Consider the following 85,820-nt stretch of genomic DNA (forward strand, 5'->3'; position numbering starts at 1 on the left):
ATGAGACCTCCCATCCCGATAAGGGAGTAAGGCCGGTTCGAGAAGAGGACCTTGATAGGCCGGTGGTAGAAGCGCAGCAATGCGTGAAGCCAACCGGTACTAATCGGCCGAGGCCTTCACCTCTATCAACCCTATGCATTTTTGAGTGACCCAGTTTTCCCGGGTGCCGATACCAAGGCGGGAACCACCCGGTCCCATCCCGAACCCGGCCGTTAAGCCGCCTTGGGCCGATGGTAGTAAGGGGTTCGCCCCTTGCGAGAGTAGGTAGTGCCCGGGTCTTGTTAACTTAATACCTAATTATTTAACCTCTCCGAATATGGAGAGGTTTTTTGTTTTTTCTTTAACTTACTTGATACTATTTGTCATTTTTTATTCTTTTTCAGATGTATTTGGTTTTATTTTTCTATTTTCAATGTTTATACCACATGTCTTTATTAAAATGATAATCATCTTTCTTTTTTGATTCTACTATCTTTACTTATTTTTATTCCTTTTCATTAGTTCTAACTTTAAAAAGGTTTGAATCTATTAATATTTTATCTGTAGTTATTAACTTATTTTTTTTCTTGTTCTAATTTTTGATTATTATAGTTATAAATTGCCAAAAAAGTTTGAATTTTATTTTTTGAAACCTCTGTAGTGCTTGTTAATTAGAGTAAATTTCTTAAGTATAAAAGGTTGAATAATAAGAGTAAAAATTAATCCTATTAAAATTCCGAAAATTATTAATAATGCAATTGATTTAAATAACTTTAAAGATGAGAATAATAAAACGGAGAAACCAAGTATGAGGCCTATACCATTTGCAAGTATTGGTGGCCCTACGTTTATTACAGATTTTTCTGGAGATTTCGTATTTTTTTCATCATTTGCAAGATGAATGGAATAGTCAATGACAAGTCCCATTAGTATACTCGATGTTATTGATGTTGAAACATCAAGATTGATTTTAAAAATAGTCATAAATATAAAATTAAATAGTGTTGTGAATCCTATTGGAATTATTACACTTAATGTGATTCTGATTGATTTAAAAATTATAAATACCATAGCAAATATTAATATTCCTGCAAAAATGATTGACTTAATTTGTGCATTTAATATATTTTTATTTATATCATTCCAAATTAGTGCAGAACCAGCAACGTAGTATTTGTAAGGTGTTATTTTCTTTAGTATATTTAAAATTTCATCTATATTTTCATATCCTTTTTTTGTTAAGTTAATTATAATTCTAATTTTTGAATTTGAAGATATGTAATACTTTAACAATGGATTATTTTTTGAATAATTGTAAAGAATTGGTATTGGAATATCAATTGGAAAGTTTGTATTAGAGACATATTCAGTATTTTCTAAAGTTTCTACAATATTTTTAATTTTTTTATTGTCGCTTGCAATAAATGGTGAGTTTTTTTCTAAAACTAAAAATATGGGTTCTCTAAAATTAAAAAATTGCTCCATTATATTATAGGCTTTTCCTATTTTTGAATCTTTTGAAAAATAAGAAATCATATCTGATTTTATTGAAATATTTTTAATTAATAATGGAGATATGATTGCAATTACTATAAAAATAATTAGTAAGGTAAACGAAATTTTGTCACCAAAATACTTTATACCAAAGTTTGTTGGCCTTTTTTTAGGGCTGGTATTTTTAAAAATTTCTTTGCTAAAACTGAATATTAATAAAACGTTTATTATAAGACCTATAGATACTAATAATCCTAGCTCCTTAAATGATTCTATATTTACAAATAAAAATGATAAAAATCCTGCGACAGTTGTTAGCATTGAAAATATAATAGGAATTTGAATATGTTTTTTAGTTTTTTCAAAATCTTTGATTCTAAAGTACGCATTATAGTAATGAAGACCGTATCCTGAACCAATAATTAATAAAAATGAAAATATCATAACTGTTAATGTGTTTAATGGTCTATTAAATAAAAATATAATGGAAACTGTAAAAATAGAAGAAACAATTGGGGCAAAGACTGAAAAAAAAGCAACTTTAAGTGATTTTGTTTGAAAATAGAAAAAGAACAATATTAGTAATAACATGATAACTGGATAAATATACATTTGCTTTAACAATTCTTTAAAAAGCTCACTATCAATTACTGGCTCACCAAAAAGATAATAATTTTCAAAGAATTTTTTTACATGTTTTTCAATTTTAGTGATGTATTTTCTCGCATCTACATTTTGTTTAAATGTCAAATTTATAATTGAATATTTTCCATCTTTACTGATTAAATTACCTGCATTTTTATCAGATAAAATTTCTTTTTGGAGAACATTATCTTTTATGTAGGTTGTTATAGAAAAACCAACAATTTTTGGGAAATTTGCAGGAGATATAATTGTAGATATGTAAGGTTCATTTAATAATTCACTCGTTAGATTTAAAAGTTTTTTTGTGTTTTCTTTATTGAAGAAGCCATTATATGAATAGATAATGACAAATAGTGAATTTCCATCATTAAAATCTTTTGAGAGCTTTGCAAAATTTTTAACACTTTCATTGTCAATTTCATTTAATGATTTTCCGTACTTAAATCCCGGTAAAAATACATCAGGACCAGTGTATATTGAACCTTTTATAAAAATTATTACAAGAGATATAATAAAAAATGCTAAAAAAATTATAAATTTTTTCATATTAAATCCTCCTCAATTTCTTCAGCATTTATTGCAGCCTCAATTATAATGTCTTTATATTTACTCCATTCTTCTATGGCCTGTCGTTTTGAAAGATGTTGTATACATTTTTCATTAGATTTTGGTTCTAAAAGAAGGCAGCCACTTGGTCGTTCATTATATTTAAGTTTACAACCTGTTTTTGTTAAAAAAACACATTCGCCAGAAATTGAATGATCAAAAATCAAATTTTCTTTTCCTTTAACTGCAGGCCTTACAAAATATTCTTCTTTTTTTCTGTTATTCCAATCAATTGTCCATTTTCCAGACTTTAGGGCTTGGGTGAGTTTTTGTAATATTTCTTCTTTGCTATTTCCAAAATCTTTAGGGAGGGCAATTCCTGGATAACTTTTACAACATTTACCACCACATTTTTTACAAATTTTTTCGTTAATAAACATTTTTTTCACCTTCTACGAAGATTATATATTCATCTAAAACAGGTCTTGCATTTTTTATTTTTATTCTTTTTTCTTTAAGTGAAACATATTCAAATTCATTGCCCTTTTCAATATCTTCTTTAGAATTTAGTTTTTCAATTTCGTACAAAATTTTTCTTTGACCTTGAAAGATTAAAAAATCTTTCTCTGGTATAATCGTATATTCACCATCAGGTACATTTAATTTTATAGTAGAAATTCCATCTGTTGCATATCCACCAATTACTGAAACATGGGATGCAATTTTTTGATTTCGAGATAATGCTAAAGAAAGAGGGGATAATTTGTTTTCGACCTTTTCTACAGGTTTTGAAATACAAAATCCTACAGTTGTATATTCCATGTCGCATCGTTCCCATCTTTTTTCTGTTTTGTATTCGTTGGAAAACTTTTTTCCAAAGAGTGAACTAGATATTTCTAACATTTTTGTATTAATTCCGGTTCTTAATTCTTTTAACTGAACAAGAAGTGCTCTTCTGCTATCTGATAGGTAATCAAAGCTTCCAATTTTTATAAGCGACTCTAAAATTGAATAATTGATGTTTGGATTTTTTTGCAAGAAATTTTGTAATGAATCGTAAGGTTTGTTTTTGATGATTTGCAACCCAGTTTTTTCATTAATTCCAGAAATTAAGGTTATAGGAATTTCGAAAATATTATTTTCTAAATTTTCCAATTCGTTTTGAGTAAGGTTTGGTGGAATAACTTTAAATCCTCTTGCATGAAGCTCTAAGATTATTTTTTCTGATTTTGAAGAATCATATTTTAAAATTGTTTTGTAAAACTGTTTAGGAAAATGAGTTTTAAAATATGATAGATAGTATGTGATATGAGCATAAGCAATTGCATGCGATTTATTAAAAGCATATTCTGAAAATTCTGTTATAGTCTCTATCAATTCATTTACAATATTTGGATTAAGTTTTTTCAATAGTCCCTCTTTTAATTTTTTTAAGAGAGGTTCCATAATTTGCTTGTCTTTTTTGGAAACCGCCTTTCTAAAAACATCTGCTTCTTCTTCTGTGAAATTTGCATACTCAGTAGCAATTTTCATTATTTGTTCTTGGAATATTAAAACACCATTAGTATCTTTGAGAACATCTAATTTCTGTGAGCTATTTTCAATTTTTGAATTAGCATATTTTTTATCTATTCCAGCCTTTAAAGGACCAGGTCTGTTTAATGACAAAGCTATAGATAATTCTTTTATATTTCTAGGTTTTATTGTTCTAATAACCTTTTTTCCTATATTGCTGTCAAGTTGAAATATACCGTTTGTAAAACCTTTTGAGATTAAATGGAACGTTTTTTGATCATTCAACCTTGGAACTCCAAATTTTTTCTCAAGTTCTGATAAAATAGTAAGAGTTTTCAAACCAAGTAGATCAAATTTAATATATCCAATTTTATTAAGTGATTCCATATCCCATTCTATTGTTTGATCTTTTATTGGAGCATTAATCTTTTCTTTGGAGATGATTATTCCAGCAGCATGAACACTTTTATGTATTGGAAGATTTAAAAGATATTTAATTTTGTCTGATGAAATTTTATTTTCATAAGCAATTTTTTTTAAAGTTTTTTCTCCAATACTTGAAAATGTTGTAATGTAATATACATATTTAAATTCTTTCCTAATCTTTTCAATTAACAACTTTCTTTTTGTATCTTCTACATCTAAATCAATGTCAGGCGGTTCATTCCTTCCTTTATTCAAAAACCTTTCAAACAGTAGATCGTATTTAATGGGGTCGATACTTGTTATTCCAAGAAAGTATGAAACTAATGAACCAACGGCACTTCCACGTCCAGGTCCAATCTTTATGTTATTCTTTTTCGCTATTTTAATAATTTTATAAACTGTATAAAAGTAATCAACAAAATTTTTTTCTTTTATTATTGAAACTTCTTTTTCTATTCTTTTTTTGTAGATGGGATTCTTAACATTTCTAAATTCAAGAAAATTTTTGTTTGCGTGTGGAAGAACTTGATTTGATTTTATGTTATAATCTGAGACTTGTAAGTCACAGTAAATCTTTTTTAAAACTCCTTTTTCTACAGGATTACAACCTAAAAATTTTGAAAAAATCTCGTATAAATACCTTTGGCCTGGAAGATAATATGCAAAATATATGTCTTCTAGAGGTATATAATTTAGGCTTATTTTTGAAAAATCATTTTTGTTATATGCTTCAAATAACTCGTATAATTCAGATGTATTTTTTGCATAAAATACTTTACTATTATGTTTAAATGAAATAATAGGTTTGATACCATAACTTTTACATATGTCAATAAATTTAACAGTAGCATGAAAATTAACATCGCAAAGCATTAAACATTTTGCGTTATTGATACGTGCATATTTAACTGCGTCTTCAATTTTTAAAATTGATCCTGAAAATGAATATGGACTAACTATTGCAGTAATCATTTTTTCAAAAGTTTACTAAACTGTTCTAAATTGTTATTTTTAAAAATACCATATCCCATTACGAGTATGTCTGCGCCAGCCGAAGAAACAACATCAGCATTGGTTTCATTAATCCCACCGTCAACTGCGATTGAAAAGTTTAAGCCATATTTTTCTTTCCAATTTTTTAGTGTTTTTATTTTTTCAATTGACTTTGCAATAAATTTTTGACCTGAAAATCCTGGATTTACACTCATTACTAGTACACCATCTAAAAAAGGTATAATTTCTTCAATCAAGTATAAAGGTGTTCCGGGGTTTATTGCAACAAATGCTTCAAAACCGTATTCTTTAATTCTTGATATCAATCTGTGTATATGATATGTAGTTTCTAAATGAACAGTAATTCTTTGAATATCGTAGTCTTTTAGTTTCTCAACATGAAACTCAGGGTTTGTTACCATAAGATGAACATCTATAGGTAGATTGGTGCAGTTTTTAACAGCTTCTATTAAGGGATAGCCAAATGTTAAGTTGGGAACAAAATGTCCATCCATAGTGTCAAAGTGAATTTCGTCAATGAATTTTTCTACTCTTTTAATTTCACTTTCAAGATTTGATAAGTTTGCAGCAAGTATTGATCCACTTAACTTAACCATGCTTTTTCCTCCTCAAAAATTTTATGCTATAATTATTATAACAAAGGAGGTGCAAAAAATGAATGAAAAAATAAAAGAAACTGTTGATTTTATAAAAAATCAAATAAAAATTTTGCCTGAAATTGGTTTAATATTAGGGTCAGGATTAGGTTTTTTAGCTGAGAAAATTGAAAATTCAACAGAAATATCGTATAAAGATATTCCTAATTTTCCGTATTCTACCGTTCCTGGTCATGAAGGAAAACTAGTTTTCGGTAATTTGTCAGGTAAAAATGTTGTAGTTTTAAAAGGAAGATTTCATTTATACGAAGGTTGGAATCCTGAGACAATAAAGTTTGTAATTTATACATTAAAAGAATTGGGTGTTAAAAGATTACTTATTACTAATGCAGCAGGTGGAATAAATAGAGATTTTGAGCCTGGAGATGTTGTATTAATAAAAGATATAATCAATTTTCAATTTAGAAATCCTTTAAGAGGCCCGAATGATGAATATTTTGGACCAAGATTTCCTGATATGTCCAGTGTAGTTGATTTTGAATGGTATGAAAAGGTTAAGAAAGAGTTTCCTAACTTAAAAGAAGGTGTCTATATGGCAGTTTTAGGGCCAAGCTATGAAACTCCTGCCGAAATTAGAGCATTTAAAAGATTGGGCGCGGATTTAGTTGGGATGTCAACTGTTCCTGAGATTATTGCTGCAAAGCATTGTGGTATTAAAACATTGTCTTTTTCATGTGTAACTAATATGGCTGCTGGAATTTTAGATACACCATTATCACATAAAGAGGTTGTTGAAGTTGCAAATAGAGTAAAAGACACATTTTCAAAAATTATATTAAAAACTTTGGAGGTGCTCTGATTTGGTAGCAAATAATTTTTTAAATATAGTTGCAAATTTGAAACAAGCTAATAAAGTTTTGGTTTTAGGTCATATTATGCCTGATGGTGATGATATAAGTTCAGTATTGTCTTTAACGCTTGGTTTGAAAAAGCTTGGTAAAGAAGTTATTCCAGCTATTGATTGGAAAATACCATCTTACCTTAGTGAAATAGACGAAGTTTCGCTTATAAAATCTTTTGAAGAGATAGATATAAAAAATTTTGCACCGGATATTATTGCAATAGTAGATGCGTCAAGTCCAGACAGAGTTGGGCGTTTTTCACAATATTTGAATGATTATAATGTTTTAGTAATAGATCATCATGCAACTAATACATTGTTTGGAAATATTAATTGGGTCGATCCAACGTTTGGTGCTACAGCTCAAATGATATTAAGAATAAACAGAGAATTAGAAGTAGAGTATGATGAAAGACTTGCTTTAATAAATTTACTTGGAATTGAGACAGATACAGGCTTTTTTAGATATTCTAATGCTGATGAAAGAGTTTTTAAGGATGCGGCAGCTCTAATTTCTCTTGGCGCAAAGCCAGATGTGATTGCTAGAATGATTTTAGAAAATAAAAGGTTAGAGCAATTTAAGCTTTTATCAAGAATGATAGAAAAACTTAAAATAGAATCTGAAGGACTTTTGGCTTATTCTTATTTAAGTAAAGAAGATTATGAAGAGTTAAATTGTACAGATGAAGATAGTGGTGGATTTGTAAGCGAGATACGTTCAATAAAAGGCGTTGAAGTAGCAATATTCTTTTATGAGTATACTGAAGGTGAAGTCCATATCAGTTTTAGATCGAAAGAATGGTTTGATGTAAGTAAAGTTGCGCTGTTAATTGGTGGAGGGGGTCATCCTAGGGCTGCAGGAGCTTCAGTTAAAGGAAAAATAGAAGATATAGTGGATGAGGTTGTAAAACTGACTATTTCTGAAATTAAAAATCAAAAACCATGAGTTTTTGAATTCCTAGGGGGGAACATATGAAAATCGTAAAGTTTTTTAGAAAAACTTATAACGGAGACGAGTTTTTAATTGAAGAAGATGGTAAATTAAAAAGGATTAAGAAGATAAGCAAGAAAATAGTTAGTAACTTTAGAGATTTTTCAATATTTTTGAATTTAATTTCTTATGTGGATGAGTTTTTAAAACCTGAGAGATTTTTTGTAGAAGAAAAATTTTACACTGTAGTTTTTCCTTATTTTGGAGAAAATGAAATAAATATTGAGAAACTTTCCATGGATTCAAAAGAGCTAATTGCTTACAAAATGTTGAATATTGCTCAACAAGTTTTTCATATTCCAAATCTTTCATTTCCAGTTTTTTCATATGATGACATATTATTGAACGAAAATGATGTTATTATTCAACCTCCTATTTGGTTGAGTAAAAATATTGTTCCCCCAAAAAACATTCGGACATTTGTGGCTCCAGAGTTTGAAAAAGAGTTTAAATTTAATGATAAATCTGTAGTATATGTCTTTGGTAAAGCTTTAGAAGGATTAAATTTGAAAAACGAGTTTTTTAAATCAATTATTCCAAATATGATAAAAGAAGAATTAAATGAAAGAACAATACATTTTGTTGCACCATCTCTCTACCAGAGTTTTGTAAATGACGAATTTGTTATACCAATAATTGAAAGGCCTGAGTTGTATAAAATACTGGAGTTAGTAAATAAAAAGAGTTATAAATTTATTGGGGTTGTTGGAGATCAAAGGTTAGGAAAAACCACACTTTTAAATATGTTACAAGATAGACTTCAAATGGAAGGAAAGATAGTTTTAAGGCCAACTAGTATTACACAATTGATTAACCAATTATTACAAGTTGCCGCAGGAAAAGTAGCTGATGAGGTTCTTGAAGAGCTTTTTAACGTGATAAAAAATGGTGGAAAAATAGATGTTATTGTTCCTCTTGTTGGAGAAGTTATTGATAGTATAGGAGATTTGTTTATTTTAGTTGATGATTATCAGGAAAAATTTGATAATTTTAAATCATTTTTGAAAGAACTTGTATCACTTAATTTTGTTAATAGACACCAAATTATTGCATTTTCTACGGAGACATTTGATGAATTTGAATTTATTATTAATGTAGATAAATTTTCGAAAGATGATATTAAAAAAATTCTTGAAAAATCGTTTGTTAAAATAAACGGTATAGATATTCTAACTGATTTTTTGTTTAAGATTAGTTCTGGGTATCCAGGCATATTGGTTGAAGTGCTGAAATTGCTTGTAGAAAAAAAGATATTAGTAAAGAATGTAGAAAAAAAGGTTTGGGAATGTGATTTTGATAGATTGTCTTCTACTAATATTGAACAAGTATATGATATTAGCCAAAATATAGATGAAGATTTATTTTTAAAAGCTAAAAATATTGCAATTTTAGGTCAAAAATTTACCGATGAAGAGTTAGAATTGCTTGAAAAAGTGTGCGATATTTCTTTTCAAGATTTAATTAAATTACTTGAAGGAAAAGGAGTTTTATACAGAGAGTATAATGTCTGGAGATTTACTTTAAAGCAATATTGGGAAAAGTTTTATGAGAAAATAGAAAATAAGGAATATTTACATAAAAAGTTAATTGAAAAATATTCAAAAATGACATTTTTTGGTGTTTATCAAAAAATTGCATGGCATTATAAAATGTTAAATCAAGAAAGTAAAGCTATTATTTACTATATAAAATCCATTCGAAGAGGATTAGAAGAATATTATTCGCCTAATTTGTTACTTTATCTCATAAGTGAAACAGAAAAATTGATACCAAGGGATAAGATTTTATACACTCTGCTTAGGTTTAAGCTTGAAGTTTATCAGAGAACATTTAAAGAGGTAGATTTTGAAATACCCGATAAGAAAATTTTTGAATATTTGAAAATTTTAAAAATGCAAATAAATTTTCAATATGATACTTTAAAAAAATACTTTGAAGAAGATAAAGAAAGGTTGAATGGATTTGGATTTTTAGGAGATTATAGGAGAAAGTTATTATATTATCAAACTTTATATATGCTTGAAGAATATGAGAAAATAGATTTAGAAGTGTTACAGAAAATTTCTGATATTTCCTGTACTACGTCATTTGGTTGTAGTTTGAAAATAGGAGCTTTACGTTTACTTGGTAATCTATATTCGCAGAGGAATAGAATATTATCTGATTTTTACTTTGAAAAGGCTAAAAATATTGCTAAAAAAAATAAAATATATCATCTTCTTTCGATTGTATTTAAAGATTTATCTTTAAATACTTCAAACATGATAATTGCAGATAATTTGCTAGATAAATCGATTCAATATGCGGAAAAAGCAGGGCTTTCAAACATTGCAATCTTGTCAATGTTGGATAAAATTAGAATAATGTTATATATGGGGCAAATTGATAAATTCTTTGTAGAGTTAAATAAAGTTAGAAAAATAGCTAAACTTAGGAATTTAAAACCGGAACTTGCCTCTACATACAGTCTAGAAGTTTTGTTTCACATTTATAATAGAGAATTTGAGGAAGGGTATAATGATCTTCAAAGTTTTAAAAGAATAATTGATACTGTAAATATAAGAGGAACATTTCTTAGAACTTTAATAATGCTTTATTTGTTTTCAGGAAGATTTTCAGAGGCAAAAAAGATTTATGAAAATGTGAAAGATAAAAGTTTTTTTAGACAATATGGTTTTGAATACTTTTTAAAATTAGCGTTTACAGAAGATTTAAATGAATTTGGTAAAATCTGGAAGGAATATAGAGATTCAGAAATTTTTTTGTGGCGCGAGGAAATTTATGCACTTTTTGGAGAGAAGATTACCAAAGTAGATCCAGATGGATTTTTTGAACAACTAAATTTTTTGGAAAAAGAATATTCAAGTCAGGGGTTAAAATTATCTCTTGCATTATTGTATGAAGGATATGCAAAATACTATAAGACTATTGGTAAAAGTTATAAACATCAAATATATATGTCAAAGGTTTACTCTTTATACAAAGAAATGGGATTTAAAAATTACTTAAAAATGATTGAAAAGAAAGATGATTTTTTGAAGCCATTTTTTGAAAAATCTTTAAATATTTCTAAATTTGTAGATTCCGAAAATATTTCTAAAAGTTTGAAGAGTTACTTTGAAAAAGCAAATCTTTCAATTAATCTTTTAGAAGAATTAAAAGCAATTGAGGAAATTGAAGATCCACAAAATCTATTAAATTATTTTGCAGGGAAAATAGTTCAGTACTTACCAGTTACTGATGTTTATATTTTTGTTGAGGATAGACAAATTGAGAAGAAATACAAATTTTCAAATACAGATGATGTTTTAAAAGAAGATGGGATTTTCTCAGATCCTTTAAAAATAAAGATTTCTGATAGAGTTGATAAATACTTACATTATGAGATTTATGTCTCAAACCCATTATTATCAGCTACACAAGAAAATTTATATAACATTCTAGATTTTCTTGAAATTATTGAATATGGTTTTGTAACTTCATTAAAATCTTCAATTTTAAAGTTGAGAAGTTTTCTTGATCCTCTTACAAAATTGTATACTAGGTATTATTTTATTGAAAAATTATCACAGATGTTTAGAAGAGCAATAAAGTTTAATGAAAAAATTTCAGTTGTTATGTGTGACTTAGATCATTTTAAAAAGATAAATGATACGTATGGTCATTTGATAGGTGATAAAGTTTTGAAAAAGGTTGCTGAAATTTTGAGGAAAAATGTAAGACTGACAGATGTTGTTGGAAGATATGGGGGGGAGGAATTTATAATATTTTTGCCTTATTCTTCTCCAAGTCAAGCATATGAAATTGCTGAAAGAATAAGAAAAAAAATAGAAAAATTAGATGAATTCCCATTTAAAGTAACAATGAGTTTTGGTATAGCAAGTTATCCAGAAACTAAGGTTAATAATCCTGATGAGTTAATACATTATGCTGATGATGCATTGTATAAAGCTAAAGAAACTGGAAGAAATAAGGTGGTAGTGTTTAATGAGGAATAAGATTATTAGAGAAGTTTTAAAATTCGGTAATGATGTTTATATTGATGAACCAATGAAATGCCATGTGAGTTTTCGAATTGGAGGCCCTGTAAATGCTTTTGTTGTCCCACCTTCCATTGAAATATTTATTAAAACTTTTTCATTTTTAAAGGACATTAGAGAAGTTAAAGTTTTAGGAAATGGAACTAATGTTTTACCTAAAGATTCAAAAATGGATTTTTTTATATTATCAACAAATAGATTAAATAAAATTGAAATTTTAGAAGATAAAATTATTTGTGAAAGTGGATTAAATCTTAAGAGTTTGTGTAATATAGCTGCAAAAAATGGGATTGCTGGTTTTGAGAATTTATATGGTATTCCTGGCAGCGTCGGTGGAGCTGTTTATATGAATGCAGGTGCTTATGGAAGTGAGATTGCTGATTTGGTATTATACGTAGAAGCTTTTGATGGAAATAAAATAGTTCGTTTTAATGTTAATGAATTAAATTTTTCTTATAGGAATAGCTTATTTAAAGAGGAAAAAGATTTAATTATTTTAAGAGTAGCTTTTAAAAAGTTTAATGATGAACCTGATGTAATATTGGAAAAAATGCGTGAGATAATTTTAAAAAGGGTTGAAAAGCAACCATTAGAATTCCCAAGTGCGGGAAGTGTTTTTAAAAGACCTAGAAAAGATTTTTATGTTGGTAGTGCAATTGAAAAAGCTGGTTTGAAAGGTTTTAAGATTGGTGGTGCAAAAGTTTCGGAAAAACATGCAGGATTTATTATTAATTATAATAATGCTACATATAATGATGTTGTAAATTTAATCAAATACATAAAAGAAAAAATTTACGAAAATTATAAAGTTAATTTAGAAACAGAAATAGAAATTTGGTGAGGAGGGATTTTAAATGAGTTTATGGGAAAAACGTAATTTAGAAGAAGTTGAAAAATTTAGTAAAGATTATAGAAAATTTATTGATGAAGCTGTCAGTGAAAGACTTGCTGTTAATTTTTTTGAAAATCTTCTTATTGAAAATGGTTTTATACCATTAGATAGATATACAGGAAAAGAAGAAAAAGTTTTTTATACGAATGCAAATAAGTCGTTGGTTGCAGCAAGAATTGTAAATAAACCAGAGGATGGATTTAATATAGTTGCTGCCCACATTGATGCACCAAGAATTGACTTGAAACCTAATCCTTTGTACGAAGACGAGGGGTTTGCACTTATGAAAACTCATTATTATGGTGGAGTAAAACTCTATCAATGGTTAAATATACCGTTAGCACTTGTTGGAGTTGTATACAAGGATGATGGAACAAAATTGAATATAAAAATTGGTTTTGAAGAAAATGAACCAGTTTTTGTAATAGCTGATTTGCTGCCACATCTTGATAGAAAAGATGAAAAAATTAGCGAAAAATTTCAAGGTGAGAAGATGAACCTTATAGTTGGTTCTATCCCATTAGATGGCGAAGAAAAAGAAGCGGTAAAAAAGAATGTTTTAAAAATTTTGAAAGACTTGTATAACATTGAAGAAGAAGATTTTGTAAGTGCTGATATTGAGCTAGTTCCTGCATTTAAATCAAGGGAAGTAGGATTTGATAAAAGCTTGATAGCAGCTTATGGTCATGATGATAGAATTTGTGCTTATCAAGCAGTTAGGGCATTGATAGATGCAGAAAATTTAGAAAAATCAGCTGCTGTTATATTATTTGATAGGGAAGAAATCGGAAGTGAAGGAAATGCAGGTGCAAAAGCTAGATTCTATAAGAAGTTTTTTAGAAAAATTTTAAAGATAAATGGTTCTAATGATACAGAATTGTCCTTAGATGAATTAATAGAAAATTCTTTTGTAGTATCAGCTGATGTTGGAGCTTTGATAAATCCAACTTATAAAGATGTTCATGATAAATATAATGCTGCAAAAGTCGGTGAAGGAATTGTACTTGTAAAATATACTGGTTCAAGAGGAAAAGCAGGTGCTAGTGAAGCACATGCTGAAGTTGTAGCTCATGTAAGAAAAGTTTTAAATTCTGCGGATATAAAATGGCAAGTTGGAACTCTTGGAAAGATTGGAATTGGTGGTGGCGGAACGGTTGCAAAATTTTTAGCTGAAGAAGGATTTAATGTTATTGATATGGGACCTGGTCTTTTGAGTATGCATTCTCCATACGAATTAGTCTCAAAAGTTGACTTGTATGAAACATATTTAGCATATAAAGAGTTAATCTCAAAGAGGTGATATTGTGTCGACAAGCATTGAAAGTCTTTTAAGAGAAATATGCTTTAGAGTAAAGGTAAAAGGAAGAGAAGTTTTAAAAGAATTCCCAATTACGCCTGCTCAGTTTGATTTAATGCAAAAATTATATTTTAATGGTGAACAGACAATGACCGATTTGAGTAAAATTCTTGGAATTGCAAAAAGTACAACAACAGGTCTTGTAAGTAGACTTGAAATTGATGGATTTGTTGAGAGAAAGAGAAAAGAAAAAGATAAAAGAGTAATTACTGTAAAGTTAACAAAAAAAGGAGAAGAAGTAATTGATAAAGTAATATTAAAGAGGATAGAGTTTGTTGAAGAATCTTTGAAAGATTTTGATGAATCATCTAAAGAAAAATTAAAAGAACTCTTAAGTTTATTTAATGAATCACTAAAGAAATATAGGTGATAAGTATGAAAAAATTTACGGTTTTTGTAATGTTGTTTATTTCAATGTTTTTATTTGCAAAGTTAACTATTATAACTGAGCCTAGTGCAATGGTGTATTGGAATGGATCATTGATAGATGTTGTACCATTAGATGGTGTTTTAGAACTTGAAAATCTTGATTATCCAGGTACTTTGAAAATAATAAAACCTGGTTATGCGCCTTATGAAACATTAGTCTCAACTGATACAGTGTTGAAGGTAAAGCTTTCTCTTCCTTCATATATCGAAGTTACGTCTGATCCTGAAAATGTAGATGTTATTGCGAATGGTAATTTTTTAGGAACTTCTCCAGATGTGTTTGAAGTAAGTTCTGGAGAACTTCTTTTGGCGTTTGAAAAAGAGGGATATATTTCAAAAAAATTTAAAATAACGCTTTTGCCATCCCAGATAAAAAAGATTCATGTAACTTTGACTAAAAATGTAAAATTAAAATTGCTATCTAACGATGTAATTGAAGCAACTATCGATGGAAAATATATAAAATTGCCTACTACAGTTGAAGTGTTCCCTGGAAAGCATGTACTAAAATTATATGGAAAAGATTATATTAAAACTGTTCAAGAAATAGAAGTTCCGGCAGTTGAAGAATATGAGTATAATGTCGATGAAACGGTTTATGTGAATTTGTATGTTTATGGTTATCCTGAGAATGCAAATGTAATTTTGAATAATATTTCAAAGACTTCTCCTGCAATTTTTAAGGTTATTCCTGGATCATACGAGATAATCATTGAAAGTGATGGGTTTAAGACATTAAAGGAAAAAATTAACGTGACAACTTCAAGTAATACGTTTATGTATAATTTAAGTAAAAATTTAATTTCCTCAGTGAATAATTCGTTAACTGTTTTTTTTGATGGTTATATTTCAAAGGAAAATCTAGTCCCTAAAAGATTATATTTTACAAAAGTAGTTGGTAAGAATAAAGAATGGTTTGGTTTTACTGATGGTTCAATTGAAGAAATTCCAAAAACTTATAGCATAATATTTACTAAGGATGGATATATTGAGTATAAAGGTGTAAGATATAATTCTCCGGTGATATTAAATGTAAATTACGATGATACTGTGAAAGTAGTCTCTAATGGGAAAGAAGAATCGATTATTGTAAAAGAAAATAAAATATTGGATGATCCTAAAAGTTGTGCTGTAAATATTTACTCAAAGCAGGCTTTTGATGTAAAAATTAATGGAAAATTTATAGGTAGAACTCCAATATACTTACTATCACTCCCTGAAGGTGAATATAGGATAGAATTTTTGAAAAATGGAATTACAATATATGAAAAAAATGTTGAAATAAAACAAGGAATTTTAAATGAAATATATGGAGGGGATTAGATGAGAAAAGTGCTAAGTATTTTTCTAATAATGTTTTCAATGATGATTATATTTGCTGTTGAAACAGTTATAACGGATCTTTCTCCTATTGTTCCTGAATATTCAGCAGTAAAATTTTTGGTTGAAAACCAAATTATGGACTTAGATGTAAATGGTAATTTCAAACCATCTCTTTTAATTACTAGGTTAGATATTGCCAAAGTTATATATACTGTAATTCAAAAATATAATCTTTCAAAGATTTCAGACATTGAAAAATCTCTTGCTAGCATTAATGACGAAATAAAAATTGCAAAAGGTTTAGTTAGTGGGATTGATAAAAGGTTGGTAAATCTTGAAACAAAGCAAGAAGAATTAACGCAAAAGATTGAAGCTTTTGATACATTTTTGACTCAGTCATCGGAAACACTTTTTGCAAATATTGAAAAAAATTATGTAAAAAAAGAAGATTTTGATTCTCTTAAAGCACAAATTACCTTGATTTCTCAGGTTTATAATTCTCAGACAAAGAAATTTGAAGAAAAAATAAATGATATTGAGAAAATTTCAGAAATTGAAAAGAAAATAAATATTGTAAGTAATCAACTTGAAGACTTGAAAACAAACTTTTTGGAAGAACAAGCAAAGAATATTGCTAAATTTTCTGATATTGAAAAACAACTTTCTAATATTCCAACAGATGTTACAAATCTTAATGTTACAGTAGCTCAGCTGTCAAATAAAGTTTCTTTAATAGAAGAACTTTATACTAAACTATCAAATATAAAAGCTTCTGACTTTGATAAATTAGAAAACTTGAGTGAATTGGAGGATAAAGTTAATCAAATGTATTCAATTTTAACAGATCTTAATGCATTTTCGATGGATTTAGATTCTTTAAGAAAAAGGCTAGAAGGGATTGATATATTAACGGTCAGAAATGTTGTAAATAAATTTTCGATTTTAGAAAATAGATACCAGCAAATTGACAGTAGAGTACAATATCTAGAAAATAATGTAGGAAAAATTAAACTTTTGAATCAAAAGATAGAAGAATTAAATGTGAAAATTTCAGATATTGAAAATAAGAAAATTATGTTAGATAATTTAGAAAAAATTTCTAATGATGTGGAAGAGTTGAATAAGTATAAAGAAGATTCAAAAAAAGCACTTGACATTATGAGTGATAAATTAGTGGAAACTAACAATAATATGAGAACTATTTTAATTGTTTCAATTGTTTCAGCGGCAATATCAGTAATTTCATTCATATTGACCATTACCAAATAATAAAAGTAAAGAAATTAAGGGGGATAGTATGATTATAAAAGTTAAAGTTCCAGAAAATAAAATGAGTGCAAGTATAATACTCGAAAAAGCAAGTGATGATGATAAAGTTACTCCGAAAGAAATAGTTGATGCGCTGAATGAAGCAGGGGTTAAATATGGTATAGATTATGACGTAATAAATAGAATTTGCCAAAATCCTGAATTTTCTGTACCTTTGCAAGTTGCTGTGGGTAAGGAACCAAAAAATGGTGAAGATGGTCGCATTGAGTTTGTAAATTTTGAAAAAGAAAAGGAAAGTGATAAAAAGAATATTGATTTTAGAGAATTTCCTACTCACAAAAGGATAATAGTAAGAAAGGGTCAAAGAATTGCAACAGTTTATGAACCAACAGAAGGGAAAGATGGAATAAACGTATTTGGTGAGAAGATACCAGGAAAAGTTGGAAATAAAGTAGAGATAAAGTTGGGAAACAACGTTGAGTTAAAGGATAACAGTATATACTCGAAAGTTGATGGAATGTTGATAGTTGATCTAAATGAGAACTTTATTGATGTAGGAGAAGTTTTAGAGATAAAAGGAGATGTAGATTATTCGATAGGAAATATTGACTTTCCAGGTGAAGTGGTTATTACGGGTGATGTGAAACCAGGGTTTGTAGTAAGGGCAAAGAAAGATATAAAGGTTGAAGGAATAATTGAAGCAGCAACTGTAATATCTTTAGAGGGTAATATAATTGTTAGTGGAATTAAAGGAAGAGATAAAGGAATAGTAAAATGTTCTGAAGATTTGAATGTAAGATTTGCTGAAAATGCAAATTTGGAAGCAAAAAATTTAATTTTCAAAGATCTTTTGAATAATTGTAACGTAAAAGTTTCTGAAAGTATTATTGCTGAGAATGGAAGAGGAGTTATTGTCGGGGGAGAATATATAGCAGGAGTAAAAATTGAGGCTGAAGAAATTGGTTCGGAGATAGGAATTCCTACACATCTTGAAGTTGGTATTCCACCACATTTACTTGAAGAGAGAAAACTTCTTCATACGCAAATAATGCTTGATAAGCAGAATGCTGAAAAATTAATGAAGATAGTTAAACAATATAAACTACTAAAAGAGAAAAAAGTTGATATACCTAATGATAAGAAACAATTGTTTGTTAAAGCTACAACAACTCTTCTTAATATAAAAGAACAACTTGAAAAGAATAAAAAAAGATTGGATGAAATTGAGGAAATGATAAATAAGATTAAAGTTGATGCTAAAGTTGTAGCTCGAAAAGTTATTTATCCTGGTGTTGAAATTATGTTGCAAGGACTTAAGTATTATATAAATAAACCATTAACTAAGGCAGTATTGAGAATTGAGAATGATAACATTATTGTTGGAGGGTATAAAGAATGATAAAAATTGAACCAAAATTTAGAGAGCAGGTATGGGGAGATTCAAATTTAAATAAAATATTTGGGATAAAAGGTAATTCAATAGGTGAAGTTTGGCTACTTTCCGGTCATCCACTTTATACCACAAATGTTAATGGAAAAACGGTTAATGAGGCAGCAAAAGAGTTATGTGGAAAAAACTTTAAAAGATTCCCATTGCTAATAAAGTTAATATCGACAAATGCTTGGCTTTCTTTACAAGTCCATCCTGATGATGAATATGCTCAAAGAGTTGAAGGGGAACCTTGGGGAAAAAGTGAAGCATGGTATTTTTTGAAGGATGGTGAAATTGCAATTTGTGAAGATCCAACCTTAATTCCTCAAGCTATAAAAAGTGGAAATTGGGAAAAGGTAATTCAAAAAGTCAAAGTTAAAAAAGGAACATTTGTTTATATTCCTGCAGGAGTTGTTCATGCATTAGGCCCCAATTCAACTATAATTGAAGTTCAACAATCTTCGGATTTAACATATAGAATTTACGATTGGGGGAGGCCAAGGGAATTACATATTGAAAAAGCATTACAGGTAGCAAAAAATACTAAATATGAAGATTTGTTTATGGAAAAGATTTCATGCGAATACTTTAATATGGAAGAATTATCTGAAGGTTATGTAGATGGATTTGCGGTAGTAGTACCTAAAAAAATCGAAAAAAATTTTGGAGCCTTTGTAATACCAAAAGGCTCCAAAGAATTTGTTAAAGATTCTATAATAGTTACTCTTGGCGAATTCTTTTTGAATTCATAAATAATTTTGAATTTTTTTCAACGCCTATAAAGTCAGAGATAACTTCGCATTTAGAAACTAATGCGAAAAATAGGTTATCTCTTGACTCTTCAGAAAGGCCTTCGAAATTTCCTTGGCCTTTTGCTATTATAATATCTGAGTCGTAGAATAATCTTCTAAATTCTTCAGAAGATTTTGGCAAAGAAGCCCCTGCAGTTTTAAGTTTTGTATCAATTATTGTTGCAAATTTTTCGATACCTATGTATTTACCATCGTCAACTGTTGCATCATTTATAATAGGTTTTCCTTTTAGAGCCACAAAGATTTCAATGTCATGAAGAGTTTCCTTAATTATTTCGATAAAAAGCATATCAAAAACTAATTCTCCAGCATTATCGGCAATAAATAATAGATTTTTTGATGAAAAAAGTAATTTTTTAAATTCTTCAAAATCATCGATAGAAAATGGTTGATTCCATATTTCTATAACCTGTTTAAATAATTCTTCGGTTGAACCTTTTTTAGCTCCAAAATCAATTAAATTGCCAGCAACCGATAGTTTTGCTGCCTCATATAGTGGATCGCTCGAATCAAGGATTCTACTTTTAAAATCTTTATATAAAGATAAAGCAGCATCGTTTGACTTTTTCTTTTCTTCAGAATAGAGATCACTTTTGTTAAGATAGTTTTCAAGTTTTTCATACATTACTTCAGCAATATCAATAGGTTTTAGATTATAATTTAGTTGGGATAAATCATTAAGCACTTTTTTAAGTATATTCCATTTTTCATGTTCTGAAATAACAAATTTGTCAAGTATTCTCTGAGCCTGGTTAACATGACAAGTAAGGCATTTACTGATAGCTTTCATTTTTGTTTTTACTCTCCTTGATTCTTTAATTTGGATTCAATTATATTGATTACATCTTCAACAGTAGATATATTTTCTAGTTCATCGTCTTCAATTCTAATTCCATATTCATCTTCAAGTATCATTACTAGATCTACTACATCCAATGAATCTGCTCCTAAGTCATCAATAATATTAGAACTTTCATCGATATCTTCAATTGGAATGTTCAATTTTTCGGCTAATATTTTACTTACTTGTCTAAATAATTCTGCTCTTTCCATTCTTTCCCTCCTCGAATTTTTATTTTATACATATTAGATAAAACATAAATTTTTAGAATTGTCAAGTAATATTATAGCACTTTTTAATGTTTGTATATCAATATTTTTGTGGTATCATTTCATTTAGGGAGGTGTGATTATCTCGGAGAGAATATTTGACCCTGAGAAATTACCAAATGATGTTTTGACAATAAGGCCACAAAAGTTAGAAGAATATATAGGGCAAGAAAATATAAAGAAAAGGTTTAAATTAGCTATAAATGCTTCTAAAATAAGGAAGGAAGCACTTGATCATGTTTTATTAGTAGGGCCACCTGGTCTTGGGAAAACTACACTTGCACATATAATTTCAAATGAAATGGGAACGAATATTCATATTACAAGTGGTCCTATTTTAGAAAAACAAGGTGATGTTGCTGCAATATTAAGTAATTTGGAATATGGAGATATTTTGTTTATTGATGAAATACATAGAATGAATAAATCAGTAGAAGAAATTTTGTATACTGCAATGGAAGATTTTCAAATCGATATTTTAATTGGAAAAGGGCCTTCAGCAAGATCAATTAGAATTGATTTGCAACCTTTTACACTTGTTGGAGCCACTACGAGAAGTGGGTTATTAAGTTCACCTTTAAGAAATAGATTTGGATTGATTATGGAGTTAGATTTTTATACGGTTGAAGAATTAAGTTTAATAATAAAGAGGGCATCAACTGTTTTAAGTGTTGAAATTGATGAAGATGCTGCGCAACTTCTTGCAAAACGTTCTCGAGGGACTCCAAGAATTGCATTAAGACTATTAAGAAGAGTTCGTGATATGAGCACTGTAACAGAGAAAAAGAAAATTGATGTAATGATGGTAGAAGAAATAATGGAGTTATTAGGAATTGATAATGAAGGGTTAGATGAAGTGGACAGAAAAATATTAACGACAATCATTGAAGTTTATCAAGGCGGCCCTGTAGGTTTAAAATCATTGGCGGCTTCAGTGGGACTTTCAGAGGATAGTATTTCCGAAGTTTATGAACCATATCTTTTACAAAGTGGATTTTTAGCAAGAACTCATAGAGGAAGAATAGTAACTAGTAAAGCATATAAACACCTTGGTTATAAAAATGGGGGTGGATTGTTTGATGAGTGAAATTTATAAAAGGTATATGGAAGTTGTAAATTCAATAAAGAATAAATGTAAACAAATAGATAGAGACTATAGTAAAATTAAGTTAGTAGCTGTTAGTAAAACATTTCCGGTTGAAGTTTTAAAAGAGGCCTATGATTCAGGGATAAATATTTTTGGTGAAAATTATGCGCAAGAGTTACGTGATAAATCAAAGGCATTAAGAGATTATAACATTGAGTGGCATTTTATAGGAAGAATTCAGCTTAATAAGTTAAAATATATTGTGCCTGTAGCAAGTTTGATACATTCTGTTTCAAGAATTGAGGAAATTAAAGAAATAGATAAAATTTCTAAAAAATTGGGGAAAGTTCAGGAAATATTGATTCAAGTCAATGTTTCAGGTGAAGAAACAAAATCTGGAGTAAAGCCTGAGCAGCTTATGGATTTAATTGAAAAGTCTAAATCTTATGAAAATGTAAAGGTTATTGGTTTAATGACGATGGCACCTTTTACAGATAATGAGGAGATAATTAGGAATGTTTTTAAGAAAACAAGATTGTTAAGAGATAGTGTTTCAAAAGAATTTACTGATGTTTTGGAACTGTCAATGGGAATGTCTAATGATTATTTAATTGCTTTAGAAGAAGGAGCGACTATTTTAAGAATTGGTAGTAAAATTTTTGGCCCAAGAAAATAAAGAAGGAGGGAGCTTGTAAAATGTTTATATTAGGTAATTTTTTAATTGGTTTAGGATATTCATTAAGGGTTTTAATAAATATCGAAATGTTCTTTATTGTAATTTCTGCTATTTTAAGTTGGTTTAGTTATAATTCTAATGTGCAAAGTATTTATTATTATTTTCAGTCGATTGCGGACATTATTGAAAAACCAATTAGAAAACTTATTCCAAGAATTGGACCTGTAGATATATCACCAATGATAGCAATTGTTGTTTTAGTCTTTTTTGATAGATTTTTAATTCAAAGTATAATTGAATTGGGGTATTATATAAAATGAAGCATTTAGGTATATTTTATAAGCCAGAGTTATTTAATAAAGCAGAAAGTTTAAAAAAATTGCTTTTAAATGAAGGTTACACAGTGGATTATTGTGAATCAAGTGAAAGAATAAAAAACAATAAAGTTGATTTAACAATTGTATTAGGTGGAGATGGAACTTTTTTAAAGGCATCTCATTTAGTTAATAATCCGTTGGTTGGTTTTAAAGGCGGGAGATTAGGTTTTTTATCAAGTTATACTATTGAAGAATTTGACAAATTTTTAAAAGATTTAAAAAATAATGATTTTGTGTCAGATGAAAGAACTTTTTTAAAAGTTAGTGAAATAAACACTTTTTGTTTGAATGAGGTTCTTTTAATTAAGGATCCGGACCAAAAAATGGTGGATATAAAGATTTCTTTTCAAGATGGTGAATTGTTTTTTCATGCAGACGGTATAATGCTGAGTACTCCAACTGGTTCAACGGGATATTCATTATCTTTAGGCGGCCCTATATTATTACCAAACACAAAAGCTTTTGTTATTACACCGGTAGCACCACAATTTTTAGCCTCAAGAAGCATTGTTATACCTGATAATGAAAAAGTTAATATTGAAGTTGATGAAAGTGTAAATTTAATAATTGATGGAGTAAATTTTGGTAAATTTAGAAAAATTACAGTTATGAAATCAAAGAAAAAAATTTCAATTTTAAGGCCAATAGATTATGATTTTACCAAATCTATAAAGGAAAAATTGGGTTACGGGAAAAAATTTTTATAAAAAGGTGATGCATATGGATTGGATATTGAGTGAAAATGTTGAAGAATTGAAAAAAATGGTCTTAAAAGAAGGTTGGCTTGTAGAAAGTTTGTTTAATCAAGTAATTAATGCTTTGAAAGAAAGGGATGAAAAAGCTTCAGTTGAAGTATTAAAGAAGGAAAACGAGGTAAACCTAATGGATCTAAAGATAAGAGAAAAAGCATTGATCATACTTTCTACTATGATGCCAATGTCAAAGAACTTAAGAATGGTAACAGGAAGTTTTATAATTTCAGGATATTTTCAAGAAATAGCTGAAAAAACTACTGATATTGCTAATATGGTGTTGGAATTAATAAAGGAGCCTCAATTAAAACCTTTAATTACTATTCCTGAAATGGCGAAAATATCTATAGAAATGTTAAGAGAAAGTATGAGAATGTTTGCAGATAATAATATTTATGGGGCAGAAACAATTTGTGAAAAAGATGCTGATATAGACAATTTTTATGATGAGATTAGAAAAGAATTAATGGTATATATGATGGAAGATCCAAAATATGTAAAAAGAGCATTAATTTTACTGGAAATTTCTCAAAAAATAGAGGAAATTGCTGATCTTGCAACTAAAATAGTGGAGGCTACTTCTTATATAATTACAGGAAAACAATATAAATGTTTTAAAGACAAGTTACATACAATTGATAGTTTGGAAAAGGATGGGGGAGCTAGTTGAAAGTATTAACTAAATATATTTTGAAACTTTCATTAGGCCCATTTTTGATGGGAATAGGAGCTTTTATTGTATTTGCAAGCGTTGAATTATTATATCAACTATCGGATATTATTGTAAGACATAGGGTGGGTATCTTAAAATTGTTTGAATTGATATATTATAACTTACCATATTTTGCATCATTGGGGATTCCTGTAGGAATTTTATTTTCTATTTTTTGGGTATTATCGCAATTATATAGTTCTAAAGAGATTACAGCTTTTTTAGTCCACGGTATTCCATCGAGAAAATTGGTGTATCCTTTCTTAATTTTGTCTATAATTTTTGGAGCTGTCTCATTTTATTTGAATGATCAGATAGTTCCGAAATTTAATCAGAAAGCAATGGAAACAATATCAAAATATGTCTATAAAAAGCCGGAAGTTACTATCAAAGAAAACGTGTTAACCAAGATAGATGAATCTCAATACTTTTTTGTAAAAAGGTATGATCAACTACAAGGGATATTATACGATGTTGTTTTGTTTCAAAATATGCAAGGTGAAGAAAGAATAATTACAGCTAAAAAAGTCGAAAAAGAACAAAATAGTTGGTATTTAATAAACGGGAAAATGTACGTAACAGATAGAGATGGATTTATGAAGTTAGACCTTAGCTTTTCAAAGATAAAGCTAGATTTGAAAGATGATTTGGAGAGTTTAATGAGAGTTGGTAAATCTCCAAGGGATATGACAGGCGAGGAATTAATACAAAAAATAAAGACATTCAAAAAGTTAGGAGTTGATCCTTCACCTTGGATTGTAGAGCTTCATGGAAGGTACGCTAATTCGGTTGGTCCTTTTATAATAGTGATATTAGGTGTCCCTCTATCACTATTGTTTGGATTAAAAAGTAAATCTTGGAGTGTTATTTTTACCTTTGTAATTGTTGTTTTGTATCAAGGTTCTGGAGCTTGGCTTTCTGCAATGGGGAAAGAAAATTTAATTAATCCAGTCCTTGCGGCTTGGTATCCTGATCTTTTATTTGCAATTGTAGGATTCATTCTTTTTGCTATGCTAGATACACCTGTAGCTTATAGAATTAGAGAATTGATAACAAAATTTTTAGTGTTATTTTTTGTGTTTTTTGTAGGTTCAAATTTATACTCGAAAGATTTGACATTGGATGCATCAAGTATTGTATATAATACTTCGTATATATTTGCAAGCCAAAATGTTAACATAAATTGGGAAGATGTAGTTTTATTTTCTGATGAAGCAACCATATTTTTAATGGATAATAAAGTAAAAGTTTTAGAAGCAGCAGGAAATGTAGTTTTAAGAAGAGAAAATAAAGAGTATTATTCAAATTATATGAAATATTTTTTTGATAATGGTGATACTTATATAGTTAAAGTAAGAGGTGTTGAAAAGTATAAAAAAAAAGGCAAAGATATAGATCTGTATTTTAATTCTGAATTTGTCCAAAAAAGTTCTGAAACAGTGTTAATGAAAGAAGCTTATGTAACAACGTGTGAACTTGAAAATCCACACTACAAAATTGAAGCATTAAGGGTTTATGTTTATGATAACAAATTTTTAATTGCTGAGAATTCTATTTTATTTTTACTTGATGTTCCATTATTTCCATATCCTGTTTATTTTTTTAATTTAACTGACAATGAGTTTTCTCCTTTTTCGTTTTCTCTGGCATGGGATGAAGATGGTGGATTTATAACACATCAAGAGTATAACCTTTATGTTAATGATTACCTTCTTTCTACTAAGATTATTACAGAAAATGAAGAGACTATTCCCCAATTTAGTATTTACAAAAAAGATGATAAGAACACAAAGTTTTCTATAGATTATGAGAAAAATTACATATATTTAGATTTGAAAAATTTAAAATACAATTCTAATTGGGTTACTAGTAAAACATTTTTTCAAGTAAGCTATTCCCCTCTTTATTTTGAAGAATATCTAAATAACGATAGTTATTATAAGAAATTTGGGTTAAATTTTGACCTTTATAGCAAGGGAAAAATGGACATTAACTTTTATTGGGATGGAAATATAAGTAGAGTTAATAATTCGTTTTCTATTTTTAATGTTAAAAAAGAACTTTCAATAGCAGAATTTAACATTCAAAATTTGAGTTTTAATAATTCATTAGAAAAATCAAAATTTTTCACAGATGATAGTACATGGACACTGTATCAATCTGGAAATTATTCTTTTTCATTTAAAAATAAACACTTTAGTACTAAATTCTACGGTAAAGTATACAACGATACTTTTTCAAGTAGTATTAAGCATACTTTTTCTTATCCTTTGAGTTTTGAGAATGAACTTGTTAAAGTATATGCTAAATATGGATTTGGAGCAAATTTATATAATGCAATTGTTGACAAGTATTATTTTAATTTAGGATTATATGATATTTATGAGTTGAGTGGGAAGTTAAAATTTAAAGTGTTTGATATTGAAGCAAAATATGAGCTAAGAGAAAATTTTCGAGATGAATCAACAAATACTGAGTATAATAAATTGAGTAGTACTGTATATGTTAATACTCCTAATTTGAATTTTTCATTAAAACAAGGTTGGGATTTTTTAAAAGAAAAAAGGTTGAATGATGAAATTTCTTCAAAGTTTTCTTTTATTGTTTTAAACGGTAAAATTGAGCTTGAATCAAAAGCAACTTATGACAACGAAAAAAGAAAACTATCTCCTTATGATGTTTCTTTGTCTTATGTTAATAAACCTTTTTCTTTGATGTATAGACTGAATACTAAATATTATGTTGGTGAACAACAGCCTATAAAAGAGTTAACTCATATTTTTACTTTTCAAAACCTGAAAGGAAAACTTGTTCAATCTATAGAGGATAATTATGTGAAAAATGCTTATATAAATGGAACATTTTCTATAAATAGTTATAAAAATACTTTAGAACTTTCATATAATAAGAGTTCAAAAGAAGCAACTCCAGAAATTTATTGCAAGTATTCTTTAAAAAATCAAGAAAATTCTCTTGATTTATCATACAAGACTTCGACTAAAATATTAACTTTTGGTTTTAATCTAAAGACAATAGATCCTGGAATTAGCTTTTATACGACTTATGATATTAAGAATGAAAGGTTCAATAATTTAAAAGCAACATTAAGTAAATCTTTACATCACTGGGTATTTGAACTTTCTAGCGAATTTGAATTTAATCACGATCAAGTATTTAATTTTGATGATGTGAAAAAATTGTCTGTTTTGTTTTATATTAAAGAATTTGATGATAAATTTTTAGGTTGGGACTTTAAAGAAAATTCACCAAATATAGGTTTGTTTTAGATTGGAGGTTTTAATATGTCAGAGATTGTATATATTGAAAAAATGGCATATGGAGGTAGTGGAATAGGGAAGTTGCCTGGCGGAAAAGTTATTTTTGTAGATGGGGCCTACCCCGGTGAATTGGTTGAAGTGGATGTTCTAAGTGAAAAAAAAGATTATGCATTTGGAAAGTTAGAAAAGATAGTTGAGAAAATCCTTGAGAGAAGAACAGCAAAGTGTCCTTATTTTAGAAATTGTGGTGGTTGCAATTTTTTAGATTTAAAGTATGAGAAACAATTAGAGTTTAAGAAAATGGTCTTTATGGATCAACTTGAAAGAATCGCTGAACTAAAATTGAACGATTTATATATTGAAAAAAGTCCTAAAGAATATGAATATAGGTTAAAGATGGAATATTCAATATTGAATGATTATTCTTTTGGTTTTAAAATGAAGAATAGTCATAAAGTTGTAAGTGTAAAAAATTGTATTATTGCTCCAAAAGTTTTTGGTAAAATACTTGAAAAGTTGTCATTAACGCTCTCACATTTTAAGATACCTATTTATAATTTTAAGCGTAAAAAGGGACTCTTAAAACATGTAATATTAAGATACTCACCAAGTGGAGAAGTGATGCTGATTTTTGTTACAAAGTCGGACTATTTCAAGGAAGGTAAAAAAATAGCAAGTCTAATAAAAAAAGAATTTCCTTTTATAAAGTCAATTGTTCATGTAATGAATAGCAATGATAAAATAGTTTTAAGAGGCCCTTATAAGGTATTAAGTGGTGAGGGAGTAATTAATTATGAATTCAGTTGGGAAAAATTTCAAGTTCCTCCAACTGCATTTTTTCAAAATAATTTTCATGTTGCGGAAAAAATGGTTGAATTTTTAACAAAAAAATTAGATTTAAATGGTAATGAGGTTGTTTTAGATTTATTTAGTGGACTTGGAACATTTTCCTTAAGACTTGCTGCTTTATCAAAATTTGTTATTGCAGTTGAATCCAGTCATGTCTCAGTAAAGGCAGGAAGGGCAAATGCAAATATAAATGGATTAAAAAATATTAAATTTATTGAAGCTGATGCATTAGATTATTTAAACCAAGTAAATGAAAAATTTGATGTAATTGTTCTTGATCCACCGAGGGCAGGGATTGGGCCTGAAGCTGTGAAAAAAATATTGGAATTATCTCCTCAAAAAATTGGCTATGTTTCGTGTAATCCTACAACTTTTGCAAGGGATTTAAGATTACTACTTGAAAAGTATGAAATAGAAGATATAAGAATTTTTGATATGTTTCCACAAACTTATCATATTGAATCTGTAGCTATTTTAAGTAGAAAAAACAATCTGTGATAAAATATAAATAAAAGGGGTGGGAACTATGAATGTCAAAAGAGCTCTTATTAGTGTATACAATAAGGAAGGCATCGTTGAATTTGCTAGAAAGCTTTCCGGGTGGGGAGTGGAAATAATAAGTACTGGAAATACTGCAAAGTTATTAGAGAAAAATGGTATTCCAGTTAATCGTGTATCTGAAGTTACAGGCTTTCCAGAAATTCTTGGTGGTAGAGTGAAAACTCTTCATCCAAAAATATTTGGTGGAATTCTCGCAAAATTTGGTGATAGTAAACATATGAAGGACTTATCGGATAATAATATTAAACCAATAGATATGGTTGTAGTTAATTTATATCCGTTTGAGCTTGTAGCAAAAGAAACACGCAATGAGGAAAAATTAATTGAGAATATTGACATTGGGGGGGTTGCATTACTAAGAGCTGCTGCAAAAAATTATAGAGATGTAATAGTTATTTCAGACCCTGAAGATTATGATAAAGTTTTGAAGAGTTTAGAAGAATGTGGAGATGTAATTCTTCATCAAAGAAGGATTCTTGCGTTAAAGGCTTTTTATAGAACGATGAAATACGATGCTGAAATTCATAGTGTTTTATCTGAATTATTTGCTTCTAATAATTTTGAGGAGTAAGAATATGTATGGAATAGTTTCTGATCTTTATAGAAACATAGTTAGGCTTAAGACTAATAATGGTGATGTGGTGATTAAATCGAATAAAAAAATGCCTAAAGGTTTAAAAGTTGAAATAAAAAATATAGGACAAGGTGATTATAAAGGGAAGATATTGATGGGACCTTCTAAAGTCTTGCCCTCGTTGAATGCTATTTATTACTCTTCAATGATAACTGAGGATAGAAATTTAGTTGAAAAACTATCATTTTTATTTGAAGAGCTTTCCAAAAGAGTAAAGATTGATAGGAGTTTTTTAGGAAAATTTAAAAGATATTTTGAATCAGGCGAAGTAGATGAGGATAATAAAGTGTTTGGAAATTATGTAAATTTATTAAGTGGAAGATATGGTTTTCGCTCTTTTGGGATGATTAAAATTTTTGTGGATAGAAAAGCAGAAGAATTTATAGTGTATTTTAAAGATAATGTTATTAAGGGAAAAGTAGAAGGTAATGATATAATTTTAAGTACCGAGAAGATAATAGAAAATATTGAAGAATTAAAGGAAAAACTAAAAAAGTATTTTTTGAATGTTTATATAAAATATGAAAATTTTGAGGGAGGGATTTACGTTTAGAGAAAAATTAGCGGTTGCTTTAAAGTATGATCCTGAGGTAGATTTTGTGCCTTTTGTTGTTGCAAAAGGGAAAGAAGAGATTGCCGAAAAGATTTTAGAGATTGCAAAAAATAGTGGAGTTCCTATCGTAAAGTCTCCAGAACTTGTAGATGAATTGTATAAATTAAAAGTTTTAGAAGAAATTCCTAAAAAGTTGTACTTAGCCGTTGCTGAAATTATTGTATTTTTGGAAAGCAGGTGATTTTTATGACATTTAAAAGGTTAGGTTTTTTACTATTGTTAATTCTTTCAGTGTCTTCTTTTTCAATTGTAAATTGGAGTATTAATATTAATTTAAATTTTGGAGCACTACAAAATATTCCTGATTATTCTATTTTAATTGATACAGGTGTATCTTTTGCAGATGTCTATATAGATGATGTTTATGCTGGTCAAACAGATATTTTTGGGCAGCTATTAGTGAATTTTGACGCATCTGGTTACCACACTATTACTATCAAAGATGAAGATTATTTAAACATTTCGGTATTAGTTTTTGTAGATAAAACTGGTAAATATTTAAAGATTCCATTAGTTGAAGCTGGAAAACTGGTTGTATTTTCAAACACTTATCCAGTTAATGTTTATGTTAATGGTTATTACTATGGAACAATAAGAAGCATTGATGAAGAGATAAAATTACCAGAGGGAGAGCATTTTGTTACATTTGAAAGTCCAGGATATAATCCTATAACTAAAAAGGTATATATTAAATCTGAAGAAAAAAGTGCAGTTAATTTGAATTTTGAAAAACTTAAATTAGAATTAAACATTAGAAGTAAGATGAGTGAATTTTCTCCAAATAATGATTGGTATATGGATAGATGGGAATTGGAAATTTATCTTTCTACTTATGCAACAGTTACAGTAGATATATTAAAAGATGATATCAAAATATTTGAAAAAGTTTTTTCTGGAAAGCCTAACTTGAATTTATTTACATGGGACGGTTCAGGGGCTAGTGAAGTTGGTGAATATTTAGTTAAAGTAATTGCTACTGATGGAAATGACGAAATTATTAAAGAAACAAAAGTTTTATTAGATGATAAATATACGTATTTAAAAGAGATAGCTATAACTTCACTTATTATGATGTTTGGAACAATACTGTATTTTGTACTAAAAAAATAGAGGAGGTATTTGAGTTGATAGATTTTGAACTAAAACAAAAAATTGATGAGGCAAAGAAGAAATATGAGGATATAATTAAGGTATTTCATCCAGAAGATAAGAGGAAAGAGCTTGAAGAGTTGGAAAAGCAAATGGGAGATTCTGATTTTTGGAGTGATCAAAGAAAAGCTAGAGAAATTTCTCAAAAAGCTCAAAGAATTAGGAAGATTATTGATGACATGAAAGATATTGAAGCAAAATTTGAAGATTTAGATGCTGCAATAGAATTATCAGACGAAGATCAAAGTTTTGTTGAAACTATTAAAGAAATGGTAGAAGAAATTGAGAAAAAAGTAAAAACATTCGAACTTGAATTAATATTAAATGGTAAATTTGATGCTAATAATGCATATTTAACAATACACCCGGGCGCAGGTGGAACTGAATCTCAAGATTGGGCATCAATGCTTTTGAGAATGTATATGCGCTGGGCTGAGAGAAAAGGATTTGATGTTCAGATTGTTGATTATCAACCGGGAGAAGAAGCTGGGATTAAAAGTGCAATGATTTATATAAAAGGTGATTATGCATATGGCTATTTAAAATATGAAAGAGGTGTTCACAGGCTTGTGAGAATTTCTCCATTTGACGCAAATAAAAGGCGTCATACTTCCTTTGCATCAGTTAACGTTATACCAGAAATAGATGATGATATAGATATAGAAATAAATCCAGAAGATTTACGTATAGATACATATAGAGCATCTGGTGCAGGTGGCCAATATGTTAATAAAACAGAATCAGCAGTTAGAATTACGCATATTCCAACAGGAATAGTTGTTACTTGTCAAACAGAACGTTCACAGCTTCAAAATAAAGAAACGGCATTAAAAGTTTTAAAAGCAAGGCTTTATCAACTCGAACTAGAAAAGCGTCAAAAACAACTTGAAGAAATTCAAGGTGAATTAAAAGATATATCTTGGGGAAATCAAATAAGGTCATATGTATTCCAACCGTATACTATGGTGAAGGATCATAGAACTAATGTTGAAACAGGAAATATTGATGCTGTTATGGATGGAGAAATTGATATTTTTATTGAGAGTGAATTAATACATTTTGCAGGTAATAGAAATAAGCAATAGAGGTGGGGATTATGGCAAAAGTTTATGTTGTAACTTCTGGTAAAGGTGGAGTGGGGAAAACTACAATTTCAGCAAATCTAGGTTGTGCTTTGGCAAAAGATGGTAATAAAGTTTGTGTAATAGATGCAGATGTTGGATTAAAAAATTTAGATGTAGTTTTAGGGTTGGAAAATAGGATAATTTATACATTAATTGATGTAATAAGAGGAAATGTTAGTGCTAAAGAAGCGCTAGTAAGACACAAAAATTTAAAAAATTTATATCTAATTGCTGCTTCACAGATTGCAACAAAGGAAATGGTTTCACCAGAAGATATGATTAATCTGGTGAAAGAACTTGATGAAGATTTTGATTATATAATAATTGACTCGCCTGCTGGAATTGAAAGAGGTTTTAGGAATGCAATTGCTCCATCAGAATATGCTATTGTTGTAACTACTCCAGAACTTCCTGCGATATCTGATGCTGATAGAGTAATTGGATTACTTGAAAATAATGGATTTAATGAAGAAAATATTATGTTGATTTTAAACAAGTATAAACCTCAAATGGTCAAAAAAGGTGACATGTTATCAGAAGCTGATGTGGAAAAGGCTTTAGCAATTAAGCTTATAGGTGTTTTACCCGATTCAAATGAGGTTATAATTTCTACTAATAAGGGAATACCGATTGTTTTGGAAAAAGATGAAGGAATTTCTAAGAATTTTGAAAATATTGTAAAAAGATTAAAAGGTGAAGAAATTTCTCTAGCAGAAGATATTGACAATAATGAGAACTTTTTCAAAAAATTTTTGTCCTTTTTTAATAAGAGGTGAGTTAAATGTGGTTGTTAGATGTTTTTAAAAGAAGTGAAAAAAGAAAACCTAGAGATGAGGCACTTGAAAGATTAGAAAGTATTGTTAGTAGGCGAAAGGAAATAACACACAAGATCCCTGTTGAAGTGTTTTCTAAGAATTCAGAAGAAATAAAAAAAGAAGTAGTAGAGATTGTTTCAAGAAAATTTAATGTGCCTGTTGAAAGGGTGAAAGTAGATTGTCAAGAAGAAGATGGCTACGTTGTGATTGTTACAAATATAAATTTCAAATAGCTCTTATAATTGGCATGCTAACCTATTTATTCTCTGGTTGTGCACTTACATTGGATAAGATAATTCCAAAAAAAGAATCAAATCAAACAATTAATTTTAATGTTTATTTTGAAGCCTTTTATTCTACAAGTTTAAAAGATTTTTTTGAAGAAAAACTTGAAAAGAGTTTTATGCTTTCAGATTTATATGAAATAACTGTGAATTTAAAAGTTAATGATTCTGATATATTTACTTTTAATCTTAAAGGAAAAACCAATAATGTTACTCCACCAATAGTTATTGAAAAATCAAGAGATGCAATGGTGAAATATGATATTGAGGTAACTTATACTTTGAAAAAGGATTTAATTGATAGTACAGAAGTAGTCTTAAAAGCTACAGGTTTAATAGATGGTTTAAATTTATTAGACTTTCAGGAATTGAATTTAGTATTTTTTATCCATGATGAAAGTGGTACACCTACTTTAAAGCCTAAGATTTTATATGAAGATAAAAAAGTAATTAAAGAAGGAATAGTTGAAGATGGAAAAATCTATTATGTTGAATCAAATAATGATTTTTATTCAATTTTGAAAAATGACAAAGTTAATGAAATATATGTGGATGCAGATTCTGATTTTAGTAACGTATACATTTATCCTTCTGAATAAAAAAATTAGGTAGGTGTTTAATTTGAAAAGAAGAAAGAAAAGGAAGAATTTATTTAGATATATATATATTCTTTTTGTTTTGCTTTTAGTGTTTTTTTTGGTGGTTATACTTGCTAGTTCGATTATAAGATATAAGGTAAATTTAAATGAGTTAAATCAGGTTAAAAAGCAATATGAAGAGTTAAAGGGAAAGTATGAAAAGAATTTGATTATATATGAAAAATTAAAAATGTTAAGAGAGGGAAGGAAATGAGGTATATTGTTACTACATCATACAACGCTAATAAAGAAATTGTAAGGTTAGCAAAAAATATCGCAGAGGAATTTAATGTAAAGTATATTAACAGAAATCATGTTTCAAAATACTTAAAAAGTGGAAAAATAGACTTTTATTATGTTGTAGATAAAAAGGGTATGTTGAAAATAAAATGGAAAGATGGAGAATTCTTTTTTCACCAAGGAATAGCAAAGATCAGAATGGAAAATATTAAGCATGGAGAAAGAGATTATCTAATAGAATCATTGAAGCCAGAAAGAACAGACGTAGTATATGATGCTACTTGTGGCCTTGCTTCAGATGCTATTTTAATTGCTAATTTTGCAAAAAAGGTAGTAGCTACTGAAGGTTCTGAGCATATTTATAGAGTTGTTAAATGGGGATTAAAAAGATATATTTCTGATGAAGAATGGATAAATAATGCTATGAAAAAAATAGAGCTAATACATGATAATTATAAAAATTTTGTTAGAAATCAACCTGATAATTCATTTGATATTGTATATTGTGATCCAATGTTTGAAAATCCAATATATGAAAGTAATTCTTTGAATCCATTGAGAGGTTTTGCTGTATATGAATCTTTAAGTTTAGATGATCTTGAACATATGATAAGAATATCGAGAAAAAGAGTCGTTATTAAAACGCTAAAAAAGGATAGTTTGTATGAAAAAATTAAAAATTATTTTTCAAAGGAATTTATTTCACGAAAAAGTGGAATAGTGTATGGTGTTATTAATAAATCGGAGGTGTAAGTTGATGGGATTTTTCGAAAAGTTCAAGCAAGGATTGAAAAAAACGAGAGAAAGTTTTTTTGGTAAAATGAAAAGTATCCTATCAGGAAAAAAACTTGATGATGAAACAAAAGAGGAGATAGAAGAGCTTTTAATATTATCTGATGTAGGCTTTGAAGCAACTGAGTATATTTTAAACAGAATTGAGGAGTTAAAGGGAGAAGATGCATATGAATCATTGAAAAAAGTATTATTGGAAATACTTAATTTTAATAGTGAATTAAAAATAGATAAAAAACCTTTTGTAATTAGTATGGTTGGTGTTAACGGTTCAGGAAAAACTACTACTGCTGGAAAACTTGCAGAATATTTTTCAAAGTCTGGAAAGTCAGTTGTGTTAGCTGCATGTGATACTTTTAGAGCTGCTGCAATTGATCAACTAAAGATATGGGCGGAGAGGACATCTTCTACGCTTATTGCACATCAAGAGGGTGCAGATTCTGCTGCCGTTGCATTTGATGCTGTAAGTCATGCTATATCTAAAGAGAAAGATATAGTAATTTTAGATACTGCTGGAAGATTACATACCAAGAAGAATTTAATGGAAGAATTAAGAAAAATTAATAGGGTAATTAAGAAGAAAATAGAAGATGCACCACACGAAGTTTTTTTAGTAATAGATGCTGTAACAGGTCAAAATGGATTGCAACAGGCAAAGATCTTTAAAGAATTTGTGGATATTACTGGAATTGTATTAACAAAGTTGGATGGAACGGCAAAAGGTGGAATTGCAATTGCAATTGCAAAAGAATTAGGGATTCCTATAAAATTTGTAGGTTTAGGGGAAGGTGCTGACGATTTAAAACCGTTTGATGCTGAAGATTTTGTTAATGCTTTACTTGAAGGATGATTAGTATGAACGCATTATGGGATAAAAGTTATAAATGTCCAGTATGTGGAAATGAATTTTATAGTAAAAAAGTAAGGATCGATTCTATAAAGGTTGCTAGTTATGATGAAGATTTAAAACCAAATTATTTGGATGTGAATCCTTTTTTATATGAAGTAGTTGTTTGCCCAAATTGTTTATATGCAGAGTACGAAAGTATATTTGAAAAAGATGTAAAAATAACAGAAGTTGAAAAAATAAAAAGTATACTTGGTAAGCTAAAATCGAAATTATCAAATGTTAAATTTACCGATGAAAGAGATATTGATACAGCGCTTGAAGCTTATGCTATAGTAGTAATATTATCTACATTACTAAAAAAATATTGTAAACTTGCAGATTCTTATTTAAAGATTGCTTGGCTTTTGCGTGAAAAGGGTGGTGATAAAGAACAAGAAGAAATAGCACTTGCACACGCCCTTAAGAATTTTGAAAATTGTTATATGAATTCAGACATTTCTGACGGGAGAATGGAAGAAAAAATTTTATTTTACCTTGGTGAGTTAAATAGGCATTTTGGAAATAAAAGTGAGGCGGTAAAATGGTTTTCAAAATTGATGCAGAAATATAAAAACAGTTCTTCTTATTATGCAAAGGTAGGGAAAGATAGATGGCAAAGTATGCGGGAGTAATTCTGGTTTTAATGTTTTTTTTATTCTCTTGTAATTATGTTACATACGATCAGTATAAAATTTTGGAGGAGCGAGTTTATGGTATTGAAAACATAGTAAATGAACATGAAACGAGAATAGCTTCATTGGAAAAGAAATTTGATAATTTATCTCAAAGAGTTGATACTCAGATTAATGATTTAAATAATAAATTAAATGAAATAAATAATGTGGCTGATATTGAATATTTAAAAAATTTTACCCGAAAAATTGCAATTGAACTTTCAGATTTGCAAAATCAAATGAACAAGGTTACTTCAGAGATAACTTCATACAATCTTAAAACTGTTATTTACAGATTAAATTATTTAGAAGGAATGGCCGAACGTTTAGAATTAAGTAAGGTGAATGATTTGTTAAATCAGGCGCTCGAAAAATATGAAACAGGATATAAACAGATACTAGACATTGAAAATAGATTATATGAAATGAATTTAACTATAGATTCATTGAAAGAAACGGTTGATGAAATACAGTCAATAAGTGGTGAAGGAGTTACTCAAGATTCAATTGCGGTAAATCAGATTATACAAAAGTTTGAAAAGATTCGGGAATTAGAAGAAAGATTAAACGACTTAAGTTTTAAAGTAGATAGTATTTCTTCAAAAGAAAATTTGGAAAGAGAACTTGCTACTATCAAACAAATTAGTTCCGAATTGAATTTTTTAAAGCAAGAGTTTAAAATGGAAGATATAGAAGATATTTTGAAGCTGAGACAAGGTTATATAAATTATGTTATCAGGCCTGGGGATACTTTATATATAATAAGTAAAAGGTACAATTTAGGTAAGGATGGTGTAGAAAGACTAATTACATTTAATGCTATTGAAGATCCAAACCGGATTATTCCAGGACAAGTAATAAAGATTCCTATAGATAACTTAAATGACTATGTCAGAGTGCCTATTGACATTGAACCAAGGGATATATTAAGCTATTTTGGAGATATAAAAAGTGGTAGGACTAATCTTGGAATAGATATAAGCGCTGAAGGAAAAGAAGTATATCCAATTTTACCTGGAAGAGTAACTGTAAAAGGTAATGATGTTTTATACGTAGATCATGGAAATGGAGTTCTTGCAATTTATAAAGGTATAGAAACTGGCTTTAAAGAGAATGATTGGGTTGTTCCTGAAAAACCAATAGGTAAGGTCCATGGAATTTTTCATTTTGAAATTTGGGTTGATGGTGAACCAAAGGATCCGTTTAGATTTTTTTTCAAATATAAAGGAAAATTTGATGTGACCTTTTATACCCCTTGGGATGATGGAAAAATTGTTCAACATCCAACTTTTAGATTAACAAGGATAGGAAAAATAGCCAAAGAGTGGCAAACTGTAGCTGTTGATTCAAGCTTAATTCCACTTGGAAGTTATGTATATATTCCACAACTAAAAAAAGTTTTTATTGCAGAAGATACAGGTAGCGCTGTTAATGGGAGAAGAATTGATGTCTATGTAGAAGAGGTTTCTCTTGCGAGAAAAAATAGTATTAAAAAATATGATGTATATGTTTTAGAGGTTGGAGGGAGCTAAAAAGTGGCTGTTACAATGAAAAGTGATTATGCATTAAGATTATTACTTTTATTATCTATTGAAAATAAGAGAATGAGTACATCAGAGTTGATTTCAAAATGTAAGACAAGTATTCCATATGAATTTGCACAAAAAATTCTTTCCCAACTTGTAGCAAGCGGAATTTTGGAGTCATCAAGAGGTAAGTTCGGAGGTTATAAATTAGTAAAAGATCCAAAGGATATTACAGTATATGACATTGTTACTTCAGTAGATGATATTAGTTCAATGATAACTTGTTTTGTTGCACCTGATAAAATAAGTTTGGCACCTGAAATTTGCTCTGTAAATGAAGTTTGGGAAATTGTTATGAAAAGATTTAAACAATCATTAAAATCTGTTACTTTAGAAGATTTAAAAGAATCGTATTTAAAAAAATGTGAAGAATTTGAAAGGAGGCAAAAATTATAAAAGTAGGTGTTGCCTTAAGTGGCGGTGTTGATAGTGCAGTAGCTCTATATTTTCTCTTGCAAGAAGGGTATGAGGTGACTGCCTATCATATGAAGACAGTGTTTGATGAGATATATTTAACAAAAAAAATTACACATAAGGTTTGTTGCAGCCCTTCAGATACATATGATGCTAAAAAGATCGCAGAAAAGTTTGGTGTTGACTTTAAAGTAGTGCATTTAGAAGATGATTTTAGAGAAATGGTTATTAATTACTTTGTTAACGAATATAAGCGTGGCAAAACTCCAAATCCATGCTTTTTTTGTAATGATTGGATAAAATTTGGTGTTTTAATGGAGAAAATGCTTGAAGATGGTATGGATTATGTTGCTTCAGGACATTATGCAATAATAAAGAATGGAAAGTTATATAGGGCTAAAAGTTATGAAAAAGATCAATCATATTTTCTGGCTTCTATAAAAAAAGATAAGCTGGAAAAAATTGTTTTGCCGAATGGGGAATATACAAAGCAACAAATTAGGGAGATTGCTGAGAAAATTGGAATTCACGTTCATAACAAGGTAGATTCACAAGATTTATGTTTTATACCAGATGGAAATATTTCTGAATTTTTGAAAGAATATAATATAGAATTTAAAGAAGGATTAATTATTGATACTGAAGGTAATATTATTGGAACACATAAAGGACTTGCTATTTATACAATTGGTCAAAGAAAAATTGGTGTAGCAACAGGAAGAAGACTTTATGTAATTAAAAAAGATTTTAAAAATAATATTTTAATTGTTGGTGATAAAGAATCAGCTTTTAGTACAAAATTTACAGTTTTGAAACCAAATTTTTTACAGAATGTATCCAAAGATTTTGAAGGATATGTTAAAGTAAGAAAAAAATTCAAAGAAGTTAGGTGTAAAGTTCATTTTGAAAATGAAAGGTTATATATTGAAACGCAAGAACCAATTTTTGCTATTACACCTGGGCAGATAGCAGTAATATATGATTTTGATGATTCAGTTATAGTTTCAGGTATAATTGAAGAGGAGGGATGGAATTGAATTTGAATGTATTAATAAGTGAACAAAAGCTTCAGGAACGTATAAAATCTCTTGGTAAAGAAATTACTGAGTATTATAAAGAAAAAACAGATACAATTCATGCTGTATGTGTTTTAAAAGGTGCTATTCATTTTTTTACCGATCTTGTTGAAAATATTGATTTAAATGTTGAATATTCTTTTATTCATGTTTCAAGTTACAGCGGTATGGAATCTACTGGTAGAATTAGAGTAAAAAGCTGGATTGATGAACCAATTGAGGGAAGGCATGTTTTGGTTGTTGAAGATATATTAGACACGGGCCAAACTTTGTCGTACATTCTGGGATATTTAAAAAGATATAATCCAGCTGATTTAAAGGTTGCAACTTTGTTGAAAAAAACTTCAAAAAATCCAATTGTTGATGCAGAATTTGTAGGTTTTGAAATTGAAGACAAATTTGTAGTAGGATATGGTTTGGATTTTGATGAAAAGTATAGAAATATTCCATATATTGGTTATTTAGAATAGAATTATGAAAAGAGATGTAGTTTTATTATTAATCGCAATTTTTGTAACATTATTTTCATTGAGTATTGTTTTTTTACCATGGATAAATATTTTATTGTCTGTAATTTACTCTCCTCTTAATGAGGAGACTAATTTTTTGGTTTTAGGTCTTGATAAAGATATACAGAATACGCGAAGAACTGATGTAATAATGTTTTTAAACATTAATGTGAAAAATAGAGAGATTAAAATTACAAATATACCAAGAGATTTAATAATAAATAATTCAAAGATAAATTCAATTTATCAAAAAGAAGGATTAGATTATTTAAAAGAATTGGTTGAAAATTTTGTTGGTAAAAAGATTGATAAATATGCTATTGTTGATTATGACGTTGTAAGGTTAGTAGGTGATAGAATTGGTCCTGTTGAGGTTTATGTAGATAAGCCAATGAAATATACTGACTATTCTCAGAATCTTATTATTGATTTTGATCCAGGAATACATTATTTATATGGGGAGCAGTTATTGGCCTATATGAGATTTAGGAAGGATTCATTAGGGGATATCGGAAGAATTGAACGAGAAAAGTATATTATTAACCAATTAATAAAAGCGGCCTTGAAAAAAGATGTTTTTACACTTGCAAAAGTTTTTAAAGAGGTCTATGAATCTATGGATACAAATATAAAAACATCAGAACTTGTGTTTTTAGCTACAAAGTTTAAAGACGGATTTTCAATAAAAAGCTATTCTTTTCCTATAAAATATGACGTTAATGGAAATATTTATCCTGGGGATTTAAGCAAATTAAAAGAATTTTTTTCTTCAAAAAGCTTAAATAATGTAGAAGAACGCTATAGATTTTATATAGTTAACAATACAAAAAATCAAAATAGGACATATAACGTAAACTTACATTATATGTGGAAAGCGGCCGGATATATACCAGAGGATATTTATTTTATGCAAAATAAAAACTTTTCATCAGATACAGTTTATGTTGTAAATGAAGAAGTGAATGTAGAAGAAATAGAAAAAATTGTTAAGACGGTGCATCCAAAGAGAAATTTTAAAATTTTACTTGCAAAAGAAGATCTTGAGAATTATTTGATTTTAATCGACACATTAACAAAAAATAGAAATTATCCAGATTTATCAGTAGATTTTGTAGTTATTCTTTCTCAATAATTTCGTTTTTAAGTTTTTGTGTATAAATATGTGCAAGACGCGTTGGTTCTGGAAGTTTATATTTGGTTATGTATTTTTTTACTATCTTTAGCGAGCTATCAAGATCTATTAAATGTCCAGGAGAAATAAAAATTGGTTTTGTATTTTCTCTGCTTTTTAAAACAATTCCGATTTTTTCTCCATTGTGCCAAAGATAAGAAAATGAAAATTTAGTATTAGAAGGTTCATCATACGTTCCAACTAATTTCTTTTTTGCTATACCAATTGTTGGCTTTTTGATCCATAATCCCATATGAGATGCAATTCCAAGCTTTCTAGGGTGTGCAATTCCATGACCGTCAAACATAACAAGATCTACATTTGTTTTAATTTTTTGCCATGCTTTTAAAAACACAGGGCCTTCCCTAAACGCAAGAAGTCCTGGAATGTATGGATATTTAATTTCGTCAATGTGGTAAGTGATTTCTACAACATTAAATTTGCTGTCTATAACTACTATAACAGCCAATGATTTATTATCAATGTAAGACAAATCAACTCCAGCTACATATGTAGGAATTTTATTTAAGGGCTTGAAAATTAATTTATCTTTTAAAGACTTTTGAATTGATATAGCTTCTTTTGGAGAAACATTCCACCTATGAATCATAATTTCTCAAACCCCTGCATATAGTAATTTAGAAACTTCTAACCATATAAATTTGTTTTCTTTAATAGAATATACAAAGTGAATGTAGCCAATTCTATCAGCATGATATATACCTGATAAAGTGATAATTCCTTTCAACTCATAAATATCATCTTTTCCGAAGTCAAAAGCTTCTAAATTTGATATGCCTCCAATAAATAAATCTTTGTTTTCACCAACAAATTGACCAAATTTGTTGTAAATTTTTTCATTTATATATTGTTCCTTTTTTTCACTTAAATCTAAAAAAGTATATTTGTCTTTATATGATATTAGCACTTTAAATCCATCAAAAAACTTTGCTTTAAGGTCTAGTTTTAAATCATTGTTTAATAAAACTCCTTTCTTTATGGAGTAAATAAAATATTCACTATAGTTACCACTACCACCACTATCGCTAATGATTAGGATATCTTTAATGCTGTCACCATCAAAATCATAAATTTCCATTTTTGGTGAATAGCCTCCAAAGTTCAATCTTATATTCTTTTCTAACTTTTCATTTTTAATTTTCAGAACAAAAGTGTCATAATAAATTTCACTTAATTTATAGCCTTCTAAGGTTATATTTTCAAGTATCCCATCATTATCAATATCTGTATTAGTAGTGGTTATTACATTTGCATATGAAAAAATAGAAAAGATAAATAACGTTATTGAAAGAATAATTTTTTTCATATTTTTAACTCCTTTTGCTAAATTTGTTTGTTTTTGGCTCAAACCATTTATAAAAGTATTTTCCTTGGTATGTATCTTTTTCTTTTAATCTTTTTTCGATCATATTAATAATTTGTATTTTTGGAATACCCCAATTACCAAAGATAGTTCCATTATTTGGAGGATCTGCTACCAATCGATGAATAGTTATTTTTGGTGAGAGAAATTCTAAAAATCGTATGACTCTTTCAATATAACTCTCAAGTGTTCCAATTTGAATTTTGTTTTCATTAAAAAGTTTTCCTAAAATTGTGTTTTCGACAACGTATAGTGAATGTATTTTAACACCATCTATATCTAGAACTGATAGAATTTTTGCTGTTTCAATTACATCAAGCATATCATCAGTTGGGAAGTTTAAGATCACATGTGAAATAAGTTCAAAATTTCTTTCTTTAATTTTTTTTGCAGCATAAATGTATTCAGCTAATGTGTGTCCACGATTCATTTTTACAAGGGTATGATAATTTGAAGTTTGAAGCCCCATTTCTATTGATACGTCAATCTTTTCTCTTAACTCTTCTAGTATATCCAAAATTTCCTCTGAAATACAATCAGGTCTAGTGGAAATAGAAATTTGAACTATATCTTCATCTATTGCGCTAAAATAAACTTTTTTAAGTTTTTCAATTGGTGCGTAAGTGTTTGAATAATTTTGAAAATACGCTATAAATTTTTTGGCACCCTTTTTTGTGTATCTTTCCTTCATCTTTCTTATTTGAGTTTTTATATCAAACTCACCAAAAGTGGTAAAACCGCTACCTGTTTCATCACAAAACAAGCAACCAGGTAATCCATTTTCACGGTTTGGACAGCTGAACCCTGCATTTATTGGTAACCTATATACTTTTTCACCATATTTTTTCTTTAGTTCAACACTTAGTTTTCTGTACCTATAACCTTCCTGTAAAAACTCGAAAATTTTCTATAAACCTCCTTTTCATCAATAGTTGGGAATGTACCATTATAATATGTAAATTTTCCATTTACCATCGTAGCAAATACGTCAACTTTTGAATGAATTATATGTTTTTTCATATTTTCGATAGGATAAAAACTTGGATTTTTCAAATTAATTATTGTTATATCAGCTGGGAAACCTTCTTTTATTTCTCCACCCTCTATATTTAACGATCTATAACCATTTATTGTTAGCATTTTGAGCATTTGATTGATGTCAAGATTTTGAGGATTGTCCTTTTTTTGTAATAGAGAAGCAATTCGAGCTTCAAATAGTATGTCAATAGAATTGTTACTAGCAGGTCCATCCGTTCCAAGAGCTACAGTTAAGCCATTTTCAATCATTTTTTGAATAGGTGCTATACCATTTCCTAGTTTTAAATTACTGGTAGGATTGTGAGAAATAAATACATTAAAATCTTTTAGCATTTTAATGTCATTATCATCAAGATGAACACAGTGAACGGCAAGAAAATGATAATCAGCAATTCCAGAAGAAAGAATTTGCGAAAGTGAAAATTGCTCTTTTTCCCATTTGTTTTCGAATAGATGCATTGTAACAGGAATTTTTAATTTTCTGGAGAGTTTACCAATTTCCTTTAAAGCTTCTAAAGAACAGGTATAAGGAGCATGTGGACCAAGCCCTACGAAAATTCTATTATCAATACCATGCCACTTTTCAAAAAGCGAAAGTGCTTCTTTAAGTCTGCTTTTTTCAATTTTGTCTTCCTCTGAAACAAGGCCTCTAGTTAAAAGCGCTTTCATTCCAAAATCTTTTACAGCTTGTGCAACAGAATCTTCAAACATATACATATCACAAAAAGCTACAATGCCGTTTTTAGACATTTCCATCATCGAAAGCATCGATGCAAAATAAACTATATCTTCGTTTAATTTTTCTTCAAGTGGTATTATATTTTCAAAAAGCCATTGGTTAAAAGGTAAATCTTCTGCAATACCTCTTAAAATAGACATTGCTGCATGAGTGTGGGTATTTACAAGACCTGGAATTATTAATTTGTTATCTAGATCAAATTCTTCATCCTCATTATCTTTTAAATTCTTATCAATTTTTATTATTTTTCCGTTATCAATTTTTATGTCAACTTTCTCAATATTGGACTTCCAATTTCTTAAAACAAATGCATTTCTTAAAATCATTATTTTTCACCCTTTATTTTTTTGGCATCTATCCATAAACCTTCAAGGTCATAAAATTCTCTTGCTTCTTTTGTAAAAATATGTATAACAATGTCTGATGCATCAATTATAAGCCATTCATGATTATCTTCTTTGTCATAGTAAATTATTTGTTTTCCAATTTCAGATAATAAGTCTAATATTGTATCTCTTAAACTATTCATATGAGTGTTGCTATTAGCAGTAAGGATTATAAAGTAATCTGTAGGGACATTAGTATTCGACATATCCAAAATAACGGGTTCAATTGCTTCTTTTTCTAGAATTTTTTTCCAAATTAATTCTAAAATTTCCAAATTATCACCTCCTCATTAATTTCAACTCTTCATCTATGTAACCATTTTCTAAATAGCTTCTTATGAAACCAACAAGATAAAATGAACCAGTAACAACTTTCAAATCAGCTTTCATTTCTTTAAGTTTTTCAATTGCTTGTAGTGGATCATCTATAAATTCACAAGATTTTGAAAAGTCTTTAACCAAATTATACGTTTCTAAACAATTTATAGCTCTGTGTGATGGAGGGCAAGTAACTATAACATGTTCAAATTCAGGAATAAGTTTTGAAATAACAGAAATTTTATCTTTATCATCTAAAATTCCAAATAATGCTATTTTACTATCGTTTTTGAAATATATATTCAAATTTTCCAAAAATTTTTCAGCAGCTTGTGGATTGTGAGAGCCATCAAGAAGAAATCCATTGAACATTTCGAATCTCCCAGGTATAAATGCTTCCTTAAATGCTGCAAATGCATTATTTACATCAATTTTTTCAAACAATTCGTATGCTTTTAAAGCAATTGCTGCATTTATAGGCTGATGTGTCCCATTTAAATTTACTTCAATCCCTTTAATAGTAGTATCACCGTAATAGTTTATTATATTTTTTCCAAATTGATATTCTACAACTTCATAATCGAAGTCTTTTCCAAGTTCATATACTTTTGCATTTTTATCTGCAGCAATATCGTATATAACCTTTTTAGCTTTTTTTGGAACATTACCAATTACTACTGGTCTATTTTCTTTTATAATTCCAGCTTTTTCATACGCAATTTTTTCAAGAGAATTTCCAAGAATTTTTGTATGCTCAAGACTTACCGTAGTAATTACTGAGACTTTGGGAATAATTACATTAGTTGCGTCGAATCTTCCACCAAGACCAACTTCAATGGTTGAAATTTCTACGTTTTCTTCTTTATCTATTTCAAATGCAAGAGCGGTTGCAAATTCAAAAAAGCTTGGAGAAAATTCTTTACCTTTTTTATCCATTTCTTCAGACTGTTTCTTAACTAGATTAAAGGCATTTAAAAATCGATCCTTTGATATATATTTTCCATTAATTGGAAATCTTTCAAGAATCGAAGATAAGTGGGGAGATAGATATCCCCCCACTTTATGTCCATGATTTTTTGCTAAATAATGTAGAAATGTTGTAGTACTTCCTTTTCCATTTGATCCAGTAATATGAAAACATTTATAATTTTTCTCTGGATCATTGAGCCTTCTTAATAATTCTTCTATTCTATAAAGTCCTATTTTAATTTTTCCATAAGGTCTTTTAAAGTATAAGTAATTTAAGGCGTCTAAATACTCCATATTATCACTTCTTATTTTAGTGACGAAATTATATTTTTAATTTTCTTAATTTGTTCTTCTATGTTTGCTAACTTTTCTTTTGCTTCTTCGACAATTTCTTCAGGTGCACCTTCCAAAAATTTCTTGTTACTAAGTTTAGCTCTAAATTTTTGTGCATCTTTTTCAAGTTTTTCGATTTTTTTGTTAAGTCTGTTTATTTCAGTTTCAATATCTATTAAATTACCAAGTTCAACGTAAACTTCTAATTCATTATTTACAAATGCACTTGCTGATTTTTCAGGCTTTTGATTACTGATTTTTATATTTTCTACATTTCCAAGAGTTCTTATATATAACTTTTCTTCCTCTGTAAAGTCATGATTAGAAGTAATGTTTACTTTTTGACTTTGAGGAATGTTTATTTCCGCTTTCACATTTCTAATACCTTTTATGATATTCATCAATAATGAAAAACGTTTTTCACTACTATTGTCTATTAATTCATCATTAACTTTTGGCCATTCAGATACCGTAATTGACTCTTCTGAAATTGGAAGTTTTTGCCATAATTCTTCAGTTATAAATGGCATAAATGGATGTAACAGTTTTAAGCTATTGTCTAGAACAGTAACTAAGACGTTTTGAACAAGATGCTTTTCCTCAGTTTTTAGTCTTGGTTTTGATACTTCAATATACCAGTCACAGAATTCATCCCAGAAGAAATTGTATATTTCTCTTGCTGCAAGGTTAAATTCATATTGTTCAATTGCATTAGTTACGTTATTTATAGTTTTTTGTAGTCTTGAAAGGATCCATTTATCAGATAAATTAAGATTTTCAAGAGGAACTTCTTTATAATCTTCCAAATTCATTATTATAAATCTTGTTGCGTTCCAGATTTTATTAGCAAATTTTTTACTAGTATCTATATTCTTAATATCAAGTTTAATGTCCCTTCCTTGGGCGGCAAGTAGAGCTAAAGTGAACCTCATAGGATCTGCTCCATATTCTTGAATAACTTCTAATGGATCTATACCATTTCCTAAGGATTTACTCATTTTTCTTCCAAATTTATCTCTTACAAGTTGATGGATGTATACATCACTGAAAGGTTTTTCGCCCATAAATTCATAGCCCATCATGACCATTCTTGCAACCCAGAAGAAGATTATATCAAAACCTGTGACTAATACATCTGTTGGATAGAATTCTTTCAAATCGGATGTATTTTCAGGCCAGCCAAGTGTACTAAAGGGCCAAAGTGCAGATGAAAACCAAGTATCTAGAACATCTTCTTCTTGCTTTAGATTAGTACTACCACATTTTTCACATTTTTTAACTTCTTCTTCAGAAACGTTAATGTGACCGCAATCTTGGCAATACCAAATTGGAATTCTATGTCCCCACCAAAGTTGTCTACTAATACACCAATCTCTGATTTCGTACATCCAATTTAAATATACTTTTTTCCATCTATCAGGATAAAACTTTACTTCGCCTTTTTCAACAGCTTCAATAGCTTTTTCAGCAAGAGGCTTCATTTTAACAAACCATTGATCCATTAGCATAGGTTCTATAACTGTATTGCATCTATAGCAGTGACCAACAGAATGTTTAATATCTTCAATTTTTACTAAATAACCTTCTTTTTCCAAATCTTCTACTATTTTTTCTCTTGCTTGATACCTATCAAGACCTTTATATTTTCCTCCATTTTCATTAATTGTCATATCATCGTTGAAAATATTAATAAATTCAAGATTATGCCTTTGACCAATTAAATAGTCATTAGGATCATGTGCAGGTGTTACTTTTAATGCACCAGTTCCAAATTCAGGATCTGCATGCATATCAGCTATTATCTTTATTTTCCTTCCAACAAGTGGAACAATAACTTCTTTTCCGATAAGTTCTTTATATCTTTCATCCGAAGGCGAAACAGCAATAGCAGTGTCTCCTAGCATGGTTTCGGGACGTGTTGTTGCAATTATTATTTCACCATTACCATCAGCAAAAGGATATTTTATGTAATATAATTTTCCATCGTGTTCTTCATATTCGACTTCTTCATCGGAAAGAACAGTTTTACATCTAGGACACCAATTTACTATATATTTGCCTTTATAAATTAGTCCTTTTTTATAAAGAGAAACAAAAACTTTTTTTACAGCTTTTGAAAGCCCCTCATCTAAAGTGAAACGTTCTCTTGTCCAGTCAACTGAAGCACCAATAGCCATTATTTGATTTTTAATTGTATTACGATATGTGTTAGCCCAATCCCAAACAATTTCCAAAAATTTTTCTCTTCCAAGTTCTTCTCTTTTTTTACCTTCTTTTTCAATAGCTTTTTCCACAGCTGTTTGAGTTGCTATACCTGCATGATCTTCTCCTGGTACCCATAAAGTTTTAAATCCATTCATTCTTTTAAATCTTACTAAGATATCTTGAAGGGTTATGTTTAAAGCATGCCCCATGTGTATTTTTCCAGTAATGTTAGGAGGAGGAATAACAATCGAATATTTTGGACCATCTTTTTTAGGAGTGAAATATCCTTTTTCTAGCCAAAATTTGTACCATTTTGTTTCAATATTTGCTGGATCATACCTTGTGCCAATTTCATTATTCACCAATTGCACCTCCCAATTTTTCTATTTTTATCTTTGTATCAATTTTTATGTTTTTATCTTTATAATTTAAAAGCAAATAGTCTAATGATTCTTTTATTCTATTTGCAATTTGTTTGGCTGTTATTTCATTAATCCCATGTAAAATTATTGAGAATCTTTTTTGGCCGCTCCTGCATACAAAATCTTTTGGAATCCTTACACTGTGTTTGATAACAGATGCAGCTCTTGCAATAACAAAATTTATTTCATCCTCTGCAAGTGAATCAAAATCAAGGTCGAGTGTTATTACATAAAAAGTTGAATTCGAATCACTCAGCATTGAGTATACAGTATTAAAAAAAGATTCATTTGGAAGTCTTGTAACTTGATCAACAAAATTACCATTTAGTAATTTTAATAGATAATCCATATTAATCACCTCTTAATTAATTTCTTCTTTATTATAACATATTCTTTAAGGTTGTGAAAAGTTCGAAATAGTGTGTTATAATGTAAAATTGGATGGTGAATTTTAATTTTTTGGGAGGTGTGGTGTCTTGAAGCTATCGAGCTTTTTGGGAGGAGTACATCCCCCCGAAAATAAGTCATTGAGTAAAGATATTCCAATTAAAAAAGCTCCTTTACCAGAAAAGGTTATTGTATTTATGCAACAGCATGCGGGTGCTCCTGCCAAACCTGTGGTGCAGGCTGGAGATAAAGTTAAAACAGGTCAAGTGATTGGTGAACCTTCTGGGTTTGTTTCTGCATATGTTCATTCACCAGTAACTGGGAAGGTTGTTGAGGTTAAAAAGATAAGTAATATAATTTTTGGAAAAGCAGTTGACGCAGTTATTATTGAAAGAGAATCCGAAGATGATTGGGAACTTCTTCCTCATGGTGATTTTGAGAAATTTTCAAAAGAAGAGCTTCTTGATATTATTCAAAAAGCAGGTATTGTAGGACTTGGCGGTGCAATGTTCCCAACACATATAAAATTAAATCCTCCAAAGGATAAAAAGATTGATACACTAATAATAAACGGTGCAGAATGTGAACCATACTTGACAATTGATCACAGAATGATGTTAGAAAGACATGAAGAGATTTTGCTAGGTATTGAAATTGTAAAGAAAATTTTAAATGTTAAAAATGTATATATAGGAATTGAGGATAATAAAATTGATGCAATTAACCTTTTAAATGATAAATGGAGAGGAAAAGTTACTGTTGTTCCATTAAAAACAAAATATCCTCAAGGTGCTGAAAAACAATTAATTTATGCTGTCACAAAGAGAAGTGTTCCACGTGGTGGCCTTCCTATGGATGTTGGAGTCGTAGTTCAAAATGTAAGTACTATGTATGCAATTAAGGAAGCAATAATTGATGGTAAACCTCTTATAGAAAGGGGTTTAACCTTAACTGGGGAAGCAATTAAAAAACCGGGAAATTGGTGGGTAAGAATTGGTACTCCTATTTCTTGGATTGTGGATAATTTGGGAGAAGGATTTAAAGAAGGACTTGAAGAGATAAAGGTTTTAATGGGTGGACCAATGATGGGAATTCCTATAAACAATATAGAAACTCCAATAGTAAAGGGGAATAATGGAATTACTAGTATTATTCCACATGAGCAGAAAAATACTTTTTGCATTAGATGTTCCTATTGTGTAAATGTATGTCCAATGGGGCTCCAGCCATACTTATTAGACTTGCTTGGAAAGAAAAAAAGATATGATGAAGCAGCAAGTATAGGATTGATGGATTGTATAGAATGTGGTTCGTGTACGTATATTTGTCCTGCTAAAATTGAACATGTTAAGACTATTAAACTTGCTAAAAAAGTGTATAGAGCCCTGAGGGGAGGGAAGAAATGATGAAGTTGATTACAGGGAATGCTCCACATTTAAGATCAAATGATACAACTTCAAAGATAATGCTGGATGTTATTATAGCTTTATTACCTGCTTTAATAGGCGCATGGTATTTTTTTGGTTTTTATGCATTTTTTCTTGCTATTTTAGGTGCAGTTGTCGGTGAATTATTTGAATTATTTATTATGAAGGTACTTAGAAAAGATAAAAATTTTGTGCCAAATGGGAGTGCTGCGGTAACAGGAATACTTCTTGCTATGAATGTTAGTCCTGCAACATCATGGTGGGTATTTTTACTTGGATTAGTTTTTGCGTTAGGTGTTGCAAAACATGCTTTTGGTGGACTTGGAATGAACATATTTAACCCTGCACTTGCTGGAAGAGCATTTTTATTAGTTTCATTTCCAGTTCAAATGACAACTTGGTATAAACCAACACTTTCTTTTTCTAAATGGGTTGATGTTCAAACAACTGCTACACCACTTGCCGTTTTAAAAGAAACAGGAAGTGTAAATGTAAGCTATTGGGATTTGTTTATAGGAAATAGAGCAGGTTCTATAGGTGAAACAAGTGTTTTATTGTTACTAATAGGTTTTGCATATCTTGTTGCTAGAAAAAGAATAAAACTAATGATTCCAATTTCTTATATAGGAACTGTTTTTGTTATGTCATCATTTTTCTATTTAGCAAACCCAACTTTTGGTACACCTTTATTTCATATTCTCAGTGGTGGTTTGATGTTAGGTGCACTGTTTATGGCAACTGATATGGTTACAAGTCCTATGACAATAAAAGGTCAAGCTATCTTTGGTATTGGTGCAGGAGTTATGACTTTACTAATAAGGTATTTTGCGGGTTATCCAGAAGGTGTTTCATTATCAATTCTCTTAATGAATGCATTTGTTCCGCTTATTGATAGATACACACAACCCCGCATTTTTGGTGAGGTGAAATCATGAAAGATATGATAAAAACAGGTCTAATTTTGATGGTATATACTTTAGTTGCAGGTTTGATTTTAGGATTTATCTATACTTCAACCCAAGCTGCAATAAAAGAAGCTGAATTGAAAAATACTATTGATGCGGTTAAGTTTGTTCTTACAGAAAATGGGGATCTATTAGTAAAAGAAAAAGTAATAAAAGAAGCAGTTTTAGAAGGTTCAAAAGAGGAAGAAAAAGAAATATTTAAAAAAGGAACTAGTGCTGTTTTGACCCCTGTTTTAAATTTTGATACTGAAAGAGGAAAAGTTTACGTTTTAAAGGGGTATGGTATTGGCTATGGTGGAAAAGTTATTACAATAGCATCCTTTTTAGTAAATAATAAAAAAATTGATCTTTTATCAATAAGGGTTATTGAATATTCACAAGAAACACCTGGACTTGGAGCAAAGATAGCTGAAGAGACATCTCAAAAGAGATTTTATCCTATCCCATATGAAGGTTTAAAAAATGGAGTTAAAGTTGACAAAGATGCTGGGAAATCTAATCTTTCACCTGAAGAAGCAAAAAAGATTGGGGTTGTAAAAATAAGTGATGTAATGACAGGAGCAACTATTACACCTCGAGCAGTTGCATCAACTATTGACACAATGTTTGAATATTTGCAAAAGGAGGTGCAATAATCAATGGCGAGCAGATCATGGAAAGAATTCAGTAAAGGTTTTATTGTAGAAAATCCTACTTATGTTCAAGCATTAGGAATGTGTCCAACACTTGCAACTACTACAAGCGCGAAGAATGGTCTTGGAATGGGGCTTGCTGCTACTGCTGTTTTAGTTATGTCAAACATAGTTGTTTCCCTTTTAAGAAAAGCAGTTCCTGAAAAAATAAGAATTCCAATATTTATAACTATAATTGCATCTTTTGTTACAATTGTTGATCTTTTAATGCATGCCTATGTATACGATCTCTGGAAAACATTAGGATTATTTATTCCTCTTATTGTTGTTAACTGTGTAATTATGGGTAGAGCAGAGTCATTTGCATCAAAAAATAATGTTTGGTATTCAATGTTAGATGGTCTTGGAATGGGACTTGGCTTTACAGCAAGTTTAACCCTTTTAGGTGCAATTAGAGAATTGCTTGGAAGTGGTACATTATTTGATGTAAAAATTTGGGGTAAAGCATTTAACGTGTTTATTATGATTCTTCCCCCGGGCGCTTATTTGACATTAGGTTTACTTGCCGCACTTTTTGCATATATAGGTATGAAGAAGAAAGAAAGGGGGAACGCTAAATGAAGATTTTTTTGATATTATTATCAGCAATGCTTGTTAACAATTATGTTTTTATTAGGTTTTTAGGTATTTGCCCGTTTTTAGGTGTGTCTAAAAAAATGGATACAGCCGTTGGAATGGGTCTTGCAGCAACATTTGTTCTTGTAATGTCCTCTACTATTTCTTGGTTTGTTGATAGACTTTTAATATCACTTGGCCTTGAATTTTTAAGAACAATTGCATTTATTTTGGTTATTGCATCATTTGTTCAATTTGTTGAATTGTTTTTGAAGAAAAACAATCCAAACTTGTATGATGCACTTGGAATATTTCTTCCACTTATTACCACAAATTGTATAATATTGGGTGTTGCCCTTATAAACAGTATGAATAATTACAATCTTTTAGAAACAATTTTTAACTCTCTTGGTGCAGGACTTGGTTTTCTTTTAGCATTAATAATATTTAGTGCAATTCGTGAAAAATTGGAATTATATGATTTACCAAAACCATTTGAAGGACTTCCAATTGCGTTGATTACAGCATCTTTGTTGTCTTTAGCATTTATGGGATTCCAGGGTATGATAAAGTTATAAAACTTGAAAATATAAATGGTATTTGATATAATAAAAATGTAATTGAGCGGGTGTAGCTCAGGTGGTAGAGCATCAGCTTCCCAAGCTGAGGGCCGCGGGTTCGAGTCCCGTCGCCCGCTCCAACGGGGCTTAAAAGCCCTGTTTTTTTTAATAGACAAAATTGGGAGGTAATACTTTGACTATAGATGCAATTATCTCTTTATTTATTTTTGTTGTTGTATATTATCTAATAATTTCTGAAAAAGTTCATAGATCAATTTCTGTAGTTTTAGGTGCTTTTATCTTAACTTTTTTTGGAGTATTTGAAGATCCTGATTATTTATTTAAAAATTATGTTGATTTTGATACGATTTTTCTCTTAATTGGAATGATGCTTCTTGTATCTGCTGTAAAAAGTACCGGTTTTTTTGAATTTGTAGCTTTTAAACTGATTCATTTCTCTAAAAATTCTTTTTTATCTATTTTTATTCTTTTAAACTTTTTTGTAGCGTTTTTTTCTGCCTTTGTAGATAATGTAACCACAATAATGATTTTTATACCAATAACACTTGCAGTTGCGGATGCCGCGGGTATTGATCCTACCTTTTTTGTTCTATCAGAGGTTTTTAGTTCTAATATCGGAGGTACAGCCACTTTAATAGGTGATCCCCCCAATATTTTAATTGGAAATGCAGCAAGGCTTACTTTTAATGATTTTATATTGAATACTTCTCCAGCTACATTATTAACTTGGGGAATTATTATTTTATATTTTGTTTTAAAAAATAAAAAATATTTGAAGAAAAATATAAGTTTTGAATTTTCTGCTATTGAAATTACAAAAAGTAATTTAATTAAATCTACAGTTTTGTTGATAAGTGTAATAATTTTATTTACAGTTCAAGAAAAAATAGGAGTGCATAGTTCAGTCATAGCATTTGGAATGGGTTTTTTATCGATTTTGGTTATTGACCCAAAAAATGTTGAAAAACATTTTGGTGAGATTGAGTGGGGAACTATATTTTTCTTTATAGGCTTGTTTATTATAACAGGTGCACTTGAAGATACTGGAATTTTAAAAAATTTAGCAATGATTTTAAGCAAAAATTTTGGAAGTACCCCAAAATTATTTGGAATGTTTCTGATTATTATGTCATTTGTAGTTAGTGGATTTTTTGATAATATTCCATTTACTGCGACAATGATTCCTGTAATTAAGATGCTTCCTTCAATTAACTCTACTTTTGTTAATCTAAATCCTTATTGGTGGGCTTTATCTCTTGGTGTATGTTTTGGAGGAAATCTTACACAAATTGGTGCATCTGCAAATATTGTTGCAATTACCATGCTATTAAAATATTCAAAAAGATCTGTTTCTTTTAAAGAGTATATGAAATTTTCCATAATACCATCTTTAATTTCTTTAATAGTTTCTATAGCGTACGTTGAATTTAGATATTTTTAATGTGAGGTGTTAAAAAATATGTTTTGGACTTTTATAGGACTTATTATTGGTATTATTTTGCTAATTAAAGGAGCAGATTGGCTTGTAGAAGGAGCGGTATCTGTAGCTTTAAATTTGGGTGTTTCAAAAATGGTTGTTGGTCTTTCAGTAGTTGCTTTTGGAACATCATTGCCAGAACTTGTCGCTTCGTTAGTTGCAGTTTTTAAAGGTTATTCAAGCGTTTCAATTTCAAATGTAGTTGGAAGTAATATTGCAAATATTTCGCTTGCTCTTGCCTTGTCGGCTTTATTTGTTTCAATTCCTATAAAAAAGCAAACCATGCGTGCTGAAATGCCTTTCATGCTTATTTCAACTTTTACTTTTACTGCGCTATTTTTGAAAGATTACGATTTAGTTTGGAACTATGGAATAGTGTTTTTATTATTGATGATTATCTATATATACTATCTTATAACTAGTGCAAAAGAAATTGTTCAAGAAGAATTTGAAGAAGAGGTAAAAGAAGTTAAGAGTACATGGCTTTCTATATTTTTAATTGTTTTGGGAGTAGTTGGAGTTTCTATTGGCGGTGAAATGACTATTAAAAATGTTGTAAAAATCGCTGAATTTTTTAACCTTAGTGAGACTTTTGTTGGTTTAACTATAGTTGCCGTTGGAACGTCATTGCCGGAAATCGTTGTTAGCATTATTTCAACAGTAAAAGGTGAAAGTGATATTTTAGTTGGAAATATAGTTGGAAGTAATGTTTTTAATATTTTACTGATACTAGGTGTTAGCTCATTGTTTGGAAATTTAGTTGTTGATGTTAATAATTTTACAATTGATCTTATAGTTATGAATTTAATGGCTGTATTATTGTTTGTTTTTTCAATCTTTAGAAAAAGAATATTTAGACTTGAAGCAATAGTATTTCTTAGTACGTATTTTTATTATCTTTACCAAATAATTTTAAGAAGATAAATTTCATTTTACTTTTTTGGAGGTGTAAAAATGCCTATTTATAGAGTTAATGATGTTACAAACGATGAGAGAATGAGTGATTATTTAAAATTGACAGAAAAAGATGATATTAAAGGAATTAGTTTTGGAGTTTTGCCTCAAAAAGAGACTTTATTTCCAGCTATTGAAGATATTGTTTATGATTCGCCGGATGAAATTATTGAAAGTTTAGAAGAAGCTGATTTTAGTGATTGTGAAGGTGATGCAGGAGATTGTGTTATGAATTTTTTAGAAAGTTTGTCGGATGATGATTATATAAGATTTTTACGTAATTTTATTATTAACTTTAATGAAGTTTATTCTGAAATAGTTTATTTTAACTATGATGAAGTTTTGAGTGATGAAGATATAAAAGATTTTCTGCTTGAAAATATAGAGAGCATAGTTGAGGAATGTCATTATAAAGATTTTGATGAAGAAGATGATGAAAGTTATTTGTTTGAACAATTTGACGATGATGAAATGTTAGAAACAATAGAGGAACTTTCTGGGGATATTGAATCAATTAAATTTGAATCATTAGATGCTTTATTTTGGGGCAGTGAAGAAAAATTGAGCAAAGAAACAAAAGAAATTTTAGAAAAATTAGATTCAGAAAGATATGAAGTTAATAGAGATCTCGTAGTAGTTTATACAAATTATTTCATGGGAAATTTTGCTGAAAAAGTGGGAGAAATTTTGGTTGAAATTTTTGAAGATGGAGATTGGCCCGAGGAGATTTGGACTAGAAATGCTGTAAACAAGATGTTTAATTTGGCATTTGATAAGATTTGGCAACATATGGATGAAATAGAATCATATATAGCAGAGAACTTATCAAATGATTATCTTTATGCACTGTCAAGAGCGTTTGTTGAAACATTAGAAGAATTTTAATTATAAAAACTGAAAGTGGGGGTGTATCTATGAGAGAAGCATTAACATTTGATGATGTTTTGTTGGTACCAGGCTATAGTGAAGTTTTACCAGCACAAGTAGATGTAACTACTAGACTTACCAAAAAAATTGAACTTAAAATACCACTTTTAAGTGCGGCTATGGACACTGTAACCGAGGCAGAACTTGCAAAAGCTATAGCTAGAGAAGGTGGAATTGGTATAATACACAAGAATATGACGATTGAAGAACAAGCACATCAAGTTAAAATAGTTAAAAGAACAGAAAATGGAATAATAGATGATCCAGTTACTATATTACCGAACGTAACAGTTGAAGAAGCTGATAAAATAATGGCAGAATATAAAATTGGAGGATTGCCTGTTGTAGATGAAAATAATAAACTTTTGGGGTTAATTACAAACAGGGATATACGTTTTGAAAGAAATCCAAAAAGACAAGTATTTGAATTAATGACACCAAAAGATAAATTAGTAATTGCAAAAAAAGGAATTTCACTAGAAGAGGCTAGAGATATTTTACATGAAAATAAAATTGAAAAACTTCCTCTTATTAATGAAGATGGTACGCTAGCAGGATTAATTACTATAAAAGACATTAAAAGTGTAGTTGAACATCCGAATGCTTCAAGAGATTCAAAAGGGAGATTATTAGTTGGTGCAGCAGTTGGAACAAGTGAAGATACACTTATTAGAGTTGAAGCATTAGTAAAAGCCGGGGTTGATGTAATAGTTATCGATACTGCACATGGCCATTCTAAAAAAGTAATTGAAACTTTGAAAATGGTAAAGAGAGAATTTCCAGAGCTTCAGGTGATTGCTGGTAATGTGGCAACTGCTCAAGCAACAGAAGAGTTAATTAAAAATGGTGCTGACGCTGTAAAGGTTGGAATTGGCCCAGGTTCAATTTGTACTACAAGAATTGTTGCGGGAATAGGTGTTCCACAGCTTACTGCAATAATGGATTGTGTAGAAGTTGCTAGAAAATATGATGTGCCAATTATAGCAGATGGTGGTATTAGATTTTCTGGCGATATTGTAAAAGCATTAGCTGCAGGTGCTGAAACAGTTATGCTAGGAAGTATATTTGCAGGTACCGAGGAAGCACCGGGAGAGACTATATTATATCAAGGAAGAAAGTATAAATCATATAGAGGCATGGGATCACTTGGAGCAATGAGCAGAGGTAGTGCGGATAGATATTTTCAAAGCGGAAATCAAAAATTTATACCTGAAGGTGTAGAAGGAATGGTGCCTTTTAAAGGTAATGTAAAAGATGTTGTTTATCAATTGATTGGCGGATTAAGATCAGGTATGGGATATGTTGGAGCTGCAAATATTAAAGAACTTCAGGAAAAAGCACAATTTATTAAAATAACACCTGCCTCTGTAAAAGAAAGCCATCCACATGACATAATTGTTACTAAAGAGCCCCCAAATTATTGGTCAAAGAATATATAATCAAAATTTGAATAAAAATAATATTTTAAAACCAGCACTTGGTGCTGGTTTTATTTTATTTAATTAATAATATAGTTTTAATTAAAGTTTTTATAAATTAAGTTAATATAGGATAATTTATAATTATTTTTGCTTTTTTAATCTAAAGTTTAAGTTAATATAGTAACCTGTTTGTAAAATAGTTAACTTTGTGTTAAATAAAATAATTATTTTTTGATATAATAATACTTAGTATTAAATTTTCAAAATATTACTAAACTCATTTTTAAAGGAGGTATTAAAATGAACTTTAAGGGGTTAACTCAACTAATCTTAGCCATTGTTTTAGTATCGATTTTGGTTTTGACTTTTTCTTTTTTATTTACTAATTTTTTGACTGCTAAGAATGAACTAACAAATTTGAAAGTAGATGCGGTAAAAAATGTTGTGGATAGTGCTTATGGAATTATAGAAAATATATACAATATGGAAAAATCTGGTCAAATTAATCATGAACAGGCTATTAAAATGGTAAAAAAATATGTAAGTGCTATGAAATTTGAAGGTAGTAATTATGTGTTTATATTTGATAAAAACTATGTTGGAGTTGTTCATCCAACTTTAGAAGGTAAGAAAGCTGATAAAGTGAAGGATCCAAGTGGTAAATATGTATTAGTTGATTTAGTAGAGGGTGCAAGAAAAAATGATGAATTTGTTTATGATTATATTTGGAATAAGCCTTCAGTTAATAAAGAAGTTGGAAAGATTGCATATGCAAGATGGTTTGAACCATATAAATTTATGATTGGTGCAGGTGTTTATGTTGATGATATTCAAAAATCTTTAAACAGTCTTATTATTCCTAATATTATAATTTCAGCGATAATTATTATTGTAATATTTGTAATTGTATTATTTATAGGAAAGAAGATAAAAAAAGATGTTGAAAAGGTTGTTGAATTTACAGCGAATGTTGCTAATGGTGATTTAACTCAAAAGGTTGAAATAAAAAGAAAAGATGAAATTGGTAAAATTGCACAAATGCTTAACAATATGGTTGACGGATTAAGAAATATTGTTAATGAATTGAATAATAACTCAAAAACTGTAGAAGCTTCATCAAAAAATTTGAGAGAAGTTTCAGAAGAACAGGAAAAAGTTGCACAAAATGTTGTAGGCACATTTGAAAAAATTGTTGCTGAATCTCAAAATATCTCTGCTTCTCTTGAAGAAATTAACTCAAGTATTGAGGAAGTTGCAGCAAGTGCTCAAAACGTTTCCAAATCATCTATGGATCTTTCAGAAAGAGCAAATGAAATTTCACAAAATGTACAATCAGGAACAGAATCTGTTAATAAAGTATATGATCTAATCGAAAAAGGATATTCAGAAATTTTGAGTACTGCAAACATGGTGTCTGAATTATCTACATCAGCTGCAAATATAAGTGAAATTTTGGAAACTATTAATCAAATTTCAGAGCAAACAAATTTACTTGCATTGAATGCAGCAATTGAGGCTGCAAGGGCTGGAGAGGCAGGAAAAGGATTTGCAGTAGTTGCTGATGAAATTAGAAAACTTGCTGAAGAAAGTAAAACAGCAACAGAAAATATTGGAAAAATTCTTGAAGGAATAAGAAGTAATGCAGAAAAGGTAAACTTAAATACTAAAAAAACAGTTGAGAGTATTAAAGAAGCTTCAGACTTTTCTAAAGTTGTTAAAGAACAGTTAGAAAACATCGAAAATGAAATATTTAATATAACAAATATGATAAATAATACCGCTGCAGCTGCACAAGAGCAAAGTGCAGCAGCTGAGGAAATGTCTAGTGCAGTAGATAGTACAACAAGAACTCTTATGGAAGAAGTTGATGAGATTGAAAGAAGTAAACAGATGATTGATAATCTTGAAAAAGGTGTTCAAAACATAGCCTCATTAAGTGAGGAATTAGGAGAGGTAGTAAATTCGATGGACAGTGTGATAAAGAAATTTAAAATATAGTTGAGTTTAAGGCCCCTGATAGGGGCCTTAAATATATATCATTTTTTTGGTTATTCCACCATCAATAACTATATTTTGTCCTGTTATAAATCCTGCCTTTTTTTCATCTGCAAGAAATAATGCAAGTTCTAAGATATCATTTGGTGTACCTGCTCTGCCAACAAGATGTTGCATATGTTCTTCTTGACTTATTTGCTCATCTTTATGTAGTATCCATCCTGGACTAATTGTATTAACTCTAATATTGGGACCTAATGAATTTGCAAGTGCGTGTGTAAGTCCAAGAATTCCTGCTTTTGAAGCACTATATGCTTCATTATCCTTTTCAGACATAATAGCTCTTGTTGATGCAATATTTATAATAGAACCTTTTCCTGAGGTTTTGAGTTTTAGGGGTACACCGTATTTTGTAATTAGAAAGTACCCTGTTAGATTTACTTTAATTACTTTTTCCCATTCTTCCAATGTAATTTCAAGAAAATTTTTAAAGTTTGAAATTGCTGCGTTGTTAATTATTACATCTAATCTTTTAAAGTTTTTTCTATATATTCTATGAATTTTATAACATCTTTTTCATTAGACACATCACCGTAAAATTTTAAAAGATTTCCATTTTCCGGTAATTTATCAAGTAATTTTCTATTATAATCTATTACAGCAACTTTGTAGCCGTTATTTAGAAAACCTATTGCAAGGCTTTTTCCAATATTTCTTGCACCACCAGTTATTAAAGCAACTTTATTTTCCAATGGAAATCACCTCCTTAAATCTTTAAAAAATTTTTTTCTATGTTATACTCTTTAATGTAATTTTTAAAATTGGAGGTATTAAATATGAAGCATTTATTTCCAATACCATCTTGGGTATATGATACCGTAATTTATCAAATTTTTCCAGATAGATTTTTTATAGGAAAAGGTAAAACTGTTGAGGATAAACGTCATTTGTACGAAAAACGTGGAGGTAAAATTGAGAAATGGGGAATTTCTCCAAAAAGATCAAACGATGGTTCTCATGTAAAGATATTTTATGGTGGTGATTTATGGGGAATTTCTGAGAAAATAGAATATTTGAAAGATTTAGGAGTAAATGCAATTTATTTGACTCCAATATTTATGGCACAGTCAAATCATAAATATGATACAACTGATTATTTTAAAATCGATCCCCAATTTGGAGGTTTAAAGGCATTAAAAAATTTAATAAATAACTTACATAAGAATGATGTGAAGCTTATCCTTGATGGGGTTTTCAATCATGTTGGAAAAGAGCATGTCTTGTTTAGAAAAGCTCTAAAAGGTAGTAAAAAGTATAGAAATATGTTTGTATTTTATGAAAGTCACTACAGAGGTTGGTGGGGAACGAGAAGTTTGCCAGAACTTGTTTTAGAGGAAACAGTTGTTAAAGATTATATTGCAGAAATTCTTTGGAAATATTTAGAGCTTGGTATTGATGGTTGGCGCCTTGATTGTGGGCAAGATTTAGGACCTGAAATAAATAGATTTATAACTGCGAAAGTAAAAGAATTTTCTTCGGAAAAATATGTTGTAAGTGAGCTATGGACGTATCCGTCGTATTGGAGTATGGTTGATGGAATAATGAACTATCATTTCCGAGAAAATGTAATTTCATATTTAAATGATAAAAATCCAAATTGCGGATTTTATCTTGAAAAAACATATAACGAAACTGAAAATATTCATGCATGTTGGAATATGCTAGATAGTCATGATAGCGAAAGACTTTCTACAGTTTTAAGAGATAAATTTCAGAGAAAAGCTGCAATTTTATTGCAATTTACATATCCTGGTGTTCCAGTAGTTTATTATGGAACAGAAATAGGTATTGATGGCGGGAATGATCCAGAATGTAGAAAAACAATGGAGTGGGATAGAAAGAAATGGGATAATGAACTAAGGGAATTCTATAAAAAATTGATTAATTTAAGAAAGAAAGAACCTGCTCTAAGATATGGTGGATTTGAGCTTTTATCAAATGAACCGTTAATATTTATGAGAAAATCTCAAATGGTTTTAGATAATATTATTGTTTATGTAAATAAGAATGATAAAGAAATTGAAATGGTAGTAAATGTTCCTGATGGGAGAATATTAAGTGGAACGGAGTTTGTTGATTTATTATCAGATGAAAAATTTTATGTTTCTGGTGGAATGCTAAAATTATATATGAAAGGTCGCAGTTTTGGAGTGTTAAAGATAAATAATAAAATAGTTCGAAACTATGATCAATATAAAAGGATAAGATAATATGATGAAATCATATGAATACTATGACAGAATAGCTTATATGTATGATGAAATGTATAATAATGAAAAATGGTTAACATTGCGAAAAGCTGTAGAACACTATATGGATAAAACTATAAATATGAAAAATGCTAAAGTTCTTGATGTTGGAAGTGGTACAGGTTATTGGCTTGAATATTTTTTAAATAAGGATTTTTCTGTGTACGCTCTTGAGCCATCTGAAAAAATGATAGAGTTTGCAAAGGAAAAGTTTAAAGATAAAGTAAAATATTTCAATACTACTATAGAAAATTTTGATACTTATGATAAATTTGATATTTTAAATATTCAGGGAGATGTACTAAGTTATGTTGAAGACTTAGATTTAGTTATGAAAAAACTCTCTAATATTATTAACAAAGATGGATTGTTATTTGCGACGGTAGATAGTTATTACTATATGAGAAAGTTAGTGAAGAAATATGGAAGTAAACGTGAAATGGAAATATTTGAAAAGTATCATATAACTACTGTTGGTTCACAATACGGAGTTTTTAATTCTAGATGTTTTACATTAGAAGATATAAAAGATCTTGAAAAATACGGTTTCCAAGTTTTAGAAATTCGTGGTTGTGGTTATTCGGATAACTTAGAAGAAGAATTTGAAAAGTCATATAATATTGTGCTTGGAGAACATATTTATTTTTCGCTGCGATATTTAAAGTAATTTACTCCCCAAACACCCAATATAATTAGTGACATTCCAATAATATGGTTAAGTGTTATTCTTTCGTTTCTAATAAAAAATCCAGCCATAACAGAAACAACAGTAGTTAAATTAGAAAATATTGATGACTGAACAGGAGAAACTTTTGAAAGCATATAATTAATTAAAAAGAATGCAATTGTTGATGAAAAAATGCCCAGGTATATAGCTGAGCTAAAAACATTTTTATTTGATATTACACTATAATCTAATTCTCTTTTTATTAAAGCAAGAATTGTAAAAAAAACCCAACCAGTTATCATCATAACAAATGTTACTTCTTGTGGTGAAAATTCTTTAGAAAAATATTTTGAAGCAAAATTATAAAAAACAGCGGAAAACACTGCGAACAAAATTAAAATCTTCCCTTTAAATCCTTCATTAATGTTTAATCCCATTATTAGTAGCACACCAGAAAAGCTTAAAAATACAAATAAGTAATTTATTTTAGGAATTTTTTCTTTCAAAATAAATGGGGATAAAAATGTTATAAAAATTGGTATTGTAGCAATTAAAATTCCCGCTTCAGATGAAGTGGCAAATTTTAAACCGTTTGTTTCAAAGATAAAGTATAGAATTGGTTGAAAAAACGCAACGATTAGTAATTTATATAATTTTTTAGCATTTTTAATCTTTATTATTTTTAAAGCAAATAATATTAAAAAAGATAAAGATGCAAATAAAAACCTTATTGATAAAAAATTATATGGAGTTGTAAAGTCAAGTGCATTTTTTGTAAATAAAAACGAAAGTCCAAAAATTACTGACATTGCAATTCCTGAGATTATAACCTTTATATTAAATCTCCCCTTTCAAAGTAATTTTATAATTTTAACAAAAGATATAGATAAAGTGATGAAACTAATAGTCCTAATGTTGCAATTTTCATACCGAGTTTCATAAATTTAGCAAATTTTATTTTTCTATTAAAATTGTTTTCTATCATTCCAACTATAACCATATTTGATGCAGCACCACTAATAGTACCATTACCGCCAAAGCTTGCTCCTAAAGCTAGGGCCCACCATAGAAGATCACTATTGGGAAAAGTTCCGATTAGTGCTTTTACAATAGGTATAAAAATAGTTACAACTGGTACAGCCCCCATAAAAGCTGCTAATATACCTGCTCCCCAAAGTACGATTAATATTAAAATATAGGGATGTGAAGTAAAATTAAATATTAAATTTGTTATATCTTGAATAACATGAACATCTTCAAGTGCCTTTACAATTGCAAAAAGTCCAACAAAGAAGAATAGTGTATCCCATTCTATTTCACTTGATATTTCATCAAAGTCTTTTTTTGATATCATTAACATTACTGCTCCACCAGTTAAGGCTATAAGAGCTGCTTCATAATCAAGGTATTCATGTATGAAAAATCCAACGATAACTAGTACGAAAATTAATAATCCTTTTTTCAATAAATTATAATCAACTATGGCTTTTTTAGGATCTGATTCCATGACTCTGTTTAATTTATCTTTTTTTACAAGTTTGAGTTCTTTATGAGTGTATAAAAAATACAAAATTGTTAGAAAAAGAGAAATTAATGAAGGAACAATCATAACTAGTAGAAATTTTAAAAAGCTTGTGCCAGAAGCACTACCTACTAATATATTTGGCGGATCACCTATCATAGTAGCAGTTCCACCTATATTAGCTGCAAAGATCATAGGAAATAAAAAAGTTTCTGGTTTTATTTCAATTTCCTGACAGATGTATATAATAATTGGAGAAAACAGGAGTAAAGTAGTAACATTATCTAAAACGCTAGATAATATTGCAACGGCTATTAATGTGGAGACAAATATATACACCAGATTCCCATTTGACTTTTTAACTATATATATCGCTATTGCTTGAAATAAACCAGTCGTTTTAAGTATGCCAACAACTATCATCATTCCAAGTAAAATACCTAATGTATTAAAATCTATAAAGCTTCCAACATTAGATACACGCAAAGTATCAGAAACTTTAACTAGGGAAATTAAAAGCCCCATGCTAAAAGCGATAACTGCTTTGTTACCTTTTCCAAAAATAATTAAGTAATATGTCAAAAAGAAAATAACTAATGATATGATTTTAGAGATCATATCCTTACACCTTCTTGGAAAATAAGTTTTTTAATTAAAAATAATTTTGTATATTGTAGTTGTAATTTTTTGGCTATCGTCTCATATGTTCTGTTCCAGATTTTACATCATTATTATACCATTATTATTTTTAGTGGATAAAAACTTCTTTTTCCGTAACTAATGTTACAGACATTAGTAAATTAGTCTTGTATAATTAAATTGAAAACGCTACAATGCAAATGGAGGTGAAATTTATGTTTTGTTTTCAATGTTCAGAAGCATCAAAGGGCATAGGTTGTACAACAATTGGTGTATGTGGCAAAAAACCAGAAGTTGCTACACTACAAGATATGTTAATTTGGGTTACTAAGGGCCTTTCATATTGGAGCCTTAAAGCTAAAGATTTAGGCATAAAAGATGACGAGGCAAATTTATTTGTTGCTGAAGCATTATTTGCAACAATTACTAACGTCAACTTTTCAGCAGATAGAATTTCAAAATTTATTGACAGGGCAATTGAACTTAGGAACAGAGTTAGGGAGCAATTTTTAAAAGCTTATGAAGAGAAATATGGAAAAAAGTTTAATGAAGATGTTCCTGAGGCTGCTGTTTGGTTTGAAAATGGAGGAAAAGATGTTTATCTTAAAAAAGGAGAGCAAGTTGGAGTTTTATCGGAAGAAAATGAAGATGTAAGGTCATTAAAAGAGTTTTTAATCTATGGATTAAAAGGTATTGCAGCATATGCAGATCATGCATATATATTGAAACATACTAAAGATGAGATTTTGTATTTTATTGAGAAGGGACTTGTAGAAACATTAAGAAGGGATATTACCGCAGATGAATTACAATCACTTGTTTTGGAAGCAGGAAAATATGCAGTTGAAGTTATGGCATTGCTTGATCAAGCAAATACATCAACTTTCGGACATCCTGAAATTACAGAAGTTTATACTGGAACATATAATGCACCTGCAATTTTAGTTAGTGGACATGATTTACTTGACCTTGAAGAATTACTCAAACAAACTGAAGGAACAGGTATAATGGTTTACACACATGGAGAAATGCTTCCTGCGCATGCATATCCTAAACTAAAAAAATATAAACATCTTGCTGGAAATTTTGGGAGTGCATGGTGGAAGCAAACGGAAGAATTTGAAGAATTTGGTGGAGCAATTTTAATGACTACAAATTGTTTGGTACCACCAAAAGATAGTTACAAGGATAGAGTGTTTACAACCGGACTAGTTGGGTTTGACGGAGTATCTCATATTCCAAATAGAGTTGATGGAAAACCAAAAGATTTTACACCCGTAATTAAAAAAGCTCTTGAACTTGGACCAATACCAGAGAGGAAAGGGAAGAAAATTGTTATAGGTTTTGCAAGAAATCAGGTAGAAAAGGTATTAGATTCTGTTTTAAAAGCAGTAAATGAAGGAAAAATAAAAAAATTCTTTGTAATGGCAGGTTGTGATGGAAGAGCTAAAGAAAGAGAATATTACACAGAATTTGCACTTAAATTGCCAAAAGATACTGTCATTCTTACAGCAGGATGTGCTAAATATAGATATAACATGCTTGATTTAGGAGATATTGATGGAATTCCTAGAGTCTTGGATGCAGGTCAGTGTAACGATTCATATTCTTTAGCAGTTACTGCATTAAAACTTAAAGAAATATTAAATGTAGATGACATTAACGAGCTTCCAATAGAATATAACATTGCTTGGTATGAGCAAAAAGCTGTAGCAGTGTTACTTGCATTACTTTATCTTGGAGTTAGAAAGATAAAACTTGGACCAGTACTTCCAGCATTTCTTTCCAAAAATGTTTTGAATGTTGTTGCAGAAAAATTCAATATTTCAACAATTTCAACAGTTGAAGAAGATATGAAACAAATGCTCGCATAAAAATTTTCTATTCTAAAATTGGCGCTCGTTTTCGAGCGCCTTTTGTTTTTTATTATATTGACAGATGTAATTGACAAGTGTAAAATACAAATGGAGGTGTTAAGAATGAAGCCATTATTTCTAGGATTTGGAAATGCAGCAAATGTTATTTTAAAAGAGCTGGAAGGTTATATTCAAGATTTTTATTATTTTGATGAGAAAAATGTCACAAGTTTTAATGGGAAAAAACTTGAGAAATTTTTAATTCCTAATGATTGTTCATTTGTAGTTGAGTGTGCATCTGTTGAGGCGGTAAAAGAGTATTATAGAGACATAATTATTGCAAATAAGGACTTTTACATTTTAAGTACAGGTGCTTTTGCTGATGAAAATTTTAGGAATGATTTTTTTAGATTGTTAGAAAATTCAACTTCTAAGGTTTATATTCCTTCTGGAGCTATAGGTGGAATAGATGTAATTAATGCAATAAAGAAATATATTGAAAAAGTAATTTTAAGAACTCGCAAACCTCCTAAAGCTTTTTCAAGGGACGATAAAGAAAAGGTGTTAATTTTTAGTGGAGATAGTATAGAGGCAATTAAGAAATTTCCAAAAAATACAAATGTTTCTGTTACCCTTGCTCTTTCTGTGGAAGATTTTAGAAAAGTTCATGTTGAAATTTATTCTGATCCAAACGTAAAAAAGAATATTCACGAGGTTGAAGTTGTGTCAAGTGTTGGAAATTATAAATTTATTTTTTCTAATAATCCTTCAAATAATCCAAAAACAAGTTTATTGGCTCCATTATCTCTTGCAGCATTAATAAAGAAAAATTTTGAAAATGTTAAGATAGGAGGATAAAAAATGGAGAAAATACAGGAAAAGATCAGACAGCTTGCAAAAGAAAAAGGTTATACAATTTTGGCACATAACTATCAAATAAAAGAAATTCAAGAAATTGCAGATTACTTAGGTGATTCATTGCAGCTTGCAAGACTTGCTACTAAACTTGATACTGAAAAAATTTTATTTTTGGGTGTAGATTTTATGGCAGAAACTATAAAAATGTTAAATCCTGAGAAGAAGGTTATAGTTCCAGTGAAAGCTGCAACTTGTCCTATGGCAAATTCTTTGGAGCCAGAAATGATTATTGAAGCTAAGAAAAAGTATAACGCACCATTTGTTATATATGTAAATAGTACAATAAAATCAAAAATGTATGCAGATGTTACATGTACTTCTGCTAATGCAGTAGAGATAGTTAAAAAACTAAATAGCGATATAGTTCTTTTTGGACCTGACAAAAATCTTGCGGCCTATGTAGCCCGAAAAACTGGTAAAAAAGTTATTCCTGTGCCTGGAGAAACTGGCTACTGTTATGTGCATAACTATATAAAGATTGATGATATTTTAAAATTAAAACAGAAGTATCCTGATGCCAAAGTAATTTCGCATCCAGAGGTTTCTGAAGAAATTCAAAAAATATCTGATTATATAGGTAGTACTTCTCAAATGGAAAAAATTCCAGAAGAAGTTGAAGATAAAAAATTCATAATTGTTACAGAAAAAGATATGGTTAATAAATTAAAAAATAAGTATAAAGAGAAAGAATTCATACCACTATATACAGCTATTTGTAATAACATGAAGAAAAATACACTTAAAAATGTATTAAAAGCTTTGGAAAATGAGGAATTTGAAATAGAAATTGATAAAGAAATTGCAGATAAGGCAGTCTTGTCTATTAAAAAGATGTTTGAGCTAATGGAGGCATAATTTATGGTAGAAAAGATTATTGAATGGATAAGAAAAGATGAAGGTCTTGTTGATTTTTCAGCGTATCCTTTAAAAGGAAAAGTTGCAAAATCTATTATAATTTTAAAAGATTCTGCGGTTTTGTCTGGGCTTGAACTTGTAAAAGAAGTTTTTAGAAGATTTAATATTGAATTTGAAACAAGCTATAAAGATGGAATGTATGTAGATGAAAATAGTATAATTTTTACATTAAGGGGAGATGCATATAACTTATTGGTAATTGAGAGAAGTGTACTAAATCTTCTTTCACTTATGAGTGGTGTTGCAACAAAAGTAGCTAAGTTGTCTAAAAAAGCAAAAGAATATAATATTATAATTGCTGCTACAAGGAAAACTATACCTTTTGTTGGAGATTTGCAAAAGATTGCAGTTTTACATGGTGGAGGTAATACTCACAGATTGAATCTTTCTGATACTGTAATGATTAAAGATAATCATAAGAAAATATATAAAGGTATAAGGAATGCTGTAGAGGCCGTAAAAGTTATAAAGCCCTTTACATCAAAAATAGAAGTAGAAGTTGAAGATTTTGAAGAATTGAAAGAATGTCTTGATCTAGAAGTAAATATAATTATGCTTGATAATTTCTCGCCTGAAGATATAAAAGAAGCTATTAAAATTATTAAAGAAAAAAGGAAGGATATAATAATAGAAATTTCGGGTGGAATAAACGAGAAAAATCTTGATAAATATTTAATAAAGGGTGTTGATATTATATCAATAGGAAAATTAACCAGTGAAGTTCAATATGTTGATTTTTCTATGGAAGTCATTGATTAATAATAGTTCTATCTCTTCCTAGATTTTTGGCCATGTATAAATTATCATTAGCTTTTTTAATAATTTTGTTATAATCTTTTTCTTGTGGAATTTTACTTACAGCACCAATACTAATTGTAAGATGAATGTTTTTTCCATCAATTAGTATTGGTGTTTCTTTTACTTTCTTTCTAAGATTTTCAAGAAGTTCAAAGAAGTTTTCTTTGTTCTTTGAAAGGTAATATATTACAAATTCTTCACCACCGTATCTGAAAATGTTATCTGAAATTCTTTGAAAGTTTAATTTGAAAATTTCTGAAATTTTTTCAGACAAGTATCACCTGCAAGATGCCCATAGTAATCATTTATTTTTTTGAAGTGATCAATATCTATAATTGCAAAATTGAGGTACATGTTTTCTCTTTTTGATAAGGAAAAATCTTTTGGAAATTTTTGATTAAATTCTCTTCTGTTGTACAAATTAGTTAACGGATCTCTTATAGAAAGTTCACTTAACATCTTGTTTTTTTCTTTAAGTTCATTTGTTTTTTGAAAGATTATGTTCTCCATATTTTCAAGAGTATATTTTAATTTATTGCTAACGCTGTTGAAAGTATTTACGAAAACTTTAATTTCTTCTTCCATATTTTCCTCAAGTTCAACTGTTTCAAAGTGTTTTTTTGAAAATTTTGATAAAGTAGTGGATATTTTATTTAAATAATACCCGATGTTTTTTGATAATTTTTTTGATAAAAAGTATGAAAAAAGTATTGCAACAAAAAACATTAATAAATAATATAAAATGTATGAAAATAGTATTCTTAGTAAATAGTATTTATCTTTTACTATGTAAAATTTTTCGTTTAAATCAAAAACTCCGAAACATTCAAGATTTGTAGTTTTTTTTATAGTATCTTTTTCTGGATTATAACAAATATAGTTTCCATTCTGTTTAATCATAAGTTGTGAGTCTAGTGGAAGATTATTTGATATTAAAAACTTTTTGTATAAATTACCAAGATCTATTATTGTTATATAGTAAGCATTTTCATTTATTGATATTTATTTTTTAAGATGTAATAAATTTCATTTTTATTTATATAGTAATTTTTGGATAAATCAATATTGTTATCGATTTTGCCAAAAATGTAGTTAGGTTTATTATTAACGTTTATGAAAATATTTTTAATAAATTCATTTTTGTTTATTAATTCATTGATACTTTTTTTAATTGATATAATGGAAAAATTTCTAAGTATTTCATTTTGCCCAAATAAAAATACAAAATCGTTACTGTAAATTACTTTATTATTATTTTGTTTTATGTATTGTTCAATGCTATTAAAGTATGAGTTAAAATTCTTGGTTAAAAGGATTAATTCTTCTTTTTCGCGCTTTATTGTTCTTGAGATTTCATATATTGAAGTAATAACTAAAATAATAGATGCTGTTATAAAAATTGAAAATAAAAGTGCTCTAAAAATCTTTTTTTGTAAAGTCATTTTATCAGTCCATTTATGTTTAAGTATTCATAATAACTTATATTGAAATACCTTTTAAATAGCTTGTCAAATTTTCCACTATTTTTGTAATAATCTAAAAACTTTTCAAATTGAGATGATAGTAATGTAGCATCTTTTGGGAAACAAAAAGAAAGATATTCAACTTCTTTTGTCAAAGGAAATAGAGGTTTTAAATTTTGTTTCATAAATAAAGTATTAAAATATTTTTGAACAAAAGAAAAAGAATCAATAATAGTAAAATCTGCTTTACTTTCAATGAGTTGTAAATATAAAAAGTATGGTGAATAATTTGTATTTCTTTTTATTAATAATATTTCAACTTGTTCATTGCTAACTTTACTTTTATTAATATAAACCAGTTCATTATTCTTGATTGTAACGTTACTAATATCATAATCGATATTGTTTTCATTTAATATTTTTTGTAGAGTTTTAAAATAAGTAAAGTTTTCAAAAGTAATTATTTTTTTACCAACTAAATCTTTGATATTAGTAATTTCTTCATCTTTTCTGCCAATTAATATCTCAACATTTTCAACAAATTTGATCATAGTTAAAGTTTTACTTCTTTATTCAGTTATAGTAATAATATCAGCGATCATATCAATGGAATTAAAGATTGTATTTTCAAAATATTTTGAAAACCCATCAACTATTTTAAATTCATGGTTTACACCAAGATATTTTGCAAATTCTGTGGCGATTTCATAGCAAAATCCAGATTTTTCTTTGTTACTAGGGAAATAGACAACTTCGCTTGGAATATTTCTAATTCCAATAGATATATTTCCTGTATCAAGTATTTTTGTAAGAGGTTGAGAAAATCCAATTAGGCTAAATAGTATAAATAAAACTGTTAAGGTATGAAAAATTTTCACAAGATTTATTTCCCTTCTAAAAATTTTTTTAGCCATATTGCACTATCTTTTAAATATCTTTTTTGAGTAGTATAATCAGTGTATACTATTCCAAATCTTTTTGAATATCCTTCTGCCCATTCAAAATTATCCATTAAAGTCCAGATAAAGTATCCTTTTAAATCTACTCCATCTTTTATTGCTTTTAGAGCATTTTCAAAATGAGATTTTAGATAGTTTATTCTGTATGTATCATGCACTTTTCCATTTTCAATCTTGTCTGGACCAGCCATTCCATTTTCTGTTATATAAAGTGGGGTTTTGTATCTGTTATAAATCTTTAAAAGCATATCGTATAGTCCTTGAGGATAAATTTCCCAACCCATTTCTGTTTTTCCTAATTCACCTTCTATAGTTTTAAACATGAACGGTTCCTCAGGAGCATATTTGACTAGTTGTCTAGTGTAATAATTTATTCCAAAAAAGTCGATCTTTTTTGAAATAATATCCATATCATTTTCAAAAATTTCTATACCATTTCTTTGTAAAATTGCTCTTGCATTTTCTGGATACCTTCCAAAAATTATTGGATCATAAAACCATCCATTTGTTAATTCATCAACTAAAAGAGCGACATAAAAATCTTCTTCTGTTTCATCAGCAGGCTCTACTTTAGTTGTAACATTTGTTATTCCTATTTTTCCATCTTTTACTAGATCTCTAAATGCTTCTACAGAATAGCCATGAGCTCTTAACAAATTATGGGCAGCTTTAATAGCTTCTTGCAGATTTTTGTGTCCTGGGGCATGAATTCCATAGAAATACCCAAGAAATGAAGAACACCAAGGTTCATTTAATGTAATCCAGTGCTTTACTCTATCTCCAAAGTTTTGAAATAATATTGATGAATAGTCTTGAAAATAAAGTGCTATGTCATCGTTTAACCATCCGCCTTTTTCATATAAAAATAACGGAAGATCCCAGTGATAGATTGTAATAAACGGAATTATATTATTTTCAAGTAATTTGTCAATTAGTTTGTTATAAAAGTCAAGGCCTTTTTCGTTTTTTTCTTTTGTATTTTTCATAACCCTTGGCCAAGATATTGAAAATCTATAAGCATCAATTCCTATATCTTTCATTATTTTTATATCTTCTTCGTATCTATGATAATGGTCACAAGCAACATCACCGTTTTCGTTATTTTTAATTTTTCCTGGAGTATGTGAAAATACATCCCATATTGAAGGAACTTTTCCATCTTCATTATATGCGCCTTCTATTTGATATGAAGCTGTTGCAACACCAAAAATAAAATCCTTTGGAAAATCGTTTCTTTCCATTTTTTCACCTCATTTCTTCTTGTTTATCAGTTCTATTATATCACTATAACTTAAAAATTTTGTTTGCGTGTAGATATATTTATATGTAAAGTAAATTACTATTACAATTGATGATGTTATATGTATTTGTTCAACAATTTTTAATATCATACATTCCAAAAAAACCCAAAATGAGGTAAAATTTAGTTAGGAATAAAAACAAAAAGGAGTTGACAAAATTGGATCTAACAATTTTTGAATATTTATTTTTGTTTTTCATGATATTTTTTGCAGGTTTTGTAGATTCTATAGCAGGTGGTGGAGGCCTTATTTCACTTCCTGCTTACTTATTTTTAGGAATCCCTTCTCATAATGCACTTGCAACTAATAAGCTCTCATCTTCGATTGGAAGTATTTTTAGTACGCTTAGATATGCAAAAGAAAGATACGTTATATTCGAAATTGGGATTATTTCGTCTATTTTTTCGTTTTTAGGTTCTTTCTTTGGTGCTAGACTTGCTCTTTTAATTTCAGACTCTTATCTAAAAATAATTATTTCTGTTTTAATTGTCTTTGTTGGCGTTTTTATGTTAATGAATAATAGAAAAAAGGTAATTAGTAAAATTCCTGAAACTTCATTTAAAAAGAAATTTTTTATTTCAAGTTTTATAGGTTTTATAATTGGAATGTATGATGGCTTTTTTGGACCTGGGACAGGTACTTTTTTAATAATTATGTACACTAGCTTTCTTTCATTTGATTCAATAAGTGCTAGTGCAACAGCAAAAATTGTTAATTTATCTTCCAACATTAGTGCACTTATTACTTTTTTAATTAATGATAAGGTGCTTTTTTATATAGGGCTTCCTGCAGCATTTTTTGGAATTTTAGGAAATTGGATTGGTTCAGGATTAGCTATAAAGAAAGGGGATAAAATAATAAAACCGATTGTGTTAGTAATATTATTTTTGGTAGTTTTTAAATCTTTAAGAGATTTAATTTAATAATTTTATTTTAATGCCTCCATTATGATATAATTTTAGTAACTTATTTTTTGGAGGCGATATTATGAAAAAAATCATAGTTTTTTTATTACTTGTTTTTACTATATTTTTATTTTCAACAACAATAGATTATGTATTGGTTGTTCCAAGTGATGTCTTAGTTTCTGAGATCACTAGTTTGATCGATAATTTAGAGAGTTACGATTTTAAAATATCTCTTACAGATTATGGTTTGAGTAAAAAAAATTATGAATATCTTTATTCGCCATACGATAAGTATTTTAAAAATCATATTTTGATACTTTTAAGCTATTTTTCTAATAGAGATGTTAATTCTGATTATATTTTGCCATTAGATTTTGTTTCTGAGTATCAAGTACAAGGTGATCTATATCTATATTCGGTATCTTTATTTGACTCGGATTTGAATTTACTTTATAATGCTTTTAATAAAATAGCTTATGATTCAAATAATTCAATAAATTCTGAAGCGTTAACCATTTATAGTTATCTATCTAGTTTGTTAAATTCAATGTTTGAGGATGACTCTCCAAAAAACTATGATATAGACTATGTAATAGCATCAGTTTATATTGATACACATGATGAAGGTTATCTAGTTTTTGAAATTGGATTTATTTCTCAAAATAATAGAAAAATTGATTTAGTATATTATACTTTTTAGTTTTTAAAAAGAATTTATAAAATAAGGAGGTTGACTATGGAAAAAATTGTTGAAGATGCAATTGATAAACTTGTTGATAAGTATTTTGATGAAATATTAGAAAATCTTGAAAAGCTAATTGAAATTAAGTCGGTGATGGGACCGGCAAGTCAAGATGCACCATTTGGAGTAGGGCCTGCAATGGCATTAAGTGAAGCATTAAAAATTTCAAAAAAGTTAGGTTTTGAAACTAAAAATATTGATTTTTATGCCGGACATGTTACTTATGGAAATACAGGTAAACTTTATGGAATATTAGGACACTTAGATGTAGTTCCAGAAGGGGATGTAGAAAAATGGGAAACAGATCCTTATAAACTTGTAATTAGAGATGGAAAAATGTTTGGAAGAGGAGTTTCTGATGATAAAGGACCAACTATTGGAGCTTTGTATGCTTTAAAGATCGCATCTGAGTTGGTAAAAACTCCAAAAAACACTGTTAGATTAATTTTTGGAACAAATGAGGAAAATGGTTCAAAATGTTTAAAATATTATTTCAAAAATGAACCATATCCAGATGCAGCTGTAACACCTGATGGAACATTCCCACTCGTTTATGCAGAAAAAGGAAATGCGACTTATAAAATAAGTACTTATCTTAGTAATGATTATAATACTAAACTGATAAAGATGAAAGCTGGGACTGCAGTCAATGTTGTTCCAGAAGAATGCAACGTAGTTATAGAAACTGATAAGGTAAATGAAATAGCTTATCTTGTTGAGAACTTTAATACAAAGTGTAAATTAAAATATGAAGTTAATGGGAATAGAATATCAATAACAACTATTGGGAAATCTGCACATGCTTCAACTCCACAACTTGGATTAAATTCTATTGCATGTATGTTAAATCTTTTATCAAACATTGATTTTGGTAAGGATAACTTTGTAATAAGAGTTTTGAATGAAAAACTTGGTTTGGATATTAATGGTATCGGTCTTGGTATTTATGCTAGAGATATTGCAAGTGGAGAACTTACTTGTAATTTAGGAACGATTAACCTTGAAAATGGATATTTAGAAGCCAAAATTAATATAAGATATCCAATATTTATGAATGTTGAAATGATTACTCATCAAATTAAAGAAGCTTTTAAAGAATTTGATGTTTTGCAAGTTTCACATAGTAAACCGTTGTATGTTTCTAAAGACAGTGAACTTGTAAAGATGTTACTTAAAGTGTACAGAGATGTTACTAAAGATGAAACAGAACCTATAGCATTGGGTGGCGGAACGTATGCAAAGTCTGTACCTTATGGTGTAGCATTTGGTGCTGTATTTCCTGGAGAAGATACAGGCATGCATCAACCAAACGAACATTGGTCGCTAGAATCTTTTAAGAAATTTATTAGAATATATGCAAGACTGATTTATAAGTGGTTGACTGAGTAATAAAAGTTTTTAGTGGTATATAAAAATACTCCAAAAAATGCTAAAATATCATTTAATATTCTGAATTCTAAGTATGAAGTAAAATAGAAAAACACCTCCAAAATAATCTATTAAAGCCAACAGGAGGTGTTTTTTTTAAAGGTATTCTTAAGATTGAATATATTTGTCGAAATAAGAAATTTATGTTTTGAGACTTTAATTTGTTTTAAGAAAAGAGATATAAAATTATGCATATCTTATTTTGAATAATTAATAAAAAACGTTATTAACATGATTTTTTATGTAATTTATTACATATATATAATTAAAATTAGAAAAGTAAATTCATTTTAAAGAGGGATGGTGAAAAATGATGGTGAAATTAAGTAGAGTTATTCATGGTTTAATGAGAGTTAAAAGTTGGAACTATACCACAGAAGAGTTGTTAAACTTGATTTATAAGTTAATAGATTTAGGTGTTACAACATTTGATCTTGCAGATATCTATGGAAATTATGAGGCTCAAAAAATTTTTGGAAGAGTACTAGAAAAAGATCCTTCTTTAAGGAAAAAATTCAGTTAATTTCAAAAGTTGGTATTGTTTTACTTTCAAATAAACATCCTAATGTGTATGTAAAACATTATGATACATCAAAAAAGCATATTATAGAATCTGTAGAAAAGACTCTGAAGAATTTGAGGACTGACTATATAGACGTTCTTCTGATTCATAGACCAGATCCATTGATGGATGTGGGAGAAATTTCTGAAGCCTTTGAAAAATTAAAGGAAAGAGGAATGGTGTTGTCTTTTGGTGTTTCAAATTTTTATCCAAATCATATGTCTTTGTTTGTTGAAAAATTATCATTGCCTTTGTTATACAATCAGATTGAAATTTCTCTATGGAATGTAGATTCTTTTTTTAACGGAACTTTGGATTATTGTCAAGAAAAAGGTATTTTACCAATGGCTTGGTCTCCAGTTGCAGGTGGAAGATTGTTTAAGGAAGAAGATAGAAGAAAAGATGAAAGGATTTTAAGAATTTATAATGCACTTGTTGAGGTTGCAAAAAATCATTATGCAACTCCTGAGCATATAGCATATACATGGCTTTATAAGCATCCTTCAAAAATTTACCCTGTTGTAGGTAGTGGAAAATTTGAAAGAATAAAAACAGCTGTTGAGGCTTTAAATATAGAGCTTGATAGGCAAGAATGGTTTTATTTATTGAAATCTTCAAGAGGAATAGACGTATTATAACGAAATTAAAATGAGAATTTTGGCAAGGAGGAATAATAATGTATGTTGAAAAAATAATTTCACAAATGACTGTTGAAGAAAAGTTAAAACTTTTAGTGGGAGTAGGACTTCCTGGAATGTTTGAAAATAAGGCATCTAGAGTACCAGGTGCAGCTGGTGAAACTCATCAAATAGAAAGGTTAAAAATACCTTCCACTGTTCATGCTGATGGCCCAGCAGGTTTGAGAATAGATCCTGAAAGAGAAAATGATAGTAATAAATATTATGCAACTGCATTTCCTATTGCTTCGATGCTTGCATCTACTTGGAATAAAGAGATTTTGTTTGAAGTTGGAAAAGCAATGGGGAATGAAGCTAAAGAATATGGAGTTGATTTTTTGCTTGCTCCGGCAATAAATATACATAGAAATCCTTTGTGTGGGAGAAACTTTGAGTATTATTCGGAAGATCCAATTTTGGCAGGTGAGCTTGCATCTGCTTTTGTAGAAGGTGTTCAGTCAGAAGGCGTTGGGACAAGCTTAAAGCATTTTGTTGCAAATAATCAAGAAACAAATAGAATGAAGATAGATACTATAGTATCAGAAAGAGCATTAAGAGAAATTTATTTAAAAGGATTTGAAATTGTAGTGAAAAAAGCAAAACCATGGACGGTTATGAGCGCTTACAATAAATTAAATGGAAAATATTGCTCTCAAAACGAATGGCTTTTAACAAAGGTTTTGAGAGAAGAATGTGGATTTGATGGTTTTGTAATGAGTGATTGGTTTGCTGGTGATAATCCTGTTGAACAAATAAAAGCAGGTAATGATTTAATTATGCCTGGCAAAACTTACAATGTTTTTAAGAATAGAAAAGATGAAATTGAAGAGTTGAAACTGGCATATGAAAAAGGTGAAATTACAGATGAAATTATTAACGAAAGGGTAAGAGCAATTTTAAATATTTTGGTAAAGACATTATCATTCAAAAGATATAAATATTCTAATGCTCCAGATTTTGAAAAGCATTCTAAAATTTCTTACAATGCTGCCTCTGAAGGAGTTGTTCTTTTAAAGAACAACAATGTTTTACCTTTTAGTGATGATGCAAAAGTTTCAATTTTTGGAACGGGTCAAATTGAAACTGTTAAAGGTGGCTTTGGTAGTGGAGATACACATCCAAGATATACTATAAATATTTTTGAAGGTTTTAAAGAAAAAGGAGTTAAAGTTGATGAAAAAATTGGAAATTTTTATAAAGAGAAAGTATTTGAACTTAGAAATGGTAAGTATAAGCCAAATTATGTTAATGAATTCAATTTAAAAATTCCTCCAAAATTACCAGAAGATATTTTGGATGAAAGTATGATTGATAAAGCGTCTGAAACAAATGATTTAGCTATTATTGTAATTAGTAGAATTTCTGGCGAATTTGTTGATAGAAAAGCTGTAAAAGGAGATTATTATTTAAGTGATGATGAAAGAAAGCTTATAGAAAATGTATCTAAAAAATTTCATAGTAAAAGAAAGAAGGTTATAGTCTTACTTAATATAGGTGGGCCTATAGAAATTGCAAGCTGGATTGATTTGGTGGATGGATTACTACTAATCTGGCAACCAGGGCAAGAAGCTGGAAGAGTTGTTGCAGATGTCTGTCTGGGAATTGTAAATCCTTCTGGAAAACTTCCAACAACCTTTCCAAAGGATTATCAAGATATTCCTTCAAAGTCATTTCCTGGCAAACCAGTTGAAAATCCATTAGAGGTAGTATATGAGGAAGATATTTTCGTTGGCTATAGGTATTATGATACTTTCCAAATCGACACATTATTTGAGTTTGGATATGGTCTTTCATATACTAAGTTTGATTACAGAAATTTGATTGTAAAACATGATGAGGAAAATGTCGAGATTTGTTTTGAAATTGAAAATAGTGGTAATGTTGAGGGTAAAGAAATTGCTCAGGTTTATGTGAAAGCTCCTAAAGTAAGGTTAGATAAACCATTTCAGGAATTGAAAGGTTTTTATAAAACGAAAATGTTAAAACCAGGCGAAAAAGAAAAAGTATCAATAAAGATTGCATTAAAGGATCTTACAAGTTTTTGTAAGGATAAATGGGTACTTGAAGAAGGAGAATATAGAATGAGAGTCGGGGCTTCATCAAGAGATATAAGGTTGGAAGAAAAAGTATTTTTAAAAGAAAAAGTATTTAATTTATAAAAAAGGTTTAATGAAAAAGTATAAATCCCCATCTATTATTATGGAAGATGGGGATTTTTGTTTTTAATATATTATATAATTTTTACTCAAAATTTTAAAATTTCTCTAAATCTTTCCAATGATATAAATTGCGGAGTAAAAGTTTCGCCGAGCTTATCAAGATTTTTTATGAAAGATCTCATATGATTTTCTGATCCCTTCATTAGATTGTTGTAAATAAATTTGACATCTTCATTATCGGTACTTTTTAATAATTCTTCTAAATCAAAAATATCTAGATCTTCAATTGTTGCTCCTACTTTTAAAGCATCGCTTAATGATTTTTTTCCAAGTGATACAAGTTCATTAAATAAATTTTGTAGTTCTTCATTTTTAAATACTCCGATATTTTCAAAATCTTCATTAATTATTGGATCTTCAAGATTATACTTGTCAATTAAAGCCTTTACTGCATCCATATGACTTTGCTCAGATTGCGTAATGTTATAAAACACTGGTAAGCCCCATGCTTTATATAACTCCAAATAAACATCTCTTGCTAATTTTTCTTCTTCCCTCATCTGCATTATGCCCTCTACTTCACTTGCAGAGAGTGTTTCATATGGTAAAGAATTTACCTGTTTATCCACAGTTAAATTTCCAGCAAATAAAACAATTGATAAAAAACTTAAAACTACAAAAGCTATTCCTTTTTTCATGTTAATCACTTCTCCTTTTATGGTATTTTTCTCTGACAATTTTAATCTTACACTAAAAAGCTTAATAAATACTTAAAGAATACTTAGGATTTACTTAGAAATGGATTTAAAAAATAAAAAATCTCAAAAAACGTAGATATATATTATATGAGGGGAATAAGATTAAAGAAAACAGAAAATTCAAGCAATATACAATATATATTTGTTCAACATGTGTTTATATCATTCAAAAAATGAAAAACTAAAAAAGTTGGCTAAAACTAGCCAACTTTTTCAAAAGAATTATATTTTCGAATATAAAGTTTTTTTACAAACAGTTATATTGCTATGTGATAAGGAATTTCTGTTTTATATTTCCCTCTAAATTTTTCTTCTTTTATCATTAATGCGCTATCAAGATCATGAAAATCAAACGCGCCAGTTCCAAGTGCAAAATGAACACTTTGATTTATGCCTAAACTGGATTCTCCCATGCATCCAATCATTAAATGTAAATTTGCTGCTTTTACAATTTCGACTATAGCCAATGCATCAGAAATTCCACTTTTCATGAGCTTAATGTTTATATAGTCAACTGCTTCTTCTTTTATTAACCTCATAACGTCATATTTTGTTTTTGCACTTTCATCTGCTCCAACAGGAAATGGTGAATGGAACCTAACAAATTTTAATCCTTCTATATCATGTGCTTTTACTGGTTGCTCAAAGACATTTATATCTATTCCTTTTTTGTATAATTCATTCACAAAAGTAATAGCTTCTTTTGGAGTATATCCCATATTGGCATCGACAATATATTTTGCACCTTTTGTTTTTTCATAAATTCTTTCAATGGCTTCGATATCTTCTTTTAAATTTTCACCAACTTTTATTTTTATTACTCTAAATCCTTCTTTGAAAATTTTCACTGCATCATTTACTCTATCATCTATTGTACCAATTGAAACTGTTTTATCAGTTTCAATTTTTTCTCTAGCACCACCTAATAATTTATAAACTGGTAAGCCTATTTCTTCAGATAATGCGTCTAAAACAGCATATTGAACTGCTGCTTTAATGCTTGGAAAGGCAAAAAATTTATCCAAAATATCGAAAATTTGTCTGTAATTTTTGACATCAAACCCTTTTATCATATCATTTATAATAGGTTCAAGTGCAGGTAGAGTTTCTACTTTTTCTCCATTTACTCTAAAAGACGGAGATGCTTCTCCAAAACCAAGTATACCGTTTTCTAATTCGATACACACCTCAATGTTGCTTGTTTTAGTAGAGATACTATTTGTAATATGAAATGGTTTTTCATATTCGAAAGTATTTAATTTGAATTTTACTGATTTTATTTTTCCCATTTTTCATTCCCCCTTTATTTAATTTCTTTGAATGTTAAAATTTCAATTTCAGATTCTGTGTCTATAATATAGCCATCTTTACTTTCCATTTCGCCAACCTGGTTATCATATGGATCGTTTCTGAAGTATTTTTTCTTTGGATAAAAGTCAGCTTGAAAATCAAGATTTGCAAACATCCTAAATCCATCCAAATTACCAAAATAGAACATTCTCATTTCTTCGTTATCTCTTCTGCTTCCTCCAAAAGATAAATCTACTGGGATCCATCCAAAATCTTTAAGGTATATTAATGCCCAATCATGAGGAGATGCACCATAAGGGGTTGCAAACCATCCTGATTGCCATTTTGCAGGTATACCAGCTAGTCTACATATCGTTATGAATGTAATTGCATAAAATCCACAATCTCCACTAAATACTGTTGTAACGTATTCAGGAATATTGTCATAAAGAGCGTAAGGAAGAACATAGGAATAATAAACGTTTTTGGTGAGATAATCATATATGTTTTTTGCTATTTCATAATCATTTTTTGGTTTTACGCCTTTTAATATTTTTTGGAGAATTTCTTTCAAATATGGTGTGAATAAAACATGAGGAGGTTTTTCAGATAAATCAGCTTTTGTAGGTTTGTATTTGTACTTTGAATTTTCTCCAATCCACTCCGAAACATTATAGCTAAATTCAACCCAAAAAGTTTCAGTATCTTTTCCCTTCATGTGTACTGTTTTTTGTAAAATTTTTGGAGAAGACAAAACATAATCATGGCTTGCATTAGTTATTTTTACTGAAGTTTGTTGAAATTTTTCAAATGGTACAGGAAGCCAAACAGAAACATCTTCGTCTTTAGGATTTTTTCTTTTAATTGAGATTTTAGCAGAAACAGAGTAAGTTTTTTCTTGCTTAGTTTTTAATAATCTTACTATTGCTTCATTAGTTAATTTTCTAAGATCGCTCCTATTTTTATCTTTTTTCTGTCTTTTTTTGTATTCGTTTAGTGTAAACCCTACGTTGTAATGAAATCTTTCTTGGAATCTTTTTTTTCCGTTAATAAATCTAAAATCAATATATCCATTTTCTAGAAGAGTTTCAAATTCTTGCTTTTTTGCACTTTTAAAATTCTTTTTAAAAAGTTCAAAAGCTTCTTTTTCACTATATGGATAAGCTTTTTCTAAAAGGTCTAATCTAAAGAGTTCAAACTTCAAACGTTTTTTCAATGATTCTGGAATAGGTTTTTTGAGTCTCTTTAAAATATTTTCTTTAGCTTGCTTATGCATACCAAGATTTATAAGTTTTTCAATATCCTTTGGTATGGGTGTTGTCAAAAATTTCATGTTTTCCCCCCTATTTTTAAAATGATTTATCAAGTTTTTCAAGTTCTTTTAGATTTTTTATAATTATTTTTTTGTGATCTATTGAAATTATTCCTTTTGAAATTAATTCATTTAACGTTCTTGATACAGTAATGCGTGAACATCCAATTATATTTGCTAATTCTTGTTGGGTTAGAGGAAAGTTGATTATAATTTCATTTCCTTTTTTTATTCCCTGTTGAGCTGCTAGTCTAAGTATAGTATTTGAAATTCTACCAGTTGAGTCGTTAAAAGTCATATTTAACATTTGAAGTTCAATTATCCTTAGCTTTCTAATAATACTTTTCATGAAAAATCTGTAAAGTATAGGATTTTTTGATAAATGTTCTTCAATTACATTTTTTTCAAGAATTGAAATCTTTGAATTTTCTACTGCTGTAGTAATTATATTAAATTTACTTTCACCGAAATAATCAATTTCACCAAATATTTCTCCAGGTTGAAGATAAAATAAAATTTTTTCTAACCCTTCTTTGTTAGTAAGAAACTGTTTGATTTTTCCTTTAATAACTATACCAATAGTTGAAATAGGAAGTTCTATTTCGTTATTTTTTTTAATATCTACTATTTTTCCACTTTTTTCTAATAAAAGAAAAGTTTTTCTTAGTTCTTTTTGTTTTTCTTTATCGAATATTGATTCGTATAACAAAGTCTGCATATTAAAATCCTCCGAAGTAGTTAGTATATCAAACATTTGTTTCTCTAGTTATTGATTTTATAGCACAAGTTAGAGCTGTAACAATGTTATCTAAAGACATACTAGGGGTATTTTTCTTATTAATTACTTGTTGTGGTAAATATGGAACATGAATAAACCCACCTTTCATATTTTTGTATTTTTTGTTTATAAGATAAAGTAGCCCATACATTAGGTGATTGCATACAAAAGTACCAGCAGAATTTGAAATCGAGGCCGGAATGTTGGAATTTTTTATTTCTTCAACCATTTTTTTAATTGGTAAATTAGAAAAATAAGCATTTTCACCATCTTCGAAAATAACTTTATCTTTTGGAGTATTTCCTTCATTGTCTGGTATATTTGCATCATCAATATTTATTGCAACTCTTTCTACAGTTATTTCATATCTTCCACCTGCTTGACCTACACAGATTACAATATCTGGCTGTTCTTTTTCAATTAATTCTTCAAGGACTTCAATGCTTTTTCTAAATACAGTTGGAATTGATGCTTTAATTATTTGTACATTATCAATATTGTTTGGTAATTTTTTAACTGCTTCAAAAGAAGAATTGATTTTTTCTTCGCCAAAGGGTTCAAAGCTGGTAACTAAGATTTTCATATAATAACCTCCAATACATTATGTTTTCATTTAAATTATATACAATTTTTCTACAAAATTTTGTATCTTGTGATACAAAATAAGGATTAAGTTTAGAAATGTAATACATAATATGTAATCGCTTACAAAAAATAAGCTATTATTAAGAAAGTTAAGAATTTTAAAAATAATTATATTTAATTACTTGTAATATTGAGGGAATGGATTTGGAAAAATTGTTTAAAATATGATAATCTTCTAACAGTAAATGTAAGCGATTACAATAAATAAGGTGCCGAAATTATAAAAAAATCTTTAGTTATTTCTTTAATTTTTATTAATTTTTTGTATTTGCGATAAAATAAAATATTTTGGACCCTGGCCAAAGTAAAAAATAGGTTAAATTAGAATATAAAAAAAGGGCTACACCTGCTAAAATTATTTTTGTACC

79 protein-coding genes, 1 tRNA gene, 2 rRNA genes and 3 pseudogenes are annotated in these 85,820 nt (G+C 28.9%); 58 read left to right on the forward strand and 27 right to left on the reverse strand.

What is annotated here, in order from left to right; genetic code table 11:
• Both EO083_RS07355 and rrf read left to right on the forward strand, forming a co-directional pair.
• Positions 1 to 123 (forward strand): 23S ribosomal RNA (locus EO083_RS07355); the annotation flags it as partial.
• 36 nt (positions 124 to 159) lie between these two features.
• A 5S ribosomal RNA gene (rrf, locus tag EO083_RS07360) occupies positions 160 to 276 on the forward strand.
• Between the two features lie 342 nt (positions 277 to 618).
• Here the strand turns inward: rrf and EO083_RS07365 are convergent.
• The 4 genes from EO083_RS07365 to rpe are packed head-to-tail and all read right to left on the reverse strand — an operon-like array spanning position 619 to position 6,215.
• Positions 619 to 2,664, reverse strand: coding sequence for an efflux RND transporter permease subunit (locus EO083_RS07365; RefSeq protein ID WP_126993516.1), 2,046 nt, complete (start codon positions 2,662 to 2,664; stop codon positions 619 to 621).
• Positions 2,661 to 3,104: a YkgJ family cysteine cluster protein gene (locus EO083_RS07370; RefSeq protein ID WP_126993517.1), complete on the reverse strand. Its 444-nt coding sequence runs from the start codon at positions 3,102 to 3,104 to the stop codon at positions 2,661 to 2,663. Before EO083_RS07370 ends, EO083_RS07365 begins: the two co-directional genes overlap by 4 nt.
• Positions 3,094 to 5,577 carry a helix-hairpin-helix domain-containing protein gene (locus tag EO083_RS07375; protein WP_126993518.1) on the reverse strand — a complete coding sequence of 828 codons (2,484 nt, stop codon included), beginning with the start codon at positions 5,575 to 5,577 and terminating at the stop codon, positions 3,094 to 3,096. Before EO083_RS07375 ends, EO083_RS07370 begins: the two co-directional genes overlap by 11 nt.
• Positions 5,574 to 6,215, reverse strand: a complete 642-nt coding sequence (gene rpe / locus EO083_RS07380; RefSeq protein ID WP_126993519.1) for a ribulose-phosphate 3-epimerase — start codon at positions 6,213 to 6,215, stop codon at positions 5,574 to 5,576. Before rpe ends, EO083_RS07375 begins: the two co-directional genes overlap by 4 nt.
• 58 nt (positions 6,216 to 6,273) lie before the next feature.
• Between rpe and EO083_RS07385 the strand changes: the two genes are divergently transcribed.
• Genes EO083_RS07385 through EO083_RS07430 form a run of 10 tightly spaced genes read left to right on the forward strand, consistent with a single transcriptional unit; the run spans position 6,274 to position 19,601 of the window.
• A complete protein-coding gene (locus tag EO083_RS07385) occupies positions 6,274 to 7,074 on the forward strand; it encodes a purine-nucleoside phosphorylase (protein ID WP_126993520.1) in 801 nt (266 codons plus the stop codon).
• Position 7,075: 1 nt separating this feature from the next.
• Positions 7,076 to 8,062 carry a DHH family phosphoesterase gene (locus EO083_RS07390; protein WP_126993521.1) on the forward strand — a complete coding sequence of 329 codons (987 nt, stop codon included), beginning with the start codon at positions 7,076 to 7,078 and terminating at the stop codon, positions 8,060 to 8,062.
• A gap of 26 nt (positions 8,063 to 8,088) precedes the next feature.
• The gene (locus EO083_RS07395) at positions 8,089 to 12,105 is read left to right on the forward strand and encodes a GGDEF domain-containing protein (protein WP_126993522.1); all 4,017 of its coding nucleotides are present in this window, start codon (positions 8,089 to 8,091) and stop codon (positions 12,103 to 12,105) included.
• Positions 12,095 to 12,988, forward strand: a complete 894-nt coding sequence (murB, locus tag EO083_RS07400; protein WP_126993523.1) for a UDP-N-acetylmuramate dehydrogenase — start codon at positions 12,095 to 12,097, stop codon at positions 12,986 to 12,988. Before EO083_RS07395 ends, murB begins: the two co-directional genes overlap by 11 nt.
• A gap of 13 nt (positions 12,989 to 13,001) precedes the next feature.
• A complete protein-coding gene (locus EO083_RS07405; RefSeq protein WP_126993524.1) occupies positions 13,002 to 14,339 on the forward strand; it encodes an aminopeptidase in 1,338 nt (445 codons plus the stop codon).
• A 4-nt stretch (positions 14,340 to 14,343) separates the two neighbouring features.
• A complete protein-coding gene (locus tag EO083_RS07410) occupies positions 14,344 to 14,766 on the forward strand; it encodes a MarR family winged helix-turn-helix transcriptional regulator (protein ID WP_126993525.1) in 423 nt (140 codons plus the stop codon).
• A gap of 5 nt (positions 14,767 to 14,771) precedes the next feature.
• Complete coding sequence (locus EO083_RS07415) at positions 14,772 to 16,148, forward strand: PEGA domain-containing protein (RefSeq protein ID WP_126993526.1); 1,377 nt, start codon at positions 14,772 to 14,774, stop codon at positions 16,146 to 16,148.
• Positions 16,149 to 17,417: an S-layer homology domain-containing protein gene (locus EO083_RS07420; RefSeq protein ID WP_126993527.1), complete on the forward strand. Its 1,269-nt coding sequence runs from the start codon at positions 16,149 to 16,151 to the stop codon at positions 17,415 to 17,417.
• 28 nt (positions 17,418 to 17,445) lie between these two features.
• Complete coding sequence (locus EO083_RS07425) at positions 17,446 to 18,816, forward strand: flagellar assembly protein A (RefSeq protein WP_126993528.1); 1,371 nt, start codon at positions 17,446 to 17,448, stop codon at positions 18,814 to 18,816.
• Positions 18,813 to 19,601, forward strand: coding sequence for a type I phosphomannose isomerase catalytic subunit (locus EO083_RS07430; protein ID WP_126993529.1), 789 nt, complete (start codon positions 18,813 to 18,815; stop codon positions 19,599 to 19,601). The genes EO083_RS07425 and EO083_RS07430 overlap by 4 nt, the downstream gene beginning before the upstream one ends.
• Here the strand turns inward: EO083_RS07430 and EO083_RS07435 are convergent.
• On the reverse strand, positions 19,570 to 20,451 hold the full coding sequence (locus EO083_RS07435) for a damage-control phosphatase ARMT1 family protein (RefSeq protein ID WP_126993530.1): 882 nt from the start codon (positions 20,449 to 20,451) through the stop codon (positions 19,570 to 19,572). The genes EO083_RS07430 and EO083_RS07435 overlap by 32 nt on opposite strands.
• A gap of 8 nt (positions 20,452 to 20,459) precedes the next feature.
• Entirely contained in the window at positions 20,460 to 20,714 is a 255-nt protein-coding gene (acpP, locus tag EO083_RS07440; protein ID WP_126993531.1) for an acyl carrier protein, read from the reverse strand.
• Positions 20,715 to 20,847: 133 nt separating this feature from the next.
• Here acpP and ruvB point away from each other — a divergent pair, with 133 nt between their 5' ends.
• Genes ruvB through EO083_RS07560 form a run of 24 tightly spaced genes read left to right on the forward strand, consistent with a single transcriptional unit; the run spans position 20,848 to position 41,632 of the window.
• The gene (gene ruvB, locus EO083_RS07445) at positions 20,848 to 21,858 is read left to right on the forward strand and encodes a Holliday junction branch migration DNA helicase RuvB (RefSeq protein WP_126993532.1); all 1,011 of its coding nucleotides are present in this window, start codon (positions 20,848 to 20,850) and stop codon (positions 21,856 to 21,858) included.
• Entirely contained in the window at positions 21,851 to 22,534 is a 684-nt protein-coding gene (locus EO083_RS07450; RefSeq protein WP_126993593.1) for a YggS family pyridoxal phosphate-dependent enzyme, read from the forward strand. Before ruvB ends, EO083_RS07450 begins: the two co-directional genes overlap by 8 nt.
• A gap of 20 nt (positions 22,535 to 22,554) precedes the next feature.
• Positions 22,555 to 22,854: a YggT family protein gene (locus tag EO083_RS07455; RefSeq protein WP_126993533.1), complete on the forward strand. Its 300-nt coding sequence runs from the start codon at positions 22,555 to 22,557 to the stop codon at positions 22,852 to 22,854.
• Positions 22,851 to 23,618 carry an NAD(+) kinase gene (locus EO083_RS07460; protein WP_126993534.1) on the forward strand — a complete coding sequence of 256 codons (768 nt, stop codon included), beginning with the start codon at positions 22,851 to 22,853 and terminating at the stop codon, positions 23,616 to 23,618. Before EO083_RS07455 ends, EO083_RS07460 begins: the two co-directional genes overlap by 4 nt.
• Positions 23,619 to 23,631: 13 nt before the next feature.
• Positions 23,632 to 24,333, forward strand: coding sequence for a phosphate signaling complex PhoU family protein (locus EO083_RS07465; RefSeq protein ID WP_126993535.1), 702 nt, complete (start codon positions 23,632 to 23,634; stop codon positions 24,331 to 24,333).
• A complete protein-coding gene (locus EO083_RS07470) occupies positions 24,330 to 27,662 on the forward strand; it encodes a YjgP/YjgQ family permease (protein WP_126993536.1) in 3,333 nt (1,110 codons plus the stop codon). The genes EO083_RS07465 and EO083_RS07470 overlap by 4 nt, the downstream gene beginning before the upstream one ends.
• Positions 27,663 to 27,677: 15 nt before the next feature.
• Positions 27,678 to 29,000, forward strand: coding sequence for a 23S rRNA (uracil(1939)-C(5))-methyltransferase RlmD (gene rlmD, locus EO083_RS07475; RefSeq protein WP_126993537.1), 1,323 nt, complete (start codon positions 27,678 to 27,680; stop codon positions 28,998 to 29,000).
• A gap of 28 nt (positions 29,001 to 29,028) precedes the next feature.
• Positions 29,029 to 29,634, forward strand: coding sequence for an IMP cyclohydrolase (locus EO083_RS07480; RefSeq protein WP_126993538.1), 606 nt, complete (start codon positions 29,029 to 29,031; stop codon positions 29,632 to 29,634).
• Positions 29,635 to 29,638: 4 nt separating this feature from the next.
• Positions 29,639 to 30,250, forward strand: coding sequence for a hypothetical protein (locus tag EO083_RS07485; protein WP_126993539.1), 612 nt, complete (start codon positions 29,639 to 29,641; stop codon positions 30,248 to 30,250).
• Positions 30,219 to 30,491: an EscU/YscU/HrcU family type III secretion system export apparatus switch protein gene (locus EO083_RS07490; RefSeq protein WP_126993540.1), complete on the forward strand. Its 273-nt coding sequence runs from the start codon at positions 30,219 to 30,221 to the stop codon at positions 30,489 to 30,491. Before EO083_RS07485 ends, EO083_RS07490 begins: the two co-directional genes overlap by 32 nt.
• Before the next feature lie 5 nt (positions 30,492 to 30,496).
• Complete coding sequence (locus EO083_RS07495) at positions 30,497 to 31,420, forward strand: PEGA domain-containing protein (RefSeq protein WP_126993541.1); 924 nt, start codon at positions 30,497 to 30,499, stop codon at positions 31,418 to 31,420.
• A 14-nt stretch (positions 31,421 to 31,434) separates the two neighbouring features.
• A complete protein-coding gene (gene prfB / locus EO083_RS07500) occupies positions 31,435 to 32,544 on the forward strand; it encodes a peptide chain release factor 2 (protein ID WP_126993542.1) in 1,110 nt (369 codons plus the stop codon).
• Between the two features lie 11 nt (positions 32,545 to 32,555).
• Positions 32,556 to 33,359 (forward strand): septum site-determining protein MinD, encoded by an 804-nt coding sequence (minD, locus tag EO083_RS07505; protein WP_126993543.1) that lies wholly within the window; start codon positions 32,556 to 32,558, stop codon positions 33,357 to 33,359.
• 5 nt (positions 33,360 to 33,364) lie between these two features.
• A complete protein-coding gene (locus tag EO083_RS07510; RefSeq protein WP_126993544.1) occupies positions 33,365 to 33,631 on the forward strand; it encodes a cell division topological specificity factor MinE in 267 nt (88 codons plus the stop codon).
• A gap of 50 nt (positions 33,632 to 33,681) precedes the next feature.
• Positions 33,682 to 34,281: a hypothetical protein gene (locus EO083_RS07515; RefSeq protein WP_241230016.1), complete on the forward strand. Its 600-nt coding sequence runs from the start codon at positions 33,682 to 33,684 to the stop codon at positions 34,279 to 34,281.
• Positions 34,282 to 34,303: 22 nt separating this feature from the next.
• On the forward strand, positions 34,304 to 34,534 hold the full coding sequence (locus tag EO083_RS07520) for a hypothetical protein (protein ID WP_126993545.1): 231 nt from the start codon (positions 34,304 to 34,306) through the stop codon (positions 34,532 to 34,534).
• Positions 34,531 to 35,313 carry a class I SAM-dependent methyltransferase gene (locus EO083_RS07525; RefSeq protein WP_126993546.1) on the forward strand — a complete coding sequence of 261 codons (783 nt, stop codon included), beginning with the start codon at positions 34,531 to 34,533 and terminating at the stop codon, positions 35,311 to 35,313. Before EO083_RS07520 ends, EO083_RS07525 begins: the two co-directional genes overlap by 4 nt.
• A gap of 4 nt (positions 35,314 to 35,317) precedes the next feature.
• On the forward strand, positions 35,318 to 36,202 hold the full coding sequence (gene ftsY / locus EO083_RS07530) for a signal recognition particle-docking protein FtsY (protein ID WP_126993547.1): 885 nt from the start codon (positions 35,318 to 35,320) through the stop codon (positions 36,200 to 36,202).
• Positions 36,203 to 36,207: 5 nt separating this feature from the next.
• Positions 36,208 to 36,873 carry a DUF2225 domain-containing protein gene (locus tag EO083_RS07535; RefSeq protein ID WP_126993548.1) on the forward strand — a complete coding sequence of 222 codons (666 nt, stop codon included), beginning with the start codon at positions 36,208 to 36,210 and terminating at the stop codon, positions 36,871 to 36,873.
• Positions 36,852 to 38,447: a 3D domain-containing protein gene (locus EO083_RS07540; RefSeq protein ID WP_126993549.1), complete on the forward strand. Its 1,596-nt coding sequence runs from the start codon at positions 36,852 to 36,854 to the stop codon at positions 38,445 to 38,447. The genes EO083_RS07535 and EO083_RS07540 overlap by 22 nt, the downstream gene beginning before the upstream one ends.
• Positions 38,448 to 38,450: 3 nt before the next feature.
• Positions 38,451 to 38,897 carry an RrF2 family transcriptional regulator gene (locus EO083_RS07545; RefSeq protein ID WP_126993550.1) on the forward strand — a complete coding sequence of 149 codons (447 nt, stop codon included), beginning with the start codon at positions 38,451 to 38,453 and terminating at the stop codon, positions 38,895 to 38,897.
• Positions 38,894 to 39,952 carry a tRNA 2-thiouridine(34) synthase MnmA gene (gene mnmA, locus EO083_RS07550; RefSeq protein ID WP_126993551.1) on the forward strand — a complete coding sequence of 353 codons (1,059 nt, stop codon included), beginning with the start codon at positions 38,894 to 38,896 and terminating at the stop codon, positions 39,950 to 39,952. Before EO083_RS07545 ends, mnmA begins: the two co-directional genes overlap by 4 nt.
• Positions 39,949 to 40,461 (forward strand): hypoxanthine phosphoribosyltransferase, encoded by a 513-nt coding sequence (gene hpt / locus EO083_RS07555; protein ID WP_126993552.1) that lies wholly within the window; start codon positions 39,949 to 39,951, stop codon positions 40,459 to 40,461. The genes mnmA and hpt overlap by 4 nt, the downstream gene beginning before the upstream one ends.
• A gap of 4 nt (positions 40,462 to 40,465) precedes the next feature.
• Positions 40,466 to 41,632, forward strand: a complete 1,167-nt coding sequence (locus EO083_RS07560; RefSeq protein WP_126993553.1) for an LCP family protein — start codon at positions 40,466 to 40,468, stop codon at positions 41,630 to 41,632.
• Here the strand turns inward: EO083_RS07560 and nfi are convergent.
• From nfi to EO083_RS07600, 8 genes are read right to left on the reverse strand one after another with little or no spacing between them, the layout of a single operon-like run.
• On the reverse strand, positions 41,616 to 42,281 hold the full coding sequence (gene nfi / locus EO083_RS07565; protein WP_126993554.1) for an endonuclease V: 666 nt from the start codon (positions 42,279 to 42,281) through the stop codon (positions 41,616 to 41,618). The genes EO083_RS07560 and nfi overlap by 17 nt on opposite strands.
• A 6-nt stretch (positions 42,282 to 42,287) precedes the next feature.
• Positions 42,288 to 42,998 carry a YybI family spore inner coat protein gene (locus tag EO083_RS07570; RefSeq protein WP_126993555.1) on the reverse strand — a complete coding sequence of 237 codons (711 nt, stop codon included), beginning with the start codon at positions 42,996 to 42,998 and terminating at the stop codon, positions 42,288 to 42,290.
• A gap of 4 nt (positions 42,999 to 43,002) precedes the next feature.
• On the reverse strand, positions 43,003 to 43,959 hold the full coding sequence (gene mnmL, locus EO083_RS07575) for a tRNA modification radical SAM protein MnmL/YtqA (protein WP_126993556.1): 957 nt from the start codon (positions 43,957 to 43,959) through the stop codon (positions 43,003 to 43,005).
• Positions 43,917 to 45,158 carry an amidohydrolase gene (locus tag EO083_RS07580; protein ID WP_126993557.1) on the reverse strand — a complete coding sequence of 414 codons (1,242 nt, stop codon included), beginning with the start codon at positions 45,156 to 45,158 and terminating at the stop codon, positions 43,917 to 43,919. The genes mnmL and EO083_RS07580 overlap by 43 nt, the downstream gene beginning before the upstream one ends.
• Positions 45,158 to 45,493, reverse strand: a complete 336-nt coding sequence (gene rsfS, locus EO083_RS07585; protein ID WP_126993558.1) for a ribosome silencing factor — start codon at positions 45,491 to 45,493, stop codon at positions 45,158 to 45,160. Before rsfS ends, EO083_RS07580 begins: the two co-directional genes overlap by 1 nt.
• 4 nt (positions 45,494 to 45,497) lie before the next feature.
• Positions 45,498 to 46,799, reverse strand: coding sequence for a bifunctional folylpolyglutamate synthase/dihydrofolate synthase (locus tag EO083_RS07590; protein ID WP_126993559.1), 1,302 nt, complete (start codon positions 46,797 to 46,799; stop codon positions 45,498 to 45,500).
• 11 nt (positions 46,800 to 46,810) lie between these two features.
• On the reverse strand, positions 46,811 to 49,405 hold the full coding sequence (locus EO083_RS07595; protein WP_126993560.1) for a valine--tRNA ligase: 2,595 nt from the start codon (positions 49,403 to 49,405) through the stop codon (positions 46,811 to 46,813).
• Positions 49,398 to 49,814 (reverse strand): GGDEF domain-containing protein, encoded by a 417-nt coding sequence (locus EO083_RS07600; protein WP_126993561.1) that lies wholly within the window; start codon positions 49,812 to 49,814, stop codon positions 49,398 to 49,400. Before EO083_RS07600 ends, EO083_RS07595 begins: the two co-directional genes overlap by 8 nt.
• 127 nt (positions 49,815 to 49,941) lie before the next feature.
• Between EO083_RS07600 and rsxC the strand changes: the two genes are divergently transcribed.
• From rsxC to EO083_RS07655, 11 genes are all read left to right on the forward strand, one after another.
• Positions 49,942 to 51,258 carry an electron transport complex subunit RsxC gene (rsxC, locus tag EO083_RS07605; protein WP_126993562.1) on the forward strand — a complete coding sequence of 439 codons (1,317 nt, stop codon included), beginning with the start codon at positions 49,942 to 49,944 and terminating at the stop codon, positions 51,256 to 51,258.
• Positions 51,258 to 52,214, forward strand: a complete 957-nt coding sequence (locus EO083_RS07610) for an RnfABCDGE type electron transport complex subunit D (RefSeq protein ID WP_126993595.1) — start codon at positions 51,258 to 51,260, stop codon at positions 52,212 to 52,214. Before rsxC ends, EO083_RS07610 begins: the two co-directional genes overlap by 1 nt.
• Positions 52,211 to 52,879, forward strand: a complete 669-nt coding sequence (locus EO083_RS07615) for an RnfABCDGE type electron transport complex subunit G (protein ID WP_126993563.1) — start codon at positions 52,211 to 52,213, stop codon at positions 52,877 to 52,879. Before EO083_RS07610 ends, EO083_RS07615 begins: the two co-directional genes overlap by 4 nt.
• Positions 52,880 to 52,882: 3 nt before the next feature.
• Positions 52,883 to 53,497, forward strand: coding sequence for an electron transport complex subunit RsxE (gene rsxE, locus EO083_RS07620; protein WP_126993564.1), 615 nt, complete (start codon positions 52,883 to 52,885; stop codon positions 53,495 to 53,497).
• Positions 53,494 to 54,069, forward strand: a complete 576-nt coding sequence (rsxA, locus tag EO083_RS07625) for an electron transport complex subunit RsxA (protein ID WP_126993565.1) — start codon at positions 53,494 to 53,496, stop codon at positions 54,067 to 54,069. Before rsxE ends, rsxA begins: the two co-directional genes overlap by 4 nt.
• 46 nt (positions 54,070 to 54,115) lie before the next feature.
• Positions 54,116 to 54,191, forward strand: a tRNA-Gly gene (locus EO083_RS07630).
• Between the two features lie 53 nt (positions 54,192 to 54,244).
• On the forward strand, positions 54,245 to 55,513 hold the full coding sequence (locus EO083_RS07635) for an ArsB/NhaD family transporter (protein ID WP_126993566.1): 1,269 nt from the start codon (positions 54,245 to 54,247) through the stop codon (positions 55,511 to 55,513).
• Positions 55,514 to 55,531: 18 nt separating this feature from the next.
• Positions 55,532 to 56,473: a calcium/sodium antiporter gene (locus EO083_RS07640; protein WP_126993567.1), complete on the forward strand. Its 942-nt coding sequence runs from the start codon at positions 55,532 to 55,534 to the stop codon at positions 56,471 to 56,473.
• Between the two features lie 30 nt (positions 56,474 to 56,503).
• Entirely contained in the window at positions 56,504 to 57,388 is an 885-nt protein-coding gene (locus EO083_RS07645) for a hypothetical protein (RefSeq protein ID WP_126993568.1), read from the forward strand.
• 29 nt (positions 57,389 to 57,417) lie between these two features.
• Positions 57,418 to 58,869 carry an IMP dehydrogenase gene (gene guaB, locus EO083_RS07650; RefSeq protein ID WP_126993569.1) on the forward strand — a complete coding sequence of 484 codons (1,452 nt, stop codon included), beginning with the start codon at positions 57,418 to 57,420 and terminating at the stop codon, positions 58,867 to 58,869.
• A gap of 282 nt (positions 58,870 to 59,151) precedes the next feature.
• Positions 59,152 to 60,849 (forward strand): methyl-accepting chemotaxis protein, encoded by a 1,698-nt coding sequence (locus EO083_RS07655; RefSeq protein ID WP_126993570.1) that lies wholly within the window; start codon positions 59,152 to 59,154, stop codon positions 60,847 to 60,849.
• A 27-nt stretch (positions 60,850 to 60,876) separates the two neighbouring features.
• On the opposite strand, the pseudogene EO083_RS07660 reads toward EO083_RS07655, so the two are convergent.
• A pseudogene (locus EO083_RS07660) lies at positions 60,877 to 61,598 on the reverse strand (SDR family NAD(P)-dependent oxidoreductase).
• 84 nt (positions 61,599 to 61,682) lie between these two features.
• On the opposite strand from EO083_RS07660, the gene aglB reads away from it, so the two are divergent.
• Both aglB and EO083_RS07670 read left to right on the forward strand, forming a co-directional pair.
• Entirely contained in the window at positions 61,683 to 63,116 is a 1,434-nt protein-coding gene (gene aglB / locus EO083_RS07665; protein ID WP_126993571.1) for a cyclomaltodextrinase, read from the forward strand.
• A 1-nt stretch (position 63,117) separates the two neighbouring features.
• Positions 63,118 to 63,822 carry a class I SAM-dependent DNA methyltransferase gene (locus EO083_RS07670; protein ID WP_126993572.1) on the forward strand — a complete coding sequence of 235 codons (705 nt, stop codon included), beginning with the start codon at positions 63,118 to 63,120 and terminating at the stop codon, positions 63,820 to 63,822.
• Here EO083_RS07670 and EO083_RS07675 read toward each other — a convergent pair.
• Positions 63,795 to 64,658, reverse strand: a complete 864-nt coding sequence (locus EO083_RS07675; protein ID WP_126993573.1) for a DMT family transporter — start codon at positions 64,656 to 64,658, stop codon at positions 63,795 to 63,797. The two genes, EO083_RS07670 and EO083_RS07675, sit on opposite strands and share 28 nt — an antisense overlap.
• Before the next feature lie 26 nt (positions 64,659 to 64,684).
• Positions 64,685 to 65,962 carry an ArsB/NhaD family transporter gene (locus EO083_RS07680; RefSeq protein ID WP_126993574.1) on the reverse strand — a complete coding sequence of 426 codons (1,278 nt, stop codon included), beginning with the start codon at positions 65,960 to 65,962 and terminating at the stop codon, positions 64,685 to 64,687.
• 236 nt (positions 65,963 to 66,198) lie between these two features.
• On the opposite strand from EO083_RS07680, the gene hcp reads away from it, so the two are divergent.
• From hcp to nadC, 4 genes are all read left to right on the forward strand, one after another.
• The gene (gene hcp, locus EO083_RS07685; protein ID WP_126993575.1) at positions 66,199 to 67,857 is read left to right on the forward strand and encodes a hydroxylamine reductase; all 1,659 of its coding nucleotides are present in this window, start codon (positions 66,199 to 66,201) and stop codon (positions 67,855 to 67,857) included.
• A 105-nt stretch (positions 67,858 to 67,962) separates the two neighbouring features.
• A complete protein-coding gene (gene nadX, locus EO083_RS07690) occupies positions 67,963 to 68,697 on the forward strand; it encodes an aspartate dehydrogenase (protein ID WP_126993576.1) in 735 nt (244 codons plus the stop codon).
• A 12-nt stretch (positions 68,698 to 68,709) separates the two neighbouring features.
• Positions 68,710 to 69,612 (forward strand): quinolinate synthase NadA, encoded by a 903-nt coding sequence (gene nadA / locus EO083_RS07695; RefSeq protein WP_206512284.1) that lies wholly within the window; start codon positions 68,710 to 68,712, stop codon positions 69,610 to 69,612.
• A gap of 3 nt (positions 69,613 to 69,615) precedes the next feature.
• Positions 69,616 to 70,431: a carboxylating nicotinate-nucleotide diphosphorylase gene (nadC, locus tag EO083_RS07700; protein ID WP_126993578.1), complete on the forward strand. Its 816-nt coding sequence runs from the start codon at positions 69,616 to 69,618 to the stop codon at positions 70,429 to 70,431.
• Here the strand turns inward: nadC and EO083_RS10050 are convergent.
• From EO083_RS10050 to EO083_RS07730, 5 genes and pseudogenes are all read right to left on the reverse strand, one after another.
• A pseudogene (locus tag EO083_RS10050) lies at positions 70,421 to 71,370 on the reverse strand (GGDEF domain-containing protein). The gene nadC and the pseudogene EO083_RS10050 overlap by 11 nt on opposite strands.
• A 92-nt stretch (positions 71,371 to 71,462) precedes the next feature.
• Complete coding sequence (locus EO083_RS07715; protein ID WP_126993580.1) at positions 71,463 to 71,912, reverse strand: hypothetical protein; 450 nt, start codon at positions 71,910 to 71,912, stop codon at positions 71,463 to 71,465.
• Positions 71,909 to 72,484 (reverse strand): transporter substrate-binding domain-containing protein, encoded by a 576-nt coding sequence (locus tag EO083_RS10175; protein ID WP_126993581.1) that lies wholly within the window; start codon positions 72,482 to 72,484, stop codon positions 71,909 to 71,911. Before EO083_RS10175 ends, EO083_RS07715 begins: the two co-directional genes overlap by 4 nt.
• An 18-nt stretch (positions 72,485 to 72,502) precedes the next feature.
• Positions 72,503 to 72,811 (reverse strand): transporter substrate-binding domain-containing protein, encoded by a 309-nt coding sequence (locus tag EO083_RS10180; RefSeq protein WP_164723707.1) that lies wholly within the window; start codon positions 72,809 to 72,811, stop codon positions 72,503 to 72,505.
• A 5-nt stretch (positions 72,812 to 72,816) separates the two neighbouring features.
• Positions 72,817 to 74,133 carry a GH1 family beta-glucosidase gene (locus tag EO083_RS07730; protein WP_126993583.1) on the reverse strand — a complete coding sequence of 439 codons (1,317 nt, stop codon included), beginning with the start codon at positions 74,131 to 74,133 and terminating at the stop codon, positions 72,817 to 72,819.
• Between the two features lie 218 nt (positions 74,134 to 74,351).
• On the opposite strand from EO083_RS07730, the gene EO083_RS07735 reads away from it, so the two are divergent.
• From EO083_RS07735 to EO083_RS07755, 5 genes and pseudogenes are all read left to right on the forward strand, one after another.
• A complete protein-coding gene (locus EO083_RS07735; RefSeq protein WP_126993584.1) occupies positions 74,352 to 75,116 on the forward strand; it encodes a sulfite exporter TauE/SafE family protein in 765 nt (254 codons plus the stop codon).
• Positions 75,117 to 75,180: 64 nt separating this feature from the next.
• The gene (locus EO083_RS07740) at positions 75,181 to 75,801 is read left to right on the forward strand and encodes a hypothetical protein (RefSeq protein WP_126993585.1); all 621 of its coding nucleotides are present in this window, start codon (positions 75,181 to 75,183) and stop codon (positions 75,799 to 75,801) included.
• Between the two features lie 36 nt (positions 75,802 to 75,837).
• Positions 75,838 to 77,232: a dipeptidase PepV gene (pepV, locus tag EO083_RS07745; protein ID WP_126993586.1), complete on the forward strand. Its 1,395-nt coding sequence runs from the start codon at positions 75,838 to 75,840 to the stop codon at positions 77,230 to 77,232.
• A gap of 385 nt (positions 77,233 to 77,617) precedes the next feature.
• Positions 77,618 to 78,471 (forward strand): annotated as a pseudogene (locus tag EO083_RS07750) (aldo/keto reductase).
• A 38-nt stretch (positions 78,472 to 78,509) separates the two neighbouring features.
• The gene (locus EO083_RS07755; RefSeq protein WP_126993587.1) at positions 78,510 to 80,669 is read left to right on the forward strand and encodes a beta-glucosidase; all 2,160 of its coding nucleotides are present in this window, start codon (positions 78,510 to 78,512) and stop codon (positions 80,667 to 80,669) included.
• Positions 80,670 to 80,755: 86 nt separating this feature from the next.
• On the opposite strand, the gene EO083_RS07760 is transcribed toward EO083_RS07755, so the two are convergent.
• The 5 genes from EO083_RS07760 to pcp form a co-directional block, all read right to left on the reverse strand.
• Positions 80,756 to 81,367 (reverse strand): DUF2202 domain-containing protein, encoded by a 612-nt coding sequence (locus tag EO083_RS07760; protein ID WP_126993588.1) that lies wholly within the window; start codon positions 81,365 to 81,367, stop codon positions 80,756 to 80,758.
• A gap of 317 nt (positions 81,368 to 81,684) precedes the next feature.
• Positions 81,685 to 82,716, reverse strand: coding sequence for an L-Ala-D/L-Glu epimerase (locus EO083_RS07765; RefSeq protein WP_126993589.1), 1,032 nt, complete (start codon positions 82,714 to 82,716; stop codon positions 81,685 to 81,687).
• 14 nt (positions 82,717 to 82,730) lie between these two features.
• Complete coding sequence (locus tag EO083_RS07770) at positions 82,731 to 84,050, reverse strand: transglutaminase-like domain-containing protein (protein ID WP_126993590.1); 1,320 nt, start codon at positions 84,048 to 84,050, stop codon at positions 82,731 to 82,733.
• A gap of 16 nt (positions 84,051 to 84,066) precedes the next feature.
• A complete protein-coding gene (locus EO083_RS07775) occupies positions 84,067 to 84,747 on the reverse strand; it encodes a Crp/Fnr family transcriptional regulator (RefSeq protein ID WP_126993591.1) in 681 nt (226 codons plus the stop codon).
• Between the two features lie 28 nt (positions 84,748 to 84,775).
• Positions 84,776 to 85,390 carry a pyroglutamyl-peptidase I gene (pcp, locus tag EO083_RS07780; RefSeq protein ID WP_126993592.1) on the reverse strand — a complete coding sequence of 205 codons (615 nt, stop codon included), beginning with the start codon at positions 85,388 to 85,390 and terminating at the stop codon, positions 84,776 to 84,778.
• Positions 85,391 to 85,820 lie beyond the last annotated feature (430 nt).

This window comes from Thermosipho globiformans (assembly GCF_003990895.1).
GTDB classification, from domain to species: Bacteria; Thermotogota; Thermotogae; order Thermotogales; family Fervidobacteriaceae; genus Thermosipho; species Thermosipho japonicus.

Excerpts from the sequence above, each read along its gene's own strand:
- EO083_RS07365 (WP_126993516.1), bottom strand. The coding sequence starts at position 2,664 with ATGAAAAAATTTATAATTTTTTTAGCATTTTTTATTATATCTCTTGTA.
- EO083_RS07370 (WP_126993517.1), bottom strand. The coding sequence starts at position 3,104 with ATGTTTATTAACGAAAAAATTTGTAAAAAATGTGGTGGTAAATGTTGT.
- EO083_RS07375 (WP_126993518.1), bottom strand. The coding sequence starts at position 5,577 with ATGATTACTGCAATAGTTAGTCCATATTCATTTTCAGGATCAATTTTA.
- rpe (WP_126993519.1), bottom strand. The coding sequence starts at position 6,215 with ATGGTTAAGTTAAGTGGATCAATACTTGCTGCAAACTTATCAAATCTT.
- EO083_RS07385 (WP_126993520.1), top strand. The coding sequence starts at position 6,274 with ATGAATGAAAAAATAAAAGAAACTGTTGATTTTATAAAAAATCAAATA.
- EO083_RS07395 (WP_126993522.1), top strand. The coding sequence starts at position 8,089 with ATGAAAATCGTAAAGTTTTTTAGAAAAACTTATAACGGAGACGAGTTT.
- murB (WP_126993523.1), top strand. The coding sequence starts at position 12,095 with ATGAGGAATAAGATTATTAGAGAAGTTTTAAAATTCGGTAATGATGTT.
- EO083_RS07405 (WP_126993524.1), top strand. The coding sequence starts at position 13,002 with ATGAGTTTATGGGAAAAACGTAATTTAGAAGAAGTTGAAAAATTTAGT.
- EO083_RS07415 (WP_126993526.1), top strand. The coding sequence starts at position 14,772 with ATGAAAAAATTTACGGTTTTTGTAATGTTGTTTATTTCAATGTTTTTA.
- EO083_RS07420 (WP_126993527.1), top strand. The coding sequence starts at position 16,149 with ATGAGAAAAGTGCTAAGTATTTTTCTAATAATGTTTTCAATGATGATT.
- EO083_RS07425 (WP_126993528.1), top strand. The coding sequence starts at position 17,446 with ATGATTATAAAAGTTAAAGTTCCAGAAAATAAAATGAGTGCAAGTATA.
- EO083_RS07430 (WP_126993529.1), top strand. The coding sequence starts at position 18,813 with ATGATAAAAATTGAACCAAAATTTAGAGAGCAGGTATGGGGAGATTCA.
- EO083_RS07435 (WP_126993530.1), bottom strand. The coding sequence starts at position 20,451 with ATGAAAGCTATCAGTAAATGCCTTACTTGTCATGTTAACCAGGCTCAG.
- acpP (WP_126993531.1), bottom strand. The coding sequence starts at position 20,714 with ATGGAAAGAGCAGAATTATTTAGACAAGTAAGTAAAATATTAGCCGAA.
- EO083_RS07450 (WP_126993593.1), top strand. The coding sequence starts at position 21,851 with ATGAGTGAAATTTATAAAAGGTATATGGAAGTTGTAAATTCAATAAAG.
- EO083_RS07455 (WP_126993533.1), top strand. The coding sequence starts at position 22,555 with ATGTTTATATTAGGTAATTTTTTAATTGGTTTAGGATATTCATTAAGG.
- EO083_RS07460 (WP_126993534.1), top strand. The coding sequence starts at position 22,851 with ATGAAGCATTTAGGTATATTTTATAAGCCAGAGTTATTTAATAAAGCA.
- EO083_RS07465 (WP_126993535.1), top strand. The coding sequence starts at position 23,632 with ATGGATTGGATATTGAGTGAAAATGTTGAAGAATTGAAAAAAATGGTC.
- rlmD (WP_126993537.1), top strand. The coding sequence starts at position 27,678 with ATGTCAGAGATTGTATATATTGAAAAAATGGCATATGGAGGTAGTGGA.
- EO083_RS07480 (WP_126993538.1), top strand. The coding sequence starts at position 29,029 with ATGAATGTCAAAAGAGCTCTTATTAGTGTATACAATAAGGAAGGCATC.
- EO083_RS07485 (WP_126993539.1), top strand. The coding sequence starts at position 29,639 with ATGTATGGAATAGTTTCTGATCTTTATAGAAACATAGTTAGGCTTAAG.
- EO083_RS07490 (WP_126993540.1), top strand. The coding sequence starts at position 30,219 with ATGAAAATTTTGAGGGAGGGATTTACGTTTAGAGAAAAATTAGCGGTT.
- EO083_RS07495 (WP_126993541.1), top strand. The coding sequence starts at position 30,497 with ATGACATTTAAAAGGTTAGGTTTTTTACTATTGTTAATTCTTTCAGTG.
- minD (WP_126993543.1), top strand. The coding sequence starts at position 32,556 with ATGGCAAAAGTTTATGTTGTAACTTCTGGTAAAGGTGGAGTGGGGAAA.
- EO083_RS07510 (WP_126993544.1), top strand. The coding sequence starts at position 33,365 with ATGTGGTTGTTAGATGTTTTTAAAAGAAGTGAAAAAAGAAAACCTAGA.
- EO083_RS07525 (WP_126993546.1), top strand. The coding sequence starts at position 34,531 with ATGAGGTATATTGTTACTACATCATACAACGCTAATAAAGAAATTGTA.
- ftsY (WP_126993547.1), top strand. The coding sequence starts at position 35,318 with ATGGGATTTTTCGAAAAGTTCAAGCAAGGATTGAAAAAAACGAGAGAA.
- EO083_RS07535 (WP_126993548.1), top strand. The coding sequence starts at position 36,208 with ATGAACGCATTATGGGATAAAAGTTATAAATGTCCAGTATGTGGAAAT.
- EO083_RS07540 (WP_126993549.1), top strand. The coding sequence starts at position 36,852 with ATGGCAAAGTATGCGGGAGTAATTCTGGTTTTAATGTTTTTTTTATTC.
- EO083_RS07560 (WP_126993553.1), top strand. The coding sequence starts at position 40,466 with ATGAAAAGAGATGTAGTTTTATTATTAATCGCAATTTTTGTAACATTA.
- nfi (WP_126993554.1), bottom strand. The coding sequence starts at position 42,281 with ATGATTCATAGGTGGAATGTTTCTCCAAAAGAAGCTATATCAATTCAA.
- EO083_RS07570 (WP_126993555.1), bottom strand. The coding sequence starts at position 42,998 with ATGAAAAAAATTATTCTTTCAATAACGTTATTTATCTTTTCTATTTTT.
- EO083_RS07580 (WP_126993557.1), bottom strand. The coding sequence starts at position 45,158 with ATGATTTTAAGAAATGCATTTGTTTTAAGAAATTGGAAGTCCAATATT.
- EO083_RS07590 (WP_126993559.1), bottom strand. The coding sequence starts at position 46,799 with ATGGAGTATTTAGACGCCTTAAATTACTTATACTTTAAAAGACCTTAT.
- EO083_RS07600 (WP_126993561.1), bottom strand. The coding sequence starts at position 49,814 with ATGGATTATCTATTAAAATTACTAAATGGTAATTTTGTTGATCAAGTT.
- EO083_RS07610 (WP_126993595.1), top strand. The coding sequence starts at position 51,258 with ATGAAGTTGATTACAGGGAATGCTCCACATTTAAGATCAAATGATACA.
- EO083_RS07615 (WP_126993563.1), top strand. The coding sequence starts at position 52,211 with ATGAAAGATATGATAAAAACAGGTCTAATTTTGATGGTATATACTTTA.
- rsxE (WP_126993564.1), top strand. The coding sequence starts at position 52,883 with ATGGCGAGCAGATCATGGAAAGAATTCAGTAAAGGTTTTATTGTAGAA.
- rsxA (WP_126993565.1), top strand. The coding sequence starts at position 53,494 with ATGAAGATTTTTTTGATATTATTATCAGCAATGCTTGTTAACAATTAT.
- EO083_RS07640 (WP_126993567.1), top strand. The coding sequence starts at position 55,532 with ATGTTTTGGACTTTTATAGGACTTATTATTGGTATTATTTTGCTAATT.
- EO083_RS07645 (WP_126993568.1), top strand. The coding sequence starts at position 56,504 with ATGCCTATTTATAGAGTTAATGATGTTACAAACGATGAGAGAATGAGT.
- guaB (WP_126993569.1), top strand. The coding sequence starts at position 57,418 with ATGAGAGAAGCATTAACATTTGATGATGTTTTGTTGGTACCAGGCTAT.
- EO083_RS07655 (WP_126993570.1), top strand. The coding sequence starts at position 59,152 with ATGAACTTTAAGGGGTTAACTCAACTAATCTTAGCCATTGTTTTAGTA.
- aglB (WP_126993571.1), top strand. The coding sequence starts at position 61,683 with ATGAAGCATTTATTTCCAATACCATCTTGGGTATATGATACCGTAATT.
- EO083_RS07670 (WP_126993572.1), top strand. The coding sequence starts at position 63,118 with ATGATGAAATCATATGAATACTATGACAGAATAGCTTATATGTATGAT.
- EO083_RS07680 (WP_126993574.1), bottom strand. The coding sequence starts at position 65,962 with ATGATCTCTAAAATCATATCATTAGTTATTTTCTTTTTGACATATTAC.
- hcp (WP_126993575.1), top strand. The coding sequence starts at position 66,199 with ATGTTTTGTTTTCAATGTTCAGAAGCATCAAAGGGCATAGGTTGTACA.
- nadX (WP_126993576.1), top strand. The coding sequence starts at position 67,963 with ATGAAGCCATTATTTCTAGGATTTGGAAATGCAGCAAATGTTATTTTA.
- nadC (WP_126993578.1), top strand. The coding sequence starts at position 69,616 with ATGGTAGAAAAGATTATTGAATGGATAAGAAAAGATGAAGGTCTTGTT.
- EO083_RS07715 (WP_126993580.1), bottom strand. The coding sequence starts at position 71,912 with ATGACTTTACAAAAAAAGATTTTTAGAGCACTTTTATTTTCAATTTTT.
- EO083_RS10175 (WP_126993581.1), bottom strand. The coding sequence starts at position 72,484 with ATGATCAAATTTGTTGAAAATGTTGAGATATTAATTGGCAGAAAAGAT.
- EO083_RS07730 (WP_126993583.1), bottom strand. The coding sequence starts at position 74,133 with ATGGAAAGAAACGATTTTCCAAAGGATTTTATTTTTGGTGTTGCAACA.
- EO083_RS07740 (WP_126993585.1), top strand. The coding sequence starts at position 75,181 with ATGAAAAAAATCATAGTTTTTTTATTACTTGTTTTTACTATATTTTTA.
- pepV (WP_126993586.1), top strand. The coding sequence starts at position 75,838 with ATGGAAAAAATTGTTGAAGATGCAATTGATAAACTTGTTGATAAGTAT.
- EO083_RS07755 (WP_126993587.1), top strand. The coding sequence starts at position 78,510 with ATGTATGTTGAAAAAATAATTTCACAAATGACTGTTGAAGAAAAGTTA.
- EO083_RS07760 (WP_126993588.1), bottom strand. The coding sequence starts at position 81,367 with ATGAAAAAAGGAATAGCTTTTGTAGTTTTAAGTTTTTTATCAATTGTT.
- EO083_RS07765 (WP_126993589.1), bottom strand. The coding sequence starts at position 82,716 with ATGGGAAAAATAAAATCAGTAAAATTCAAATTAAATACTTTCGAATAT.
- EO083_RS07770 (WP_126993590.1), bottom strand. The coding sequence starts at position 84,050 with ATGAAATTTTTGACAACACCCATACCAAAGGATATTGAAAAACTTATA.
- EO083_RS07775 (WP_126993591.1), bottom strand. The coding sequence starts at position 84,747 with ATGCAGACTTTGTTATACGAATCAATATTCGATAAAGAAAAACAAAAA.
- pcp (WP_126993592.1), bottom strand. The coding sequence starts at position 85,390 with ATGAAAATCTTAGTTACCAGCTTTGAACCCTTTGGCGAAGAAAAAATC.